Source organism: Chryseobacterium salviniae, from assembly GCF_035819015.1.
Classification (GTDB): domain Bacteria; phylum Bacteroidota; class Bacteroidia; order Flavobacteriales; family Weeksellaceae; genus Chryseobacterium; species Chryseobacterium salviniae.
In genome coordinates, this window is record NZ_JAYLAA010000034.1 from 57,672 (window position 1) to 159,656 (window position 101,985).

The following is a 101,985-nucleotide window of genomic DNA, read 5'->3' on the forward strand; positions in this document are numbered from 1 at the left end:
TTACCAAACAATTCAAAGTTATTGCAGGATTAAGATGGTCATATGTTGAAAATATGCCGACTCTTACAACACGCTTTACAACCAATGAGAAGTTTGAAGTGGACAATTCATCAACTTCCGACAATGCATTTTCTCCTAAGGTAGGTTTGGTTTACGCACCTAATGAAGATCTTTCCGTTTTTGCAACTTACACAAACTCTTTTGTTTCGAATTCAGGATATACGTCAGATCAGTTTGGAACAGTTAATACCAACCAGTCTGTTACACAAGTTCAAAATCAGTTAGCAGGATTATCAAGACAAAGCATAAAACCTACAACTGTTGATCAGTACGAAGTAGGGGTAAAAAAGAATTTCTGGAATAATGCTTTAGGGGTCAATCTGACTGCCTATCAAATTATGTACAATAATTATTACCAGACTTATTGGTTTGCCGGACCAAACGGAGCACCTGTAAATTCTACAGATACCAACCTGAAAGAATTTGCAGGAAAAATGAGAAGCCGTGGTGTGGAATTGGACATCACCGGAAATCCTACAGAAAATCTTTCCATAATCGGAGGGTTCTCTTATAATAATTCTGTTTATATCGATACTCCGGAAAAAGGGTACGTTGAAAATCAAAGATTGGTAAGGACACCGGCAACAACAGCAAACGCTTCTGTTTTTTACAAATTCACCAATTATGTAAAAGGGCTGAAAGTTGGAGCCGGGATTTATTATATCGGTGACAGAATTGCAGGCTGGAATGATACAAAATCTACAAGCATAAGCAGAAACAATGTAAGCAGAATGTTTGATCTGAAAGACTACACAACAGTTTCATTATCTGTAGGCTACGAATGGAAAAAGTTCATGATCCAGGGAAGAGTGGGAAACCTGTTTGACGTGGTAAATTATAATGTTCACGAAAACTATTCGGTAAACCCAATTACGCCAAGAAATTACTATTTCACATTAACCTATAAACTTTAAAAGACTAATATTATTTTTTCATAGAAAGTGGGAATTGCATTTTTGCAGTTTCCACTTTGAAATTTAAAACAAAAACGATAGTATGGATAAGATTAAAGACACAAGAAGTTTCATGAGGATTACCCACCGTTACCTGGGCTATTTTCTTGCCGGTATCATGGCAGTGTACGCAGTAAGCGGCGTTTTGCTGGTGTACAGGGATACCGATTTTCTTAAAAAAGAGAAAAAGTACGACAAGGTAATTGAGAAAAATCTTGATGAAAAAGCGCTTGGCAAAGAGCTTAAAATAAAAAATTTCGAAGTTGAAAAAAAAGAAGGAACTATTTTGAAATTTAAGCAGGGAACTTATGATGCGGCAACCGGACAGGCAAAATACTCGAAAAAGGAACTGCCATTCGTTTTGGATAAAATGACAAAACTTCATAAAGCACAATCCAAAGACACATTATCTCCGTTAAACACTTTCTTCGGAATCTCATTATTCTTTTTTGTGATTTCAAGCTTCTGGATGTTCAATCCGAAAACAAAAGCTTTCAAACGCGGAATGATTTTTACAGTGGCCGGACTGGTGGTATCTATTATCTTATTGTTATTATAATTTGGTAAAAATTACATACCACAATTTTATTCTTTTTAAAATTTTAACCTAAGCTGTCAAATTCACCAAACATTGATTAGTTGGCACATTTATTGTTTTTCAGAAACCACAAATGATAAACATAACATTTAAATAATAAATTATGAAAAAGCTAATTTTATCAGGAATACTAGCAGTAGCAGGTTTGGCTACAACCATGAATGCACAAATTCAAAAAGGAAACTGGATGGTTGGAAGTACATTACTTTCCAGCAACTTCGGACTAAACACGGGAGCAGGATATGATATTAAGCTTCAACCAAGAGCTGCATATTTTATTGAAGATAATGTTGCGTTGGGAGGATATGTAACTTTAGGTTTTTCTAAACCCGGAGCTGGTGAATCTACTCAGTTTGATTATGGTGTTGGTGCATTAGGACGTTATTTCCTTTCCCCTGGAGAAAAAGGAGTTGACAATCTTCTTAACCACGGCCGATTCTTCCTAGAAGGAAACGTTGGAGTTGGAGGGTTCAATGTTGAAAATGGTATTTCTACTACAGGTTTAGACTTTGGATTCGGACCTGGGTATTCCTATTTCATTACACCAAATATTGGTCTTGAAGGTTTAGTTAAATATAATGGTGTTACAGGTTTTGGAAATGAAGGACTTACTTCAAGAATTAGCTTTAACGTAGGTTTCAGTATCTACATTCCAACATCAAGAGCTAAACAAGTAGCTAATGATGTTTCGGCTCAATAAGAATCACTTCACACACTATATACACGTAAAAATGAAATCGCCACGGAAATTCTTTCCGCGGCGATTTTCGTACAAATTAAAACTAAACTATAAAAAATCAAATAAATCATGTATTCGGTTGGGGCGTATATCTCAGATACGGCTTTATCTCTCTTACGCCTTTTGGGAATATCTTCTTTGCGTCTTCGGTTGAAATGCTTGGCGGTACAATTACATCATCTCCATCATTCCAATTTACAGGTGTTGCCACTTTATGGGAGTCTGAAAGCTGAAGAGAATCCAGCACTCTCAGGATTTCATTAAAATTCCTTCCGGTGGAAGCCGGGTATGTAATTATCAGCCTTACTTTTTTCTCAGGGTCAATAATCAGGAGCGATCTTACCGTAGCCGTAGCCGAAGCATTCGGGTGAATAAAATCATACAGCTCGGAAATTTTACGGTCTTTATCTGCAATGATCGGGAACTGTACCTCCGTTTCCTGGGTTTCATTAATATCTTTGATCCAGTTCTGGTGATCTTCTACTCCATCTATGCTTAAAGCGATTACCTTGGTTCCCCGCTTATCAAATTCCGATTTAAGTTTTGAGGTAAATCCCAATTCCGTTGTGCAGACCGGTGTATAATCTGCCGGGTGAGAAAACAATATTCCCCAGGAATCTCCTAAATACTCATAAAAATTTATATCTCCCAAAGACGTTTCCGCCTGAAAGTCTGGTGCTGTATCTCCTAGTTTTATTGACATAATATTTTGCTCTTATTAGTCTACAAATTTAGTAGAGTTTTTGGAACTGGCAAAATTTTTGTTTAAAAAATTGTAATTATTTTAAAAATTGTATCATGCAGAAAAGCGGTTTAAGCTATATTGATGTTGTTTATAATGTTCTTGAAAACTGGTATCTGAAGTTTGCGGAAATTACGCCAAAACTTATTGTCGGGATTATTGTATTTACTTTATTTCTACTTACCAGTAAATATTTAAGCTTAATTTCGGTTAAAATATTTCACAAGCTTTTTCCAAAAAGTAAAAAAGAAAGTTCTTTAATAACCCTCATCGGCATATTTCGTTTCCTGATTATGTTAATGGGAACATTTATTGCGCTTGAAATCATGGGCTTCAGCGGATTTTTATGGAAGTTTATAGGAAGTCTGGGGGTTGCAGGGGTTATTGCGGGGGTTGCATTGAAGGATTTAGTTTCCAGTATATTCTCAGGCATGCTTATTGGCATCGATAAAGCTTTTAAAGTAGGTGATTACGTAACGATAGGAAATAATTCTGGAACGGTTATCGAAATCGGCTTCCTCACCACAAAAGTCATAGCCGATGACGGAAAGAAAGTATACATTCCTAATCAGGTCATTTTCAATTCTCCTTTTTATAATTTCTCTGCTTCTCCGCAGCGAAAAATATTCCTGAATTTTGAAATTCCGGCAGATCAGGATGTTGAGAAGGCTCAAGAAACTGTTCTTGAAGTAGTACGCAGCCTTGAAAATGTGGATAATCCGGAAAGCGCAACAGCAATTCTCACCGATCTGAAACAGGGCATTTTCAATCTTCAGGTTAAGTTTCCGATGGTTGTTGGGGCAGATATGCTGCTGCTGAAAAGTATTGCTTATTCTGAAATCAAGAAAAGACTGGATTCTGAGGGAATTCAGCTTGCCACTCCCACAACTATAAATATTGCCGGCACCGGCAATATTACCAGCAAATAAATCCATAAAAAAAGCAACCTTTTTGAGATTGCTTTTGTCTTATATTGATAAATGTGTTATTTTTTAATAATTAACTTTTCCGATATCTTTTCACCATTCTCAAGGATTAAAGAAATCACATAATTTCCATTCATCAAATTGCTTACATTTACCTGGGCAGTTCCTTTGAAGCTTCCCGTCTGAACCAGTCTTCCGGAAGCATCATACAAATTATACTCTGCTTTTTGAGAAGCATTTTTTAATCTGATATTTACCACATCATGAGAAGGATTCGGATAAATGGACAGGCTCCTTACATCAGCTTCAGCAGTTGAAAGAACCTGCGTAATTGAGAATGATGAATTATTAAGCGCGTAATAAATATTATTAACTGCTTTTACCATAATTCTTGCGGAAACAACATTTTCATTAGGCAATGTTACATTGGCAGAACCGTTGTTCGGTACACTTGCTGCGAGAACTGTATTAAATGTAAGCCCTCCGTCTTTGGATAAAAGGATGCTTACATTTTGCGTGTTGATCGCTCCGGTATTTGTTCCTGCCACATTCCAGGTTACAGGAATGCTTGCGTTTCCGGAATAAGTTTCGCCTGCAAGCCCTTGTGAAGTAACAATAAACGGCCCGTCATTGGTAACGGTAACCGTCATAACATCTCTTGCAGCCTGATTTCCTGTTGCCTTATTATCATTCACCACAAGTGAAAAATTCAAAGTCCTGGCTACACTAGGAGTAACTTCCCATTTGGGAACAAGATTATTGGCTAAGACAGAACTTAGTACAGGAAAATATCTCGAAGGAGAAGTTTTAGGAGTCAAAGAGCGGTAAACCGGCCCTACAGTTGCCGTGGATACAGGAGGCTGTGTGTTGTTGGTATTATCATACTGCTCCCACAAATAAGTTAAAGCATCTCCGTTAGGATCTGTTCCGGTTCCTGTTAAGATAAATGCAGTTCCGTTAGGAATTGTGTAATCGGCTCCCGCATCTGCGGTAGGAACACCATTTCCATTGGATATTTTGCTTGCGCAGTCCGAAGGCCTTTGCAGAACGGCATACATTTCCAGGATACTTGCCGCATGAAAATAGGCATCGCTATTATTTTGAACATTATTATTCGCTCCGCAGATACCTGCATAAGCCATGATGGTACTCCCGCTGCCCGGTTCATAAGCTGTGGCATTGTTAAAATTCCCGTTGCACGAACCACTGGAAGCCCTGAAAGTATGATTTGCACCAAACTGATGCCCTATTTCATGGGCTACATAATCAATATCAAAAGGATCACCGATTGGCGCTCCGGAACCTGTAACTCCTCTCGCTTTAGAGGATGAAACACATACAACTCCCAATCCGGCCAGACCTCCGCTGTTAGTTCCGAAAACATGACCGATATCATAGTTGGAAGAGCCTATAATGTTTGTGGTATTCGTTTGATTCTCGTTAATCATTGCACCCGGATTTCCATTGCTAAAAGGATCTGTGGAAGCATTGGTATAGATGAGCTGATTGTTGTTTGCCACCATAACCATTGTAGTAGAAATTGTTTTTTCATAAATTCCGTTTACGCGGGTCATTGTAGTAACCATAGCAGCCATTGCCGCATTAACAGTTCCTCCGTGAAAGGTAGTGTATTCTCCCGTTGCAGAAAGCGCAAGCCTGTATGTCCTGAACTGTCCATCGGAAACCAAAGGCGCTTTGTTTGCAGATGGGCTGTTTTTTAGTTCATCCAATTCATCTTCGATATGACATTCGAAAAGACGGTTGTTTGCTGGTAAATCTTTCCTTTTATATAAAATAAATGCAGAATTGTCTTTGGTGTAGCTGTCCAGATAGCTGACTTCCCAATTATCAAAATACATCACACTGATTCCTGCTGAAGGAGTTACACTGAAACGGATTGTATTCTCAGGATGATTTTTCTGCCAGCCTGTATATGATCTTATTTCAGGAAATTTTGCCTGCAGCTCGGGCTCCATTACGGAAGCTTCCTGAACGATGTAATTCTGAATATTACCATCTGAATCCGGAAACTTCATTACAAGATTTTCATTTCCGGAAAAACGCTGTGGCGCTTTTTTAAGATCTGCTTTTATTTTTTCCAAATCGGCAGAATACAGAGAAAAAGTATTCGGAGTTGTCCATCTCGGATTGAGATTTTCCCTGGTGATTTTTGGGTCTTTCAGCTTTGACCAATAATTTTGCTGGCCAAAAGCCTGTGCTGCGATCAGTAAGCACGAGAAGATAAATGTTTTACTTTTCATATTAGATTGTATATTAGTATTGAATGGTAACTTTTTTTATGTCTAATTTCTCATTTAACTTTAATAAGATATTAGGTGAAATCCTGCTGGTCTTATTCAAATCCGGATTTTGAAATTCCTTTATTTTGACATAAAGCTCATTCTTTTGAATGGATACCGAATTAATCAGCACATCATTAGAGTTTCTTAACGGTGGCTTAATGATAAGGTATGTTTCAGTTTCAATAACGGCAGGAATTGGAGAGTATCTGCTACCGCTGTTTTTCTGGTGTATAATTGCAAAAACCTCATCCATCTTTTCCTGGGTGTCAATGATTAAAAAGTTCTCTGAAACTATGGCAAACGGGTAATGATTTTTGTCTTCGAATGAGATTTGTCTTTCATGCATGGGACTATCTACGCCAACCTGAGACCGACAGCTAAGAAATAAAAAGAGAAAAAAGTAAACTAACAGTCTCATTCTAAAATCCTTTATTGTAAATATAATGATTTTGTGGTATTTCTTTTTAGTTTTTGTTGAATTACTTTCAGAATACAATAAGCATATAAAAACCGTTCCAAAAAATGAAACGGTTTGTATATTTCACGAAATTGTTAGCTTATGCTAAAACTTCTTTTACTTTATTGGCTGCTTCTTCAAGAGTGATTGCAGAGTGAACCGGAAGACCGGAGTCATCAATTAATTGCTTGGCCTCAACAGCGTTTGTTCCCTGTAATCTTACGATCAAAGGAACAGGAAGGCTTCCCATCGCTTTGTAAGCATCTACAACTCCCTGGGCAACTCTGTCGCATCTTACGATACCTCCGAAGATATTGATTAGGATTGCTTTTACGTTCGGGTCTCTTAAAATAATTCCGAAAGCCGTCTGTACTCTTTGAGCATCCGCAGTACCTCCCACGTCAAGGAAGTTGGCAGGATTACCCCCGGATAATTTGATGATATCCATAGTTGCCATGGCAAGACCCGCTCCGTTTACCATACAAGCAACGTTACCGTCTAATTTTACAAAGTTAAGACCTGCTTCACCAGCTTCAACATCCATTGGATCTTCTTCTCTCGTATCTCTAAGCTCAGCTAAGTCTTTGTGACGGAATAATGAGTTGTCATCAAGCGTTACTTTTGCGTCTACTGCAATGATTTTATTGTCAGATGTTTTCAAAACAGGGTTGATCTCGAAAAGAGAAGCATCAATTCCCGTATAAGCATTGTATAAAGAAGTGATGAATTTTACGAATTCTTTGAAAGCATTTCCTTCAAGGCCAAGGTTGAAAGCAATCTTTCTTGCCTGGAAACCCTGTAGTCCTAAAGCAGGATCAATAATTTCTTTGTGGATAAGGTGTGGCGTTACTTCTGCAACATGCTCAATATCCATACCTCCTTCTGTAGAGTACACTACGGTATTTTTACCTTCAGCTCTGTCTAAAAGGATAGAAACATAAAATTCTTTTGTTTCAGTCTCTCCCGGATAATATACATCCTCAGCTACCAACACAGAGTTTACTTTTTTACCTTCAGCAGAAGTCTGTGGAGTTACAAGCTGCATTCCGATGATGTTCTGAGCGTTTTCTTTAAGCTTATCCATATTCGGAGAAAACTTTACACCGCCTCCTTTACCACGGCCACCAGCGTGAATCTGTGCTTTCACCACCCATCCCTGAGCTCCGGTTTCTGCAGTTAGCTTTTCAGCGGCAGCTACAGCTTCATCTACGTTGTTTGCAACGAAACCACGTTGGATAGCTACTCCATACTTTGATAAAATCTCTTTTGATTGATACTCGTGAAGATTCATATTATTTTTATTATTTTATTTTAATATTTAAAGGTTGACAAATTTAATAAAAATGAACAAGGCAGGAAAGTATTTTATTGATGTTTAAAGTCAGTTTATTACAAAATCTGCTATTTTTTCTTCAGCAGGAACTCAAGAGGGATCGCCAGTCTTTTATTCCAGGCCTCTTCGCTGTGGTTTTCTCCGGGAAAATACAGGGTTTTCCAATTGGCATCCGTAAAGCCTGCTTTTGCCATAATCTGGTCTGCTTTTTTCTGAATATCAGGATACAGCGCATCCAGCGTCTGATCGCCGCAGTCGAAATAGATGGTATGGTTTTTAGGATTGGGAAGGTTTTCACTCAGATATTTTAAAACCGAATCAGGAAAAGGATTATTATCAATAGTGAAAGTACCCGGCCAGTGTGTTGAAAGGCAGGCTGCGCCGCCAAATATTTCAGGATATTCACAGATGGCATACATAGAGATCAGGCCTCCCATGCTGCTTCCGGCAATAAAAGTATGTTCCCTGTTTTTATAGGTTGAATAATTTTTATCAATAAAAGGTTTAAGTTCTTTCACCAAAAATTTCAGGTAATTATCCGAATTGGGAGAAAAAACCTGATCAGATCTTCCTGCTTTTTTTAATTGTGACCGCACCGTATCTTTTTCTGCTGCTGTAAGGCTTTCAAAAGGCTTTTGGGGAAAATAATCAAAATGCCTTAGTTTCGAGTCGTTCCAGATTCCCACCACAATGGTATTCTGGATTTCACCGTTTTTAATAAGTCGGGAAATAACATCGTCAACATTCCACGACTGTTTATTCCAGGTTGTTTCGGGGTCATACAGCATCTGGCCGTCGTGCATGTAAAGCACTGCATATTTCAGGGAAGCAGAATAGTTTTCCGGAAGCCAGACATCTACGTTTCTCGGCGTTACGTATTGGGATTTAAAAGCTGTTATTCTTTCAATTTTTCCGCTTACCACTTTTGGAATTTGCGCTTTGGGTTTTACTAATAAAAAGAATAAACTAAAGAGTATTAATAATTTTTGCATCTATTACAATTTGTACAAATATAAGAAGCTGTTTAAATTTTACTAAATAATTTTTATTCTTAAATTTAATATGAAGAATTTCAGTAAACTAAATTGAAACGAATATCAATAAATTGTTTTTATTTAAACAGGCTCTCCATGTTCGTAAAGCATATTTAATTTTTTTTCTTTCCTGCGTCAATTGTCACATTGGCGTTAATGATAAAGCCATGATTGTTCTGAAAAATATTCTGCCCGTTGATCTGCCTGCCGAACTGCACGATCTGATTGAGATATCCTGCTTCCAGCCTGAAATTTTTGTCGAAACGATAACCCAGCAGAACGCCGATCCTGTTCTGATCAAAAACATTGGCATTCACATTTTTTCCAAAGCCGATGAAAATTTCATCATACAAAGCTGCATAAGGTGTTTTATCCTTGATTTCCCTGCCCTTGAGAGGAATCTGAAACCGAATCATGTACCGCATTCTGTGCAGCAAAGGAAAATCGTCTTCTGTTGCTACTTCCGACGAAGTGTATCTCCCCACGAAACGCTGTTCCAGCATGAAGCGGTGAGAAAAATCTACCAGCCCTTCTTTATGTGACAATTGCACCATCTCAAAAATCCTGTGTTCGGTAAAATCCCTTCCCAAACCATTAATAGGAATTTCTCCGTAAGGGAAAGTTTCGATCCAAGCATATCCGACGCGGAATAATATCCTGGGATTTAGCTGGTAATTTACTCCTACCCTTAATAAACTCTGCTGCCAGTCTGTAATGAAATTATCTCTACGCCATTGGTATTCTGTATGTAGCCCCCATTTATCATTAAGCCTGATCGTTCCGAAGAAATTGTACCAGCCGATATTTTCGGAAGTGTTCATCCTATTGTTTTGCGCACCAGCAAAAAAGGAAATGAACATTGCTGCGAGGAGTTGTAATTTAAATACATTTATTTTCATCATTTTTTATTTTAGTTGGGATTTAAGCCCGCTATTTATAATAAGAGTTTTCAGCGTTGAATTGTATAAGTTTTATGTGAGGATGATCCTTAAAATCTCAAAAGTGTTCCGTATTGGGTGTTGAGTCGGTCTATATCACTGGGCATAAAAAGGTTGTTGCGGAGGTAAATATTTTTAAGGTTATTCATCTTTTCTTTTGGAAAATCGAATTCTTTAAGCTCATTACCATTAAGATACACTGTTTCCAGATAATTCAGCTTCCAGAAATTGGGAGGAAGCTTTTTGAGCCCGTCATTTTCGATATGCAGCACCTTTAAATTTTTCATTTTGCTGAGCAGGTCTATATTTTTTGAAAGATCAATATTCTTTTCGTCATTCAGGAAAAGCTCTTCCAGTTTGATAAGCTTGGTGAAGCCAGATGGTAAGATTTTAAAATCGTTTCCGCTGACGTCTAATATTTTCAGGTTTTTGAGTTCGGAAATTCCTTCAGGTAAAAACGCAAGTCCTTCGTTTTTCAGACTCAGATATTCCAGATTTTTGAATTTAGACCAGAATCCTTTTGGAAAATCAATTTTCTGATTACTAAGATCAAGCCTTTTCACTTTTTCGGGATTTCGGAGCGCTTCCTGTATTGAGGTATATGTTTCCGCATCCTGTGCTACCATTTTATTTTGTGCAAAACCTTTGTTAAGGATATTCATACATAAAAAAATGAATAAAAATAGATATGTTTTCATTGGATATTTTTTGATGTTAAACACATTAAATAAGCTTACCAATTGGGGCTGATTTTCATACTTGCCTGTCAAAATCCGGCATAAGAAGTAGTTTCCCAGCCGGATTTGAATTTTTAAGTCTATTTTGCTTCCGGATTGTAAGGCAATGAGGATTTATGAACAATGATTCTCAGTTTTCCGTCTTTCCCTTTCCTGAAAACCCAGGTTTTATCCACCATTATTTCGTTGCCGTCTTTATCGGTTACCCAGACATTTCCCATCGTAATGGCTACCGAGCCGTAAATCTGAATTCCCTGATTATCATTTCCTGTATTATCATATCTTGCCTTTACCCAAGGTTTTAATGCAAAACCTTTGTCATTCGGATAATCGGGATCTCCGCCCACAAAATAAGCCAAAGCTCCTTTTTTATCGTTTCTGAAAGTCTGATCTCCATAAGCCAAAGTCGGTTTGAAGAATACTTTGCCATAATCATAATTATATGCATCAGAAAGCACCTGTTGTGCAAACTTTCTATAATCGCCCCCTTCTTCTTTTATTTTACCTATTTTCACCAATGCGTCGCACCAGGCTTGCTGCGCAGCATTCACTTCATCGTAAGTAATAATATCCTGGGCTCCTTCTTCTACATATACCAATCCCAATTCATCTATTACTTTCTGTACTTTTTCGCTGGTCTGAGCTGCATTCTCAGCAGGCTGAGTGGGAGTTTTCTCAGTTACTTTGTTGCAGGAATATATCATAGCTAATAATGCTAAAATTCCTAAAAATAATTTCGCTTTTTTCATAATTGTACTATTTAAAATTGTTGATATGTTTTTTAATCTTTAGTAAACTTTGAATTCAAATAGACAAATGGCAGTTTGCCAAAGTTTTTATTGCAGTAGTTAAAAAGCGGGCTGTTTAAAAGTATATGAAGCAAAATCAGATATGAAAAAACTAACTCCAGCCCGCTAAAGTTGTAAGTAATTATTTGGCTTTAGGTTTTGGAAGATTTAAGAGGGTTTCTTCTAAAAACTCTACTTTTCCTGTATGAATGTCATATACAGCTCCTACAATCAATATCTCGCCATCTACATATTTTTTATGCAAGATTGGATCAAGATCGCGCAGTGAGTTTACCTGCTCTATTACATTCTGGCGTACGGCATTGTTTACAGGATCTCCATGCAGGTGAGAACTTTTGGCAGCCGCATGTTTTATATCATTAATTAAAGTAACAATATGCCCCGGAACGTTTTCCGGCCTTTCAACCGCGGCTGCAACAGCGCCGCATTCTGTATGTCCCAGTACTACGATCAGTTTGGTTTTTAATTTCAGTACGGCAAATTCCATGCTTCCATAGGATGCCGCTGCTGAAACCTGACCTGCAGTTCTTATAATAAACAAATCTCCTAAACCCTGGTCGAAAATCATTTCATTTGGCACCCGGCTGTCTGAGCAACCCACAATTACAGCAAAAGGTGCCTGTCCGTTCTCTAACTTTTTTATGGTTTCGTAATTTTGGCGCGGCTTTATACTTTTGCCTTCTACAAACCGCCTGTTTCCGCCTTGCAGTTTTTTCAGTCCTATTCTTGGATCTGCGTATGCAGAATCCCGATTAACAATATAATGCTGAGCACGCCATTTTACAGAATCGGTAATTTTGGCTTTTTTATTTTTTTCTGTTTTTTTCACCTGTGCAAAAGCCTGTGTCTGGAATGCAAAAAAAGCAATGAGTACAATAAATATTTTTTTCATTTCGTAAATGTTTTTTGCCTACTTTTTAATACGGTGTTCGGCTAGTCCGTCTTACGTCAATTATATTTTCGATTCAGAGAAAATAATGTCATGCAATCAATAAAATATTGTTTACACAAATATCCCAATCCCAACCTTTACATAATCTATTAATAAATTACCGTCATACAAGATGTTTAGTAATGATAACTTCAACAATTTGTTGAAAAGTAAGTTGATTAATAAAAAATAACTTTAAGTATAAAAAACAAAACAAACACTATGCCAATAGATAGTATTACTATCATTAATAATATTAAACTTATATTTGGTATGAGTTTTGCTAAAAAATAAAACACAACCGCTTCATATAGAAAATATAGAAAATGGAATTCCAAGTAAAATTTAAAGTCAACGAAACCTTATATCTTAAAAACCCGGAAAATAGTGAGCTCGGGAAATCTATTGTGCAAAATTCTATCGAACTTATTTATGAAACAGGGTTTGAAAGTTTTACTTTTAAAAAACTAGCACATAAAATTAATTCTACGGAAGCTACGGTATACAGATACTTCCCTTCCAAACATAAACTATTGACGTACATCTTAAACTGGTACTGGTCTTATATTGAATTCATCTCAAAGCTGAGGTTGCAGGAAATTAAGGAGCCTCTGAAAAAAATGGAAAAAATACTGGAAATTATTACGCATAATGACACTACCCAAGACAGTATTGAAGATTATGATCTCAGCAAACTTCACAGCATTGTTATTGCGGAAAGCAGCAAATCTTACTTGGTGAAAGAAGTAGATGAAATCAATCAGGAAATGGTTTTTAGTCCGCTCAAGAGTTTGTGCAATTTTTTCGGTGAAGTAATTATTCAGGCAAAACCAGAGTTCCCTTATCCGAAATCTTTCGCCAGTACTTTACTCGAAACAGCCCACGACCAGCAATTTTTCAGCGAGCATCTGCCAAAGCTTACCGATAACCACATTACAAAAACCGAACACAAAAAATACGTTTTAGAGTATCTTCGTTTTATTACCTTTAATCTCATAAAATAACAGCACACAGATGGAAACCACTTCTAAACAACACGGTTACAATCTTTTCAAATATGTAACGAAGGAAAAAAAAGACGTTACCAATATCTATTTCTACGCCATCTTAAATGGCCTCGTTCAGCTTAGCGTTCCACTGGGAATACAATCTATTATCAGTTTTGTTATGGGGGCCACCATGGCAACATCAATTTATATTCTTATCATTTTTGTCGTCATAGGAACCTGGCTTGTAGGATATTTCAGGCTTAAAGTAATGCAGATTATTGAAAAAATCCAGCAGAAAATTTTTGTGGAATTTTCCGTTGCCTTTACCGAAAAGATCCCTAAAGTAAACCTTTCAAGTACAAGAAAATACTATCTTCCGGAACTCGTTAACCGTTTTTTTGATACTCAAAACCTGCAGAAAGGTATTTCAAAAATTTTATTGGAAATTCCTACTGCGTTGATACAGATTTTATTCGGCCTTCTTTTGTTATCCTTTTATCACCCTTGGTTTTTAATCTTCGGCGCTCTTGTGGTATTAAGTGTTGTGCTTATTTTCAATTTCACCATGGAAAAAGGGATTCAGTCAAGTATTGAAGAAAGTGATAAAAAGTATGAAACTGCTGCATGGATAGAAGATTTGGCAGCATCTGTAAAGTCATTCAAAATTAATTCTGAAACCGATATTCACCTAAAAGGAATAGACGAGCGTGTAACAGGCTATCTTGACCACAGGACTTCCCATTTCAAAGTTCTGGAAATTCAATATAAAACAATCATCGCTTTTAAAGTAATTATTACGCTGGCCATGCTGGTAATCGGTACTTACCTTCTTGTGAACCAAAAGCTCAATATCGGAGCATTTATCGCTACGGAAATTGTGGTACTAAGCATTATGGCTGCTGTTGAAAAACTTATCATAAGCTTAGAGAGTTATTATGATGTGATTGCTTCTCTTGCCAAACTTAACAAAGTTACTGAGCTTGCAGAAGAGAAAAACGGTGAGATTATTTTTTCTAACCAAAACGAAGGAATTGAGATTGAATTTAAAAATGTAGACTTCTATTTTAACAGCAATGTTCACATCCTTCAGGATATCAATTGTATCATCAGGGAGAATTCCATTACGGTAATTTCCGGTGAGCTGGGATCAGGCAAATCACTCTTGCTGAATATGATGGCCGGCTTCTATGAGCCGCCTGCGGGAAGTGTATTGTTTAATAAAATTCCATTAAAAAATATAGATAAAGAAAAGCTCAGAATGGAAATGGGAGTTTATCTGGAAGATATGAGAATGATCCAGGGAAATGTTCAGGATAATATTCTTATGGGAAATGAAAACATCAATATGGAAGATGTCCTGGAATTATCAGAAAGAATTGGTGCCGAAAATATATCCAGCCAGTTTACCAGCGGTTTCTTTACAGAGGTAAGCGAAACGGATCCTGAAATCTCATTCAGTTCCAAGAAAAAGATTCTGCTCCTGCGCGCATTGATCGGGAATAAAAAATTACTGCTCCTTGAAGATCCTATCGACGGAATGAATGACATTTTCAAGAATAAAATGCTGCAGTACCTTAAGGACATCAGCCACAAAACCACTATAGTAATTGTTTCTCAAAACCCCGAGATTCTTGATTATGCAGATCATCATCTGCATTTAGAAAACGGAACCTTAAAAACTATATCTTAAAAATACAGGTATGAAAATTCAGTCTTTTGATAAAATATATAATATCCAGAAAAAATCCTATGTTAAAAGATGGTTTCTGTCATTTTTTATTGTAGCGATTATCGTACTCTTTCTTCCATGGACCCAAAATATTAAAGTAATGGGGAATGTAACGACGCTTTATCAGGAACAGCGCCCGCAACAGCTTAACTCTCCTATTCCCGGAAAAATCATCAAATGGTATGTTAAAAACGGAGACTATGTAAAAAAAGGAGATACAATCCTACAACTTTCGGAAGTAAAAGATGATTACTTTGATCCGTTATTGGTAAAAAGAACCGAACAGCAGGTAGAGGCAAAAAAAGGAGTACGGGATTATTACGAAGCAAAAGTGGGTGCCACCAACAGCCAGCTTCAGGCACTTGCTACGGCGAAAGATCTTAAATTAAACCAGATTGATATAAAAATCAGCCAGCTGAAAAACAAACTCGCTGGTGAAGAAGCAGAGCTTGCCGCAGTAAAAAACGAGCTGAAGCTTTCTGAAGACCAATATGCAAGACAGAAAAAAATGTATGATGAAGGACTCGTTTCTTTAACACAATTTCAGCAACGAAGCATATCTTATCAGAATGCTATCGCAAAAAAAACGGCTTCTGAAAACAAAGTGCTTCAAACCCGGCAGGAAATTTCAAACATGAGCATCGAGCAGAACGCCGTAATCCAGGACTATACCGAAAAGCTCAGCAAAACTGAAGGCGAAAGATTTCAGAGCATGGGGCAGATTGAAGGCAGCGAAGGAGATATTGCCAAGCTGGAAAACCAGGTTGCCAATTACAAATTCCGTCAGGGACTTTACTTTATTGTTGCTTCCCAGGACGGCCAGATTGTTCAGCTCAACAAGGCCGGGATCGGGGAAATCCTGAAAGAAACGGAAAGCATCGGGATTATTGTGCCGAAAACGGTTGATTATGCTGTGGAAATTTATATTAAACCTGTTGACCTTCCACTTATCAAAGAAGGCCAGCGAGTCATGTGTATTTTTGATGGTTTTCCTGCCATCGTATTCTCGGGATGGCCGGATTCCAGCTACGGAACATTTGCCGGAAAAGTAATTGCCATCGAAAATAATATCAGCGCCAATGGTCTTTTCAAAGCACTCATTGTCGAAGATAAGACCCAGAAAAGATGGCCTCCGAAAATAAGAATGGGTACCGGGGTCCAGGGAATTGCTATTTTGAATGATGTTCCGATATGGTATGAGCTGTGGCGAAACATCAATGGTTTCCCGCCGGATTATTATGAAGTTAAAACTGCAAAAACCAGTCAGAATGAAAAACAGAAATAAAATCATATTTCTTTTTGCCATGCTGTTCTGCGGAATATTTTCAGCACAGGATTCTCTGAAGATATCTGCAAAAGAATTTATTTCCATTGTAAAAAATTATCATCCCTTAGCCATAAAATACCAACTACAGAATAAAATTGCAGCATCAGAAATTACCAGCGCCAGAGGAAATTTTGACCCGGTGCTTGGCGGAAAGCTTGGAGAAAAAAATATCGACGGTGTACAGTATTACAGACAGAGAAACCTGGAACTCGGCATTCCTACGTGGTACGGGATTGATATTACAGGAAGCTACAATTACCTGGACGGAGAAAAACTCAACAACAGCGATACCAAAGGCGGGCTTTACCAGTTCGGGGTTATCGTTCCTTTAGCTAAAAATCTTTTGTATGACAAAAGAAGAGCTATGCTGGAACAGGCCAGATACGCCCTGAAAATGACAGAAGCAGAACAAACCGTTCTCACAAACGACCTACTTCTGGAAGCCGAAAACACCTATTGGGAATGGGTGAAAAACTTTGAAATTTATGAGCTTCAGCGCAAAGCCGTTTTAATTAATGAAGAACGTCTCGAGCTTACTAAAAAAACATTTAATTTTGGGGAAAGGCCTGCTATTGACACTGTGGAAGCAGCATCGCAGCTGCAGAGCTTCCGGCTTCAGGAGAGGGATGCTTTTCTGAATTTTGTGAAAAGCACGCAGGATCTTCAGCTTTTTTTATGGAAAGACAACAGAGAACTTTATGACCTTACGGCAATGATTTATCCCTCCGACAGAATGAACAGCAGTGAGGCTTTCAGTAATTTTGAAATGCTGATCCAGCAGGTGGAAAATCAAAACCTGAACAATCATTTTTCATTGCAGTATTACTTTCAGAAACAGAATATTCTGGAAAGTGAAAGAAGACTAAAATGGCAAAGCTTCTTACCCAAGCTGGATTTTACCTATAATTTCTTTAACAAAGAAAATTACCGGGCAGATTATCTTCCGCTTTTCGATAATAATTTCCAGTACGGACTGAAGCTGGAAATCCCTGTTTTCCAAAGGGAGGCAAGGGCAAATTATCAGATCGCAAAACTTAAAATACAACAGAATACGCTTGATACACAGGTTAAAAGAAGAGAGCTGGAAACCAAGATCCTGACTTATAAAAACGAAGTTATTAACTATCATTCACAAATTGATATTGCACGGGACAATCTTACGAATTACCAGCGGCTTCTCCAGGCTGAAGAGATCCGGTATAACAATGGGGAAAGTTCATTGTTCCTCATCAATTCAAGGGAAAATAAAATGATTGATGCTCAGGAAAAGTTTATTCTTCTCAACAATAAATTCCTGAAAAGCTACAACAAACTAAAATGGATGAAAGAAAACTTTCTATAATAAATGAAAAAAGGAATTCTGTAAATTTTGAATTCCTTTTTTATTTCGGATTAATTTTTCATCTTTACAAAGTAGAAAATCAGCAATGCCCAGCTCAGGATCATCAGCAGACCTCCAAGCGGAGTGACTGGTCCGAGAAATTTAAGATTCATCCCGAAATAATCCTGCATACTCAATCCGTAAATACTGAAAGAGAAAAGCATTGTTCCGAAAATCATCAGCCAGGAAATCCAGTTTTCAGTTTTTGTTTCAAATTTTAAAATGTAACCGACAATCAGTAAAAAAAAGGCTGCATACATTTGATAGCGTACTCCCGTTTCAAAACTTTCCAGTCTTTCCACAGAAAGGATTTTCTTTAAAGCGTGTGCGCCGAAGGCTCCCAAGATCACAGACAGCATTCCGTATACCGCTCCAAAAATTAATGTTATTGTTTTCATTTGTAATGTAAAATTTTGAATATTAAAGACACGAGTCCGATTCCTATAAAAATCCAGGCAAACTTTTTATTCTGAACAAAACCGGGATTTTTAGTTAATTTCAGAAATACTCCGAAAGCCAGCATACAAGCAGAGACAATAATTCCCAACATTATTGTCCTCTCAATCTGTTAAACTCATGGATTACTTCGTGGTGGCTCACTGTTTTATCCTTGAAATAGGTTACGAAATGCTGCTTTTCTTCTTCCGTTGCGCCCATTTGGTTCAGGATATTCAGCAAATGCATTTTCATATGTCCTTTCTGAATTCCGGTAGTAATTAAAGAACGTAGTGCCCCGAAATTCTGCGCCAGGCCGGATACTGCCATGATGCTCATTAATTCCTGTGCAGAAGGTTTTCCTAACAATGCAAGAGAAAACTTGACCAAAGGATGAAGATTTGTCAAACCTCCAACAACGCCTACTGAAATCGGAAGATCGATCCAGAACCGGAAAATTCCGTTATCTGTCGTACAATGGGTTAAAGAAGAATACCTTCCGTTTCTTGCAGCATAGGCATGCGCGCAGGCTTCCGTTGCTCTGAAATCGTTTCCGGTGGCAATAACTACCGCATCTACCCCATTCATAATTCCTTTATTATGCGTTGTTGCACGGAAAGGTTCAATTTCAGCAATTGTAACCGCCTGCTTGAATTTCCATGCAAATTCTTCGTTGGAAATTCCGCTGTCATCTTTAAGGTCATCAATCTTGCAGGACACTTCAGCTCTTACGATACAATCGGGCGTAAAATTGGAAAGTATATTCATCACAATCTGTAATGAATCTTTTTCTTCTTGGGTAAAATCTTCATTTTCCGCTACTTCCTGCTTCAATGTTTTCCCAAATTGTTCCAGGCAGGAATTAATAAAATTCGCTCCCATGGAATCTACGGTGTCGAAGCTGGCCTTCAGCTGGTAATAATTCGGCATTTCAGCAGTTTTATCAATTAATTTGATATCTAAAATTCCGCCGCCGCGTTTGCGCATATTCGCCGTAATATCTTCCGTTGCTTCAAAGAGCTTTTTCTTTAGCCTGAAGTTGAAAAAATGTAATAATTTATGCGATTCTACGTTGAATATAAAGTGAGTGTGACCGAGTTTTTCGGTGTTGATGATGGTTGTTTTGAAGCCTCCTTTATCGATCCAGAATTTCGCCGCTTTAGATGCTGCCGCTACCACGGAACTTTCTTCAACAGCCATTGGCAAAGCCAATAATTTCCCGTCAATCAGGAAATTAGGAGCAATTCCGTAGGGCATATAAAAGTTGGAAATGGTATTTTCAGAAAACTCTTCATGAAGTTTTTGAAGTTCTGCATTGTTGTTCCAGTATTGCTGTAAAATCTGTTCGTAACTGCGGTCGTTACTAAGGTATTCTGAGATGAGCCAATCGATTTTTCTTTGCTTGGAAAGTTTGGAAAAACCTTCTACCGGTTGATGATTCATAGTTTATCTTTATAGAATTGTAAATATAGTGATTTTGTAACTTCCTGTTGTTGATAACTTCAATCGAAAAAGATTGATATTTATCAATTTTGGAGCTAAATTTGAACCATTCATCTTATTTAACTTTAAGATAATCAAATTAAAATATGAATTTTGACCGCCTGAAAGAAAAACTCGAAATCCTTGCTGATGCTGCAAAATATGATGTATCCTGCTCATCAAGCGGAGGGAAGAGAAAAAATAAAAAAGGTGCTTTAGGAGACAGTTCCGTAAGCGGAATCTGCCATACCTACACCGAAGACGGTAGATGTGTTTCACTTTTAAAAATTTTGCTTACCAATCATTGCATTTATGATTGCGCTTATTGTGTTTCCAGAAGTTCCAATGATATTAAAAGGGCAGGGTTTACAGTAGAGGAGGTTGTAGATCTCACCATTAATTTTTACCGTAGAAATTATATTGAAGGATTGTTTTTAAGCTCGGGTATTTTCAAAAATGCAGATACCACGATGGAACGATTGGTTCGGGTAGCCAAAAAGCTTCGTCTTGAAGAGAATTTTAACGGATATATTCATTTGAAATCAATTCCCGGAGCGAGTGATGAACTAATGCAGGAAGCGGCTTTGTATGCAGACCGGTTATCCATAAATCTTGAAATTCCCACGGAAAGCGGACTGAAACTTCTCGCTCCTGAAAAAAACCGTCAGGATATGCTGAATCCGATGAAATATATTCAAAACGGAATTGCCCAGTATAAAGACGAAAAAAAGATTTTCAGAAAAGTTCCCAAGTTTGCTCCTGCGGGGCAGTCTACCCAAATGATTGTAGGCGCAACCAATGAAAATGACCTTCAGATCATAAAAGTAGCGGATCATTTTTATAAAAACTTCAATCTGAAAAGAGTGTATTATTCAGGATATGTACCGGTGCTGGAAGATAAACGGCTGCCTTCGTTAACGACCGAAGTTCCGATGCTTCGTGAAAACAGGCTATATCAGTCTGACTGGCTGATGCGATTTTACGGCTTTAAAGCAGAAGAAATCCTGGATCCGAATATGCCTTTCCTTGATCTTGAAATGGATCCTAAAATGAGCTGGGCCTTGAGACATCTGGATCAGTTCCCCGTCAATCTTCAGACAGCAGATTACCAGATGATTTTAAGAATTCCGGGAATTGGTGTGAAAACCGCAAAAAAAATTGTCAGCGCAAGACGCTTTCAGGTTCTTACAATGGATCACCTCAGCAAACTGGGAGCAGCCGTTAACCGCGCCAGATATTTTATTGATTTTAATTCCGGAAATGCTTATCTCAAATATTTAACGGATAAAAATTTTAGAAAACTATTAATTGGCGGAAGCTCTTCTAAGTTTCACAATCAGTTTTCGCAGCAGCTGACTTTGTTTTAAAACCACCATATTCAAACCAATATCCAAATTTGCTAAATATAGATACATTTTGTAATTTCGGAAAAAGATCAACAATGAATGTCAGTTTTACAAAAAAGCAGGAAGATTATATTGCAGAGCAGATAAAATCCGGAGATTTTCAGAATGCCAGTGAAGTGGTACGGGATGCGTTGCGGCTTCACGAAGTATATCGGCACAGGGTAATTCAGGATTTAAAGGCTGAAATTGAAAAAGGGTGGGACAGTAATTCAAGTTCGCGATCGATAAAAGATATTATTGACTCTAAGAAAAAAAAGGATGCCTGAAAAAATCTACATCCTGTCTGAAGCGGCAGATAAAGATTTGGAAGATATTTTTGATTATACATTAAATCATTTTGGTTTTGATCAAGCTGAAAAATATCTTTTAGAGATTGAAGACGTTTTTCAAATTTTAGTTGCACATCCGGAATCAGGCAAAACACGTAATGAAATAAAAGAAGGTTTATATAGTTTCCCGAAGGATAATCATATTATTTTCTATAGAATTTTGGATAAATATATTCGTATTGTAAGAGTATTGCATGGAAGCAAAGATCTCCCAAATTATTTTTAACTCTTGTCTTTGATTACATATACATTTCAGAATTGTTACTTTGTTAAATTACCAGATTATATTAAAAAATGACCACCCTACTCTACGACGGAAGTTTCGACGGACTTTTCACCGCAGTATTTGAAGTTTTTGAATACCGTTATAAAGACGTGGAAATTATCAGCAGGGAAAGGTTTCATCAGGAAAATATTTTCGCCGAGATTCATGAAGTGATTACGCAGAATGATAAATCGGAAAGAGTTTTAAATAAACTCGAAAAAAACATTGGCAAACAAGGTATTCATGAGCTCTTGAAAGTGTACCTATCCGAAGATCCTGAAGCAGAACAGCTTATTTTATCTGCGGTAAAGCAATCTATAAAACATCCGGATGAAAATATTCTTCAGAATTATGCTGATGAAGCTATCTTAAAAATCTCTAAAATCTGTAAATCCGTAAGCCGCGAACGACATAGAATGACCGCTTTTGTCCGGTTTGAAAAAATGCAGGATGAGGTGTTTTTTGCTAAAATTGATCCTGACTCCAATGTGCTTCCGCTGATTAGGAAACATTTTAAAGACCGTTACCAGGATCAGAAATGGATGATCTATGACTTGCGCAGAAATTACGGACTGTTTTACGACCTGGAAACCTGCGACTTCTTTTATCCCGATGAAAGAATTGACCTCAACAAATATGAACAAAAATTCCACGATCAGGAAAAAAATTACCAGACGCTGTGGCAACGGTATTTCACCAAAACCAATATTGTTGAAAGAAAAAATTTGAAACTGCATCTTCAGCACGTCCCTAAAAGATATTGGAAATATTTAACGGAAAAATGGTAAATTCAAATTTTGGAAACAGATATATATCTTCAGGCAAATTTAAATTATGAAAAAATTTCTCACTGGAATCGCTTTTTTATTACTCATCATGAACTGTAGCGAGAAAAGATCGGAAAGTAAAAGTTTGACCACAATAAATGAAGATTCTCAAAATCGTCAACTCATAATCAATCAAAATAAGAACACTGTCAGAGAAAGATTTCCGGCCCCGGAAGGCTATGAATGGATGGAAGAAAAGTCTGGTTCTTTCGGATATTTTATTGAGCATTTCCCTTTAAAACCTTACGGAAGCCCAATCCTGAAATATGACGGCAATAAAATCAGAACCCAGCATCTCCATGAAGCGGTTTTTGAATTAGATACCGGTAACAAAGATCTTCAGCAATGCGCCGATGCAGTCATTCGCCTGAGAGCGGAATATTTATTTAAGTCTAAAAATTTTGATGCAATACAATTTCATTTTACCAGCGGTGATCTGGTTTCGTGGAATGACTATAAAAATGGAATCAGAGCTTTTGTGAACGGAAATTCTGTCAATTTTAAAAAGACTGCGGAATTTGATGATTCTTATACAAACTTCAGAAATTATCTTGACCTGATTTTCAACTATGCAGGAACCATTTCTTTGTACCAGGAAACATCACCTGTAATCAAAAATAACAATCTCAAAACCGGAGACATCCTGATTACGCCCGGAAGTCCGGGCCATGTGGTTTTTATTTCGGGAGCGTGCAAAAATAAAGAAGGCAAAAAACTGTATCTTTTGGGAGAAGGTTTTACGCCTGCACAGTCGGTTCATATCATTTCCAATCCTTTTGATAAAAACATTTCCCCATGGTATCCGCTTGATGTTGATGATCCGGAAATTATAACAGCCAGATATATTTTTAAACCTGTAAATTTTAGACGATTTAAATAATGTATATTCAAAACTCTTCTCGACTTACTGTTATTATCTGAACTTGTTTTTGTAAATTTGTGTTCGAAACTTTTTACTAGATGAAAGAGAGTGCAGTAAAAAAAATTGCCGTTCTTACCTCTGGAGGTGATGCTCCGGGGATGAATGCAGCATTAAGAGCGGTAGTGAGAACCGCAAATTATTATGATATCGAATGTTACGGTGTAAGAGAAGGCTACAATGGCCTTATAAACGGAGATTTTCTAAAGATGGGTCCCCGTTCCGTAAAAAATATAATCAACCAGGGCGGAACTATTCTGAAATCTGCCAGATCCATGGAATTTAAAACCAAAGAAGGCCGTCAGAAAGCTTATGACCACTGCGTAAGACTTGGTATTGACGGATTGGTTTGTATCGGCGGAGACGGAACTTTTACGGGTGCCAAGATCTTTAATGAAGAGTTTGGGATCAGGGTAATTGGTGTTCCGGGAACCATTGACAATGATATCTTCGGAACAGACAATACGATTGGCTACGACACCGCTTTAAATACAGCAATGGATGCGATTGATAAAATCCGTGATACGGCGACTTCCCACAACAGGGTTTTCTTTGTGGAGGTTATGGGCCGTGATGCAGGATTCATTGCCCTGAACAGCGGACTCGCAACCGGTGCGCTTGATATTTTAATTCCTGAAAGAAAAGACAGTATCGAAGATCTTTTCACCAACTTCAGAAATGCTGAAAAAACGGGAAAAGCTTCCAGTATTGTTGTTGTAGCGGAAGGTGAAAAATTAGCAAACGTTTACGAACTGGCAGAAAAAACCAAAAAGGATTTTCCGGATTATGATATTCGTGTGGCTATTTTGGGACACATGCAAAGAGGAGGTTCGCCAAGCTGTGCAGACAGGGTTCTGGCAAGCAGACTGGGGTACGGTGCGGTAACCGGGCTAATGGAAGGAAAAACCAACGTGATGGCCGGAATGCGTTCTAATGATCTGGTGTACACTCCGATTGAAGAAGCCATCAAAAAGCATAATGAAATCAATGAAGATCTTCTTTTGATTTCGAAAATTTTAGCAATCTAATATTTTAATATAATTTAAAACAAACTATTATGTCAACAATTAAAGTAGGTATCAACGGGTTTGGTAGAATCGGGCGTCTTGTTTTCAGAGCAATGACAGAAAGAGATAACATTGAAGTGGTAGGAATCAACGACCTGATTAACGCAGAATACATGGCTTACATGTTAAAATACGATTCTGTACACGGTATTTTCCCGGGTGAAGTTTCTGTTGAAGGAAATGATCTTGTGGTAAACGGAAAAAGAATCAGAGTAACTGCCGAGAGAGACCCGAACAACCTGAAATGGAACGAAATCGGTGCCGATTATATCGTTGAATCTACAGGGTTATTCCTTGATAAGGAAAATGCTGCAAAGCATATCAACGCAGGTGCTAAGAAAGTGATTCTTTCTGCACCATCAAAAGACGATACTCCAATGTTTGTAATGGGGGTAAACCATAATGAACTTACTGACGATATCAAAATTTTATCAAACGCTTCTTGTACAACCAACTGTTTAGCGCCTTTGGCTAAAGTAATCCACGATAACTTCGGAATCGTTGAAGGTTTGATGACTACCGTACACGCTACAACAGCAACTCAGAAAACAGTTGACGGACCTTCCATGAAAGACTGGAGAGGGGGTAGAGCTGCTTTAAACAATATCATCCCTTCTTCTACAGGTGCTGCAAAAGCGGTAGGAAAAGTAATTCCTTCATTAAACGGAAAATTAACAGGGATGTCTTTCAGAGTACCAACTGTTGATGTTTCTGTAGTAGATTTAACGGTAAGACTTGAAAAAGCCACTTCTTACGATGAAATCTGTGCTGCTATTAAAGCTGCTTCTGAAGGAGAATTGAAAGGTATTTTAGGTTATACTGAAGATGCAGTAGTTTCTCAGGATTTTGTGGGAGATAAGAGAACTTCAATCTTCGATAAGGACGCAGGTATTATGCTTTCTCCAAACTTTGTAAAACTTGTTTCATGGTATGACAATGAAATGGGTTACTCTAACAAGTTGGTAGATATGTTGGTACATGCTGCTTCTTTATAATAAGTAATGAGCAATAAGTAACAAAAAACCTTCCCGGTGGGAAGGTTTTTTATTTAATTTAGCCAAGCAAAATAACATATATGTTTGAAGAACTCATTGAAAGATATTCACAGTATTCTGATACGGAACTCATTAATGCTTATTCAAATAAAAATTCATATACCCAAGAAGCACAAAAAGCTTTAGAGATTGAAATAAAAAACAGGGGTGGATTAGAATCATTAAAAGTCAGATACAATTCATTAATTGAAAAAGAGAATGAAAAAATAAGAATTAGTAAAGAAGCTGGCGTATTATACACACAAGGATTTACAAAGAATGACATAAATTCAAGAATAAATTCTGAATTGTTACCATCAGAAGAAATCCGTGAAATTATAGAAGTATCCTGCAATAAAATCGAAGCATCCAGAAAAGACGAAGAAATAAAACCCGCCACCTTTATAGGAAGTATAACCGGAGGAATAATCGGGGGGAACCATTGGCGGTATATTGTGGAGCCTGCAGCTTATTTATTCAGGACACATTTTTTATCTTTTTGCTATTGGATTGGTGATAATTTCTTATGGTGTTATAAAGCTTTTCACCAAGCAAAGTAAAAATAATACAATTGTACTCATTTTCACCATAACATCTGTAATTTATGCTCTTGTTTTAGGTTTTTATCTTTATGGATTGTTTGGCTATCGAGGACCTGATATTAATTAGCACATTATTTCATTCCGATATTAGTTCCTTTATTTCTGGTAGTCTTCGCTAAGCAGAATAAGACAAATGACAAATCTCACCTCCATTTTTCGGCGTAAAACTTGTACATTTATTATTGATGGAAACCACTATTTTACAGCCACGTTATAAAGACTCCGTACACTTCAAAGACTTCTGGACAAAGGGCAACGGAAAGCTGCTGATTGATTTTTCAGGAGCTGATGTGAGTTTTAAAGATTTTGAAAAATTTTCGCCCTATTATTATCATGTGGATGAAACAGGAGATCAGGTTGTGGAAGGTATTTATTTTACTAAAAACTTTCGTGACGCCACAAAGGAAATCGAACAGTATATCAGAAACGGAGTTTCCCCCAATGAAAACGCACCCGAAAGCGTTAAAAATATGTTTCTACAGACACAAACAATTCCGGAATGGCTGAACCACAATTTATTAAAAAGCGGTGCAGCACTCTGTATGAGAGCCAATCTTGACTCCCTTATCTCTCTCCGGGACTACTGCCTGATCGGCGGCTATGATTTTGCCTATCTGAACAAACCGCTTATTGCCACGGAAGCTTTGAAAAAAGGCGCCGTTAAAAGACTTTCGGAGACACTTGATTTTTGGGTAAATGTAACCCGCTACAATGCACTGGAAATTCATAAAAAAGGGTATGAATTCGCTATTAAAACCAGACTCATTCATTCGTACGCAAGACTTTCCATCAGAAAACGCTATAACAACTGGGATACCAAAAACTGGGGTGAACCCATTAATTCATGGGATATGATGGCAACTTATATCGGATTCAGCCTGGTCTTTCTGCATAGCCTTCACAAACTTGGAAACACTTTTTCCAGGCATGAAGAAGACGGACTTTTCCATCTCTGGAAATATGTAGGCTACCTCTTGGGAATTCCGGAAAAATTATTGCCGGATAATAAAAAACAGGCTACCGAATTTTTCTACATGTGGACTTCCATTCAGCCGCCGGCAGACAATGATTCAGTTTTGCTGGCACATTCTTTATTAAATGAATCGCTTGAAAATCCTATATTAAAATACAAATTTCAAAGAAAAAATCTTCGTTACCTTCACATTTCATGCACCTGGTTTTTATTGGACGACGAGGTCTGCAAAAGACTGCAAATCCCGGAAATAAGCAATAGAAAAGCATTTCCCCTGACCAAAAGATTTATTAATAAAATATACAATAAAGTGGTAAGCCGCGAGCAGAGAATCCGGAAAGGAAACAAAGATCAGATGAAGGTATTAACAGATTATCTCAGCATCACTCAAAATTCAAATTTTCATTAATCAAGTCTCTGAAATCCATAACAATAAATCTATCGTAATATATGTTTCATGAAGGATTTATCAACATTTCCCGAATAAAATTTATGCTTAAAATTTATAATTTTTAACTATAAAAAACCATTTTAGTGGTAGATAGTATTAGTTTTTCAGTGTATTTTTTTGTATTTTTGATAAATTATTAAACAACAGATGAGTAATATAGACGACAAGAAAAAAGCATTGGCACTGGTGCTTGACAAGCTAGATAAAACATACGGAAAAGGAACGGTAATGACATTGGGCGACAGTTCTGTGGATAATACCATTGAGGTAATTCCTTCCGGATCTCTGGGATTAGACATCGCTTTAGGAGTGGGTGGCTACCCGAGAGGAAGAATCATTGAAATTTACGGCCCTGAATCTTCCGGTAAAACAACATTAACTCTACATGCGATTGCGGAAGCTCAAAAAGCTGGAGGAATTGCTGCGTTCATTGATGCAGAACACGCTTTCGACAGAACCTATGCCGCAAAGTTGGGAATCGACCTTGAAAACCTTATCATTTCCCAGCCGGACAACGGAGAACAGGCTTTGGAAATCGCTGATAACCTGATCCGTTCCGGAGCAATTGACATTGTAGTAATTGATTCGGTTGCAGCTCTTACTCCGAAGGCAGAAATTGAAGGAGAAATGGGAGATTCCAAAATGGGTCTTCATGCAAGATTAATGTCTCAGGCATTGAGAAAATTAACAGCCACCATTTCAAGAACAAAATGTACTGTAATTTTCATCAATCAGCTGAGAGAAAAAATCGGGGTGATGTTCGGGAACCCTGAAACTACAACCGGAGGTAACGCTTTGAAATTCTATGCTTCCGTAAGAGTAGACATCAGAAAGGCAAGCGCGCCGATTAAAAATGGTGATGAAGCTGTCGGCAGCCGTGTGAAGGTGAAAATTGTAAAAAATAAAGTAGCCCCACCATTCAAACAGGCAGAATTTGACATTATGTACGGGGAAGGTGTTTCTAAAACAGGAGAGATTCTTGATCAGGCTGTAGAGCAGGGAATCGTGAAGAAAAGCGGATCATGGTTCAGCTATGAAGATACAAAACTCGGACAAGGCCGTGATGCGGTAAAAGATGTGTTAAAAGACAATCCTGAACTTGCGGAAGAGCTTGAAAATAAAATCAAAGAAGAATTGAAAAACAAATAATTTTTTAGTTTTTAAAATATCGAAGACAGTCTGAAAAGGCTGTCTTTTTTTGTCTGCAAAATCAAATTATCATTTTCACTTTAACTTTTTACTTCTCACTTTTTACTTTTTACCCTTTTGCCTTTAATGCCAAAATGTCACTTTCTGTCGAACGGTATTTTTTTTGAGAAAGAAAAGCAAAATCAAAACTAAATTATTATGACTAAAGGAAATATTAATGTATCGGTGGAAAATATTTTTCCCTTAATTAAAAAATTTCTTTACAGTGACCACGAAATATTCTTGAGAGAATTGATCTCCAATGCAACAGATGCGACTTTAAAATTAAAGCACTTAACAAGCATCGGGGAAGCTAAAGTTGAATACGGGAATCCGAAAATTGAGGTCAAGATTGATAAAGAAAATAAGACGCTTCATATTATAGACCAGGGAATCGGGATGACGGGTGAAGAGGTTGAAAAATACATCAACCAGGTTGCTTTTTCAGGAGCTGAAGAGTTTTTGGAAAAATACAAGGATTCGGCAAAAGATTCGGGAATTATAGGACATTTCGGACTTGGGTTTTATTCTGCCTTTATGGTTGCCGAAAAAGTGGAAATCATCACCAAATCTTATAAAGATGAACCTGCAGTTCGATGGATCTGCGACGGAAGTCCCGAGTTTACTTTAGAAGAAACCACCGATAAGACTGAGCGTGGAACGGAAATCATTCTTCATATTGCCGAAGATTCCACCGAATTTTTAGAGGAAAGTAAGATTCGTGAACTGCTGTTGAAATATAATAAATTCATGCCTGTTCCTATTAAATTCGGAACAAAAAAACAAACGTTGCCTCTACCCGAAGACGCTCCCGAAGATACCGTTGCAGAGACGGAAGAAGTTGATAATATCATCAACAACCCAACTCCGGCATGGACAATCGCTCCAAGTGAGCTGACCAATGAGGATTACATGAAATTCTATCATGAATTGTATCCGATGCAGTTTGAAGAACCTTTGTTCAACATCCATTTGAATGTTGACTATCCGTTCAACCTGACCGGAATTTTATTTTTCCCTAAATTAAACAACAATTTAAATATTGAAAAAGATAAAATCCAGCTGTACCAAAACCAGGTTTTTGTAACGGATGAGGTAAAAGGAATTGTTCCGGATTTCTTAATGCTCCTCCGTGGCGTAATCGATTCTCCGGATATTCCGCTGAACGTTTCCCGCTCGTATCTTCAGGCAGATGGTGCTGTTAAAAAGATTTCATCGTATATCACCAAGAAAGTAGCCGACAAGATGTCTTCCCTGATTAATGAAAACCGTGAAGATTATGAAAAGAAGTGGAATGACATTAAGGTAGTTATCGAATACGGAATTGTTACGGAAGAAAAATTTGCAGAAAAGGCTGATAAATTCACCCTTTACCCGACTACCGACGGAAAATATTTTCTTTGGAATGAACTGGAAGAAAAAATCAAACCTAACCAAACAGATAAAGACGGAAATCTTATCGTTCTGTACGCTTCTAATGCGGATGAACAACATAGTTATATTCAGGCTGCAAAAGACAAGGGATATGAAGTTCTCCTGTTAGATTCACCGATTATTCCTCACGTCATCCAGAAACTGGAAACTTCAAAAGAGAAAATTTCTTTTGCAAGAGTAGATGCCGACCACATCAATAATCTGATCAAAAAGGATGAGCCAATTATTGCTAAATTAAACGAAACGGAAAAAGAATCATTAAAAAAATCTGTTGAAGAGGCGATCACAGATAAAAAGTTTACCGTTCAGCTTGAAGATTTGGACAGCACCGATGCCCCATTCACCATTACCCAACCGGAATTTATGAGAAGAATGAAAGATATGCAGGCAACCGGCGGCAGCGGAATGTTCGGAATGGGAGGATTTCCGGAAATGTATAATCTTGTAGTAAACTCCAACAGTGAGTTTGCCGGACAGATCCTCAAAACAGAAAACACAGAAGAAAAAACAGGACTGATTCAGCATGCTGTTGATCTTGCTAAACTTTCACAGAATTTACTGAAAGGAAAAGAGCTTACTGATTTTATTCAGAGAAGCTATAAACAACTGGAAAAATAATTTGACTATTTTACATTTGGTTTCGGGGCGACTTCGTCGCCCCGAAATTTTTTATTGAATGGTTGGTTGCCAATTATGTTTTTTAATAGATTGGATTAGCATCCAATCCTGATAGATGTTGCCATTTCGTGGCTCGGGTTGCTGATACAGTAATTCCTGATTATAATTCCGTCATCGGATCCCAAAATAATTTCCTGAAATCCTTAATTCTAAAATTTTCAACTAAAATTCCTTCGGCTTCCAATTTCTTTTGAAATTCAGGGACGGACAAGGTTCCGGAACTTGAGATCACACGGTGCGCAGGAACATCCGGCGGACATCCTCCCATTGCCCTACCCACATGCCGCGAATGGTTGGGAAAACCTACGGCTTTGGCTATAGCGCCATAACTTGTTACTCTTCCTTTGGGAACTAATTTCGTGATTTCCCAGACCTGCTTTTTAAAAACTTCATTCATAATAAAGAATTCATAAAATCAAAAGTAACAAATCTGTTTCTTATCTCATATATGCAGCATTACTTATCATACATCAAGATGAAAAAAATTTTCAGTCCGTAACTTTATAATAACAAAAATTCAGAAAATATGGCGAATTTAAAAGGAAAAGTAATAATTGTAACAGGAGCAGCAATGGGATTGGGACTGGCGGCAGCGGAAGTTCTGGCGTGGAAAGGAGCCGATCTTACTCTTGTAGATTATAATGATGAAGCACTAAATAAGACCAAAGAAGAATTAGCGTCGAAATTCCCGGATAGAAAATTTCTAACTGTAGCAGCAGATGTTTCCGTGGAAGAGAACGTAAAAAATTATGTCGACCAAACTGTGAAAGAATTCGGAAAGGTTGATGGGCTTTACAATAATGCCGGGATTGAAGGCAAGCAGGCCTCATTAGTGGATTACGACATCAATGTTTTTAAAAAAGTAATTGATATTAATCTTTTAGGGGTGTATTACGGAATGAAATACGTTATCCCTGAATTACAGAAAAACGGCGGAAAAATTGTAAATGTGGCTTCTGTGGGAGGAATCCGCGGAGTTTTAAACCAGACCGCGTATGTTGCTACCAAGCATGCCGTAGCCGGAATGACCAAAAATGCAGCATTGGAATATGGTAAAGACAACATCCTGACCAATGCCATTGCGCCGGGAGCTATTCTTACGCCTATGGTTGCCGAAGCTTTCAAACAGGTAAATCCCGATAATCCAAAAGCTGCAGAGAAAGAGTATGCTTCCAGAAATCCAACCAGAAGACTGGGAAATCCTGAAGATGTTGCTCATCTTGTAGCCTATCTTTTAAGTGATGAAAACGGATATGTATCCGGACAGGTGATTGCCATCGACGGTGGCGAATCTAATATGTACGGAAATTCATAAATTGTGTGATGAAGTGTTAAGATTGCCTGCAGAGATGCGGGCAATTTCTATTTAAATAAGCAAAATGATTGCACAATTTTTGAATGTTACAATAAAATATCTGTTATGAAAAAATCGTTTTTCCGATGGCTGAATACGGTGAATAAAGCTGTTCTGCCAAAATTAAGCAATAAAGATCCTAACAGCCTGACCAAGCTGCAAAAAGGAATTCTGGCCTATCGGTATTATGTACTGGTGAATTCTCTGGACTGATCTGCGTGAGGGATACGGAGGGTGCGAGCGAAGCGAGCAGTCTCTTGAGACCGGAACGAAGTGGAGCCCGGAGCAGCCCGACCTGAGAGGCTGGACCGGATTAGAGAAGGGCACGCCCAAGATTTAGATACAATATCTCGCTGATTTACAATTAAGCAAAAAAACGTCCCAAAATTGGAACGTTTGTATGAATGTAAGCATTGAACTTAAAGTTGCAGCTTATGAATTTTCTAAAATGTATGAGAACATCAACGGTGCACATATGGTTGCATCACTTTCAACGATAAATTTCGGTGTGGTGATATCAAGCTTACCCCAGGTGATTTTCTCGTTTGGCACTGCTCCTGAATAGGAACCGTAAGAAGTAGTAGAGTCTGAAATCTGACAGAAATACGACCAGAAAGGAATATCATGCATTTCCATATCCTGATACAGCATCGGCACTACACAAATCGGGAAATCTCCGGCAATACCTCCACCAATCTGGAAGAAGCCTACTCCTTTTCCTGATGAATTTTTCGTGTACCAGTCTGCAAGATAGGCCATGTATTCGATCCCGGATTTCATGGTAGAAAATTTCAGTTCTCCCTTGATGCAGTAGGATGCAAAAATATTTCCCATAGTAGAATCTTCCCATCCCGGAACCACGATCGGCAGATTTTTTTCTGCTGCAGCAATCATCCATGAGTTTTCTCTCGGAATTTCGTAGTATTGTTCAAGAACCCCTGAAAGAATCATTTTGTACATATATTCGTGCGGGAAATATCTTTCTCCCTTGTTATCGGCATCTTTCCAGATTTCATAGATGTGTTTCTGCAGTCTTCTGAAAGCTTCTTCTTCAGGAATACAGGTATCGGTAACTCTGTTCAGTCCTCTTTCCAGAAGGCCCCACTCTTCCTGCGGCGTAAGATCTCTGTAGTGTGGAACTCTTTCGTAGTGAGAGTGCGCTACAAGATTCATAAGGTCTTCTTCAAGGTTTGCTCCTGTACAAGAGATAAAATCTACCTTATCCTGACGGATCATTTCAGCAAGAATTTTCCCCAGCTCTGCGGTAGACATAGCTCCTGCCAATGTAATCATCATTTTCCCGCCATCCTTAAGATGCGCCACATATCCCTTTGAAGCATCCACCAATGCCGCCGCGTTAAAGTGCAGATAATACTTTTCTATGAATTCAGTAATCGGTTTGCTCATTTAATTATTTTTTGCAAAGATAAAACTTAAAAACGGAATGTGGCCGCTGCACTCAAAGAAACTCTGTGTAAACCTTCTTTTTGGTCTTCATCAAAATCATAAGTAACGCCATTAATTTTCATTTTATTAAGTGTTCCTGCTGTAAGTCCAAGCTTTGGCCCGATAAGAATGTTCTTTGTAACCTGATACTGATAAGCAAAATTAAGTTCAGCTCCAAGATTTGATCCTGTTCCTTTTACATTCGCTGTTGTGGTAGTGTAGGAGATAACTCCCAAGCCAACATCAATAAACATTTTATGTCTGGTCTCTTCAGTAAAATTTGACATCATAATAGCAGGCCCGAAAAAGTTGATCTGATCTTTTGTAGTTACCGGAACGGAAACAGGCATATTATTTACATAGCCTAAAATATAGCCATCGCTGGAAGCACTGAAATTAGAATATTTTAATCCAACGGATACAACCGGACTCACCTGATAGTATGCGGAGATATCGAAATTCATTCCGCTCTTCAGTCCTTTTACATAGTCTTCTTCCTCTCTTGAAAGTCCCGGAATTGTTTTAGCCGTTCTCCAGGCATATCCCACAGAGGGAATAATTGAAAATTTCTGTGCAAATGAAAGCGCCGATATAGAAATAAATGTGGCAGCAATAAGTTTTCTGATCATTAGTTTTACTATTTTGCCGCAAAAATATAGTAATAAAATGAATTATCAGTATAAATGAAAAATTTTTAACATTTCTGATTCGTCCTAAATTACAGTTCTGAATTAAAATCTGAATTTTCGGTTTTCCTTTTTCTCGGATAATTTCTTTTTGGTATCCAAACGTTTTTGCTTTTGTGATTTGGAAGGTTTTGTAGCAAAGCGTTTTTTAGGAACAATCAAAGCTTTATCAACAAGTTCAAGAATTTTTTCGATGGCTTTGGCCTTGTTCATCAATTGTGTCCTGGTTTCAGACACCGTTAAATATAAAAAACCTTCCGCATTGATTCTGTTGCTGAGTTTATGTTGAATACGCTCTTTTTGTTCATCATTAAAAAATCCGGAATCAAGAACTTTCCAGAGAACTGTTACGGAGGTCTCAACCTTATTGACGTTCTGCCCTCCTGCTCCGCTGCTGCGGGAAGTTTTAAAAGTGAGTTCTTTTGAAAAATCTTTCATTTCTTAATTATTGATATTATTCTGCAATGTATTTTTCAATTCGATCCTGTTGATCTTTCCATTGGGAGTTCTCGGGATTTTTTCAATAAAAATAATTTCTTTAGGCTTATGAAATTTTTTTTCAAAAGGTATGGCTGTAATTTTGTTGATGATATCCTGAGATTCTTTTCCTTCTATAATTAGTATCAATTTTTGCCCCAAACTTTCATCATTGATTCCTAAAAAAACAGCTTCATTTTGAATTTCTTTCTTCACTAAAGATTCCAGCTGTTCCGGGAAAATTTTAGCACCACCGGAATTAATCACATTATCAATTCTCCCCAAAAACCTGAACTGGTTATTATTTTTAATTTCAACTAAATCGTTAGTCTGCAATATTTCTGCATTAAGATGTGGCGCATAAATTTTCAGGCACCCTCTTTCGTCTGTAGAAATTTCTACATTTTCAAAGGCGGTAAAAAAAGATTCTGATACAGGATAAATTTGTTTTAACGCAATATGAGAAAGCGTTTCTGACATTCCGTAGGTTTCAAAAATCCGTTGAGAACCTTTTGATCCAAGCGTATTAAAAATTTTATTTTTTAAACTTTCTGAAACGGCGGCTCCTCCGATAATTACATTTTTTATCCAGTGCAATTCATCCAATGAATTTTCTACCTGAAGCGGCGTCATGGCACAAAAATCTATTTCATCGTGAAGATTTTGCAAAGGTTTTGTGGAAGGATCTATGATGATAAGTTTAAGTTTTCCCACTACAGATCTTACCACCATCATTTTTCCGGAGATATATTCAACCGGAAGGCATAGTAAAGCGATATTTCCTTCCTTTAATCCTAAAAAATTGCAGGTCATTTCAGCAGAAGCGGTCATTTTATTTTTTTCAATTTCAAAAATCTTGGGAATTCCCGTGGAACCGGAAGTCTGCACCGATAATGTTTTTTCATCGGAATACCATTCTTCCAAAAAAGCTTTGACTTTCTTTTCAAATTCGGTTTCGGATGATAAATGATTCAGATTGAGATTTTTGAAGTCTATCAGCATAATGATCATGAATAAAGGAATTGTAAATTTATAAAAAACTTCAAAAAGTTCTTGCAAATAATGAAAAAAGCTGTAAATTTGCACCACTCAAACAGAGAAAGACTCATGGTGTAGCGGTAACACTACTGATTTTGGTTCAGTCATCTGGGGTTCGAATCCCTGTGAGTCTACATAACAGGAAGAATGTTCGTCATTTTTCCTGTTTTTGTTTTATGCTTATTTATATATTTAGTAATAAAACTTTAGGATTTATAGGCAATTAGCTAAATAATTTAAAATTAGCCCAGCTAAATATCATCTTGATATCAATAGCTGAGTTAAGTTTTATAATTAAATTAGTACTCTTGTGAGAGCAGATGTATTAATCCAATGCCAGTTCTAACGGATTATCATATTTCATTCTTTCGTTATAAGAATTATTAAATTTTTTTAGATCTTCGGTACTATATATAACTAATCCACCTAAACTGAAATCTGATTCTATATTTTTCTTAGCTTTAAGATAATCACTTTTAGAAAAGAACTTAGGTTTTGAGAATCTGCTTACAGCATAACTTTGTTTAAATTTCTCAATAGAAGTTGCTGTAAAACTGTAATCATTCTTATCATCAAAAACTTCTAAAATCAATCCTGGTAAATTATTGAATTTATATGGCCCGAACGGCATAGGATAATCTTCAGTAAAGTAGGCAATCCAATTTCTACCGTATTTTGTTATTGTTGCTTTCTTGCATTTCAAACCTAGTATTTCTTTGTACTCATTTACTATTTGCCAATTCCATGTGCCTCCTTCAATGTAACCAAGTTCATGGTCAACGTTAACCGAATTGGTAAACTCTATTTTTTTATTTTTTATAAAAATATTGGATTGCCCTTTTAAATCAAAATGAGATAGCAATTGTTCAAACTTTAAACCTTGAGCTTTAAGAGAATCAAATACATAAGCATCTTTAGCTTTAAACACGGATTCTTTATTGTTGGCAACTAACCAAAATTCTTCGCTATGTAATTTAGCATTATTCTTTAAAGAATTTTTTGCCTTTAAAAAATAGCCAACCCTTATCTCAGCATTGAGTTTTTCTTGAGGATAAGCAAAAAAAAATGAAAAAAATAAAAAAATGAAACAGTTTTTTTTAAAAAAAAACTGCAAAAAAAAGGACTCGTTTTTAATCATTACTAATTGTAACTTCTTTAACCGGTGTACCACAATCTTCTTGATTAATCTGATTGACAATAACTAAAGCTGCCGATAATATTAACTCCTGAGTTACGGTGAAACTGGTAAATGGTGTACAAGTTGAAGCATAAGTGTATGAGCATCCTCTTGAAGTACATCCATGAGATCTGATTTTTTGGGCATTTGCGAATCCCGCAACTCCAATAGCTGCTAATAATAGTTTTTTCATAAACGTTAATATCTCTGTTTGACAGGTTAAAAGTACTAATAAAACTATATTATGCATTTTTTTAATCTTTTTTAAGTTCCTGTTAAAATTAAACCAAAATAAATAATTATTAAAAATATTATCTCTTCTGAAGTAATCGGTAGTAATTCCCGATATCCACAGCAACAGACCACCAATACTCTTACAAAAGCCAAAACAGAATTTCATTGACAGTGTCTTTAGTAAAATCATGATCATTGTAAAAATAATGCTGACGTAAAATAAAACAATTATCATTGCCAAAGCTCCTAAAGGACAACTCCGCTCTTTTTAATTTATTTTAGTTTGAAAATCATCCGGAATGGATATTCCTTTTTTCTTCATGTATTCAAGCAGTCCATTATATTTTTCTTCGTAGTCATTGTTGCCGCATTTATCGGAAATGCTGCATATTTCAGAAGGTTTTATGCCTAAAATGTCAGAGATTTTAGTAAGAATTTCAAGATTAATTTTCACTTTGGAATTCTCAATATCGGAATATGCTTTCTGCGATATTCCCATCTCAAAAGCCATATATTCCTGTGTTAAATCCTTACTTCTTCGGATTTTTCTGATGTTTTGACCACATATTTTCATACCATGCCGTTTTAGTAGTTTTCGGTATATTTTAGAAGGATATCTATTAGCCTCAGACAAAGTTAGTGAATACCTTTGGCAAAACATTATTACGCTACATGATATTTTTATTTATTGAGACTTCAGTTAAAAATTTACAATAAAACTTTTGTTTTAAAAAAAGAATATCACTTCAGGACAACACCTTAGGAATTATGGAGACGCAAAAATTTAATTATGACAATAATATTGTCAGAGCATTTCTCTATGCTACAATTGCATTCGGTCTGGTTGGTTTTTTACTCGGTCTTACCGCTGCACTGATGCTTTTTTACCCCGAACTTCCGGAGTTTTTATTTGGAACAGATGACAGCACCATTAAAAGTCTGGCTTCAGGAAACATTCAGGGATTAATCAACACACAAGGGGCGTTAGGCTTCGGAAGAATCAGAATGCTGCATACAAGCGCAGTGATTTTTGCCTTTGTTTGCAATTCTTTTTTCTGCGGTGCCTATTACAGCATGCAGCGTTTACTGAAAACCAGAATGTACAGCGACACTCTTTCATGGATGCACTTCTGGACATGGCAGATCATGATCGTTTCTGTAGTGATCACCTTCCTGATGGGAATTAATACCTCCAAAGAATACGCAGAACACGAATGGCCGATTGATATTTTAATTACCATTTCATGGGTGATTTTCGGAATCAATATGTTTGGAACCATTGCGAAACGCAGGGTAAGACATTTATATGTTGCCATCTGGTTCTACATCGGAACGTGGATTGCTGTAGCGATGTTGCATATCTTCAACAATCTGGAAGTACCTTTATCATTCACTTTATGGAAATCATACTCCATTTATGCAGGCGCTAAAGATGCCTTGGTACAATGGTGGTATGGTCACAATGCCGTTGCCTTCGTACTGACTACTCCGGTTTTAGGTTTAATGTATTATTTCCTTCCTAAAGCTGCAGACAGACCGGTTTTTTCTTATAAATTATCTATTATTCACTTCTGGTCATTGATCTTCGTTTACCTTTGGGCAGGGCCTCATCACCTTCAGTATACGGCGTTGCCGGCCTGGGCACAAGCCGTGGGAACTGGTTTCTCTATTATGCTGATCGCACCATCCTGGGGAGGTATGCTAAACGGATTATTAACACTAAGAGGAGCATGGGATAAAGTAAGAGAAAATCCTATTCTTAAATTCTTCGTAGTCGCTGTAACCTGCTATGGTATGGCAACATTTGAAGGGCCTTTATTAGCAACAAAATCTTTGAATAAAATAGGACATTACACCGATTGGGTAATTGGTCACGTACATATCGGAGCTTTGGGGTGGAACGGTTTCATGGCATTCGGGATTGTATATTACCTGATTCCGGTAATGTGGAGAACTTCACTTTGGTCTAAAAAACTGGCCAACTGGCACTTCTGGCTGGGAACGTTGGGAATTATTTTCTACGCCGTTCCGATGTATATCTCCGGCTTTACACAAGGATTAATGTGGAAGCAGTTCAACCCGGACGGAACATTAGTGTGGAAAAACTGGCTGGATACGGTAACGGCAATTATCCCTTACTACAAAATGAGATTTTTAGGCGGTTTATTCTATATTTCAGGTGCCATTTTAATGGTTGTAAACGTCATCAAAACCATTAGAGCCGGCTCATTCCAGAAAAACGTACCGGCAGAAGCTCCTGCTTTAGCAAAAATAGGAAGTGCCAGAAAAGAGGGCGAAGGTTTACACCTCTGGATTGAAAGAACCCCGAGAATCATGGCCATATTGGCTTTCATTACCGTAGCAATCGGTGGTTTGGTGGAAATCATTCCGACTTTAACATTAAAACAAAGCGTACCAACCATAACTGCCGTTAAGCCTTATTCTCCGCTGGAGCTGGAAGGAAGAGATTTATACATCAGAGAAGGATGCAATGCCTGTCACTCTCAAATGATAAGACCGTTCCGTGATGAAATTGTACGATTTGAAGGGAAAAACGGACAGTATTCAAAAGCCGGAGAATTTGTTTATGACAGGCCATTCCTGTGGGGATCAAAAAGAACCGGGCCGGATCTGCACAGAGAAGGAGGAAGAAACCCTGATTCATGGCATTTCAAACATATGTATAATCCAAGAATTACTTCAGCCGGCTCCATCATGCCTCGTTTTCCGTGGCTGATTACCAACAAACTGGATAAAAAACAGATGGCCGACAAAATGAAACTGATGAAAAATTATTTCGATGTTCCTTACACCAAAGCACAGATCGATTCTGCGAATCAATGGGCAGAAAATCAGGCAAAAGGTATTGTTAAAAGAATTTACTCTGAAGCCGCAGATGTAAAACAGCAGGTTGAAAAAGACAGGATGGCAAAAGGAGGATCTTTTGTTCCGCTTGAAGACAGGGAAATTGTAGCCATGATAGCTTATCTCCAAAGATTGGGAACCGATATTAAAACCACTCAGATTCAAACCGCAAGTGCAGATAATTAAAATGAATTAGCAATGAAAACAAGAACCCCAATTTCAGTATACATCATTGTAACCATAGGTTTAACGATCATGGCGTTCGAAATGTTCGCTCACGATTCAGGATATTTTTCTTCTCCTTTTTTCTGGGGACTGATGCTGATTGCCATTATCCTGCTTCTGATCATGAGTTCCATCGGAGACCTTATCGAAAATCAGAATTTCAGCAGACTTTCGGATGAAGAAAAAGCTTTATATATTAAAGAAAAAAACACTCCGTATTTTCTGAAGCTGTGGAATTCAGCGTTCAAAAAACAATCTGCTACAGAAGAAAAAGATATTCTTATCGATCATGGATTTGACGGGATTAAAGAATTGGATAACGCACTTCCGAAATGGTGGATCGGACTTTTCTGGTTCGGATGTATTTTCTGTGCAGTGTATCTTACCGCATTTTCATTCACCGAATATGCACATCCCGATGCAGAATTAAATCATGAAACCAAAACCATGCTTGCTTCCATCGCTGAATATGAAAAAACAGCTCCGCAAATCAACCTTGAGTCCGCAAAATACAGTGCAGACAATATTGCCGAAGGTAAAGAGCTCTTTAAAACCAATTGCGTAACCTGTCACGGCGAAGGCGGAAAAGGAGGCATCGGCCCGAATCTTACCGACAAACACTGGATCAATATCAAAGAAAAAAGCTTATTTAAAAATGTATTCTGGATGCTTGAAAACGGTTCGCCGAATAATCCAACAATGCGCCCTTTAATCAAAGAAGGAGCTATCACCGGAAGAGACGCTGAAAAAATTGCAGCGTACATTTATCACATCAACCAGGAAACCGCTCCTATTACTCAGGCTCAGGGAGGTGCTGCACCTCAGGGACAGGAAGTGCAATGGGAAAACGGAAACAATTAAAACTTTTAATCTCAATATATACTTTTTCAAACCATGCCAAGCCCCTTTGAATACATAACTAAACACCTGAATATTCATTTTTGCTAAAACCTTTTCAGTAAAGAAGATTATAAAAAGGGGCTTTTTAAACACATAAATCCGGGCTTTGGTTGTCAGCATCAACTATTCACTTGACAATTAACTAAACTAAATTCCATTAGATTGGCAGCCAAGGCAGGATTTTTGCATACGAAAAGGGTACCACAACAGATCAGCAGTACGATTAGTATTGCTATATTTGTTTTAAACCCAATCACTCTTGAAACTGAAAATCAACAAAAGAAAACTCTTTCGGCGCTTCGTTATTACCATTATATCCATTTTGGTATTGATCGTGTTACTTATTCTTAGCCTTAGACTTCCTGCTGTTCAGAACTTTGTAAAAGACAAGCTGGTTGTTTATCTTGAAAAAAAAATCAAAACAAAAGTAAGCCTGGAGAGGGTTTATATAGGATTTCCGAACAGCCTTGTTATGGAAAATCTTTATTTAAAAGGCCAAAATATAGATACCCTTCTTGCGGTAAAAAAGCTGGATGTAGGCTTGAATATGCTTAAACTGATCAATTCCACCGCAGATATTACATCAGTTGACCTGGAAGGAGCCCGCGCCAACGTTGTGAGAAAGCCGGACGGGACTTTCAATTTCGATTATATCCTTGATGCTTTTGCGACCACTGATAAGCAGGAAAGTCCTTCAAAACCATTCATTATTTCTTTAGATAAAATCAAGCTTAAAGATATTGGCGTTACTTTCAATGACCAGCAGTCGCGTAATGATATTAAACTCTACTTTAAATCTTTTGACACGAGGGTAAAAACGTTTGACCTTCAGAATAATTCCTATGCCGTGAATGATATTAATCTGGACGGGCTTAAACTTAAACTCCAGCAGGATCTGGTAGAAGAGGTTTCCAAAAATGTTGAAAAGAAAGTAGACTCACTCAATAATAAAAAACCAATGCAGCTGGGATTAAGAGGTGTAAAGCTTACCAATTTTGACATTGATTACGGCGACGACAATACCAAAACTTTCGCCAAAGTTTTGTTTAAAGAACTCAGCACAAGAGTAAATAAGCTTGATCTTGAAAACAATGCATACGATGTAGACAATGTTATCCTTTCCGGCGCCAATATTAATGCAAACCTTTATCTTCCGTCCAAAAATGCCAACCCGGAAACAGAGGAAAAATCTGACAATTCCAAAATTGCAGAAAAGCAGAAGGCACTTCATTTTTTGTTGGGAAAACTTGTGCTTAATGACGTAAAAGTGGCCTATAACAATACCGCGATTGCTCCTACCAGACAAGGAATGGATTTCAATCATCTGAATTTTTCAAAGTTAAATCTCGAAGTCAGGGACTTTAAAATGCAGAACAATACGTTTGCAGGATCAGTCAATTCGGCGGAAATTCAGGAAGCAAGAGGACTTGATATCCGGGAATTCAATACCGATTTTGTGTACAATGAAAAAGAAGCTTACCTGAAAGATCTCTATCTGGAAACGTCAAGAACCATACTGCGTGATGAGGTGGTATTAAATTATAACTCCATTGAGCAGCTCAGTTCAAATTTAGGAGCAGTGAAAATTTCAGCCAATATTAAAAACTCTAAAGTGGGGTTTGCCGATATTCTGAATCTGGCGCCAACTTTAAGAAATACCGCCCCTTTCAACAGATATCCCAATGCTGTTTTAAATGTAAATGCAAACGTAAAAGGCAGTGTAAATGATCTTTTAATTAATAATTTAAAAGTTTCAGGTCTCGACCAGCTAAGAGTTGCCGCTTCGGGAAGAATTAAAAATGCCACCAATCCTGACAATTTATATTATGATCTAAAAATTGCCGAACTCTCGTCTTCAGCAAGAACAATCTATAATCTTGTTCCGAAAAACACGATTCCAAATAATATTTCTCTGCCTTCCAATATGAGTATTAAAGGAACGGCAAAAGGAACAACCAAAGTGGTAAATGCTAACCTTAACCTCTATTCTACTTCAGGAAATGCATCGGTAGCAGCAAAAGTGGATATGCGCAGAAAAAACCGTGAGTTGTATGACGTAAAAGCCAATTTACAAGGATTACAGATCGGAAGAATCATAAAAAATAAAGACATCGGTTCTGTCTCTGCACAGATTTATGCCAAAGGCGAAAGCTTCGATTTCAAAAATGCCAATGCAGACCTGAAAGGCCATGTTGCTTCGGCACTGTACAAAGGATACCGCTATCAGAATATGAACCTTACCGGAAAAATAAGACGCGGTGCTTACAATATTATTCTAAATTCTAAAGATCCGAACGCCAATATGCAATTGACCGCATCCGGAGTCTATAATGAAAAAAATCCTACGGTAAAAGTCAATGGAAATATCTTAAAACTTGATCTGAATAAGCTCGGATTCTATAAAGAACAAATGATTCTTGCAGGAAAAATAGATGGCGACTTTACCAATCTTGATCCTGATCATCTGAGCGGTTACTTAAATTTAAAAGATTTCGCTTTTTCAGATACGAAAGAAATTTATCCTATTCAGGAAATTAACCTAAAAGCATCGTCTACCGCTGATTCCACGAATATTATTTTCAATTCGCAGATTGCTGATGTGGAATTGAGAGGAAAATACAGGCTTACCCAGATATTCGGAGCTTTAAGCCAAACTATCAACCAATATTACCAGTTCCAGAAGCCCGCAAAAAATCAAAAAATCGAGGCCGGACAGTTTTTTACCTTTAATGCTAAAATTAAAAATGATGATCTCATCAGGAAATTTGTTCCGGATCTGAAGAGTTTTGAAACCATCAATCTTACAGGAAATTACAATGCCGATTCACAAAAAATAGAAATCGACGGACAAATTCCACAGGTTTTATATGGTGAAAACTCTATTGAAAATGCACGATTACAGGTTACGAATGAAAACCAGGCTTTACAATATAATCTTAATGTTGCCGCACTAAAAAGTTCCAGCTTTGCTTTAAATAAAGTAAATATCGGAGGAAATATTGCCGATAATATCATCAATTACAACATCACTACGAAAGATCAGAAGGATGAAACGCAGTTCCTGATTGCCGGTAATGCAAAATCAATGAACGATATCACGGAAATTTCCCTCAATCCGGATGGACTAAAACTCAACTACACCGACTGGAATGTAGCTGAAGGCAATAAAATCCAGATCAGCAATGCAGGAATTCTGGCAGATAATTTCAGACTATCTAATGGCGGAAGTGAAATCCTGGTACAATCTGAAACACAGTCACCCAATTCACCTTTAAATGTTTCGTTGAAGGATTTTAAAATAGAAACCATTACTGAATTGATTAAAAAAGATACTTTGCTGGCGAGAGGAACGATCAACGGAACGGCACAGCTGCGTGATCTTACGAAAAACATGACGTTTACTTCAGATTTAAATATTTCAGATCTTATCGTATATGAAAATCCTGTCGGAAACCTTGCGGTAAAAGTGAATAATACTTCACCGAAAATTCTCAATGCCAACATTGCCCTTTCAGGAAATAATAATGATGTAAAAATTGTCGGAGATTACAATGCTTCTTCAAGTACATTTGACCTGAATATGGCGATCAACCAGCTTCAGATGAAGTCGGTTCAGGGCTTTTCGATGAATGCGATTACGAATACGGAAGGTTACATTTCCGGAAACCTGAAAATCACCGGAACTTCCTCGCAACCGAATATTTTAGGTAAAGTAAAATTCAATGATGCCGGACTTGAAATTGCCAAAACGGGAAGTGATTTCAGAATGCTGAACGATGAAATTGATTTTACAAGCCGCGGTATTGAATTTAACGACTTCAAAATCAATGACAGAGACGGAAATTCCCTGAATATCGACGGGCAGGTTCTTACGCAGACCTACAGGGATTTTGCCTTTAACCTTGACCTGAATGCTAAAGATTTCAAGGTAGTGAATTCAGAAAAATCCAATGAAGCCATCATGTACGGAATTCTTTCTATTGATGCTGCTTTGCAGGTTCGCGGAAATCTTGATTTACCAAAGGTTGACGGAAGATTAGCCGTTGCCGACAATACGGATTTCACTTTTGTCCTTCCGCAGTCATCTCCCACTTTACAGGAAAGAGAAGGGATTGTAGAATTTATCGATCAGGATCAGGTCGCTTTGAATAAAACCATTAAGGCAGATTCTTTAAATTCCCAAAGCAGGATTAAAGGAATGGATGTAAACGTCAATATTGAATTGAGCAAAGAAGCAAAACTGTCACTATTAATTGATAAAGCCAACGGAGATTTTGTAAAACTTCAGGGGGAAGCAGAATTAACGGGCGGAATCGATCCTTCAGGAAAAACAACTTTAGTAGGCGTTTATGAAGTGGAATCCGGAAGCTATGAAATGACGGTAAGTGTCTTGAAAAGAAAATTCGATATCCAGAAAGGAAGCACCATCACCTGGACCGGCGAACCGACCACTGCCACGCTTGATATTACGGCCGTCTATAAAACGGAAGCGGCACCCATTGATCTCGTAGAACAGCAAATCAGCGGCGAGGATGCATCCACACTGAATCAGTTTAAGCAAAGAATCCCTTTCAACACCTTATTAAAAATGCAAGGTGAGCTGCTGAAGCCGGTCATCACTTTTGATATTACGACCGATGAGAAAAACAACGCGGTCTCTTCCAACGTTACCGATATTGTAGACCAGAAACTGGCACAGCTCAGAACTCAGGAATCCGAGATGAATAAGCAGGTTTTTGCTTTATTATTGCTGAACAGGTTCATCGGAGAAAATCCTTTTGAATCCGGAGCCGGACTTTCCGGAGAGATGATGGCCAGACAAAGTGTGAGTAAAATTCTTTCACAACAATTGAATAATCTTGCTTCCGACCTCATCAAAGGAGTTGACCTGAATTTTGACCTGGAATCTTCTGAAGATTATTCCACCGGAACCCAGAATATCAGAACCGACCTGAATGTAGACATCAGTAAAAAACTATTGAACGACAGGCTGAAAGTTTTCGTAGGAAGTAATTTCGGACTGGAGGGAGAAGCCCGCCAGAATGAAAACATGACCAATATTGCCGGAGACGTAACGGTGGATTACAGCTTATCCAAAGACGGAAGATATATGCTTCGTGCATACCGTAAGAACGAATATCAGGTAGCGCTTCAGGGACAGATCGTGGAGACCGGCTTAGGATTTATCATTACTCTGGATTACGATAAATTCCGGGATATCTTCCAAAGATCAAGAAAAGAGAAGAAGCAAAATGAAAGAAGAAAAAATAATCAGAACCAAGCCGTAGAATTTAAATAAATGAAAAAGAATTATCAGACATACTTCAAATATGCATTAACATTCGGGATGGCTTCTGCTGTAGTTTCGTGTAACACGAGATACCTGAAGGAAGGCGAAATGCTGTATACGGGAGCTGAAATCAACATCGAAAATGATACGATTTCCAAGAAAGAGAAAAAAAATCTTAAATCTGCCCTTGAAGCCAATCTTACCCCCAAACCCAATTCCAGTTTTTTAGGGTTAAGGCCAAAACTCTTTTTCTACAACATTGCCAAAGAGCCTAAAAAAGAAAAAGGATTCAATTACTGGCTGAAATATAAAATGGGTGAAAAACCCGTACTTCTCGGTGATGTAGACCGTGAATTTAACAAAGATATTATCGAAAATTATTCTGAAAACCAGGGATATTTTAATGCTAATGCCAAATATGATACGGTTTCTCATAATAAAAAGGCGAAAGTAATTTATACGTTACGGCCCGGAGCAAGATATCTGATCAGCGATGTAAAATTCCAGCAGGATTCAACACTTATTAACAGAGAAATCCAGAATCTTACCGATAAAACTTTACTAAAAAAAGGACAGCCTTTTGACCTTGACGTTATCAAGTCCGAAAGAGAAAGAATAGATAATGGTTTAAAAGAGCGTGGTTTCTATTATTTCCATCCCGATAATATTATTGTTCAGGCAGACAGTACCGTAAGCAAAAACCATAAAGTAGCGCTGAATGTAAAACTGAAAGACAATACTCCTGATCTCTCCACACAACAATTCAGTATAGACAAAGTGGTTGTTTTCCCGAATTATAATATCCGTGACGTGAAAGATGGAAAATACAGCGTCCCGATGAATCCTGATTCCCTTCAGAAATATGCTCACAAAGATATCTATGTGATCGATCCTGAACATAAATTCAAGCCAAAGATTTTCGACCGGGCTTTGTATTTCAAAACAGGCGACCTTTATAACCGTACCAATCACAATCTTACGCTGAACAGGCTTATCAGTCTTGGTGTATTCAAATTTGTAAAAAATGAATTTGAGGTTTCAGATTCTTTACAACATAAGTTTGATGCCTATTATTTATTAACTCCGAGAGAATTGCAATCACTCCGTCTTGAAGCGTTGGGAAGAACCAATTCTGCCAACTATGCGGGAAGCGAGCTTAATCTCAACTGGACACACCGGAACTTTTTCAGAGGTGCAGAGCAGTTTAAAGCATCGGTATACGGCGCTTTTGATGTGCAGATCGGCGGACCGGAAAATGCCAAAAATATTTTCAGGGCAGGATCAAATGTACAGCTTTCCATCCCGAGAATTGTAGCGCCATTCCGATTTAATTCTTCCAGTGCTTTTGTTCCGAGAACCAATATTACATTAGGCTATGAATTCCAGAACCGTACGGAATATTATACGCTCAATACTTTCAGCGGTTCCTTCGGATATGTATGGAAAGAAAATGCAAGAAAGGAACACGATCTGAAAATCCTTGATATTACCTATGTTTCTCCTGCCAATGTTACGCCTTTGTATATAGAAAGATCTGCAGGTAACGACGCGATGGAAAGAGTGGTAAAAAAACAGCTGATTTTCGGCCCAACCTATTCTTATACATATACCAATACCATGCTGCCAAAAGCCAATACGATATATTATAAAGGAACACTTGATCTGGCAGGAAATATTACAGGCTTATTAACCGGAGCAAATGTTAAGAAAGACAAGGAGAAAAGCATTTTCGGAGTACCTTTCAGTCAGTACGCTAAAATTGAAAATGATTTCAGGTTTTATCATAAATTTAATGAGAAAACGTCTCTTGCGACCCGTGCTATTGCCGGGGTAGCCTATCCTTACGGAAATTCCGAATATATTCCTTTTTCCAGGCAGTTCTTTTCCGGGGGAAGCAACAGTGTAAGAGCTTTCCGTGCGAGAACCTTGGGGCCGGGAAGCTTTGATCCGAGAACAATCCCGGAAGGATTTTACTTTGATCAGTCAGGTGATGTAAAACTAGAACTGAACGCAGAGTACCGTGCTAATTTATATAAATTTTTAAATGTAGCTGTTTTCGCTGATGCCGGAAATATCTGGTTGATTAATGAGGATTCTCAAAGACCCGGCGCGAAATTTTCCAAAGAATTTTTAAGTGAAATTGCCGTGGGAGCCGGAGTTGGTCTGAGACTTGATTTCTCTATTTTAATTCTGAGACTCGACCTCGCAATGCCACTGAGAGTGCCTTATTATGAAAGAGGCGACCGATGGGCTTTTGATAAGATTAATTTCGGAGATTCCAATTGGCGAAGAGACAATCTTATTTTGAATATTGCGATCGGGTATCCTTTCTAAATTATGATACATGGTAAAAAGAATAAAATTTTTCTGGGAAGCATTACGCGAAACATTTAAAAAATGGAATGAATCATCCGCATCGAATGATTCTGCAAGTCTGGCGTATTACGCTATTTTCTCCATTCCCGGCCTGTTGATTATCATCATCTGGATTGCCGGTAATTTTTTTGGTGAAGAAGCTATACGCGGACAAATCAGCAGCCAGATCAGCGGGATTATGGGACAGGATGCGGCCAAAAGCATTCAGGATATGATTGCCGGCGCACTCATAGATAAGGAAAATATTTTTATGAAAATAATCGGTATCGGTTCTCTGGTATTCGGTTCCACCACCTTATTTTTTCAGCTTCAGCGTTCGCTGAACAGTCTTTGGGACGTGCAGGCAGCTCCTAAGAAAGCCTTCGTTAAATTCCTTCTTGACAGGGCCAATTCATTAGGGATGATCCTGATTTTAGGATTTTTGCTGATGATTACCATGGTGCTTTCTTCTTTAATAAGCCTGCTCAATAACTGGATTACCAATTATTTCGGAATGGAAACCTATATGCTGGTGGAATTGGTGAATTATCTCATCGGGTTTGCAGTCATTATGATTCTTTTTGCTTTAATGTTTAAAGTTCTTCCCGATGTGGAAATCAGCTGGAAGCCGGTTTGGAGAGGCGCTTTTCTTACGGCCATTTTATTTACATTGGGTAAATTCCTTTTAAGCCTTTATTTCGGGACCGCCAAACCTACCTCAGCATTCGGTGCTGCAGGAACGGTTATTTTGATTATGATGTGGATTAATTACTCATGCATGCTCGTGTTCTTCGGGGCAGAGTTTACTAAAATATATGCTTACAAAAGAGGCTTTAAAATCATCCCTTCCAAACATGCGAAATGGAGTGACGCCAAATTATACGAGGAGAGCCTTCAGAATAAAGCATGAAAAAAGCCTTCAGCGAAAATGCTGAAGGCTTTTTGTTACATTCTGTTTACCGTTTCTATTCCCAAAAGATCAAGAGATTTTCTTATGGTTTTCGCGGTAAGATCGGATAGATTTAATCTGATCTGTTTTATATTTTCATCCTCCTGAATCATAATAGGATTACTTTGATAGAATGAGTTGTATGTTTTTACCAAGTCGTAGACATAGTTGGCAATCAAGGCAGGACTCAATGCTTCTGCCGCTTTTCCTACAACAGGTTTATAATTGGCAAGCTGCATAATCAGTGCTTTTTCAAATTCATTCAGCTGTACGTTTTCTGCTTCTTTATATTCAAAATTTGCTTTAGCTAATAAAGATTGAATACGGGCAAAAGTATATTGGATGAAAGGTCCCGTATTTCCGTTGAAATCGATACTCTCTTCCGGATTGAAAAGCATTTTTTTCTTAGGATCAACTTTCAGCATGAAATATTTCAGAGCTCCTATTCCTACACTTTCGTAGTTGGCCGCTTTTTCTTCTTCCGTAAAATTTTCCAGCTTCCCGAGCTCTTCGGCAGCAGCTTTTGCAATGTTGTACATTTCCTGCATCAGATCATCCGCATCCACAACGGTTCCTTCACGGGATTTCATTTTACCGTTCGGAAGCTCAACCATTCCGTACGATAAATGGTACAGCTGATCTGCCCACGAATATCCCAATTTACCTAAAATTTTAAATAATACCTGGAAATGATAATCCTGTTCGTTCCCAACGGTATAGATTAATTTCTGAATATCATTCTGCTTAAAACGCTCCACCGCTGTACCCAAATCCTGGGTCATATAAACTGATGTGCCGTCTGAACGCAATAATAACTTTTGATCTAAGCCTTCGTCTGTAAGGTTACACCAAACGGAACCATCTTCTTTCTGATACAGCACTCCTTTATCCAGGCCTTCCTGAATAAGATCTTTTCCTAAAATATAGGTATTACTTTCGTACTGAACCTGGTCGAAGTTTACTCCGAGTCTTTTGTAAGTTTCATCAAAGCCTTTATATACCCATGAATTCATTTCATTCCAAAGGTTTCTTACATGCTCGTCTCCATTTTCCCAGTCTAGAAGCATTTTTTGTGCTTCTTTCATCAAAGGAGCCTCTTTTTTAGCCTGATCTTCGGACATTCCCTGAGCCATAAGCTCTGCGATTTGTAGTTTATACTCCTGGTCGAATTTCACGTAATAATTCCCCACGAATTTATCTCCTTTGACGCCTGTAGAATCCGGTGTTTCTCCATTCCCGAATTTTTCCCAGGCGAGCATTGATTTGCAGATGTGGATTCCACGATCATTAATAATCTGAGTTTTGATCACATCATATCCGGCTTCTGCAAGAATCTGAGCCACTGAAAAGCCAAGCAGGTTGTTTCTAATGTGTCCGAGGTGAAGCGGCTTATTGGTATTCGGAGATGAATATTCTACCATTACCGTAGCATTCTTCTTTTCTATAATATCAAAATTTTGACTTAAGGTTTTGAAGTTATCTATAAAAAGCAGGTTTTGAACTTTAATATTTAAGAAGCCTTTTACCACGTTGAAGCTTTGCACAAGCTCGGTTTGCTCCGTTAAAGCCTGTCCCAGCTCCATTCCGATGGTTTCAGGTTTTTTTTTCAGCTGCTTTACCAAAGGAAAGGTGACGATGGTAAAATCGCCTTCAAACTCCGTCTTATTTTCCTGAACTTCCAAAGCAATGCCTTTCAACTGATAAACATTGAGGATTACTTCGTGAAGTTTTTCTTCTATTATATTTTTAATATTCATTATCTGTTATTTAAAAAACTGTCGTTTCTATCTGTCATGCAAATATACGGAAATAAAAAAACCGCCCCTAAAGGCGGATTAAATATGAATGTTAACTAATGTGTGTAGTTTAAAATTTGTCCCAGAAGATTTTAGTTGTTAATTTGTCGCCACCAATTGCTGCTGAAGCAGCAGACCAATTAGATCCGTTAACAGATTGTTCTCTTACAGGATATGTCATTCTTACCGGAACTTTACCACCTGCTTCTGGAGCAGCTGTAGAAGGAGCGGATAAAACCGGATAATCTAATCTTCTATAAAAGTTCCATGATGTTTGTCCTTGATTAAAGAAGGCTGCCCAAGCTTGTAAACCTATTGACTCTTTCCAATTCCCAGCATTATAAGGATGTGCTGCCAAGTATGCAGCGGCGTCTGCAGAAGCTATTCCCCATTCATCCATCGAAGCTTGAACAGCAGTTGCATAAGCAGTTGCAGGAGCTGAAATTCCCCATCTGGCAGCAGCTTCAGCAAGATAAAATGCTACTTCTGTGTAATTCAAGATGATACCCGGATGGTCTGGCTCATGCGCAAATTCTCCAATTCTGGAATATACATCTACTTCACCTGGCTGGCCTACATCTTGTCCCAGATATTCATCGTCTTCATTCAATTGATAGTATACTGATATTCTTGGATCTGCATTAGTCTTTAAGAAATTAACAAAAGGAGCTGCAGCAATATAATCATCTCTGCCACTAGCTACCAATGCATCATACAAAGGATTATAATTTGGAGAAGATGCTTGATAGGGCAATTGACAATTATCTGCTGCTGAGGTCATTACTCCTCCGGCTATAGCAGTTGTAACGGTAGACTGTGCTATTGAAGGATTTGAATCAGCAATAGCAATACCTAATTTCAATAATAGGGAATTACCAAATTTTCTCCATTTGTCAACATTACCTTGATAGTAATAATCACCTGCGCCAAAAGAATTCCCTGTAGCAAGCGCCTGCACATCATCTTTAGCTCTTTGTATTAGAGAGCTGTATATTGTAGCTGCATCATCATATACCGGAAGAGGATAAGCCTCTAGTTGCAATGCTTGAGAATAAGGAATATTACCAAATGTATCCACTAAGTTTTGATATGTATATACCATCATTAAGTCTACAATTGCTAATTGATTCTTTTTTGTCACGGGCCATGTTGATGCTTCCGCAGCAGCAGGTGTATAAGCTTCAATAAGACCTTTTGCCTTACTCAAATTATTAAGCACCTGAACATAATTATCTGCCCAAATATTATTTGAAACGTTTCTGTTAACAAAATCATAATTACTTTCATTAACATAAGTTGTTTCCTGCCAATATTGCATTGTTAATCTAAAGTTATTTTCGTTAACACTTGGAGTATTAACATAGTCTGATAAAGATTTTTGTGCATAAGAAACTACAGATTCAGCAGTTGTAGTATATGCAACGTTCGGATCTTCATTAATGCTATCGTCTACGCTACAACTGTTTAGCAGTAATACTGAGAATAAGCTGCCTATTATTATTTTTTTCATTTTTTTCTGTTTAGAAGTTAGCTTTTAAAGTGAATGCAATGTTACGAGTTGTTGGCATTGGTCCTGACTGATATCCTTGAATGTTTCCTGATGACAAACCTGCTTCCGGATCAGCAAAAGGTAAGTTTTTATGAATAATCCATAAATTAGTTCCAACTAAGCCAACAGTTAAATCTCTTAGGAAAGTTGATCCTAACAAACTGTCTGGTAATTTATAACTAATTGCAACTTCTCTTAATTTAACAAAACTTGCATCATAAACAAATGCTGCCGGTGGCGGGTCTGTTCCTAAAACCTGACTGGATTGTGATCTATCCAATCGTATGGTGTTTGCAACAAAATTATTAGGATTAGTAGGATCTACCATTACACCTGGTAAAATAACACCACCACCATTAGCTAGTGTATTTCTTACAGGGTTTCCTAAATCATTCAATCCTACCGAATCAGGATAAATTCCGGTTCCGTAACCATAATATTGATCTAATGAGAATACTTTTCCTCCTTGTCTAAAATCAAGTAAAAAGCTAAGAGAAAAATCTTTAAAGGTAAGACTATTCCTTAAACCTCCCATCCATTTTGCCTGGAATGAACCTAGATTATTATCTGATGAATCCGTAGATAAATATGCTCCATTACTACCAACGATCTTTTGCCCATCAGGTGAGTAAACAAAATCTGCTCCCCAAATGGTACCGTAATCATATCCTAATGGTGCATTAATAGAAACCCCTCCCTGTAAACTTCCTAATTGTAGGTTTTCAATTCCGGGAGCCAATTCTGTTACCTTAGTATTAGGATTTGCCCAATTAACATTGATGTCCCAAGTAAAGTCTGTTGTTTTAATAGGCATTATGTGACCCGAAATTTCAAACCCTTTGGTTTCTAATGTTCCTGTGTTAGCAACTCGATTTGAAAATCCACTACTCGTAGTAACTGGCAATTCTAAAATCTGATCGAACGCTCTGTTTCTATACCAAGACACATCGAACCCGATTCTATTTTTAAAAAATTCCATATTTAGTCCAAGTTCAATATTATTTAACCTTTGTGGCTTAATCGCTTGGTTTCTTGCAAGCGTACTAGATGCATACATCGGACTTGTAAATGGATTCTGTGCTATATATCTATCCCTAATATTATCTGCGTTGGTATCAGATCCAACCAGCGCATAAGCAGCCCTTAATTTACCGAACGATAACCAAGATTGATTTATTAGATTAGAGAACACAAAACTTCCAGATACAGATGGATACCAGTATACATTATTACTATCTGGTAAAGTACTAGATTGATCTCTTCTAACAGTTCCCTCTACATAGTAAGTTCCTTTATATCCTACTGAAGCTTGAGCAAATGCACCAAATATTCTTTTTTCTGTAGAAACTATAACTGGTAGCGATGGAGCTGAAACCGAGTTACTTATCGTATACAACCCTGGAATATAAAGTCCTCCAGATGTTGATTGCTGGTTTGATTCAAATGACTGAATATTTAAGTTAGTTCCTAATAAAGCATTGATATTAAACTCTCCGAGGTTTTTTTTGTAAGTTGCTATAAAATCATAATTGGTTTCAGAAGCATTATAATTCGATAAAGCATATCCAGAAGGCTGATCAACATCATTTAACCCAAAAATTGCTGCAACTGAACCAACTGCTCTTCTTTCTTCTACTTTCATAGTATAACCATCTCTACCCACTCTTGCCAATAAGTTAATATCTGGTGTAAGATCATAATTTAAGCTTGCATTGATTGCTAACCTGTCTCTTGCATCACTTTGATAGTTTTCATATACCTTGAAGTAAGGATTATCCCAATATTGAGGTGCAATATTAGTAAGACTTCTCATGTTCCACGTATAATTCTGGCGAGACATGTTATACAAAGCCTCTTGTTCCTTCAGATCCACATTAGTAGCCCACCATTGTCTAAAGTTTGCCATAATGTTATCCCCATATCCAGTAGAATTTCTTCCTTGTGTTCTTTGAGTAACAAAGTTTGTGTATAAGTTAGCCGTTAGTTTATCTGTGAATTTATAGCTTGCATTTCCAGCAAAATTATTTTTGTTTAATCTACTATTAGGCATTATATCATTTGCATAAGTATTTCCATAAGAGAATCTATAAGTTGCAACATCATTCCCTCCATTTAATGATATATTATTTACAGTATTCGTACCAACATTGAAAAATTCTATTGGACCATTTTCAGCCACTCTCCAAGGCGTTCTTTGCCCGAAAGTAGGTGAGCCTGGAATAAATGCCCCATATTGCCAAACTAACTGGCCATTATATGGTGATCCATATGAAGCGTCATTTCCAAATACAACTCTTGGACTGCCTTGATATAATGTGCTACTAAAACTTGTACCTGTATATCCTTGTCCATATTCGGTTTGATATTCTGGAAAGGTTTCTTTATCAATGGAAGAAACTGTAAAAGAGGAGTTAAACTCAACACCTATTCCTTTCTTCCTTTTGCTACCCTTTTTTGTTGTAATAATAATGGCTCCATTTTGTGCTCTAGAACCGTATAAAGCCGTGGCAGCTGCTCCTTTTAGAACGTTGATGCTTTCAATATCATTTGGGTTTATATCAGATGCAGTGTTTCCATAGTCATATCCCGCTCGACCAGTTACCTGATCTGTGGAATTTAAATTACTATTCAAAATAGGAATCCCATCCACAACGAATAATGCTTGATTATTCCCCTTTAATGATTTAAAGCCTCTCAGTACAACATTAATTGAACCACCAAAATTAGTTCCCTGTTTAATTTCTAAACCTGCAACTTTTCCCGATAAGTTATTCAAAAAGTTAGTAGTAGGGGCTTTATTAGCTTCTTCTCCGTTAACTTCCTGAGATGAATACCCCAAAGATTTTTTCTCTCTTTTGATTCCCAGTGCGGTTACCACCACACCTTCGATGTCTTGCGTCCTTACTGTATCATTTTTTTGCTGTACCTGCGCAATAGCAAATGACGATGACAGAACGGATGCAAGAACACCCATTGTTAGTTTCTTCATATCTAATTAAATTTTGCTTAACAAAGTTTAAAAACTTTCTTAAAATAGCAAAAGAAAATTGGCGAAAATTAACATTTATTCAACATATATCATTTAAAGCATTAAAATGGTTATGAATTTTAGTTAAATAGGATTTTTTTAACAAAAATAAACTAAAATTAAAAACTTATATTTATGTAAAAAACAAATATTCGTAATTGTTATTTTCTATATCTTTTTAATGTAAAAAAAATATCTATATGCAGTGATAAACAACATGTTACATTGTATTTATCACAAATTAATGAATTAATAATCTAATGACTTGCCATGCTATGCATATAATTTATTTATTATACTTCTTAAATTTTAACACTTAAAACCTTTTTTACCAATTGCAGAAAATCAACGTTTCTAAAAATTTTATGTAATCTTAAGCCATGATAAATCTTTATTGATACTATTAATTCTGCTGTACTCGATATAGTCCGTTAAAATCTGGCAGGATGTACTTCGGTTCACTAATTATTATTCTAAAATATTTAATTTTACACTGTTTTAAATTTTGTTGAACAATTTTACTATGGATTTATTAAAAAAATGGTCAGTTTTCTATGTCGAAGCAGGATGTGATGAAGTAGGCAGAGGCTGTTTAAGTGGTCCTGTAGTTGCGGCAGCGGTTATTTTAGATGAAAACTTCAACCAAAACCTTGTTAATGATTCTAAAAAACTGAACTTTAAGACAAGAATGGATTTGGATCAGTATATAAAAGATAATGTGAAAGATTATGCAATCGCTGAACTTCCACCCGGATTTATAGATGAACATAACATTCTCAATGCAAGCATTCATGCGATGCACCAGGCTTTGGACAAGCTCATCATACGCCCTGAGCTGATTCTGGTAGACGGCAACCGGTTTCATCCTTACAATTTTATTCCTCACCAATGCATTATAAAAGGAGATTCTAAAATTCTGTCTATTGCTGCGGCTTCTATTTTAGCTAAAAATTACAGGGACAAATTAATGATGGAACTTCACCACGAACACCCTGAATACGGATGGGATACGAATTTCGGATATGCCACAAAAAAACATCAGGAAGCTTTAATAAAGTTCGGGCCGACAAAGTACCACAGAAGATCATTTCGTTTGGATTACAGCATTCAGGAAGAATGTTGATTGAACAACAACTTATCGTATAAAAAAAAAGAAGCAATTGCCTCTCTTTTTTAGTTTATTGAATTATTTCTTTTTATTTCTCTGCTGCTCCTGATACTTTTGCTGTTCCTGAGCTTTTTCCATCATTTCTCTCATTCGCTTCTGAAATTTACCTTCAGTTTTAGGCTTTTCTTTATTCGCCTGAATCTGCGCATGGATTTTTTTCTCATCCAGGATAACATATTTAATTACTAGGATAATTAGAATGTTAATAGCATTCGATACAAAATAATACCATGAAAGACCGGATGCAGAAGTATTAAGGAAGAATAAGAAGGTAATAGGAAAAATATACATCAAGACTTTCATATTCGGCATACCTTCCTGCTGTGGCTGCTGCATATTTCCTGAAGTCATGATGGTATAAATTAAAATCACAATAGTACAAGCAATTGCAAAAACACTCAAGTGATCTCCAAGGAATGGAATCTTAAATGGCAGCTTAATCAAATCATCATAAGCCGTTAAATCTTTCGCAAACCAGAATCCCTGTCCTCTCAGATCGATAAAATTCGGGAAGAATCGGAATAAAGCATAGAAAATAGGAATCTGCACCAACGCAGGCAGACATCCTGCCATCTGATTTACCCCTGCTTTACGGTAAACTTCCATTGTAGCCTGCTGCTTCTTCATCGGATCGGCATCTTTCAGCTTGGCGTTTACTTCATCAATTTCAGGACGAATTACTCTCATCATGGCACTCAGCTTGTGCTGTTTGTACATGATTGGAGACAAGATCAGTTTAACAATAATCGTCATCAGGAAAATTACCCATCCTGCAGTGATCCCCCAATCTGCTATAATATTATACATCGGAATGAAGAAACCTCTGTTCATCCAGCCAATAAACGACCATCCGAGCGGAAGAATTTCATCAAAATTTTTATCGTACGACTTTAATAAAGGTAAATCCAACGGCATAAAATACCAGGTGAAATCCTGATTAAGCTCGCTTCCCGTCATCTGAACAAACCCTTCATAGTTCAGTTTTTTCAGATATTCTCCTTCTTCAATTGTTTCCTGGTTTCCTTTGCTTTGGGTAAATCCTGTTTTAGATTCAATTACAGAAGCAAAAAATTGTTGTTTTACACCAATCCAATTCAGGGTTTCTTTTTCTTCTTCCATGGATGTTCTTCCGTCATAATCATAATCTTCATAATTATTGAAAGCATAAGAGAATTCTGAGTGGGACTGTTCTTGAGCCCTTCCCTTTTCAAGATTTCTAACATTATAATCCCAGACAAAATCGGCTTTATTATCCGAAGTGATTTTAGCAAGACCTTGGGTTCTTACTTTAAAATCAAGGGTATATTTCGGAAGCAGCGTGTAGATAAACTGGATAACAGCACCATTATAATTAGCCGTCATCGTTACCATATTTCCGTTTACCGTAGGAGAAAATACAAGATCTTTGGTATTAATTACTTTCCCTGTTTTATCTTTAAACTGAAATCCGTAGTTCGAGTTGTTTTTGGTGATCAGGTACAGCGGAAGATCTGCCTTATCTGTTTTATGATCGTATGCTTTATACTCCGCAAGCTCCACCTTTGAAACCTGGCCCCCAAGACTGTTGAATTCTACCTTCAGCTCTTTGTTGGAGAGATTGGCTGTCTGAATGGCATTCGGAGTGACATTAGGATTGATATTGTTTGCCTGAGATGGTTTTACGGCATTTTTTACCTGCTCGGTTTTTTGCTGTTCAGCTTTTATCTGTTCTTCCTGAGATTGTTTGTTCTGAAAATAGAACATAAATCCGAAAAGCACCAAACATAAAACCGCAAAACTGATAATCTGACTTTTATCGAGTCCGTTGTTCTGTTGCATTTTATTTTAATTAAATTTTACCTGTTTTTATCTATAATACCTTTGTACTATATTTTAAGTCGACAAAAATACTGTTTTTTTATCAAACCTCTATACAATACTGTGTTACTATATAATAAACTCAGGCTGAGAATAATCAGTCTGAGTTTATCGTAAAGACGTTTTCAGTAATAAATTACTTTATAAAAACTATAAACCTTCAAGGTTTAGAATATCTTACTTACTTTGATGTACAAGCCTTAATAAAAGCTCTGAATAAAGGGTGCGGTGTTGCTACCGTACTTTTATATTCCGGGTGATACTGCACGCCCACATAGAAAGGGTGATCCGGCATCTCAAGAGCCTCAACCAGTCCGGTTTCAGGGTTTGTACCTGTTGCCAGGAAGCCGTTTTTCTCGAATTCACCGATGTAATCACTGTTGAATTCATATCTGTGACGGTGTCTTTCCGTAATATTTTTGGTTCCGTAAATATCATTTAGCTTAGAACCGTTTTTCAGAGCACATTTCCAAGCTCCTAAACGCATGGTTCCTCCTTTGTCTACTACATTTTTCTGTTCTTCCATTAATGAAATGACAGGATGTTCCGTGGAAGTATCGAATTCCATGGAGTTGGCTTTTGCGTAGCCTAAAACATTTCTGGCAAATTCTACCGTCATAATCTGCATTCCGAGACATATTCCCAACATTGGAACTTTATTCTCTCTTGCATATTGAGCCGTAAGAACCTTTCCTTCAATTCCTCTGTCGCCGAATCCGGGAGCAACAAGAATTCCGGAAACGCCGGCTAATGCTTCTTTAATATTTTCCTGGGATAAATCTCCGCTATAAACCCATCTGATTTTAACTTCCGTTTCAAGGTCTGCCCCTGCATGTTTGAAAGCCTCTGCAATGGAAATATAGGAATCCTGAAGAGAAACATATTTTCCAACCAATGCAATTTCAACCGATTTTTTAGGATTCTGGAATTTTTTTAAGAATGACTTCCAGTCTTTAAGATCGGCATCTTTATCGCTTTTTAAATCCAGCTCTTTAAGAACCACGTCGTCAAAGTTTTGTTTCTGAAGATACATCGGAACTTCATAGATTGTCTCCAGATCTTTACATTCAATTACATTATCTAGAGGAACGTTGCAGAACTGCGCCAGCTTCGCTCTCTGATCTTTCGGGATTTTATGCTCGGTACGGCAAACCAGCACATCTGCCATAATTCCGCTTTCCATCAGCTGACGAACGGAATGCTGGGAAGGTTTTGTTTTTAACTCTCCGCTGGAAGCAAGATATGGTAACAATGTCAAATGAATAACCATCGAATTTTTTTCGCCCAGTTCCCATTTCAGCTGGCGAACCGTTTCGATATATGGCAAAGATTCGATGTCTCCTACCGTTCCTCCGATTTCCGTGATGATGATATCGTAGTTCTGCTTGGATAAAATTTTAATTCTCCGCTTAATCTCGTTGGTGATATGAGGGATTACCTGAACTGTTTTCCCAAGAAAATCTCCCTTTCTTTCCTTTTCAATGACCGTCTGATAAATTTTCCCGGTGGTAACGTTGTTGTTTTGGGAAGTTGGAGCATCAAGGTAACGCTCGTAGTGACCTAAATCCAGATCCGTCTCCGCACCATCTTCGGTTACATAACATTCTCCGTGTTCGTATGGGTTCAAAGTTCCCGGGTCGATATTGATATAAGGATCAAGCTTTTGAATGGTAACGTTGAAGCCGCGTGATTTTAGCAGAAGTCCAAGAGAAGCCGAAACGATTCCCTTTCCCAAAGATGAAGTTACACCTCCTGTCACAAAGATGTACTTAGTATTCTTTTTACTCATTAGATTAGGTTTGTGCAAAGTTATGGGAAAAAGAGATACAAAGCAATTTTGTATTAAAATTTGATTATGTATTTTAGAACTATAAAGTTTAATAATGAAAATTCTTAATAAATTAGTTTATCTGAAAAATGTCGAACTTTTACCTGAAAATGGTTTATTATTAAAATTCGACAATCTATCAATCTGGAAAAATAATCATCTTAACACATATTTTACAGATCGTCATCATGATTATTACGAATGTATTTCTGTGCATTTTAAAGAAAATGTTTTAAACTACCATATGATTTTTAAAAAGCCTGATTGGAGAACAACTGTACATCGAAATTTCAGATCAGCTTCTAAATGTTTGGTATGCTGAATATTTTGACCACATTGAAGATAGAAATACCGTAGACCATCTCGAAGAAATTGAAATTGTAAATGCTAAGCTTGAAAATATGGACAAAACCGCTCAGGACTGGAAAAATGAATACATCAATTTAGAGAACATCTATCTTGATTTGCTCGGAGAGAACAAATAAAAAAGGTCTCCAGCAAACTGAAAACCTTTTTCTAAATCAAATTTATATATGAAAATTACTGCTTTATTAACTCAAAGTATAAGTTAACATCAACCTCTTTCGCAACACCGGCTCCCGTAGGATCGTATTTAATGTTGTAATCCAGACGGTTTACTTTAAATGATGCCTGGAAACCCATCACCTCTTTACCCTTCTGATTTTTGGTAACCCCACCGAAAGTAACGGGAACGCTTATTTCTTTAGTCACATCCTTAATCGTTAATTTTCCTTTAAAAATGTAGGAATTATTTTTTTCCTTAACTACTGAACCGGTTACAAACGTCATGGAAGGGAATTTTTCAGCATCGAAGAAATCTGCACTTTTCAAATGGTTGTCTCTCATCTCAACACCGGTGTTTATGGAGCCTACGATAACATTAAAGCTTAACTCCGCATTATCAAGAGTATTTCCTTTGGTAACAGCTTTACCATCAAACTTATCAAATCTTCCCTGCACAAAGCTGATCCCCATGTGTTTGATATTAAAATTAACGGACGAATGCATCGTATCTACCTGCCATTCGGTCTGTGCAAAGCCTGCAATACTTAAAAGGGTAAATACAAATGTTAAAAATATCTTTTTCATTATATCTATTTCTATTAAAATCATGATACAAAGGTAAATGTGTCATTATAATTTATCATTGATCTATGTTAGTTTTTTTGATTTTTAAAAATTAATTTTGAATAAAGCAAATTAAAAAGATACACAAAACAAAATGTAATTAATGAATTTAAATAAATTAATAAGCTGAACACATGTTCATCATTTGTTCCGTAAGGATTGAAGCCGGACAAGATTAAACAAATCAGATAAATGACTTCAAACAAAAATGCCATTCTTAGGATCGAATGATAATTCTTTTTAAATATGATAACTGTAATGAATGCCACAACGGAAACAAAACCACATTCTATAAGTATTAAAAATGGATGCATTCCAAAATTTCCTCCCGGTAATCTCATCATATATAGCATTAATACACTCAAAAAAAAGTTTATAAATGACATCAGCACAAAAATCTGAGCACTTTTAAGCAAAATATTTTTCATGCCTGAAAATTAACTAAAATTCGAAAGAATAATTCAAAAAAAATTTTGAACTTCGCAGTATGGCAAAACTTAAAACAGCATATTTCTGTCAGAACTGCGGAACACAATATTCCCAATGGATGGGGCAATGCAAAAACTGCGGACAATGGAATACCCTGGTGGAAGAAGTTGTTGAAAAAACCTCATCAAAAACACCACCGTTTTCAAAATCAAAACAGCACGTCATCAACATTATTGAAGTTGAGACCAGCGAAGAACCTAGGATCAAAACTCCCTCAGAAGAACTCAACCGCGTTTTGGGTGGCGGAATTGTTTTGGGATCTGTAACCCTCATTGGCGGCGAACCAGGAATCGGCAAGTCAACACTTCTTCTTCAGCTGGCTTTAAAAATGAAGAAAAAAGTTTTTTACGTTTCGGGAGAAGAAAGCGCCTCTCAAATTAAAATGCGTGCCGACCGATTAACAGATATTCAGAACCCGAATTGTTTTTTATTCACAGAAACCAATCTGGAGAAAATCCTCCACGAAGCCAAAAAACTGGAGCCGGATTTTGTAATCATCGATTCTATTCAGACACTCCAGTCTCAATTAATTGAAAGTTCGCCGGGAACAGTTTCACAAATTCGTGAATGCTCCAATGAAATTATTAAATATGCTAAAGAAAACAACGTTCCCGTATTTTTAGTAGGGCACATTACCAAAGACGGGCAAATTGCCGGACCAAAAGTTCTTGAACATATGGTAGATGTAGTGCTGAATTTTGACGGCGACAGGAATCATCTCTTCCGATTATTAAGAGCCAATAAAAACCGTTTCGGATCTACTTCCGAGATCGGGATTTATGAAATGATTTCACAAGGTTTAAAGGAAATTAAAAATCCTTCTGAAATTTTAATCACGAAAAAATTTGAAGAACTTTCCGGAAATTCGGTTGCCGTAACGCTGGAAGGAAACCGCCCGATGCTGCTGGAAATTCAGGCATTGGTAAGTACTGCCGTCTATGGAACCCCACAAAGGAGTTCTACCGGTTTTGATGCCAAAAGACTGAATATGCTTCTCGCCGTTCTGGAAAAAAGGGCAGGTTTCCAACTCGGCGCAAAAGATGTTTTTCTCAACATCACAGGAGGTATAAAAACTGACGATCCGGCTTTGGATCTCGCAGTTATTGCGTCCATCCTTTCCTCCAATGAAGATATTGCTATTTCAGAACATTATTGCTTTGCTGGGGAAATCGGTTTGAGTGGTGAGATCCGTCCTATTGCACAGGCAGAACAACGCATAACTGAAGCTGAAAAATTAGGCTACGAGAAAATTTTCATTTCTAATCTAAATAAACTCTCCAAGAAGAAATTCGGAATTACAATAGAAGAAGTAAGTAAAATTGAGGATTTCCACGAACGCCTTTTCTAAGGGTATTAGAGCTCTAAGCTCTAACACCCTTGCCTAAAACACACGCATGAAAAAAAATATTTACCCATTGGAGGCAGAATGCTTCTATCATATTTTCAACAGAGGAATTAACAGTCAGAGACTCTTTTTCGACGACAGGAATTATCATTATTTTATTAAGCTTATGAAGTCCAAAATATCCTGTATTGTAGACATATACGCTTATTGTCTGCTAAAAAATCATTTCCATTTTCTTGTTAAAATTAAATCAGAACAGGAAATACGAAGAATGTTTCCTCAAAAAGATACCATTGAAGTTTCCAAGATCATCAGTCAGCAGTTTTCCAATATGTTTAACAGCTATACCCAGGCTATTAATAAACATTACGGAAGAACAGGAAAGTTATTCGAGCTGCCTTTCAGAAGAAAACTTATAAGCACTCATGAGCAATTAATTAATACCATTCATTACATCCACAACAATCCGGTAAAACATGGAATTACGATGAACCCTGAAAACTATTGCCATTCTTCATTATTTACTATTAAAAATGGAATTGATGATCCGCTGTTATCTTTGGAAGCTATTAAAGCTTTGTTGGAAAACTAGCACTAGCGGAGCACTGTTAGAGCTTTGAGCTCTAACAGTGCTCCGCTGCAGGAAATTTCTTATCTTCACCTAATGAATTACCTGGCGCATTCCTTCCTTACCTTCACCGACGGACAGATCGTCGGACAGTTTCTTGAAGATTTTATACGGAATAAAGACCGTTTTTCTTTCCCGAAAGATATTCAGGACGGAATCACGCTGCACCGCGCCATTGACACTTTTACAGATGCACACCCCGCCATTCACGAAGCAAAAAAAGTTTTTTCGCCTTTGGTGAGATTGTACGCCGGAGCTTTTGTAGATGTGGCGATGGATTATTTTGTAGCGAATGATCTAAGGCTAAATTCTTTGGAAGGCTGGAAAAATCACTCCCAAAAGGTATATCGTATTTTACATGGAAATTATGAATTTCTTCCCGAAAATTTCAGAAGCATGTTTGTGAAAATGGAGGAAGGCGATTGGCTTTATAATTACCGTTATGAAGAAAACATCGGTTACAGCATGAGAAATGTTCTCAACCAAGCAAAATATTTGGATACCGACATTCCCGTTCATGAAGCTTTTCTGAAAAACAAAACTTTCCTTCACGAATGTTATGACAATTTTTTTCCTGACCTCATGGAACATGCAAAAGGCATCAACGTACTTTTACAGATGGAAAATTAATTTAGAACTGTTGAAACAAATAGCGATTCGGGTAGGTTAATTTTTCGCTTTTTCTTTCGCCATTCACAATAATATGAACAATATTAATCTGATCATCAAATAAATTATACAGAAAACTTACCGCAGTCTCCACTTTTTTAGGATTGTCTATTTTTTCAGATTCGAGGTAAATATTTACTGATTCATGATCTTCTTCATAACCTACAAAATTGATATTTAAGAATTTATTGTTGCTTTTGAGCTTAAAATATTCTGCGGAATAATTTTTCAATGCGTCGTTAAGCGGAGCTTTAAATTTAGAATCATTAAAATGCAGCGTTTTCTTATATTTTTCATTTAATCCGTTTTCCAGATCATCCAGAAAAAAGCGGCATGTAATTTCAAAAGTTTTGGATTTCTGATTATAATTGATTTCTACAGAACCAACATGATAAGGATGTTTTGCCTTTGTAAAAGAGAAAAATATGATTAAGACGGAAAAGAGGAAAAACAGTTTTTTCATTGTAATAATTCAAGGATTTTTTGTGGGTCTTGGCGCATATCGAAGAAAAGAAGAATTTGGATTTGTGAATCTTTGCGGAAAAACATTCTTACGTGCTTTTTGCCGATTAATACTGAACGAATATCTTTTGAATATTTTTGATAAAGACGAAATTTACCTTCCTTTAATTTATCTATTACCTTTTCAGCTTCATCTATAAACACGCCTATTTCTTTCTCCGTCCATGTTTGGGAAAGAAATTCAAGAATATTTTCATAACTCTCATTGGCTACTTTCGAGAATATAATTCGCATGCCTTTTTTCTTGCATTTGAAAAAAACTCTTCTTCCGATATCATATCCTTATCTTCCAGACGGTCTGCATAATCGGCCAGTTTATCAATAAACCATTTTGGAGTTCCATCTTCATAAAACTCTTCATCTTCTTTTACCGAAACAGATTTCACTCCTTTTATTTTCTCTAAAAGTTGCTTAATAAAAATAAAATCTTCAGCATTTTCTAATTCTATATTGACAAGCATACCATTTAATTTTATAACAAAGTTAAAATAAATTTTGTATCATCGCATTTCAAAAAAAAAATTGGAAAAATGCAGGATTTTTTATTCTATCTGAACCTCGGCTGGGAACACATTATTTCTTTGGATGCTCTCGATCATCAGCTTTTTGTGTTGGCACTAATCGCAGTATATTCATTTAATGATCTGAAGAAAATTTTAATTCTCATCACCGCATTTACCATCGGCCATTCAATAACATTAGCATTAAGCACTTTTGACATCATAAGAATCAATTCCGCATGGGTAGAATTCCTGATTCCGCTGACGATTGTTTTAACTTCCCTGAATAATATTTTTTTCAGAAATAAAAAGAAACCTCAAAATAATGCCAATTATTATTTAGCTTTAATTTTCGGACTTATCCACGGAATGGGGTTTGCAAATACCGCAAGGGTAATGATTGCCAAAAGCCAGAGTATTGCCGTTCCTCTTTTAGGATTTAATATCGGACTGGAACTTGGACAAATTGCCATAGTTTTCGGAATTTTAATGGTTCTGTTTATGTTACTTAAGGTTTTTAAAGTTAATCAGAAAGACTGGGTACTTTTCGTGTCTTCAGGGGTTTTTGCCTTATCCCTAAAAATGACATTAGAAAGAATTCCTTTCTAAAGCTGAAACATTTTCAACTATTCAGCTACTTATTATTATATTTGAAAATCTTTAAAACAATATCGGTTATGAAACTAAAAGTTGTTATACTTTCTCTTTCTGTATTTACCTATACAGGTTTCACCGCACAAAATATTCAGAATAACCCCGGGAGCAATCACGGAAATAAATTTGAACAGCTTGGAACTATTCTTCCAACACCAAACATTTATAGGTCTGCTTCAGGAGCACCCGGCCACGGATACTGGCAAAACAGGGCAGATTATAACATTACTGCATACCTTGACGAAGACAAAAGAAATCTTAAAGGTTCCGAAACCATAACCTATTACAACAATTCTCCGGACGATCTGGATTACATCTGGCTGCAATTGGATGAAAACCAACAGTCAAGCATAAAAAAGGCTGATTTTCCTTACTCTTCAACCCTTCCGAAAGCGTCAACCGATCAGCAATTACGCCCTACCGACCTTCCTGTATCGGATAACGGATATGGTGTAAACCTTGAAAAAGTAACAGACGGCTCCGGAAATCCTTTAAAATACACGGTAAATAAAACCATGATGCGTATTGATTTACCCAAAGTATTAAAAAAAGGTGAAAAATTCATTTTTAAGGTAGACTGGAACTACAACATTCCGAACAGAATGAAAATGGGTGGCCGTGGCGGTTACGAAAACTTCCCTGAAGACGGAAACGATCTTTACACGATGACGCAATGGTATCCTAGAATGTGCGTGTACAGTGATTTCCACGGTTGGCAGAATCACCAGTTTACGGGAAGAGGAGAATTCGCCCTTGTTTTCGGGAACTTTAAAGTTTCCATGAATGTTCCTGCAGATCATATCGTAGGCGGAACAGGAGAATGTAAAAACTACGACCAGGTGTTAACATCCGAGCAATTAGCTAGATATAATAAGTCTAAAACTTCAGCAGAACCTGTAGAAATCGTAACGCTGGATGAAGCGAAAAAAGCAGAGAAGAACCATTCAAAACAAAGAAAAACCTGGACGTTTGAAGCCAACGACGTAAGAGATTTTGCCTGGACTTCTTCCAGAAAATTTGTGTGGGACGGAATGGGTGTGCTCATTCCTGAAAACAACAACAAAGTAATGGCCATGAGTTTTTACCCGAAAGAAGCGTACAACTTATACAGAAAATACTCAACCAAAGCAGTAGCGCATACTATTAAAACGTATTCAGAATTTACCATTCCGTATCCGTATCCGGTGGCACAATCTGTAGAAGCAGCCAATGGAATGGAATACCCAATGATCTGTTTCAACTACGGAAGAACCGAAAAAGACGGAACCTATTCCGAGGGAATTAAAAACGGAATGCTGGGCGTAGTCATTCACGAAGTGGGCCATAATTTCTTCCCGATGATCATTAACTCCGATGAAAGACAATGGAGCTGGATGGATGAAGGGCTGAACACTTTTGTAGAATATCTTACCGAAGAAAGATGGGACAATAAATTTCCATCCAAAAGAGGGCCGGCATGGACCATTGTAGATTACATGAAACTTCCGAAAGATCAGCTGGAACCGATTATGTCGAACTCTGAAAACATTGTTCAGTTTGGCCCGAATGCCTATTCAAAGCCAGCTACAGGACTGAATATCCTTCGCGAAACCATTATGGGAAGAGAACTTTTTGATAAAGCTTTTAAAACCTATGCTAAAAGATGGGCTTTCAGGCATCCTGAGCCTGCAGATTTCTTCCGAACGATGGAAGATGCAAGTGGTGAAGACCTGGACTGGTTCTGGAGAGGATGGTTCTACGGAACAGATCCTGTAGATATCGCCATTGATAAGGTTACGATTGCAACTCCGGATCTTGAAACACCACCCAGACAAGCCAAAGAAACAAAATACAAAGTTGATAAGCCCGCTCTCAATGATTTTGATGATATTTCCAAAATCAGGAACAGAGAAGATAAAAACATTACATTCTATGTAGATAAGGATAGAGAAGCTCAGGATTTCTACTACAGATACGACAGAGGTCAGGAAAAAATTGACACTAATAAAGAATACACTTTCAAAACAGAAGGGACGGAATCTTTAACACAAAAAGAAAAAGACAAGTTTAAAAATATCACCGCTTATCAGATTGATTTCGTCAATAAAGGCGGACTGGTAATGCCTATTATTCTTGAATTTACTTTTGAAGACGGAACAAAACTTACCGATAAATCCTCTGCACAGATCTGGAGGTTAAATGAACAGAAAGTTTCTAAAACCTATTATTTCGATAAGAAATTAAAATCCGTTCAGCTTGATCCGATGAGAGAAACAGCCGATATTGATACCTCTAATAACTTCTGGAGTAATGACGGCGGAAATGCCCAAATTTCCAAATTTGAATTATTCAAACAGAAAGAAGGCGGTACTACCAGAGGTGCTTCCAATGGAAGGGTAAATCCTATGCAGGCTGCCGGGAAAAAGTAAACCAACGATATTAATAAAATAAAGGATTGCAAACTTGCAGTCCTTTTTTTCTGCCAAAATTTCCGCTCGACCAAAATAAGTCTGCCAAAATTTTATTTTCTACCGCTTGGCATACAATTAGCGAGTTACAAGACAGAATAATTAAAAAATTAAATATATTATGTCAGTAAACTTTAAACCATTAGCAGACAGAGTTTTGATCGAGCCGATCGCTGCAGAAACTAAAACAGCTTCAGGTATTATTATTCCGGACACCGCCAAAGAAAAGCCGCAGGAAGGTACCGTAGTGGCAGTTGGCCCCGGAAAAAAAGATGAGCCTACAACTGTTCAGGTAGGTGACAAAGTTCTCTACGGGAAATATTCAGGTTCTGAATTAAAGCTGGAAGGAAAAGATTATTTAATTGTAAAAGAAGGAGACTTACTAGGAATAATTGGCTAATAGCTTTTTGCTTCTGGCAGATGGCTTTCCAGCATTGAAATAGTAAATGAGAGATTTCAGGAAATTTGAAGTTTGGCAAATAAGCCATCAACTGACTTTAAAAATTTATACCTCAACCAAAAATTTTCCAAAGGAAGAAATATTTGGGTTGACCTCTCAAATCAGAAGATCATTTGCTTCCATAGGATATAATATTTCGGAGGGAAGCGGAAGAAATTCTGATAAAGAGTTTGCAAATTTCATCAATATTGCGCTGGGATCATCCAACGAAGCCGAAAACCAATTAATTCTTGCTAAAGATTTGGGTTACATTCAAGAAATTGATTATCAAAATCTTTTATCTGAATTAACAACCTTAAAAAAGAAGCTTGTAACCCTATGGAACAGGCTCAACGGAAATTAAAATCAAATTATAAAATCAAACATGCGAATCGCTAAAGCCAAAAGCCAAAAGCAATTCGCTAAAAGCAAAACAATATGGCAAAAGAAATAAAATTCGATATTGAATCAAGAGACGCTTTAAAAAGAGGGGTTGATGCATTGGCTAATGCAGTAAAAGTAACATTAGGTCCAAAAGGAAGAAATGTGGTCATCGAAAAATCTTTCGGTGCGCCTCACGTAACGAAGGACGGGGTTTCTGTTGCTAAAGAAATCGAACTTGAAGACAAAGTAGAAAACATGGGTGCTCAAATGGTGAAGGAAGTGGCTTCCAAAACCAATGACATCGCAGGAGACGGTACGACTACCGCTACAGTTTTAGCACAGGCTATCGTAAGAGAAGGTCTTAAAAACGTAGCAGCCGGAGCTAACCCAATGGATTTAAAAAGAGGAATCGACAAAGCAGTAACCGCTGTTGTTGAAAACCTTAAATCCCAGTCTAAAACTGTTGGTGATTCTACAGAAATGGTAAAACAGGTGGCTTCAGTATCTGCGAACAACGACGAAACCATCGGTGCTTTGATCGCTGAAGCGTTCGGAAAAGTAGGTAAAGAAGGAGTAATCACCGTAGAAGAGGCAAAAGGAATCGATACAACGGTAGACGTTGTAGAAGGGATGCAGTTTGACAGAGGATACCAGTCACCATATTTCGTGACCAACCCTGAAAAAATGCTGGCTGAATTAGAAAATCCATACATCCTTTTGGTTGAGAAAAAAATCTCTTCCATGAAAGAATTGCTTCCTGTACTTGAGCCGATTGCTCAGGGAGGTAAATCTCTATTGATCATCTCTGAAGAAGTAGAAGGTGAAGCATTGGCTACTTTGGTAGTTAACAAATTAAGAGGTTCTCTTAAAATTGCTGCCGTTAAAGCGCCTGGATTCGGGGACAGAAGAAAAGCAATGCTGGAAGATATCGCCATCTTAACTGGCGGACAGGTAATTTCTGAAGAGCAAGGTTTCACGATGGAAAACATCTCTTTGGATATGCTGGGAACTGCTGAAAAAGTTTCTATCGATAAAGACAACACAACGATCGTAAACGGTGGTGGTGAAGAAAGCAAGATCAAAGGAAGAGTAAACCAGATCAAAGCGCAGATGGAAACTACTACATCCGATTACGACAGAGAAAAGCTTCAGGAAAGATTGGCGAAGTTAGCCGGTGGTGTTGCTGTTCTTTACGTAGGTGCTGCTTCTGAAGTGGAAATGAAAGAGAAAAAAGACAGAGTGGATGATGCGCTTCACGCTACAAGAGCTGCCGTTGAAGAAGGTATCGTTGCAGGGGGTGGTGTTGCTTTGGTAAGAGCCATCTCTGCGTTGGAAAACCTTACAGGAATTAATTCTGACGAAACTACAGGTATCAAAATCGTGAGAAGAGCGATCGAAGAGCCATTGAGACAAATCGTTGCCAACGCAGGTGGTGAAGGTTCTGTAATCGTTGCGAAAGTGGCAGAAGGACAAGGTGACTTCGGATACAACGCAAAAACCGACGAGTATGTCAACATGCTTGAAGCAGGAATCATTGACCCTACGAAAGTAACAAGAGTAGCTCTTGAAAACGCAGCTTCCGTATCCGGAATGTTATTAACCACCGAGTGTGTAATCACTGAAGTGAAAAAAGACGAACCGGCTATGCCAATGGGCGGAGGAATGCCAGGAATGATGTAACAGTCTGCGACCGAGGCAATTTATATACTAACCGTTCTGATTTTCAGAGCGGTTTTTATTTTACGGTTTTACATAATAAATATTATTATAATATTTTAATTTAGCAAAAAATCACACTATAAGTATATAAAGATGTCAAAAAAAATAAATTCTTTATTCATTCCTATTAGAGTAAATCTAAGAAAGCATGGTGCAGAAATAGCTGAAGATGTTTTCTACAGATTTCACCCGGCAACATTAAATGTTGGTTCGGAGATTTGCGTATTTTGCATGACACAAAAGAATTTAACAAAAGAACATGTTCTTCCAAAATGGTTATTTCAAAATAAAACAAATATTGGGTTTGAAATAAGAGCAAATCAGCAATCAATTTCTTATTTAAAAAGTGTCGTCCCAGCATGCAATAATTGTAATAATTCAATTTTAGCAGAAATTGAAAAAAAAATAATTTTTATTTTAGAAAATCTTGAAAAAAATAAATATTATGATATTAGTGATTTAGAAAATATTATTCGATGGCTTGAGATTTTAGAATATAAACTTCAAGTGTTTTCTAATAGGTTAAAATACATAAAATACGCTAATGGACCTTTCTCCGATTTCGGGACACTACCCGTTGCTTGGATGAATTATTTTTGGGAGATGAGGCCTTTTAAAGCATTGAGTGATCTTAAATTTATGCAACGGAATATTTCTATTAAAAATAAATCGTCAAATTTAAACTCATTAATAATCTTTAAAACAAAGGAACCACATTTTGAGTTTTTTCATCAAAACTCTGAATATATTTTTATTAGTTTTCCAATGTACAATTATGCTATATTTTATTTTTCGAAAAAAATTTAAGAATACTAAAGACGCTCAATCCGAAGCAATTGAAATTATGAAAAAAATTCTTGACTAATCTAAAGCCTGTTATTAACCACAGAATGTGTGATCACTGAAGTGAAAAAAGACGAACCGGCCATGCCAATGGGCGGAGGAATGCCAGGAATGATGTAACACGGTCTCCGACCGAGGCAATTAATATACTAACCGTTCTGATTTTCAGAGCGTTTTTTTTGTTTAAATACGGCTTCCCGTAATGAAATATTATTTTAGTAATTTAATTTTACAAAGAAAGTTTATTAAAAACCAAAACAGACAATTTAATATACTAACTGATCTGATTTTCAGAGCGGTTTTTATTTTTTATTATTTTTTTAATTATATTTGAGAAAACTAATAACAAAACCATGAAACAACATCAAATGACTTTTTATTTTATACATCCTCAGTTATGTATTCATGTATTGCTTGACAATTTAACTACTTCATTTCATTTTTGTCACCAAAATCAGCATTCGATTTAATGTTTATTCTTTTGTTAATCACAAGAGTTTAATTTATAATAAATAATAATCAAACAATAACTAAGCTTACAATTTATTAAATCTAAAAAATGACAGAAACACCTAAAGTATTTATATCATATAGCTGGACAACACCTAAACACGAAGACTGGGTTATCAACCTTGCAGAAAGGCTTGTCTCAGATGGTATTGACGTAATTATTGACAAGTGGAATTTAAAAGAAGGTCAAGATAAATATGACTTCATGGAAACAATGGTTAAATCACCTGAAATTCAAAAGGTTCTAATAATTCTTGACAAAAAATATTCAGAAAAAGCAGAACTAAGAGCTGGCGGTGTCGGAACAGAAACACAAATCATAAGCCCGAAAATTTATGGTGACGTTTCTCAAGAAAAGTTTGTTCCTATTGTTGCTGAAAAAGATGAAAGTGGCAATGCATATGTTCCGACGTTTTTGGAAAGCAGAATATATATTGACTTATATGACGAAGATAAATTTGAGGAAAATTATGAAGCCTTACTAAGAAATATTTATCAGAGACCAGCATATAGCAAACCTAAGATTGGCAAAGCACCAAGTTATCTTTTTGAAGAAACACCAATGACACACAAAACTTCAATAATTATTAGAAGTTTTGATAATCAAATGTTAAAATCTCCTAAGAGAATAAATTCAATCCTTAGAGAATTCTTGGATGTTTTTTTTGAAGATTTGAAAGGTTATTCAGTAAACTTTTCAGGGTCTAGAGATGCTATGGTTTTAGGCAAGGTTATTCATGACAATATAATCTCCTACACACCATTACGAAATGACTTTATAAATTTTCTTGATAAACTTTTTAAATCGGAACTAGATTTTGATGTAGATATATTTATAAAATTTTTTGAAAAATTACCAATACTCAAAAGTCCACAAGATGACAGAAGCAGTTGGACAGCAGCTGAGTTTGAAAACTATAGGTTTTTTATTCATGAAATATTTATTTACACAATAGCTGTTGCATTAAAAAATGAAAAATATAAGTTTATTGAAGAAATATTTTACTCAGGATATTTCTTTCAAAGTAGACACGACTATAAAGTAGAAGCTCAAAGGTTTGATAAACTCTATAATTATGTTGAAATATTTGATCAGTTCTATCAACATACATATTCACAGAATTATTTTAGCCCGATGGCAGATTTAATTGTAAAGAGATTACCAGAAACCTTGAAACTTGATGAAATTGTAAATGCTGATCTATTAATTCATTACATTGCTTCACTAGAAAGTCTTAGATGGTTTCCAATAACTTACATTTACAACACAATAGACAGTGGTAAGTTTGAAGTATTTAACAGACTTGTATCGGTAAGACATTTTGAAAAAGTTAAGGCAATATTCAATGTTAGCTCTATAAAAGAATTACAAGAAAAGCTCTTGGCTGCTCAACAAAATAATAAAAGTCCTGATGGATTCGGTTATATAAATTCATTTGATAGAGTTATTCCTATTTATGACCTTATTGAAATTAACAAAATTGGAACTATTCGGTAATAAATAACTACTATAATTTTAAATTTTATGGATAGAAAACTTTCAACTTTTTCAAAATTTTTAATAGCATTTTTTGCTTTTTTATTGGTATTAATGATTGGTTATAATTTTATTTTTGTTGAGCCAATTGGTGTCTTAAAAAATAATAATCTAATACTAATTTTCATAATACTAATCATCATTCTCAGTGAATCATTTGATAATTTTTCAATAGGTAAATTTCTTACAATAAGCAGAAAACTTGAAGAATCTAAAAATGAAAATGAAAAATTAGAAAAGAAAAACGCACAATTAATAAACCAACTAATTTCAATAACAAGTAATGAACAGAAACAATCTAGTACAAATGTCTTTGGAGATTATTATACAGAGCGACCTAATAAACAAAAGAAAATAGATAACGAAAAAAATGTCAAAGAATTACTTGATCAAATTGGTAACTCAATTGTAATTGAGTCTATGGAAAATAACATAAAAAGCACATTGATTACAAAAGGGTTAGACACAACTTCTGAAACATCAACTGTATTAATAAGACATTTAGCTGGAACTCAACTACTATTAGGATTTGAGCGGACACATAAATACATATTTGGAAGTCAGTTAAATCTTTTACGTGAATTAAATTTAATTGCACCTGAAGGTTTTACCAAAAAGGAAATTGAAAATTTCTTTGAAAATGTAAAAGAAGAATTTCCAAATTCATTTTCCGGCTGGGACTTGAAAAAATATTTAGTTTATTTATTTTCTAACATTTTAATTGTCAAAAATGAAGATAAAATTCATATCACAAATTTAGGTCAGGAATATTTGAATTGGATTGATGAAAATAATATAAATGATAGAAAACCTCTTTAATCAATACTTTTAGTAAACTATTATAAACTAAATTACTTTATCAAATTTAAACGGTTCTTTCTCTCACATATTTACTCTCTTTGATACTTAAATACTACAAGCTCCTAAGCATAAAACTTCGGAGTTTATTATTCATCTAATCCAGAATAATACTCTTCAAAATCAAAAACTATATCAAATAATTCTTTGGGATGTATTCGTAATCCGGTTGCAATTTCAATAAAAGTACTCAGCTGGCAATCAATCTTATTGTTGGCAACATCACTTATTCTTGCAGCCGTAACATTGCATCTTTCAGAAATCTTAGAATAGGGAACGTCTCCTTTTATTTCTTTTATTTTTTCTGAAACCAGTTTTTTGATTTCATCCGTTTTAAACTCGTTCATAATTGCACTGTTTGGTGCAAATTGTAATTATTAAAATAAAAGATCATTACCGAATTCGGTAATATTAAAATATTTTTTTTACATTTGCCCAATAAATCAAGCTTTGAATAAAACACAAATTCTATATATTACCCTGGTTGGTACAGGCAGGAAGTTCAGAAATGATCGGGACTTCCGCCTTTACCGCCGGTAAACAACAAAAAACAGCACCATGATGAATTCAAGAAAAATTAAAATTCACACCCGGTACCAGAAAAGTACGCACCACCTCATCACCGTCCCGGAAATCCGGCTTAGAGGGAAATGGCTTGATGCGCTGGGTTTCGGGGAAGGCAAAACGGTACACATCCGGCAAAAGAAAAACAAGCTTACCATTACGGTTGCCAAATAGCCTATTGAAAACTGCATTTGGTTTCCCGCAAACTGCGGGAGACTTCCTGCAATTGCATTTGGTTTCCTGCAAGTTGTGGGAGACTTCCTGCAACTGCATTTGGTCATAAACAGACTTGTTTGTAACTTCCTGCAACTGCATTTTGTTTCCTGCAGATTGCGGGAGACTTCCTGCAATTGCAGTTGGTTTCCCGCAAGTTGTGCAAGACTTCCGCCGTTCTCCGGAGGTTCCTGCAAGTTGCGCGGGACTTCCGTACACCTCCGGAGCTTTCCTGCAGGTTGTGGGAAACTTCCGGAGACCTCCGTTGGTTTCCTGCAAGCTGTTGGAGACTTCCGTAGATCTCCGGAAGGGTAAAACAGGAGTGTTTGTAACCTCCGGATTTTTTAAAAATAAATTGTTTCTAATCCTATTGAGCCCACCTGTTTCCAAATTCACTACCTGAAAATTTCGGTTATTTCGTCAGGTAAAAATCTTATCTTGCGCCGAATTTAGAAGTAGAATATCCATCAATAAAAAACAATAACCATTCATGGAAAAAACAGACTTGTACGAAGCCTATTTTCAGGATAGCAGTAATTATTACCTGGAGCAGTTGAACTATTATGAGAAGGGTAAGAAATTCAGGTTTAATTTTTCTGCTGTACTATTCGGGGTATTCTGGTTTCTGTACAGGAAAATGTATCTGGAGTTTTTTGTGATTATCACCATCTTTTATGCCGAGTCTCAGTTTGAAAATTATGTTTTAGCAGAGCTGATCGGTACTGAGCAGGCCGAATTATTCAGTTTTGCTGTCGATATTATTCTTATGGTCACACTGGGGATTATCGGAAACAATCTATACCTCAAGAAAGCAAAAAGAATGGCAGAACAGGCACAAATAAGATTCGCCGATCCCGAACAGCAAAAAGAATTTCTTGCTAAAAAAGGAGGCACAAGCATTCTATTGGTAATGATTGCTTTTGCCCTGTTCGTTCTTACAGTTATCCTGCAGTCACAATAAATACGCTTGAATAGATTTGTGATCTGTAAGAACATCTATTGTATAATTTATTAATATTGTAAAAATTAAATAAACCAACCGGCTATTTTTCCACTCTCCGATTTTTAAGACATCAAAACTTTATACACACAACAATAATTAAATATCCGTATGCCCATCATTAGATATTCAGGACAAAAGAGCAAGACCCTCGAAGAATTCTACCAGGAATTAACGGGTGAAGATTCAACTTACACTGAAAATGAAACAGGAAAAGCAATGCTCGAATTTATTTCAATGGTCAACCAAACGTTCACAAAAACTATATTATATGGAGTGACTTCCCATTACAGGCTTGTCATACAGGCAACAGATAATTGGGAAGATGATTGGTATGTAACGGTTTATAGCTTAGGCGATAAAAGATTTTATTTTGAATACCGGATGCCTAAAGAACAGAGTCCCTGGAACTACGCAATTGTCAAAGGAAAAGCAAACACCATTGACGAGGCAAAAGACTTTCTCATCATTTCCATGACCGAGAGTAAAGGCTGGACAAACAATAAAGAATTAAAAAAACTTTATGACCAGCTAAAAGGCAGAAATACACAAAACAAGAACTTTACCTTGTGGCTGGAATTCGAAGAAGCTGATCCGGCAAACTGGGATAAAGAAAATGAATTCTGCAATATCCATGTTGATATGGAAGACGGGCGGCATTATGGCCTTAACGTTTGGACTTACAAGTTTCTGGAAAAGGCAGTTGGCGAAGACAAAAAAACCGGACAAAACCTGAACGGATTATACCAAAGACCGCCGGATTTATTTGTAAAGGAATTAACAAGAGCGTGCATTCAAAAAACTATTGACGATTTACTTACAATTGACGATTTAGAAAAGGTTTTGAACCCAAGTATTTGTAAGAAATGACCGATAACTTCTCTAGTTAGTTGTACGTGAAAATCGTATTAATTTTTACAACCCTACTCATCTGTTTAATCAGCCAAAAGAAATTTCAAACATAAATTTAGATATGGATAAAGTAAAATTCAAACATCATCTCTATGAAGCAACTAAGCTTTTATCTGAATTTACAAGGACACTTTGCTATAATGATCTTAAAGACAATTACCTATATTTAATAACCCCGAACTCGCGAACGGCTTATGAGCATTTGAGTGAAAAAGAAATTCTTATCTTAAAAACATGGAATCAATATGAAGGTAAACTTTTAACAGCTAAGCAGGTAATTGATCTTCTTCATCATGATAATAAAGTACCCGTGTGGATTGACATGACAATTTATGAGGCAAGACGTGATGTAACCGTAATAGATTTGTTTTGCAGCAGGCGGTTAAGAGATGAAACCGAATTGATGCATCCGGGAGTTCCTCCATTTCACGTACAGATTGCAATACCTCCAGACGATTTAAAAGCAGAAATAAACGGAAAATTTGATGTTAATTGGAAAAAAAAGCACGACGAAAACCAAAAACCTAAGGGAATTTTAAGTAGATTGAAAAAATTGATAAAGAAAAAATGATTCATGTGCATTTGTATTGAAGTCATTATAAATATCCGGTCTGCAATCTTTTAGTCAGAAAAAACAACATCAAAATACAGGCTCTGTGTCAAATTTTATATTTGTCATTTAGTAGTAATTACGAAAATTAAAAAATAACCTATGAAAAAAATACTCACGATTTCACTTGTGCTCTTATTATCCTTCTTCTCATTGGGCTGCGCCCAAAACCCGGAATCTAAAAACAAACCGGATTCCAAAGAAGAAGAGTTTAGTGAAATTATAGCTTTTGAGGATTATAACATTTCTATGCTGAGATTGATTGTTACTCCGGAAAAATACCATAATAAAACGGTCCAGATTATTGGATATTTGAATCTTGAGTTTGAAGGCAATGCTATTTATTTTCACCAGGAAGATTATGAAAAAGCATCATCAAGAAATGGGATGTGGGTTGATTTCAGTGGTGATTTAGCCCAGAAAGTAAATTTGGAAAAATACAATAAGAAATACGTAATTATAAAGGGAAAATTTGATATGAATTCAAGAGGACACATGGGAATGTTTGGTGGCACGATCAAAAATATATCCCGGCTTGATGTATGGAATTAAACAATGATTTAAAAAATTTCCCAAAAGACTGATCGTAATAAAGCTACCGGTTGGCGAGAGCATCTCACTCGTGCCTAAATACACAAGTTTCACTCAAACCCTACCCCGCTAAAACTATTAATCCTCAATATTCAGCCGCTTCAAAATAACCGTCCGCAAATGTTCTTCATGGGTATCACCCCAATTTCCCAACGCCGCAATGACGGGAATTAAGGTCTGCCCGAAATCCGTAAGGCTGTACTCTACTTTCGGCGGAACAACGGGATAGATTTTTTTGGTAATCAACTCATGGTCTTCCAGTTCTTTCAGCTGAATATTCAACACCCTTCTTGTTGCATCCGGAATTTTCCGCTGCAGTTCGCTGGGTCTCTGGTGTCCCTGATGAATAAACCACAGCAAACGGATTTTCCATTTGCCGTACAGCACTTCGCCAATCAGATCCAAGCCGCAGTTCAGGTTGGGTAAAATTTTCCTTTCATACATAAAGCAAATGTAAACCTATGTTCCAAATTGTGCAATAGGGGAAAAATTGTTCCCTATCCGAATCGTAATTCCGTACTTGTGAGGCGCGTACATAAGTCCCAACTTTGCCTAAACAAAACAAACAAAATGGAACAGCAATTTAATTTCAACAATGAACTGTCGGGCAAAATTGCCCTGGTAACGGGAGGTACAAAAGGAGCCGGAAGAGCCATCGCAGAAAGGCTTTTGCAGGCAGGCGCAACGGTCATCATTACCGCAAGGAACGCCCCACAGGATGAAAACAGCAGCCTGCATTTTATTGCAGCCGATTTAAGTAAATCAGAAGGCTCTCAAAAAGTAGTCGACGAAGTATTGTCAACCTATGGAAGACTGGACATTCTGGTGAACAACCTCGGATCTTCCGAAACACCTGCCGGAGGTTTTGCCGCCTTAACGGACGAAAACTGGGAATCAACCCTTCAGGCGAATCTGCTTGCTCCGGTTCGGCTGGACAGAGGGTTTTTACCGCAAATGATCGATCGGAAAAGCGGTGTAATTATTCACATCGCCTCGATTCAGGGAAAACTGCCGCTATATGATTCTACGCTGCCGTATGCCGCTGCGAAAGCCGGTTTGATTAATTACAGCAAAAGCTTGTCCAATGAAGTGACACCAAAAGGGATTCGCGTATTGACCGTTTCTCCGGGATGGATCAACACATCAGCATCAGTAGCCTGGCTGGGCGAAATTGCAAGAAATGCCAACAGTACGTTTGAAGAAGCTCAGCAGGGCGTCATGGATGCACTGGGCGGAATCCCTTACGGCAGACCCGCAGAACCGGAAGAAGTAGCAGAGTTTGTAGGATTTCTGGTTTCACCGAGAGCAAGTTATTTAACAGGAACCAATTATATAATCGACGGTGGAACCGTACCCACCATTTAATCAACCTAAAATTTTAATACAATGAATTTACCAGACGTAATCACAAAATTAGTGCAGGCGCAAAACAATTTCGACAGCACCGCATACGCCAATTGTTTTACCGAAACAGCCGTAGTGTTTGACGAAGGAAAAACGCACAACGGAAAAACAGAAATAAAAAGCTGGATCGATAAAGCCAATAAAGAATACCAGGCAACGATGGAACCATTAGATTATTCGGAAACCGAACATACGCTGAAAGCGGAAGTTGCTGGTAATTTCCCCGGAAGCCCGGCGATCCTTACCTATTATTATGAGTTTGAAGATGGATTGATCCGGTCTTTGAAAATCGTATAAATGCATTCAGTAAGTTAAAACCATCTGAAAAAAAAATGCTGTCCAAAAATTTTGGGCAGCGTTTTTTTCGCTACCACATAAATAGATATTTTTTTTGCTCCGGAGGAAAGTTTCATATTCAAAAACAAATTCATAAGTTTACAGGTTACTCAAAATTCAAACAAATCACAATGGAAAACAAAAAAGAGCAACACATTCCTGATGATGGTCCATTTTACCACGGAACTAAAGCTGACTTGAAAATCGGAGACCTCCTTACTGCCGGATTTGAATCGAATTATTATCCAGAGATTATCATGAACCACATCTATTTCACGGCACTGCAGAACGGCTCAGGCCTTGCCGCTGCACTGGCAAAAGGTGACGGAAAAGAGCGGATTTATATCGTAGAACCCACCGGAGCATTTGAAAACGATCCGAATGTTACCGATAAGAAATTTCCCGGGAATCCTACCCGATCCTATCGCAGTACAGCTCCCTTAAAAGTTGTGGGCGAAGTGACAGAATGGATCAGGCTTACCGATGATGAACTTCAAAGCTGGAAAGAAAGAATTGCCCAGCTAAGGGAAAATCCTGATGCAGAGATTATCAATTAATTTCTATTAAAATCTACCCTATGGAAAATAAAAACTATGAAAGGATCTTCAATATGTCTTTCGCAGGAGTTTATCCTCATTATATTGCAAAAGCGGAAAAGAAAGGCAGAACCAGGGAAGAAGTGCATACCATTATCTTCTGGCTTACAGGCTACGATGAAAAAAGTCTCCTGAAAATCCTTGAAAACAAAACAGACTTCAGGACTTTCTTTGCTGAAGCTCCGCAGATCAACCCTAAGGTATCACTCATCAAAGGCATTATCTGCGGTTATCGTGTAGAAGAAATTGAGAACGAGCTGATGCGGAACATCCGTTATCTTGATAAGCTCATTGATGAACTGGCAAAAGGTAAAAAAATGGAGAAAATTTTAAGGACGGAACCATAAATAAAGCAGATAAATTTTCGATTTTTCACCATCAGGTATTTATAGACAGCCATGAAACCGGAAAGAATTTGAAATAATATGTTTTCATAAAATGTAAAGCCCGGTGCAGACGATTTCCATAAAGGTACTTTTAATGAAATTTTGTTTGACAGACAAGAAGTGAGCAAACTTACAAACAGAAACGCTAATCAATTTAATATCAGTTGATTTCATGATTAATTTTGATATAGGAACAATCATCCGGAAAAAGTATACAACAATCCTGAATTTGTATTAACAAAAAAGTATTTTTCCTGATGATATTTGCATAATAATTTAATACCAAATGGATAAAAAAGTAATTTTAATCACCGGGGCAAGCTCGGGAATGGGTAAAGAAACAGCAAAAGCACTTATTAAAGAAGGCCACGCAGTATACACCGTTGCAAGACGTATTGACCAGATGCAGGATCTGAAAATTTTAGGAGGGCATCCCATTCAAATGGATATAACTAACGGGAATGATATTCAAAACGTTGTAGATATTATTATTGAAAAAGAAGGAAAGATTGATGTCTTATGGAATAATGCAGGTTATGGGCTGTATGGTTCTGTTGAAGACATTCCCATTGAAGAAGCAAGACAACAATTTGAGGTAAATCTTTTCGGATTGGCCGCTATTACACAAAAAGTAATTCCCTATATGCGGAAAGCAAATGCAGGTACCATTATCAACACTTCTTCCATGGGCGGAAAAATGTATACTCCCCTGGGCGCCTGGTATCACGCAAGCAAACATGCTGTTGAAGGATTTAGCGACTGCTTACGGCTGGAGCTCAAACCGTTCAACATTCATGTGGTAGTATTGGAACCCGGAATTATTGTAACCGAATTTGGTGATGTTATGCTACAGAATATCAGCAAATTCTCTTCCCGGGGAGCGTATTCTTCATTAACCAATAAACTGATTGCCGCTACAAAAAAAATGTATGACAGCGGAAAAGGTTCAAAAACAACGGTGATTTCAGAAACTGTTGCTACCATTGTAAATGCAGACCAGCCTAAAACCAGGTACAGAGTCGGATTGTGGGCCAAACCAATGGTTTGGGTGAGAATATACCTGGGTGACAAGCTTTTCGATAAAATTGTAATGAGCCAGGTAAAGTAAATAAATTTTGCTTAAATTTTTGAAAATCATAATATATTCTTAAAATTAAAATACGCAGAACTAACCGATTAATATGTTAAATTACGATCAAGAATGAATCCGATCATCCATCTGAAGACAATTTCAGAAATAAATAAATTTGTACAAACCAAGACACAGCATCCGCTGGTTTCAGTTGTTGACTTCAGTGCTTCAAACGAATATTTAGAAGAAGGCATACGCATTAGCGCAGATTTTTATACCATAATGTTTAAAAATTACTGCTCCAATCAAATGAAATACGGCCGGCAGTCTATTGATTTCCAGGATGGGAATTTAATCTGTATTGCGCCGAAGCAGCTTATTACCCTTGATAATGAAATTGAGAAAAGAGAAGATACGATGGGGTGGGGATTATTTTTTCATCCCGATCTTCTTTATGGTACCGCATTGGGCAGTAAAATGAATGACTACACTTTTTTTTCATATGAAATATCTGAAGCCCTGCATTTATCGGAAAAAGAAAAACAGACGTTGTACGACTGCATACAGAAAATAGAAACAGAACTACACGAAAATATCGACCAGCATAGCCAGAATCTCATCGTAACAAACATAGAACTCCTGCTCAACTACTGTTTACGGTATTACGGCCGGCAATTTATCACCCGTAAAGGCATTAACTCAAATACCATCTCGCATGTAGAAAATCTTTTGAAAGAGTATTTCAGGTCTGATCAAATAAAAGAAAAAGGCTTGCCAACGGTGAAAGATCTTGCGGAAGCAGTACACTTATCTCCAAATTATTTAAGCGACTTACTCAAAAAAGAGACCGGGATGAATGCGCAGGATCATATTCATTATTATCTGATTAAAGAAGCTAAAAATATTCTTTTAAACACCAACTTTTCAATAGGAGAAGTAGCTTTTTCATTAGGTTTCGAATACCCGCAATATTTCAGTAAGCTTTTTAAGCAAAAAACAGGACATACACCGGTTGAATACAGGAACCTCAATTAAAGCAATCAAAACCTCATACAGCAAAAATCATCTCTTCATAAAGCCATACAACTTTTATCTAAATTATTCGTTAAAAATAAGTTATACATAAATAATTTTGAATATGTGTTTTTTGAGTATATTCGTACAAAAACTTACACATGCGACAAACTTTACTCTTTTTGCTGATGGCTTCAGGCGTCATTTCTGCACAAACAACAATTACAAAAGCCTTCAATGACCCTCTGAGCGGTGAAACTGCCAACTATTTATCTGTAACCGGAACTCCGGATAACTCGGCAACAGGTAGTGCTGCAACATTCAACAATGCATCATTAGTTTTTGGCCCGGCTTCTGTTACCAACTATTCCACCCCTACTTCAACAGAAGTTACCACCTTCCCGAATTCCACCTTAAAAATGGTGGCCCCAGGAAACACAGTGTATTACAAACAATCTGCTTCCAAACTGGAGATTACAGGATTAGCAATTACCGATGCTACGCTAAATCTTGCCTCAAATAACGGAACTTTTATTTCTTATCCGGCAGCCTTTGGCTATTCCGAGACGGATCAGGCACAGGGGACATTCAGTTCAACTGCTGCAAGCGGGCTATGCAAAGGGACAATCACGATTTCTGCTGATGCTTCAGGAACCCTTATTTTAGGTTCTGCTACGTACTCTAATGTTCTGAGAATTAAATCTGTACAGAATTTTAACCTGCACCTGCCAAATGATACCAGCTTTTTGTTCCCGATTGGCACTATTGTAAACACTTCTTATTCATATTATAACAGTACTTACAAATTTCCTTTGTTTACAACCATTCAGACGGTAATCAATGTTCCGCTGGCAGGAATTAACAACCAGACAACCAATGCTGCGCAGGCTTTAAATACAGTAAACCTCGCTACCCGGGAGTTTGCTGCGAAAGAAAAACTTACAATCTATCCTAATCCGGCTCAGGAATTTATTCAAATTAAAGGAGGGACAGAAAAGTACGCTGTAGCTAAAATCTATACGCTGGATGGCAGGCTTGTGGAAACTTCCGATATAAAATCCGGGAAAGTTCAGGTTTCAGCTCTTCCTGCCGCTTCTTACTTCATAGAGGTTTCAGGAAAAGACAATAAAAAGCCGGAGACTGCTAAGTTTATTAAAAAATAAAATGGTATAAGATCTTTATTCTACGGGATTCAGTAAGACTGCTTTTGCGTTGGAGTAAATTTAAAACTTATTCAATAATTCAATCAATCCGCACAGAAATTCTGTGCGGATTTTTAACATTCCTTTCTGCAAAATCACCATACACGAAAAACTTAATTTTTTAACATTAAAGTATATTTTTATTAAATATTTTGCCCGTTTTTTGCTTTTACCTGAATACACCCAATTACAAATATCAAAATCATGAAAAAATTCCTTCCCATTATTTTGTTTTCAACCCTTCCCTCTCTACAGGCACAGGAAATTCCTGCCGATCCTTCGGAAAAAATGAATATCATTAAAACAAATGTGACAGCTTATGCATTCAGAAATATAAATCTTACCTATGAAAGGGCCTTCACCCGCCGGTTTTCGGTTAACATGGGTTTTGGTACAATGCCTGAAGGAAAAGTTCCCTTTATCAATTCTTTTTTAAATGATGAAGACGAAAAAAGATTTCAGAATCTGGAAGCAAAGTCTTTTAACTTTACCATAGAAACCCGTTTTTATCTCGGCGCAGGATATGGTAAAGGCTTCTATATTGCTCCGTATTACCGTTATTCAAAAATCACATCCAATATATTTGATTTTTATTATGACTACACCTTCACCGGAACCACCTTTCAGATTCCTCTGAAAGGCTTGGGAAATACCAACGGAAACAGTGGTGGTATCATGGTGGGTACCCAGTTTTTCCTTACGCCGCGCCGCAACCTTGTACTCGATTTATGGATTGCAGGAGCACATTATGGGGTGGGAAAAGGAGATTTTACCATGACCAGCGATATCCCGCTTACGCCTGACATGCAGGCCGAGCTGAAAAGGGAAATTGAAAACCTTGATATTCCGTACGTAAATTATACCGTGGAAACCAACACCAACGGAGCACGTGTAATGATAGACGGCCCCTGGATTGGTTTCAGAACCGGATTATCTTTGGGATACCGATTTTAAAATTATATTAACATTAAAACATTCAATAAAAATATATCCATGAGCTTAGTTTAATATTTTTTTAACCTGCTAAACTTTTCTGTGAATATTTGAGAGCCTAACTTTGCACAAAATTTACATAATGAAGCAAGCGTTGGCAATTGTAATGATTTTTGTATCATTATTCGCTTTTAGTCAGCACGGAAGTACCGATACTGCACAGATTGTGTTACCCAACCGTTACAATAGTGTTGAAGCCCAGGCCAAACCATATGTTATTATGATCTCGGCAGATGGATTCCGGTATGATTATGCAAAGAAATACAATGCGTTGAATTTATTAAACTATTCTGGTGAAGGCATCCGGGCAAAAGCCATGATTCCTGGCTATCCCAGCATTACCTTCCCCAATCACTGGTCTTTAATCACAGGACTTTATCCTTCTCACCACGGTATTATTGACAATTATTTTTATGATTATAAGAGAAATGCGCCGTATGCGATGAGCGACAAAACCAATGCAGAAGATGGCAGCTGGTATGGTGGGCTTCCACTCTGGGGACTTGCAGAACAGCAGGGAATGCTTACGGCTTCTTTAATGTGGGTAGGCTCGGCAAGCGATGCAGGAGGAACACGCCCAACCTACTATTATCATTATCATGAAAAGTTTTCACCGGCAGAAAAAGTGGATAAAGTGATCAACTGGCTGAAACTCCCAACAGACAAACGGCCTCATTTTATCTCCCTATATTTTCCGGAAGCAGACGCCAGCGGACATCATTTCGGACCCGATGCGAAAGAAACGGAAGCCGCAGTACAGAAAGTAGATACAGCCATTGGCGAACTGGTAAAAAAAGTGAACGAACTTGGTCTGAAGAATGTAAACTTTATTTTTGTATCTGACCACGGAATGATAAAAGTGGATGGCAACAACCCCATTGAAATTCCGCAGATGCTGTTGGATAAAAATAGATTTGATATTTACAACTCCCAGACTTTGTTGAGGGTTTATGTTAAAAATCCTGCTGAAATTAAAAGCGTTTATAAAGAATTAAAAGCGTATAAAACCCTGGAATACGAAGTTTATTTAAATAAAAAATTTCCAAAACACCTGCATTTCTCCAAAAAAGATGATTACTATGGCAGAATAGGTCAGATTCTCCTCGTTCCTAAAGCCCCTAAAATATTTCTGGAAAAAGGAAAGAGGGCTTCGGCAGGAAAACATGGTTATGATCCGGCAACCGTTCCTGAAATGAAAGCCATATTCTTCGCATGGGGACCAGCATTCAAAAGCAATATGACTGTCGGCGAATTTGAAAATATAAACATTTATCCTCTTGTTGCCAATATACTGCATTTAAAAATAAGCAAGCCTGTCGATGGTAAAGCAAAAGTTTTAAAAAAAATCCTTGAAAACTATAAAAAGCAGTAACACCGATGACTGAGTTTTCATGCAGCACAGGTGTATTGTATGATAAATCTTAGTATAAGACTGTTAAATTTTTTATTTCTACACTATAGATTATAATACCAATTTTACCACTACCGTAAAATCTGTGCCTAAAAGCGGCATTATTTATTTAGTTAAATTTAAATTGATTCATGATCAAACATATAGATCCATCGTTAGATTCCCTTTAAATTACTACATTTAATAAACATAATTTTGTTGGATGACAACACAGCAGCATAAAGGAATTCACACCTTTCAGACATCTTTCGGGACGATTTCAGCCATAAAGGAAAACAGCGTTATCAGGGCCAAAAGCATCCGTTATGCCCGGTCTCAAAGATTTAAAAAACCTGAACTTTTAGAATATCTGGGAAACCACGAAATCCCGGATAAAACCCCGGTATGTCCACAAAATATAAGTCCGCTGCTGGACAGATTAATCCAGAAAACCGAAGTGAAACAATTTGTACCGGATGAATCTCCTCAATTTCTTACCATTACAAGACCTGAGCATTTTTATGATGATGAAAAACTGCCTGTTATTGTATGGATTCACGGCGGATCTTACGAAATAGGATGCGGTGATCTGCCCACCTCTGATCCTTCCGTGTGGGTAAAGGAACAGGATATCATTGTTGTTTCGATTTCTTACCGGCTGGGGCTTTTCGGATTTTTGGGAGGTGATGAGGAAAGGCCGCCCAATTTGGGACTGTATGATATAATTGCCGCTTTGCAATGGATAAAAAAATATATATGTGAATTTGGCGGAGATCCTGAAAACATCACCCTGTTCGGGCAGTCTTCCGGAGGTGATGCTATTGCCCACCTTATGATCTCGGAGGGAACAGATCATTTGTTTCGCCGGGCTATTATCCATAGTGCGCCATTGGGCTTTAGAATCAACAGGCAGAAAATGTCATCTGAATTTTTCAGGAAAACCGATTTTTTGAAAGGTGAACCGGATCCTTTAAAAATGGTGGAAAGCTATTCGGATTTTTTACCTTCTTTCAGAAAATACGGACTGAAAACATCCATGCCGTTTTGTACACAATACGGTCATCCTCCATTATGCAGAGAAGAAAAAGCCTTAGAAAAATGGCAACAAAATGCAGGAAAATATGATGTTTTAATTGGCTCAAATAAGGATGAAACAGCTTTTTATGTAAAAACCGCTCAAACAGGAATCTACACATACCTTCCTCATAGGATTTTGAATAAGATTGTGAGAAAAACCACGGAGTCGATCTATGAAAAACCGGCGAAAACCTTTGCAGAAAATCTTGCAGCCGGTGGCGGGAATGTGTATCAGTTTGTTATTCAATCTAAATTAAAAAATAATTACATCGGTGCATCTCACTGTGTAGATCTGCCTTTGATATTTGAAAACAAAGAAGCCTGGCAATCAGCAGAATTGCTAAAAGATGTTCCATGGGAATATATTCAGGAAAATGGACAAAAGCTTCGCGCACTCTGGGCAGAATTTGCCAGAACCGGAGTTATTTCGGAAGACTCTGAAAGACCTGAAATCCTTAAGCTTAAAAAAGTTAAGAATTAAAAAGGAATTATTCATCCTAAAAAATACCCGCAAGGTTTGTCATTCGGCAGAGTGTTACCTCTTATAAGAAATGACAAAACTTACGGATGATCATTATAAATATTGTTGGTTTTGCAGTTACTAAGGCTACTCTTCGATCCAGACACTTACATTACCTGCTGGAACCGGAAAATTCCCCCAGCCGTTTTCGTCGATCGTTACTTTATCCTCAAACCTTCCCAATACGTCATAAAAAGTTTTCCCGATATATTTTTCGCCCATTTCCATGGGTTTTTCATACGCTTCTTTGTTGCTGAGCACTACCGCACAACCGGAATGTTCATCATCCCCTTCACGAACCCATCCAAGACAGTTGGCATCTTCAAAATAATCACGCTGTTCTCCGTACGCATGATCTTTTCTAGCCTTCAGCATTTCTTCAATTCCGTCTACTTTATCCAGAAATATTTCCTGGTCATTGCCTTCACGGTCTTTATCAACATAATGCGCACCATACAAATCCGGATAAAACACACATGGATATCCGTCTTTGCGAAGCAGGATGAGAGCATATGCTAAAGGTTTGAACCACTGCTCTACCGGAGCTTCCAGATCCTGTAACGGCTGCGTGTCGTGATTATCAACCAAACTCACCGAATGCAGAGGATCTGCCTGGGTAAGCGTTTCATCGAAAATCCTTCGCAAATCGTAAGAGTCGCCTTCGTTGGAAGCATTGTGGAAATTATTCTGTAAAGAGCTGTCGAAAAGGCTCATGCAGCCTTCCGTAACATCAATGTATTTCTGAAGAAGACCCAGGTATCCCGGCGCCCAGTATTCTCCTACCGCAAAAATATTTTTACCGGAGTTGGATCGCAGCAGCGTAAGCCATTCTTTATAAAAATCAAATGAAATATGTTTCAGGGCATCCAGCCTTACGCCGTCGAAATCGGTTTCATCAAAATACCATTTTGCCCAGTTATTGAGCTCCTCCCGGACGAAAGGATTGCGGTGCTCGACATCATTGAACATCAAGTAATCATAGTTTCCTTTCTCATCATCAATCATTTCTTCCCAGTCGGTTCCGTATTCATTTTTAATTTTAAAAATATGGGAATCCATTCCTTCTGCGTAATCTACGCCGCTGAAGCAGGTATAATTCCATTCAAAATCAGAATATTTTTTACCCCGGCCGGGAAAAGTAAATTTAGTGTAAGACTGTATTTCGATCTCGCCTGAAATAATTTTATCTCTGTTTTCCTCATCTACTTTCAGAGCTTTGAATGTTTCAAGTTCATCTCCCCCGGCCTTGTGGCCAAGAACGATATCAACAATCACCTTGATGTTTTGTTCTTTTAAAGCTTTGATGGCTTTTATGTAGTCTTCTTTTGTTCCGTATTTAGTAGGGACGGTTCCTTTCTGGTCAAATTCTCCCAGATCGTAAAGATCATAAGCATCGTAACCTATTGAGAGACCTCCTGCTGTTCCTTTGTAAGCGGGAGGAAACCATACAGATGTAATTCCTAATTCAGCCAGATATTGTGCGTTTTTTTCTGCTTCTTTCCACAGTTTTCCATCTCCTTCGGAATACCAGTGAAAAAATTGAATCATCGTTTCATTCATAAAATTGTAAATTTGGTTACTACAATATAATGAAAATTTCCGAGATTATTGGTCTTCAAATTCTTTGAACGGAATTTTTAGTTGAACCGACACCAGCTTTTTCTCGTCGGTATTGAGTTGGGAAAGGGATAAACCGAGCAACCGAACGGGTTTATCGAACGGGCGCAATTCCCAAAGCTGTTTACCGGTATTGAAATATTGTTCTGCGGAGGAGAAATATTCTTCCCGGGTAATGCTTCTTGTAAAAAGGGAAAAATCTTTGTATTTAATTTTAAGGGTAAGCGTCCGTCCGAAAATATTATTTTTCTGAAGACGGTTTTGAAGCTCTTCACTCAGGCTCTTTAATTTTTCATCGATCTGCTGCTCATCAAAAAGATCTTCAAAAAAGGTTCTTTCTACTGCAACGCTTTTCTGGATACGATGAGGCTTTACTTCTGAATGATGAATGCCACGCACTACATTATAGTAATAAGCTCCCGATTTTCCGAACAGCCTTGTAAGGTCTTCAATAGATCTTTTCTTCAAATCTTTTCCTTTATAAATGCCTAAACTAAACATTTTATTCGCCGTCACCTTTCCTACCCCGTAAAATTTTTCAACCGGCAACTCTTCAAGAAAGCTTTCTACCTTATCCGGATGAATGGTTTTCTGACCATTGGGCTTATTAATATCCGAGGCTACTTTTGCTAAAAATTTGTTGATGGAAATTCCTGCGGAAGCCGTTAATCCCGTCTGTTCAAAAATCTTTTGACGGATTTCCCTTGCTATCTGATTAGCAGATTCTATTTCCTTTTTATTTTCCGTGACATCAAGATAAGCTTCATCTAAAGATAAAGGCTCTACCAGGTCGGTATATTCATAAAAAATTTCCCGTATTTTTCTTGAAATTTCCTTATACCGTTGAAATCTGGGTGAAACAAAAATAAGATGCGGGCATTTTTCTTTAGCCGTTTTACTGGGCATTGCAGACCGTACCCCGAATTTTCTGGCTTCATAGCTTGCCGCAGCCACAACACCCCGGTGCTCTCCTCCAACCGCAATAGCTTTGCCTTTCAAAGCAGGATTATCATGCTGTTCTACAGAAGCATAGAATGCATCCATATCAACATGAATAATTTTACGAAGGGGAAAAGAAGAATCCATACCGCAAAGATATGGATTCATTTATTCTTTAATTTAGATTAATTTCTTTTGTCTTGAATTCTTTAATCGCAAGGATAAACTAAAGTTTATAAAATAAAATGTTTTTTAAGATAAACAATGCCGTTTCACTAATTTACGAAATACAATCAAATAAATCTGTCTTACTTTATTAAGCGAAGCACCTTTGTAAATTAAACAACATATAAGATAAAAACTTTGTTTACTTTGCGGCAAAAATAAATCATTTCAAAAGCTTATCAATTGTTGCCTGGAGATCGGGATCTTCAGGTGAGATGGCGTAATATTTGGCGATGGCAGACTTCTGATCGATCACCATGTACCTTGGGATCCAGTTGAGATCAATATAGTTGTTGAAATCGTTTTTCCATCCGGAAGCGAACCAATAGTTTTCTTTGTCTTTCATTTCAAATTTTTCCAGGCTTTTTTCGAAACCTTCTTTGGAACGGTCTAATGAAAGGAAAACAAAATCAATATTTTTATTGTTATCTTCCAATTCTTTGGCTTTCGGAAGCGCTTTTAAACAATCCCTGCACCATCCTGCCCAAAAATCAAGGACTAAAACTTTTCCTTTATGCTGATCCAGGATTTGCTGTATGGTAACAGTCTTCCCATCTTCATTTTCTACTTTCTGAAGCAGTGCTTTTTTGGAAAAACTTGTTTTAAGCACTTCGGGAGCCTGCTGGGAGCAGCTTAGTCCGAAAATTCCGATCATGAATAATAAAAACAGTTTCTTCATTTTAAAAATCATTTTTGCAAAGCTAAACAATGAAAAGCAATTTTTAAGAAGTTTTTTATAAATTAGGAAAAATCCGGATTATTGAGAATTTCTATTAATATTAATTTAACATTCATATTCTTTTACCAAACCTTTTATTATAGCAATTACATTAGGCATTGCTTTGTTGGCTGCATTCAGAACTTCTTCGTGGGAAACGGAGAAGGCGATATCGGAACCGCCCAGATCTGTAATGACGGAGATCCCGAAAACATTCATTTCCATATGCCTTGCAACAATAACTTCAGGAACGGTACTCATTCCTACCATATCGCCGCCGATGGCTTTTATCATTCCGTATTCCGCAGGGGTTTCAAAAGTAGGACCTTGCAGTGCCACATAGATTCCCTGGTGAATATTGATGCTATTTTCAGAAGCTACTTTTTCGGCAACAGAAATCATTTTTTTGCTGTATGCTTCGCTCATATCCACAAATCGTGGCCCGAAAGAATCGATGTTCCTTCCCCGAAGCGGATGTTCCGGCATCATGTTGATATGATCTTTGATGATGGCAATATCTGCAATTTTATATTGAGAATTTATGCCGCCGGAAGCATTCGAAAGAATCAGGTTTTTAATTCCTAAAAGATGAAAAACCCTTATCGGCAGCACCACGTTTTCCATAGAATGACCTTCATAATAATGAAAGCGGCCGCTCATCATCAAAACTTTTTTTCCTTCCAGCCTTCCGTATATTAACTTCCCGGTGTGGCCTGCAACTGTTGCTTGCGGAAATTCAGGGATTTCAGAATATTTTAAGATATGAATTGTTTCCACCTCATCTTGGAGCTTTCCCAGTCCTGAGCCCAGAACAATAGCAAAATCAGGAGTATCATTAATAACATCCTGTATAAAGGCCGCTATTTTCTTAATTTTTTCTAACATAATCCAGAATGATTTGGTTAAATTCTTCCTTCTTGTCAATGATTACATTGATAGGCCAGTAATAGACAATATCTCTAAGGTAATCAAAGGTTTTAAGGCGTACATAGTCTTTTTCAGTCGTCAAGATTAGTTTATATTCGCCTAATTTCTTATACTCTGCCACAATATTTTTAATATCTGCTTCCGTAAAGTTGTGATGATCCCGGAATTTTAAATGCTTTACTCTTTGCGAAAATTTAGCAAGATGATTCAGCAAAGGTTTGGGGTTTGCAATTCCCGTAATGAGAAGAATATCATAATAATTCAGGTTGTTATCCGGAAGCATTTTTTCTTTTCCGTACACATTTTCGTCGTAGCCAATGGATGAGAAAAATACTTTCTGACGCTCGGAAGGCCTTATCCTTGAAATATAATATTGCTTGGTTTCTTCAGTAAGCTCGTCGGGACATTTGCTGACCATAACGATGTCCGCTCTTTTAGCTCCCGCTCTTGATTCCCTTAAATCTCCCGCAGGAAGCAGGTGGTCTTTAAAATAAGGATCATTAAAATCGGTCATCATAATAGTGAAGCCGGGCTTTATTGCTCTGTGCTGCATGGCATCATCTAATACCAGAACATCCAGGTCCATATCGGAAATTACTTTTTTGGCTCCGGGAACTCTTTCTTCGGAAACGGCAATAACAAATCGATTTTTAAAACGTTCGAAAAGCTGCATGGCTTCATCGCCTACCATTTTGTAGTTGCTCTCATAGTTGGTAACGGCGTAGCCTTTTGTGAGCCTACCGTACCCTCTTGAAAGCACTCCGGTTCTGTAATGTTTAGACAAAAACTGCGCAAGATACATTACCATAGGGGATTTTCCGCTTCCGCCTACAGAAAGGTTACCGACACATATGATCGGTGTTCTGAATTTTGTCGATTTAAAGATTCCCAGATCATACATTGTGTTCCGGATACCCGTTACCATGCGATAACCTAGAGAAAAGGGATAAAGGTACCATCTTTTCATACCTTGCAAAAATAGGAATTTTCGCATGGATTTTCCTTACTATGGTATCTACTTTTCGAGATTTATTTTAAATATTTTTTTAATCTTAATTGTAAATTGTAATTATTTTACTATTGAGATTTTAAACGAGTTTAAGGATTTATAAGATGTATGGCTAAATTGCTTATTTGTGTATCTTAAGTTAATAGGATTAAATTTCAGCAAGAAATTTGAAACGGTTTTAAATTATGTTGATAATTATCACTTAATTGAAGTAATTTTGCGTAGTTATTTTATTACAGTGAGGTATTTTATAGAATTTTCTTACAACGGCAAAAATTATTTCGGCTATCAGATTCAGCCGAATGCTATTTCCGTTCAGGAAGAAATGGAAAAAGCACTTTCTACAATATTAAGGGAAGAAATCAAAACGACAGGAGCCGGAAGAACGGATACCGGTGTGCATGCAAAGAAAATTTTCGCCCATTTTGATACAGCAAAAATTCTTGACCAAGACCTGCCAAAAAGATTAAACAGCTTTCTTCCGCCAGATATTTCGGTGAAAAGAATTTTTCCGGTAAAGGATGATTTTCATGCAAGATTTGACGCTACGTACAGAACTTATGAATACTATATTTCTCTTGAAAAAAACCCGTTCACAGAAGAATCTGCATGGCAGCACTGGAGAAGACCGCTCGATATCAACAGAATGAATGAAGCCTGTAAAATTTTATTTGAATACGAAGATTTTACAAGCTTTGCCAAACTTCATACCGATAATAAAACCAACCTCTGCAAAATCTATAAAGCAGAATGGGAACAAAACGGAAGCGAATTGAAGTTTACTGTTTCAGCCAACCGCTTCCTGAGAAATATGGTAAGGGCTATTGTAGGAACAATGGTGGACATAGGTGCCGGAAAATTAAAGCCCGAGGATCTCCGCAAAGTCATTGAAAATAAAAACAGGCACTCAGCGGGGACTTCTGCTCCTGCTCATGGGCTGTACCTGGTGGATGTGGGCTATGATTTTGATTGCTCTAAACCTCAATAAAATAAACCTTCAAGATTTTTGAAACCCCTGAAGGTTGAGCAAATCGGGAAGCTTTATTTAGACTCAAATGACAATTGAGATATATATTTAATTTAAAAACTAAAACCATGGATGAAATCGAAAAACTTGCTTTCGCCCTTAATTATTTTGCCGGACTTACAGAGGAAGATTTCAAACTGTCTGAAGATTTCTGGTTTTCGAAAAAATACAAAAAAGGAGAATTCTACAATCTCCGCGGAACGGTTTGTACCTACTTTGGATTTATTGAAGATGGTGTTTTCCGCTCATATTCAATTGACGAAAAAACGGGCGAGGAGAAAAATGTGTTCTTATATTCAGCGAATGGTTTTGTGGTCTCTTTTAAAAGTTTTATTAATCAGATACCCTGCGATTACCATACCCAGGCTTTAACGGATGCTTCTATCATTTATATTAGATACACAGATCTGCTGAGCCTTTATCGTCAGTCGCACCGATGGGAGAAATTCGGGAGGCTCCTGGCTCAGGAAGCTTTCAATGTTACCATGAACAGAATTGAAGGTTTTTTATTTAAATCTGCCGAAGAACGCTATTTAGATCTTATTAAACAGCACCCTGATATTTTTAATAATGTTCCGCTATATCATATTTCCTCTTATCTGGGCATTCAGGGACCATCTCTGAGCAGAATCCGAAAAAGAATTTCGGGGAAGTAGTACGATTTTAACCGAGGTTAAAATTATCTTCATTTTATTCGCGGAACTTTGTATCATAATTTAAAACCAATTAAAAATAAAAGTTATGAAAACAAAAACTATCGTATTTATTCATGGATTATTTGTGAACAATACAAGCTGGAGAGAATGGAAAAATTACTTTGAAGCTCAGGGTTACACGGTACACACTCCTGCAAATCCGGGGCACAGCGGAGATCCGAGAGACTTAAAAAAGAACATTCCGGCAGATTTAAAAGAGGTTGGATTTGATGATGTGATTGCTCATTTATCTAAATTTATTGATACACTCCCGGAAAAGCCAATCGTAATTGGCCATTCATTTGGCGGACTGATGGTTCAAAAACTGATTGATATGGGCAAGGCTGTTGCCGGAGTAAGCATCGACGGCGCTCCACCAAAAAACATAATGGCTCCTTTTTCTACGGTAAAAATAGTGTGGCCCGTAGTAAACATCTTTAAAGGAAACACCGTGTTTATGGGCTCTAAAGAATGGTATCACAAAGCATTTTTTAACAATTACACTAAAGAAGAAAGCGATCAGTTATATGAAACTGTTGCTGTGCCGGAAAGCAGAAAGCTGGCCAAAGATCCTTTATTTAAATCTTCTGCAAAATTAGATTTAAAGAAACCGCATGAACCTTTATTGTTTATTGGAGGGGAGAATGACGCTATTTTCCCTGCAGAATTTTCCCGAAAAATAGCACAGGCTTATCAGGATAAAAACAGCATTGTTGATTTTAAAGCATTTCCGGGACGAAGCCACTTTATCGCAGGTGAGAAAAACTGGGAAGAAGTCGCACAATATGTTTTAGAATGGCTGAAGAAAGTAAATTAGATTTTTCAACAAACCCTGAAGGTTTACATCAATTTAATCATCAATACTATAAATGACACCGATCTGAAATTTTCTATGACTATTTCCGTGCCTTGTAAAGCTTGTCAATTCAGAAAGTCTTATTTTTGCAAAGAATTTTAATGTAATTCTTTCTTCAATTCGTACAATGAAAAAACAAGATACCTGGGGAATTATCAAAAGGCTGTTCTTTATCGGAATGAAATTCCGTTCCTGGTTCATCCTTACGCTGATTATCTCCATCATACTGGCTATGGTTTCTACCTACAGGCCTTATCTTACCATGGAAGTGGTGGATAATGACATCACCAAGCTGAAAGATAAGGCTTTAATGATGAAACACATCTACATTTTGGTAGGTTTGGTTTTCGCAGAAACTGTTTTAAACTTTTTTCTGGTTTATTTTTCTAACTACATCTCACAGAATGTCATCAGGGATATCAGGCAAAGGTTATATAATAAACTCATTTATTTTAAAACTTCATTTTTTGATAAGACACCGATCGGGCAGCTGGTTACCAGAGCGGTAGGTGATGTTGAAACCATTGCCACCGTTTATACAGATGGTTTCCTGATGGTTTTCGGGGATATTTTGAGAATTGTTTTTGTGCTGGTAATGATGTTCAGTACCAATGTGCATCTCAGCTATATAACGCTGGCCATTCTTCCATTGATGGTTGTTATTACCCGATTTTTCCAGAAAAGACTGAAAAAAGCGTTTGGAGATGAAAGGAACTGGACTTCTCACCAAAACTCATTTGTTCAGGAAAGACTGGCGGGAATGCCGATCATTCAGGTATTCAACAGACAGGAATCTGAATTCAAAAAATTTGACGAGATCAACATCACGTTGAAAGGAGCATTGTTGAGAACGGTTTTTATCTTCTCCTTATTCTTTCCTGTTGTTGAATTAATTTCTTCGCTTTTCATTGGATTTATTCTTTTTTACGGAGGCTACATCACGATCAGCGCAGGTGTTGTGATCGCATTCATCCAATATATTTCAATGCTGATTCGTCCTTTGAGGCAGATTGCAGACCGTTTCAATAATATCCAGCGAGGTATTGTAGGAGCTGAAAGAGTTTTAGGATTGATGGATGAGGAAAATTCGATGCCAAATACAGGAACAGTGCAGAAGGATCATTTTGAAGGAAAAATTGAATTCCGGAACGTACATTTTGCTTATGATGAAAAGCAGGAGGTGCTAAAAGGAATTGATTTTACAGTAAACCCTGGAGAAACGGTTGCCATTGTTGGCGCTACCGGAGCGGGGAAATCGACGATTATCAGCCTGATTACAAGGCTTTACGATATTAATTCCGGAAATATTATTATTGATGATGTAGATCTGAAAGATTATGAACTTTACTGCCTCCGAAGCCATATCGGTGTGGTATTGCAGGATGTTTTCCTGTTCCACGGAAGCATTTTTGAAAATCTTTCATTTGGCGATGATTCCATTACGCTGGAGCAGATCAGAGCCGGAGCAAAGGAAATTGAAGTTGATGAATTTATTGAAAGCCTTCCCGGAGGATATGATTATGTAGTGAGCGAAAGAGGTTCTTCTATTTCCCTCGGACAAAGGCAGCTGCTATCGTTCCTGAGAGCGTATCTTTCAGACCCTAAGATTCTGATTCTGGATGAAGCTACCTCATCGATTGACCATGAAAGTGAAAAGCTGATCCAGAGAGCCACTGAAAAAATCACGAAAAACAGAACATCCATTATTATTGCACACCGGCTTTCCACCATTGAAAGAGCGGATAAGATTATCGTTATGGAACATGGTAAAATTGTGGAACAAGGAAAGCATCTTGAACTTCTGGATAAAAACGGATATTATGCAACATTGTACAAGGCGCAGCTGAGACATGAGGTAGAATTGGAAGAAGAAACTAAAAAATAATTAACACTAATAAGCTGATAATGATTATTTTATATTTAGAGTACACATATCTGCACTGCTTTTAAAAAATATCATGCTTAATTGATTATTATAGATGCAAGGAGTTTAGAATAGTAAGATCAGCCCTGCTCTAAGCCTATTTCACGTTAGCTACTTTATACAATAAGAGGTTAGAATCATTGGTGATCTAATCTCTTATTTTTTATTAAATATTATAACTTTTTTTAAGGGTAAGTCCGATTGTTAAAATATTTCTTGGCCTTTTAAAAATTGTGTTTAATTTTTTGTTGCTGAAATAAAAATACTTAAATTTTAATAAATTTATCAAAATGATTTAAAATCAGATAAATAATTACCGAAATACCAACCAATTACTATATTTATATGTAAAAAATCATTACCTTTATATTGATTTTCAAGTATACCCCTGAATTTTGGTAGGGTGTTTGATATAAAAATATAGTTTTAATTAAAATCCAAAAATAGATGAAAAATATCCAAGACGAATTTCAGGTTTTTAAAGATGAATTGAGAAAGTTGAATATCGAAGTTCAGAAAGTGGTAAAAGTAGGAAATGGGAGTATGGATTTCCATGAAGTGTTTTACAAATCGCCAAGATATGAAGATGTGAAGAGTGTATATGTCCAGAGACATAATCTGGATAATATCCTCCAAAAATTTAAGCAAGCTTATCATTAATAGAACCGCAGCTCAGATTCTCTGAGCTGCGGTCTTTTTATGACCTATTCTTTTAATCTTTATCAAGAGCAGATGTTTCCTTCGTGTCTTTCATTTGTGAGTAAACTACAAATGAGAAGAAAATACAAGCTGTGATGTACCAGTAAAAGTAATGTTCTACATTTTGCTGTTTAAACCACAATGCCAAGTACTCTGCTGTTCCTCCAAAAATCGCTACGGTTAATGCATAAGGCAATCCTACTCCCAAAGCTCTTACTTCTGAAGGAAAAAGTTCGGCCTTTACGACTGCATTAATGGATGTGTACCCACTCACGATCAGTAATGCTGCCATAATCAGAAAGAAAGCGCCCCACATGGAAGTGGTTGTACTCAATGCGTTCAGCAGCGGATAAGTGAACACCATTCCTAAAATCCCGAAGCACAGCAACAGGGGCCTTCTTCCTATTTTATCCGACAGGGCTCCGAAAACAGGCTGTAGACAGGCAAAAATAAAAAGCGAAATAAAAGAGATTAATGTAGATTGTTCTTTTGTAAGGTGAACGGTATTGACCAGAAATTTCTGCATGTAAGTGGTATAGGTGTAGAATGCAAGCGTTCCGCCCAAAGTGAGACCTACAACTGTCAGTAATGCTTTAGGATGTTTCAGTAATTCTTTTATGGTTCCTTTTTTATTTTCGCTAAGGTTTTTTTTGTTTTCGAAAGCCTCGGTTTCGTGGAGGTTTGCTCTTAAATATAATGCAATTACGGACAGTAATGCCCCGATAACGAAAGGAATTCTCCAGCCCCAGTTTTCAAGCTGGGTTTCCGTAAGTAATAATTTCTGTAAAATCAGCTGAATTCCAAGTGCGATCAGCTGTCCGCCAATCAGCGTTACATACTGAAAGCTGGAGTAAAATCCGCGTCTTTCGGAAGTTGCCATTTCGCTGAGATAGGTTGCAGAAACGCCGTATTCCCCTCCCACACTCAGTCCCTGCAAAAGACGGGCTATTAATAAAAGTAACGGCGCCAGAACTCCTATTGTATTATATGTTGGTGTTAAAGCAATTAACAGAGAGCCGAAGGACATGAGCAATACTGAAAAGGTCATGGCTTTTTTCCTTCCGATTCTGTCCGCAATGCTTCCGAAAAGCCATCCGCCTACGGGACGCATAAGAAACCCGACGGCAAAAATCCCCGCAGTATTTAGCAGCTGTGCGGTCATATCAGAATCGGGAAAGAATGAATTTGAAAAGTAAATGGCAAATGCTGCGTAAGCATACCAATCGTACCATTCAACAAGATTTCCGATGGATCCGCCTACAATAGCTTTGATTCTACCGGAAGTTGTAATTTGAGAAGTTTTCATACCGGAAAGATATTTCTTTTTCGATATATGGAAAAGATGCTTTGGTAAAAATTTTCTTTAAAATATAATGAAGGTAATCTGAATTATCAGTACGAAAACTTTAGTAAGTATGCTGATTATGGTAAATTTCGGGGCGGGGGGGGGGCCGCCCCCCCCCAAAAAAAATTTWAAA

Annotated in this window: 95 protein-coding genes and 1 tRNA gene (1 of these 96 cut by a window edge); 60 read left to right on the forward strand and 36 right to left on the reverse strand. The window is 37.2% G+C overall.

Features of this window, described 5'->3' with window-relative positions; all coding sequences use genetic code 11:
* The 3 genes from SOP96_RS08235 to SOP96_RS08245 form a co-directional block, all read left to right on the forward strand.
* Positions 1-974: the final stretch of a TonB-dependent siderophore receptor gene (locus tag SOP96_RS08235; RefSeq protein ID WP_326320506.1), read on the forward strand. 1,300 nt of this gene lie to the left of the window's left edge; 974 of the gene's 2,274 nt are visible here — the last part of the coding sequence; its start codon lies beyond the left edge, outside the window; it ends in the stop codon at positions 972-974.
* Between the two features lie 82 nt (positions 975-1,056).
* Positions 1,057-1,572: a hypothetical protein gene (locus SOP96_RS08240; RefSeq protein ID WP_326320507.1), complete on the forward strand. Its 516-nt coding sequence runs from the start codon at positions 1,057-1,059 to the stop codon at positions 1,570-1,572.
* A gap of 142 nt (positions 1,573-1,714) precedes the next feature.
* On the forward strand, positions 1,715-2,311 hold the full coding sequence (locus tag SOP96_RS08245; RefSeq protein WP_326320508.1) for a hypothetical protein: 597 nt from the start codon (positions 1,715-1,717) through the stop codon (positions 2,309-2,311).
* Between the two features lie 106 nt (positions 2,312-2,417).
* Here the strand turns inward: SOP96_RS08245 and SOP96_RS08250 are convergent, their stop codons facing one another.
* Positions 2,418-3,053 (reverse strand): peroxiredoxin, encoded by a 636-nt coding sequence (locus SOP96_RS08250; protein ID WP_326320509.1) that lies wholly within the window; start codon positions 3,051-3,053, stop codon positions 2,418-2,420.
* Positions 3,054-3,148: 95 nt separating this feature from the next.
* On the opposite strand from SOP96_RS08250, the gene SOP96_RS08255 reads away from it, so the two are divergent.
* Complete coding sequence (locus SOP96_RS08255) at positions 3,149-4,021, forward strand: mechanosensitive ion channel family protein (protein ID WP_326320510.1); 873 nt, start codon at positions 3,149-3,151, stop codon at positions 4,019-4,021.
* A gap of 56 nt (positions 4,022-4,077) precedes the next feature.
* On the opposite strand, the gene SOP96_RS08260 is transcribed toward SOP96_RS08255, so the two are convergent.
* From SOP96_RS08260 to SOP96_RS08295, 8 genes are all read right to left on the reverse strand, one after another.
* On the reverse strand, positions 4,078-6,279 hold the full coding sequence (locus tag SOP96_RS08260; protein ID WP_326320511.1) for a reprolysin-like metallopeptidase: 2,202 nt from the start codon (positions 6,277-6,279) through the stop codon (positions 4,078-4,080).
* Between the two features lie 13 nt (positions 6,280-6,292).
* Positions 6,293-6,739: a hypothetical protein gene (locus SOP96_RS08265; RefSeq protein WP_326320512.1), complete on the reverse strand. Its 447-nt coding sequence runs from the start codon at positions 6,737-6,739 to the stop codon at positions 6,293-6,295.
* 139 nt (positions 6,740-6,878) lie between these two features.
* Positions 6,879-8,069, reverse strand: a complete 1,191-nt coding sequence (gene sucC / locus SOP96_RS08270; protein WP_283421793.1) for an ADP-forming succinate--CoA ligase subunit beta — start codon at positions 8,067-8,069, stop codon at positions 6,879-6,881.
* 110 nt (positions 8,070-8,179) lie between these two features.
* Complete coding sequence (locus tag SOP96_RS08275) at positions 8,180-9,103, reverse strand: alpha/beta hydrolase (RefSeq protein WP_326320513.1); 924 nt, start codon at positions 9,101-9,103, stop codon at positions 8,180-8,182.
* 155 nt (positions 9,104-9,258) lie between these two features.
* Positions 9,259-10,047, reverse strand: a complete 789-nt coding sequence (locus SOP96_RS08280) for a DUF2490 domain-containing protein (RefSeq protein ID WP_326320514.1) — start codon at positions 10,045-10,047, stop codon at positions 9,259-9,261.
* Positions 10,048-10,133: 86 nt separating this feature from the next.
* On the reverse strand, positions 10,134-10,781 hold the full coding sequence (locus SOP96_RS08285; protein ID WP_326320515.1) for a leucine-rich repeat domain-containing protein: 648 nt from the start codon (positions 10,779-10,781) through the stop codon (positions 10,134-10,136).
* 119 nt (positions 10,782-10,900) lie between these two features.
* On the reverse strand, positions 10,901-11,569 hold the full coding sequence (locus SOP96_RS08290; protein WP_326320516.1) for a hypothetical protein: 669 nt from the start codon (positions 11,567-11,569) through the stop codon (positions 10,901-10,903).
* 181 nt (positions 11,570-11,750) lie between these two features.
* A complete protein-coding gene (locus SOP96_RS08295) occupies positions 11,751-12,521 on the reverse strand; it encodes a carbonic anhydrase (RefSeq protein ID WP_326320517.1) in 771 nt (256 codons plus the stop codon).
* 365 nt (positions 12,522-12,886) lie between these two features.
* Here SOP96_RS08295 and SOP96_RS08300 point away from each other — a divergent pair, with 365 nt between their 5' ends.
* Genes SOP96_RS08300 through SOP96_RS08315 form a run of 4 tightly spaced genes read left to right on the forward strand, consistent with a single transcriptional unit; the run spans position 12,887 to position 17,947 of the window.
* Positions 12,887-13,564 (forward strand): TetR/AcrR family transcriptional regulator, encoded by a 678-nt coding sequence (locus tag SOP96_RS08300; RefSeq protein ID WP_326320518.1) that lies wholly within the window; start codon positions 12,887-12,889, stop codon positions 13,562-13,564.
* A gap of 10 nt (positions 13,565-13,574) precedes the next feature.
* Positions 13,575-15,239: a peptidase domain-containing ABC transporter gene (locus SOP96_RS08305; RefSeq protein WP_326320519.1), complete on the forward strand. Its 1,665-nt coding sequence runs from the start codon at positions 13,575-13,577 to the stop codon at positions 15,237-15,239.
* Positions 15,240-15,249: 10 nt separating this feature from the next.
* Positions 15,250-16,563: an HlyD family secretion protein gene (locus tag SOP96_RS08310; RefSeq protein ID WP_326320520.1), complete on the forward strand. Its 1,314-nt coding sequence runs from the start codon at positions 15,250-15,252 to the stop codon at positions 16,561-16,563.
* Positions 16,547-17,947 carry a TolC family protein gene (locus SOP96_RS08315; RefSeq protein ID WP_326320521.1) on the forward strand — a complete coding sequence of 467 codons (1,401 nt, stop codon included), beginning with the start codon at positions 16,547-16,549 and terminating at the stop codon, positions 17,945-17,947. Before SOP96_RS08310 ends, SOP96_RS08315 begins: the two co-directional genes overlap by 17 nt.
* Before the next feature lie 50 nt (positions 17,948-17,997).
* Here SOP96_RS08315 and SOP96_RS08320 read toward each other — a convergent pair whose 3' ends face one another.
* A complete protein-coding gene (locus SOP96_RS08320; protein WP_326320522.1) occupies positions 17,998-18,384 on the reverse strand; it encodes a DUF423 domain-containing protein in 387 nt (128 codons plus the stop codon).
* A 151-nt stretch (positions 18,385-18,535) separates the two neighbouring features.
* Positions 18,536-19,864 (reverse strand): hydroxymethylglutaryl-CoA reductase, degradative, encoded by a 1,329-nt coding sequence (locus tag SOP96_RS08325; RefSeq protein WP_326320523.1) that lies wholly within the window; start codon positions 19,862-19,864, stop codon positions 18,536-18,538.
* Between the two features lie 146 nt (positions 19,865-20,010).
* Between SOP96_RS08325 and SOP96_RS08330 the strand changes: the two genes are divergently transcribed.
* The 11 genes from SOP96_RS08330 to htpG all read left to right on the forward strand — a co-directional run bounded on the left by SOP96_RS08330 (position 20,011) and on the right by htpG (position 31,016).
* Positions 20,011-21,270: a putative DNA modification/repair radical SAM protein gene (locus SOP96_RS08330; RefSeq protein WP_326320524.1), complete on the forward strand. Its 1,260-nt coding sequence runs from the start codon at positions 20,011-20,013 to the stop codon at positions 21,268-21,270.
* 74 nt (positions 21,271-21,344) lie between these two features.
* Positions 21,345-21,575, forward strand: a complete 231-nt coding sequence (locus tag SOP96_RS08335) for a type II toxin-antitoxin system ParD family antitoxin (RefSeq protein WP_326320525.1) — start codon at positions 21,345-21,347, stop codon at positions 21,573-21,575.
* Positions 21,568-21,864: a type II toxin-antitoxin system RelE/ParE family toxin gene (locus SOP96_RS08340; RefSeq protein WP_326320526.1), complete on the forward strand. Its 297-nt coding sequence runs from the start codon at positions 21,568-21,570 to the stop codon at positions 21,862-21,864. Before SOP96_RS08335 ends, SOP96_RS08340 begins: the two co-directional genes overlap by 8 nt.
* 68 nt (positions 21,865-21,932) lie before the next feature.
* Positions 21,933-22,691 (forward strand): TIGR03915 family putative DNA repair protein, encoded by a 759-nt coding sequence (locus tag SOP96_RS08345; protein ID WP_326320527.1) that lies wholly within the window; start codon positions 21,933-21,935, stop codon positions 22,689-22,691.
* Positions 22,692-22,737: 46 nt separating this feature from the next.
* Positions 22,738-23,610 carry a DUF4846 domain-containing protein gene (locus SOP96_RS08350; protein WP_326320528.1) on the forward strand — a complete coding sequence of 291 codons (873 nt, stop codon included), beginning with the start codon at positions 22,738-22,740 and terminating at the stop codon, positions 23,608-23,610.
* A gap of 80 nt (positions 23,611-23,690) precedes the next feature.
* The gene (gene pfkA, locus SOP96_RS08355) at positions 23,691-24,677 is read left to right on the forward strand and encodes a 6-phosphofructokinase (RefSeq protein WP_326320529.1); all 987 of its coding nucleotides are present in this window, start codon (positions 23,691-23,693) and stop codon (positions 24,675-24,677) included.
* Between the two features lie 29 nt (positions 24,678-24,706).
* On the forward strand, positions 24,707-25,711 hold the full coding sequence (gap, locus tag SOP96_RS08360; protein ID WP_283421806.1) for a type I glyceraldehyde-3-phosphate dehydrogenase: 1,005 nt from the start codon (positions 24,707-24,709) through the stop codon (positions 25,709-25,711).
* 80 nt (positions 25,712-25,791) lie between these two features.
* Positions 25,792-26,310 carry a hypothetical protein gene (locus tag SOP96_RS08365; RefSeq protein ID WP_326320530.1) on the forward strand — a complete coding sequence of 173 codons (519 nt, stop codon included), beginning with the start codon at positions 25,792-25,794 and terminating at the stop codon, positions 26,308-26,310.
* Positions 26,311-26,537: 227 nt separating this feature from the next.
* On the forward strand, positions 26,538-27,734 hold the full coding sequence (locus tag SOP96_RS08370; protein WP_326320531.1) for an oxygenase MpaB family protein: 1,197 nt from the start codon (positions 26,538-26,540) through the stop codon (positions 27,732-27,734).
* 189 nt (positions 27,735-27,923) lie between these two features.
* Positions 27,924-28,925, forward strand: coding sequence for a recombinase RecA (gene recA, locus SOP96_RS08375; protein ID WP_029295776.1), 1,002 nt, complete (start codon positions 27,924-27,926; stop codon positions 28,923-28,925).
* 198 nt (positions 28,926-29,123) lie between these two features.
* The gene (htpG, locus tag SOP96_RS08380; RefSeq protein ID WP_326320532.1) at positions 29,124-31,016 is read left to right on the forward strand and encodes a molecular chaperone HtpG; all 1,893 of its coding nucleotides are present in this window, start codon (positions 29,124-29,126) and stop codon (positions 31,014-31,016) included.
* 160 nt (positions 31,017-31,176) lie between these two features.
* On the opposite strand, the gene SOP96_RS08385 is transcribed toward htpG, so the two are convergent.
* A complete protein-coding gene (locus SOP96_RS08385; protein ID WP_326320533.1) occupies positions 31,177-31,473 on the reverse strand; it encodes an MGMT family protein in 297 nt (98 codons plus the stop codon).
* A gap of 129 nt (positions 31,474-31,602) precedes the next feature.
* Here SOP96_RS08385 and SOP96_RS08390 point away from each other — a divergent pair, with 129 nt between their 5' ends.
* A complete protein-coding gene (locus SOP96_RS08390) occupies positions 31,603-32,391 on the forward strand; it encodes a glucose 1-dehydrogenase (protein ID WP_326320534.1) in 789 nt (262 codons plus the stop codon).
* A 105-nt stretch (positions 32,392-32,496) separates the two neighbouring features.
* Positions 32,497-32,643, forward strand: coding sequence for a hypothetical protein (locus SOP96_RS08395; protein ID WP_326320535.1), 147 nt, complete (start codon positions 32,497-32,499; stop codon positions 32,641-32,643).
* 219 nt (positions 32,644-32,862) lie between these two features.
* On the opposite strand, the gene SOP96_RS08400 is transcribed toward SOP96_RS08395, so the two are convergent.
* The 4 genes from SOP96_RS08400 to SOP96_RS08415 form a co-directional block, all read right to left on the reverse strand.
* Entirely contained in the window at positions 32,863-33,837 is a 975-nt protein-coding gene (locus SOP96_RS08400) for a deoxyhypusine synthase family protein (RefSeq protein ID WP_169232222.1), read from the reverse strand.
* A gap of 26 nt (positions 33,838-33,863) precedes the next feature.
* The gene (locus SOP96_RS08405) at positions 33,864-34,505 is read right to left on the reverse strand and encodes a hypothetical protein (RefSeq protein WP_326320536.1); all 642 of its coding nucleotides are present in this window, start codon (positions 34,503-34,505) and stop codon (positions 33,864-33,866) included.
* Between the two features lie 102 nt (positions 34,506-34,607).
* A complete protein-coding gene (gene arfB, locus SOP96_RS08410; protein WP_326320537.1) occupies positions 34,608-35,000 on the reverse strand; it encodes an alternative ribosome rescue aminoacyl-tRNA hydrolase ArfB in 393 nt (130 codons plus the stop codon).
* 3 nt (positions 35,001-35,003) lie between these two features.
* Entirely contained in the window at positions 35,004-36,041 is a 1,038-nt protein-coding gene (locus SOP96_RS08415; RefSeq protein WP_326320592.1) for an AMP-binding protein, read from the reverse strand.
* 99 nt (positions 36,042-36,140) lie between these two features.
* Here SOP96_RS08415 and SOP96_RS08420 point away from each other — a divergent pair.
* Positions 36,141-36,211 (forward strand) — tRNA-Gln (locus SOP96_RS08420).
* Between the two features lie 191 nt (positions 36,212-36,402).
* Here SOP96_RS08420 and SOP96_RS08425 read toward each other — a convergent pair.
* The 3 genes from SOP96_RS08425 to SOP96_RS08435 all read right to left on the reverse strand — a co-directional run bounded on the left by SOP96_RS08425 (position 36,403) and on the right by SOP96_RS08435 (position 38,062).
* Positions 36,403-37,215, reverse strand: coding sequence for a GLPGLI family protein (locus SOP96_RS08425; RefSeq protein ID WP_326320538.1), 813 nt, complete (start codon positions 37,213-37,215; stop codon positions 36,403-36,405).
* Positions 37,208-37,654 (reverse strand): hypothetical protein, encoded by a 447-nt coding sequence (locus SOP96_RS08430; RefSeq protein WP_326320539.1) that lies wholly within the window; start codon positions 37,652-37,654, stop codon positions 37,208-37,210. The genes SOP96_RS08425 and SOP96_RS08430 overlap by 8 nt, the downstream gene beginning before the upstream one ends.
* A gap of 102 nt (positions 37,655-37,756) precedes the next feature.
* Complete coding sequence (locus SOP96_RS08435; protein WP_326320540.1) at positions 37,757-38,062, reverse strand: helix-turn-helix domain-containing protein; 306 nt, start codon at positions 38,060-38,062, stop codon at positions 37,757-37,759.
* Between the two features lie 194 nt (positions 38,063-38,256).
* On the opposite strand from SOP96_RS08435, the gene ccoN reads away from it, so the two are divergent.
* From ccoN to SOP96_RS08460, 5 genes are all read left to right on the forward strand, one after another.
* Positions 38,257-40,539, forward strand: coding sequence for a cytochrome-c oxidase, cbb3-type subunit I (gene ccoN, locus SOP96_RS08440; protein WP_326320541.1), 2,283 nt, complete (start codon positions 38,257-38,259; stop codon positions 40,537-40,539).
* Between the two features lie 12 nt (positions 40,540-40,551).
* On the forward strand, positions 40,552-41,439 hold the full coding sequence (locus SOP96_RS08445; protein WP_326320542.1) for a cbb3-type cytochrome c oxidase N-terminal domain-containing protein: 888 nt from the start codon (positions 40,552-40,554) through the stop codon (positions 41,437-41,439).
* Positions 41,440-41,737: 298 nt separating this feature from the next.
* On the forward strand, positions 41,738-46,777 hold the full coding sequence (locus SOP96_RS08450; RefSeq protein ID WP_326320543.1) for a translocation/assembly module TamB domain-containing protein: 5,040 nt from the start codon (positions 41,738-41,740) through the stop codon (positions 46,775-46,777).
* Positions 46,778-49,102 carry a translocation and assembly module lipoprotein TamL gene (gene tamL / locus SOP96_RS08455; RefSeq protein ID WP_326320544.1) on the forward strand — a complete coding sequence of 775 codons (2,325 nt, stop codon included), beginning with the start codon at positions 46,778-46,780 and terminating at the stop codon, positions 49,100-49,102. It begins immediately after the preceding gene.
* A 10-nt stretch (positions 49,103-49,112) separates the two neighbouring features.
* Positions 49,113-50,033, forward strand: coding sequence for a YihY/virulence factor BrkB family protein (locus tag SOP96_RS08460; RefSeq protein WP_326320545.1), 921 nt, complete (start codon positions 49,113-49,115; stop codon positions 50,031-50,033).
* A gap of 35 nt (positions 50,034-50,068) precedes the next feature.
* On the opposite strand, the gene argS is transcribed toward SOP96_RS08460, so the two are convergent.
* The 3 genes from argS to SOP96_RS08475 form a co-directional block, all read right to left on the reverse strand.
* Complete coding sequence (gene argS / locus SOP96_RS08465) at positions 50,069-51,829, reverse strand: arginine--tRNA ligase (RefSeq protein WP_326320546.1); 1,761 nt, start codon at positions 51,827-51,829, stop codon at positions 50,069-50,071.
* 109 nt (positions 51,830-51,938) lie between these two features.
* Complete coding sequence (locus SOP96_RS08470) at positions 51,939-53,378, reverse strand: SusD/RagB family nutrient-binding outer membrane lipoprotein (protein WP_326320547.1); 1,440 nt, start codon at positions 53,376-53,378, stop codon at positions 51,939-51,941.
* 10 nt (positions 53,379-53,388) lie between these two features.
* Positions 53,389-56,406 carry a SusC/RagA family TonB-linked outer membrane protein gene (locus SOP96_RS08475; protein ID WP_326320548.1) on the reverse strand — a complete coding sequence of 1,006 codons (3,018 nt, stop codon included), beginning with the start codon at positions 56,404-56,406 and terminating at the stop codon, positions 53,389-53,391.
* Positions 56,407-56,968: 562 nt separating this feature from the next.
* On the opposite strand from SOP96_RS08475, the gene SOP96_RS08480 reads away from it, so the two are divergent.
* Positions 56,969-57,568, forward strand: coding sequence for a ribonuclease HII (locus tag SOP96_RS08480; protein WP_326320549.1), 600 nt, complete (start codon positions 56,969-56,971; stop codon positions 57,566-57,568).
* A 63-nt stretch (positions 57,569-57,631) separates the two neighbouring features.
* Here the strand turns inward: SOP96_RS08480 and yidC are convergent, their stop codons facing one another.
* The 3 genes from yidC to SOP96_RS08495 all read right to left on the reverse strand — a co-directional run bounded on the left by yidC (position 57,632) and on the right by SOP96_RS08495 (position 62,408).
* Complete coding sequence (gene yidC / locus SOP96_RS08485; RefSeq protein WP_326320550.1) at positions 57,632-59,431, reverse strand: membrane protein insertase YidC; 1,800 nt, start codon at positions 59,429-59,431, stop codon at positions 57,632-57,634.
* A 220-nt stretch (positions 59,432-59,651) separates the two neighbouring features.
* The gene (locus tag SOP96_RS08490; protein ID WP_326320551.1) at positions 59,652-61,259 is read right to left on the reverse strand and encodes a CTP synthase; all 1,608 of its coding nucleotides are present in this window, start codon (positions 61,257-61,259) and stop codon (positions 59,652-59,654) included.
* Positions 61,260-61,838: 579 nt separating this feature from the next.
* Entirely contained in the window at positions 61,839-62,408 is a 570-nt protein-coding gene (locus SOP96_RS08495; protein WP_326320552.1) for a YceI family protein, read from the reverse strand.
* 526 nt (positions 62,409-62,934) lie between these two features.
* Between SOP96_RS08495 and radA the strand changes: the two genes are divergently transcribed.
* Genes radA through SOP96_RS08510 form a run of 3 tightly spaced genes read left to right on the forward strand, consistent with a single transcriptional unit; the run spans position 62,935 to position 65,539 of the window.
* A complete protein-coding gene (gene radA, locus SOP96_RS08500; RefSeq protein WP_326320553.1) occupies positions 62,935-64,284 on the forward strand; it encodes a DNA repair protein RadA in 1,350 nt (449 codons plus the stop codon).
* Between the two features lie 46 nt (positions 64,285-64,330).
* The gene (locus SOP96_RS08505) at positions 64,331-64,873 is read left to right on the forward strand and encodes a hypothetical protein (RefSeq protein ID WP_326320554.1); all 543 of its coding nucleotides are present in this window, start codon (positions 64,331-64,333) and stop codon (positions 64,871-64,873) included.
* 24 nt (positions 64,874-64,897) lie between these two features.
* Positions 64,898-65,539 carry an acyl carrier protein phosphodiesterase gene (locus SOP96_RS08510; RefSeq protein WP_326320555.1) on the forward strand — a complete coding sequence of 214 codons (642 nt, stop codon included), beginning with the start codon at positions 64,898-64,900 and terminating at the stop codon, positions 65,537-65,539.
* Between the two features lies 1 nt (position 65,540).
* On the opposite strand, the gene SOP96_RS08515 is transcribed toward SOP96_RS08510, so the two are convergent.
* The 3 genes from SOP96_RS08515 to SOP96_RS08525 are packed head-to-tail and all read right to left on the reverse strand — an operon-like array spanning position 65,541 to position 66,561.
* Positions 65,541-66,041 carry a DUF6702 family protein gene (locus SOP96_RS08515; protein WP_326320556.1) on the reverse strand — a complete coding sequence of 167 codons (501 nt, stop codon included), beginning with the start codon at positions 66,039-66,041 and terminating at the stop codon, positions 65,541-65,543.
* Positions 66,038-66,334 (reverse strand): hypothetical protein, encoded by a 297-nt coding sequence (locus SOP96_RS08520; RefSeq protein ID WP_326320557.1) that lies wholly within the window; start codon positions 66,332-66,334, stop codon positions 66,038-66,040. The genes SOP96_RS08515 and SOP96_RS08520 overlap by 4 nt, the downstream gene beginning before the upstream one ends.
* Positions 66,310-66,561 (reverse strand): hypothetical protein, encoded by a 252-nt coding sequence (locus tag SOP96_RS08525; RefSeq protein ID WP_326320558.1) that lies wholly within the window; start codon positions 66,559-66,561, stop codon positions 66,310-66,312. Before SOP96_RS08525 ends, SOP96_RS08520 begins: the two co-directional genes overlap by 25 nt.
* 69 nt (positions 66,562-66,630) lie before the next feature.
* Here SOP96_RS08525 and SOP96_RS08530 point away from each other — a divergent pair, with 69 nt between their 5' ends.
* From SOP96_RS08530 to SOP96_RS08565, 8 genes are all read left to right on the forward strand, one after another.
* Positions 66,631-67,209: a HupE/UreJ family protein gene (locus SOP96_RS08530; protein ID WP_326320559.1), complete on the forward strand. Its 579-nt coding sequence runs from the start codon at positions 66,631-66,633 to the stop codon at positions 67,207-67,209.
* Between the two features lie 68 nt (positions 67,210-67,277).
* Positions 67,278-69,662 carry a M1 family metallopeptidase gene (locus SOP96_RS08535; protein WP_326320560.1) on the forward strand — a complete coding sequence of 795 codons (2,385 nt, stop codon included), beginning with the start codon at positions 67,278-67,280 and terminating at the stop codon, positions 69,660-69,662.
* Positions 69,663-69,822: 160 nt separating this feature from the next.
* Complete coding sequence (locus SOP96_RS08540; RefSeq protein ID WP_040997294.1) at positions 69,823-70,101, forward strand: co-chaperone GroES; 279 nt, start codon at positions 69,823-69,825, stop codon at positions 70,099-70,101.
* 46 nt (positions 70,102-70,147) lie between these two features.
* Entirely contained in the window at positions 70,148-70,504 is a 357-nt protein-coding gene (locus SOP96_RS08545; RefSeq protein ID WP_326320561.1) for a four helix bundle protein, read from the forward strand.
* 74 nt (positions 70,505-70,578) lie between these two features.
* Positions 70,579-72,204, forward strand: a complete 1,626-nt coding sequence (gene groL / locus SOP96_RS08550) for a chaperonin GroEL (RefSeq protein WP_326320562.1) — start codon at positions 70,579-70,581, stop codon at positions 72,202-72,204.
* A 132-nt stretch (positions 72,205-72,336) separates the two neighbouring features.
* Entirely contained in the window at positions 72,337-73,050 is a 714-nt protein-coding gene (locus SOP96_RS08555; protein ID WP_326320563.1) for a hypothetical protein, read from the forward strand.
* 595 nt (positions 73,051-73,645) lie between these two features.
* Entirely contained in the window at positions 73,646-75,094 is a 1,449-nt protein-coding gene (locus SOP96_RS08560) for a toll/interleukin-1 receptor domain-containing protein (RefSeq protein WP_326320564.1), read from the forward strand.
* A gap of 27 nt (positions 75,095-75,121) precedes the next feature.
* Complete coding sequence (locus tag SOP96_RS08565; RefSeq protein ID WP_326320565.1) at positions 75,122-75,952, forward strand: hypothetical protein; 831 nt, start codon at positions 75,122-75,124, stop codon at positions 75,950-75,952.
* A 128-nt stretch (positions 75,953-76,080) separates the two neighbouring features.
* On the opposite strand, the gene SOP96_RS08570 is transcribed toward SOP96_RS08565, so the two are convergent.
* The gene (locus SOP96_RS08570) at positions 76,081-76,338 is read right to left on the reverse strand and encodes an XRE family transcriptional regulator (RefSeq protein WP_326320566.1); all 258 of its coding nucleotides are present in this window, start codon (positions 76,336-76,338) and stop codon (positions 76,081-76,083) included.
* 214 nt (positions 76,339-76,552) lie between these two features.
* Here SOP96_RS08570 and SOP96_RS08575 point away from each other — a divergent pair, with 214 nt between their 5' ends.
* From SOP96_RS08575 to SOP96_RS08600, 6 genes are all read left to right on the forward strand, one after another.
* Positions 76,553-76,729, forward strand: a complete 177-nt coding sequence (locus SOP96_RS08575) for a SymE family type I addiction module toxin (RefSeq protein ID WP_326320593.1) — start codon at positions 76,553-76,555, stop codon at positions 76,727-76,729.
* 142 nt (positions 76,730-76,871) lie between these two features.
* Positions 76,872-77,171: a hypothetical protein gene (locus SOP96_RS08580; RefSeq protein WP_326320567.1), complete on the forward strand. Its 300-nt coding sequence runs from the start codon at positions 76,872-76,874 to the stop codon at positions 77,169-77,171.
* 87 nt (positions 77,172-77,258) lie between these two features.
* A complete protein-coding gene (locus tag SOP96_RS08585) occupies positions 77,259-77,729 on the forward strand; it encodes a DUF2628 domain-containing protein (RefSeq protein WP_326320568.1) in 471 nt (156 codons plus the stop codon).
* A 150-nt stretch (positions 77,730-77,879) separates the two neighbouring features.
* Positions 77,880-78,638: a hypothetical protein gene (locus tag SOP96_RS08590; protein WP_326320569.1), complete on the forward strand. Its 759-nt coding sequence runs from the start codon at positions 77,880-77,882 to the stop codon at positions 78,636-78,638.
* A gap of 103 nt (positions 78,639-78,741) precedes the next feature.
* Positions 78,742-79,251, forward strand: coding sequence for a hypothetical protein (locus tag SOP96_RS08595; RefSeq protein ID WP_326320570.1), 510 nt, complete (start codon positions 78,742-78,744; stop codon positions 79,249-79,251).
* Positions 79,252-79,392: 141 nt separating this feature from the next.
* The gene (locus SOP96_RS08600) at positions 79,393-79,842 is read left to right on the forward strand and encodes a hypothetical protein (protein WP_326320571.1); all 450 of its coding nucleotides are present in this window, start codon (positions 79,393-79,395) and stop codon (positions 79,840-79,842) included.
* A gap of 117 nt (positions 79,843-79,959) precedes the next feature.
* On the opposite strand, the gene SOP96_RS08605 is transcribed toward SOP96_RS08600, so the two are convergent.
* The gene (locus tag SOP96_RS08605; RefSeq protein ID WP_326320572.1) at positions 79,960-80,325 is read right to left on the reverse strand and encodes a winged helix-turn-helix transcriptional regulator; all 366 of its coding nucleotides are present in this window, start codon (positions 80,323-80,325) and stop codon (positions 79,960-79,962) included.
* A gap of 126 nt (positions 80,326-80,451) precedes the next feature.
* On the opposite strand from SOP96_RS08605, the gene SOP96_RS08610 reads away from it, so the two are divergent.
* The 10 genes from SOP96_RS08610 to SOP96_RS08655 all read left to right on the forward strand — a co-directional run bounded on the left by SOP96_RS08610 (position 80,452) and on the right by SOP96_RS08655 (position 89,832).
* Positions 80,452-81,246 (forward strand): SDR family oxidoreductase, encoded by a 795-nt coding sequence (locus tag SOP96_RS08610; protein ID WP_326320573.1) that lies wholly within the window; start codon positions 80,452-80,454, stop codon positions 81,244-81,246.
* 21 nt (positions 81,247-81,267) lie between these two features.
* On the forward strand, positions 81,268-81,582 hold the full coding sequence (locus SOP96_RS08615; protein ID WP_326320574.1) for a nuclear transport factor 2 family protein: 315 nt from the start codon (positions 81,268-81,270) through the stop codon (positions 81,580-81,582).
* Positions 81,583-81,752: 170 nt separating this feature from the next.
* Positions 81,753-82,178: an NAD(+)--rifampin ADP-ribosyltransferase gene (gene arr / locus SOP96_RS08620; protein WP_326320575.1), complete on the forward strand. Its 426-nt coding sequence runs from the start codon at positions 81,753-81,755 to the stop codon at positions 82,176-82,178.
* A gap of 20 nt (positions 82,179-82,198) precedes the next feature.
* Positions 82,199-82,564 carry a DUF2200 domain-containing protein gene (locus SOP96_RS08625; protein ID WP_326320576.1) on the forward strand — a complete coding sequence of 122 codons (366 nt, stop codon included), beginning with the start codon at positions 82,199-82,201 and terminating at the stop codon, positions 82,562-82,564.
* 325 nt (positions 82,565-82,889) lie between these two features.
* Positions 82,890-83,711 carry an oxidoreductase gene (locus SOP96_RS08630; RefSeq protein ID WP_326320577.1) on the forward strand — a complete coding sequence of 274 codons (822 nt, stop codon included), beginning with the start codon at positions 82,890-82,892 and terminating at the stop codon, positions 83,709-83,711.
* Between the two features lie 93 nt (positions 83,712-83,804).
* Entirely contained in the window at positions 83,805-84,710 is a 906-nt protein-coding gene (locus SOP96_RS08635; protein ID WP_326320578.1) for a helix-turn-helix domain-containing protein, read from the forward strand.
* A gap of 140 nt (positions 84,711-84,850) precedes the next feature.
* Positions 84,851-85,852, forward strand: coding sequence for a T9SS type A sorting domain-containing protein (locus tag SOP96_RS08640; RefSeq protein WP_326320579.1), 1,002 nt, complete (start codon positions 84,851-84,853; stop codon positions 85,850-85,852).
* Between the two features lie 243 nt (positions 85,853-86,095).
* Positions 86,096-86,845 carry a DUF3575 domain-containing protein gene (locus tag SOP96_RS08645; RefSeq protein WP_326320580.1) on the forward strand — a complete coding sequence of 250 codons (750 nt, stop codon included), beginning with the start codon at positions 86,096-86,098 and terminating at the stop codon, positions 86,843-86,845.
* Between the two features lie 121 nt (positions 86,846-86,966).
* Entirely contained in the window at positions 86,967-88,256 is a 1,290-nt protein-coding gene (locus SOP96_RS08650) for an alkaline phosphatase family protein (protein ID WP_326320581.1), read from the forward strand.
* Between the two features lie 241 nt (positions 88,257-88,497).
* Positions 88,498-89,832 (forward strand): carboxylesterase family protein, encoded by a 1,335-nt coding sequence (locus SOP96_RS08655; protein ID WP_326320582.1) that lies wholly within the window; start codon positions 88,498-88,500, stop codon positions 89,830-89,832.
* A gap of 126 nt (positions 89,833-89,958) precedes the next feature.
* On the opposite strand, the gene SOP96_RS08660 is transcribed toward SOP96_RS08655, so the two are convergent.
* The 5 genes from SOP96_RS08660 to lpxK form a co-directional block, all read right to left on the reverse strand.
* Positions 89,959-91,419, reverse strand: a complete 1,461-nt coding sequence (locus SOP96_RS08660) for an alpha-amylase (protein WP_326320583.1) — start codon at positions 91,417-91,419, stop codon at positions 89,959-89,961.
* A gap of 57 nt (positions 91,420-91,476) precedes the next feature.
* Positions 91,477-92,574 carry a DNA polymerase IV gene (gene dinB / locus SOP96_RS08665; RefSeq protein WP_326320594.1) on the reverse strand — a complete coding sequence of 366 codons (1,098 nt, stop codon included), beginning with the start codon at positions 92,572-92,574 and terminating at the stop codon, positions 91,477-91,479.
* 241 nt (positions 92,575-92,815) lie between these two features.
* Positions 92,816-93,331, reverse strand: a complete 516-nt coding sequence (locus SOP96_RS08670; protein ID WP_326320584.1) for a TlpA family protein disulfide reductase — start codon at positions 93,329-93,331, stop codon at positions 92,816-92,818.
* Between the two features lie 105 nt (positions 93,332-93,436).
* Positions 93,437-94,255, reverse strand: a complete 819-nt coding sequence (locus SOP96_RS08675; RefSeq protein WP_326320585.1) for a purine-nucleoside phosphorylase — start codon at positions 94,253-94,255, stop codon at positions 93,437-93,439.
* Positions 94,239-95,264, reverse strand: coding sequence for a tetraacyldisaccharide 4'-kinase (gene lpxK, locus SOP96_RS08680; protein ID WP_326320586.1), 1,026 nt, complete (start codon positions 95,262-95,264; stop codon positions 94,239-94,241). Before lpxK ends, SOP96_RS08675 begins: the two co-directional genes overlap by 17 nt.
* Before the next feature lie 280 nt (positions 95,265-95,544).
* On the opposite strand from lpxK, the gene truA reads away from it, so the two are divergent.
* The 5 genes from truA to SOP96_RS08705 all read left to right on the forward strand — a co-directional run bounded on the left by truA (position 95,545) and on the right by SOP96_RS08705 (position 100,468).
* Positions 95,545-96,294, forward strand: coding sequence for a tRNA pseudouridine(38-40) synthase TruA (gene truA, locus SOP96_RS08685; protein ID WP_326320595.1), 750 nt, complete (start codon positions 95,545-95,547; stop codon positions 96,292-96,294).
* Positions 96,295-96,401: 107 nt separating this feature from the next.
* Positions 96,402-96,989: a Crp/Fnr family transcriptional regulator gene (locus tag SOP96_RS08690; RefSeq protein WP_326320587.1), complete on the forward strand. Its 588-nt coding sequence runs from the start codon at positions 96,402-96,404 to the stop codon at positions 96,987-96,989.
* An 85-nt stretch (positions 96,990-97,074) separates the two neighbouring features.
* The gene (locus tag SOP96_RS08695) at positions 97,075-97,845 is read left to right on the forward strand and encodes an alpha/beta hydrolase (protein ID WP_326320588.1); all 771 of its coding nucleotides are present in this window, start codon (positions 97,075-97,077) and stop codon (positions 97,843-97,845) included.
* Between the two features lie 166 nt (positions 97,846-98,011).
* Positions 98,012-99,769 carry an ABC transporter ATP-binding protein gene (locus SOP96_RS08700; RefSeq protein ID WP_326320589.1) on the forward strand — a complete coding sequence of 586 codons (1,758 nt, stop codon included), beginning with the start codon at positions 98,012-98,014 and terminating at the stop codon, positions 99,767-99,769.
* Positions 99,770-100,255: 486 nt separating this feature from the next.
* Entirely contained in the window at positions 100,256-100,468 is a 213-nt protein-coding gene (locus tag SOP96_RS08705) for a hypothetical protein (RefSeq protein ID WP_072883545.1), read from the forward strand.
* Between the two features lie 52 nt (positions 100,469-100,520).
* Here the strand turns inward: SOP96_RS08705 and SOP96_RS08710 are convergent, their stop codons facing one another.
* Positions 100,521-101,813: an MFS transporter gene (locus SOP96_RS08710; RefSeq protein WP_326320590.1), complete on the reverse strand. Its 1,293-nt coding sequence runs from the start codon at positions 101,811-101,813 to the stop codon at positions 100,521-100,523.
* Between the last annotated feature and the right edge of the window lie 172 nt (positions 101,814-101,985).

Bases quoted from the DNA above. Each gene is read 5' to 3' on its own strand.
- SOP96_RS08470 (WP_326320547.1), bottom strand. From the start codon at position 53,378: ATGAAAAAAATAATAATAGGCAGCTTATTCTCAGTATTACTGCTAAAC.
- SOP96_RS08460 (WP_326320545.1), top strand. From the start codon at position 49,113: ATGGTAAAAAGAATAAAATTTTTCTGGGAAGCATTACGCGAAACATTT.
- SOP96_RS08285 (WP_326320515.1), bottom strand. From the start codon at position 10,781: ATGAAAACATATCTATTTTTATTCATTTTTTTATGTATGAATATCCTT.
- SOP96_RS08490 (WP_326320551.1), bottom strand. From the start codon at position 61,259: ATGAGTAAAAAGAATACTAAGTACATCTTTGTGACAGGAGGTGTAACT.
- argS (WP_326320546.1), bottom strand. From the start codon at position 51,829: ATGAATATTAAAAATATAATAGAAGAAAAACTTCACGAAGTAATCCTC.
- SOP96_RS08505 (WP_326320554.1), top strand. From the start codon at position 64,331: ATGAAAAAAAATATTTACCCATTGGAGGCAGAATGCTTCTATCATATT.
- SOP96_RS08655 (WP_326320582.1), top strand. From the start codon at position 88,498: ATGACAACACAGCAGCATAAAGGAATTCACACCTTTCAGACATCTTTC.
- SOP96_RS08635 (WP_326320578.1), top strand. From the start codon at position 83,805: ATGAATCCGATCATCCATCTGAAGACAATTTCAGAAATAAATAAATTT.
- SOP96_RS08330 (WP_326320524.1), top strand. From the start codon at position 20,011: ATGAATTTTGACCGCCTGAAAGAAAAACTCGAAATCCTTGCTGATGCT.
- SOP96_RS08625 (WP_326320576.1), top strand. From the start codon at position 82,199: ATGGAAAATAAAAACTATGAAAGGATCTTCAATATGTCTTTCGCAGGA.
- gap (WP_283421806.1), top strand. From the start codon at position 24,707: ATGTCAACAATTAAAGTAGGTATCAACGGGTTTGGTAGAATCGGGCGT.
- SOP96_RS08560 (WP_326320564.1), top strand. From the start codon at position 73,646: ATGACAGAAACACCTAAAGTATTTATATCATATAGCTGGACAACACCT.
- SOP96_RS08525 (WP_326320558.1), bottom strand. From the start codon at position 66,561: ATGCTTGTCAATATAGAATTAGAAAATGCTGAAGATTTTATTTTTATT.
- SOP96_RS08425 (WP_326320538.1), bottom strand. From the start codon at position 37,215: ATGATTAAAAACGAGTCCTTTTTTTTGCAGTTTTTTTTTAAAAAAAAC.
- recA (WP_029295776.1), top strand. From the start codon at position 27,924: ATGAGTAATATAGACGACAAGAAAAAAGCATTGGCACTGGTGCTTGAC.
- lpxK (WP_326320586.1), bottom strand. From the start codon at position 95,264: ATGAAAAGATGGTACCTTTATCCCTTTTCTCTAGGTTATCGCATGGTA.
- SOP96_RS08320 (WP_326320522.1), bottom strand. From the start codon at position 18,384: ATGAAAACAATAACATTAATTTTTGGAGCGGTATACGGAATGCTGTCT.
- groL (WP_326320562.1), top strand. From the start codon at position 70,579: ATGGCAAAAGAAATAAAATTCGATATTGAATCAAGAGACGCTTTAAAA.
- SOP96_RS08590 (WP_326320569.1), top strand. From the start codon at position 77,880: ATGCCCATCATTAGATATTCAGGACAAAAGAGCAAGACCCTCGAAGAA.
- SOP96_RS08275 (WP_326320513.1), bottom strand. From the start codon at position 9,103: ATGCAAAAATTATTAATACTCTTTAGTTTATTCTTTTTATTAGTAAAA.
- SOP96_RS08325 (WP_326320523.1), bottom strand. From the start codon at position 19,864: ATGAATCATCAACCGGTAGAAGGTTTTTCCAAACTTTCCAAGCAAAGA.
- SOP96_RS08670 (WP_326320584.1), bottom strand. From the start codon at position 93,331: ATGAAGAAACTGTTTTTATTATTCATGATCGGAATTTTCGGACTAAGC.
- ccoN (WP_326320541.1), top strand. From the start codon at position 38,257: ATGGAGACGCAAAAATTTAATTATGACAATAATATTGTCAGAGCATTT.
- SOP96_RS08445 (WP_326320542.1), top strand. From the start codon at position 40,552: ATGAAAACAAGAACCCCAATTTCAGTATACATCATTGTAACCATAGGT.
- SOP96_RS08260 (WP_326320511.1), bottom strand. From the start codon at position 6,279: ATGAAAAGTAAAACATTTATCTTCTCGTGCTTACTGATCGCAGCACAG.
- SOP96_RS08295 (WP_326320517.1), bottom strand. From the start codon at position 12,521: ATGAAAAAAATATTTATTGTACTCATTGCTTTTTTTGCATTCCAGACA.
- SOP96_RS08395 (WP_326320535.1), top strand. From the start codon at position 32,497: ATGAAAAAATCGTTTTTCCGATGGCTGAATACGGTGAATAAAGCTGTT.
- SOP96_RS08345 (WP_326320527.1), top strand. From the start codon at position 21,933: ATGACCACCCTACTCTACGACGGAAGTTTCGACGGACTTTTCACCGCA.
- SOP96_RS08570 (WP_326320566.1), bottom strand. From the start codon at position 76,338: ATGAACGAGTTTAAAACGGATGAAATCAAAAAACTGGTTTCAGAAAAA.
- SOP96_RS08340 (WP_326320526.1), top strand. From the start codon at position 21,568: ATGCCTGAAAAAATCTACATCCTGTCTGAAGCGGCAGATAAAGATTTG.
- SOP96_RS08245 (WP_326320508.1), top strand. From the start codon at position 1,715: ATGAAAAAGCTAATTTTATCAGGAATACTAGCAGTAGCAGGTTTGGCT.
- SOP96_RS08370 (WP_326320531.1), top strand. From the start codon at position 26,538: ATGGAAACCACTATTTTACAGCCACGTTATAAAGACTCCGTACACTTC.
- SOP96_RS08555 (WP_326320563.1), top strand. From the start codon at position 72,337: ATGTCAAAAAAAATAAATTCTTTATTCATTCCTATTAGAGTAAATCTA.
- SOP96_RS08700 (WP_326320589.1), top strand. From the start codon at position 98,012: ATGAAAAAACAAGATACCTGGGGAATTATCAAAAGGCTGTTCTTTATC.
- radA (WP_326320553.1), top strand. From the start codon at position 62,935: ATGGCAAAACTTAAAACAGCATATTTCTGTCAGAACTGCGGAACACAA.
- SOP96_RS08610 (WP_326320573.1), top strand. From the start codon at position 80,452: ATGGAACAGCAATTTAATTTCAACAATGAACTGTCGGGCAAAATTGCC.
- SOP96_RS08645 (WP_326320580.1), top strand. From the start codon at position 86,096: ATGAAAAAATTCCTTCCCATTATTTTGTTTTCAACCCTTCCCTCTCTA.
- SOP96_RS08290 (WP_326320516.1), bottom strand. From the start codon at position 11,569: ATGAAAAAAGCGAAATTATTTTTAGGAATTTTAGCATTATTAGCTATG.
- SOP96_RS08400 (WP_169232222.1), bottom strand. From the start codon at position 33,837: ATGAGCAAACCGATTACTGAATTCATAGAAAAGTATTATCTGCACTTT.
- SOP96_RS08605 (WP_326320572.1), bottom strand. From the start codon at position 80,325: ATGTATGAAAGGAAAATTTTACCCAACCTGAACTGCGGCTTGGATCTG.
- SOP96_RS08535 (WP_326320560.1), top strand. From the start codon at position 67,278: ATGAAACTAAAAGTTGTTATACTTTCTCTTTCTGTATTTACCTATACA.
- SOP96_RS08300 (WP_326320518.1), top strand. From the start codon at position 12,887: ATGGAATTCCAAGTAAAATTTAAAGTCAACGAAACCTTATATCTTAAA.
- SOP96_RS08430 (WP_326320539.1), bottom strand. From the start codon at position 37,654: ATGAAATTCTGTTTTGGCTTTTGTAAGAGTATTGGTGGTCTGTTGCTG.
- SOP96_RS08310 (WP_326320520.1), top strand. From the start codon at position 15,250: ATGAAAATTCAGTCTTTTGATAAAATATATAATATCCAGAAAAAATCC.
- SOP96_RS08315 (WP_326320521.1), top strand. From the start codon at position 16,547: ATGAAAAACAGAAATAAAATCATATTTCTTTTTGCCATGCTGTTCTGC.
- SOP96_RS08565 (WP_326320565.1), top strand. From the start codon at position 75,122: ATGGATAGAAAACTTTCAACTTTTTCAAAATTTTTAATAGCATTTTTT.
- SOP96_RS08255 (WP_326320510.1), top strand. From the start codon at position 3,149: ATGCAGAAAAGCGGTTTAAGCTATATTGATGTTGTTTATAATGTTCTT.
- pfkA (WP_326320529.1), top strand. From the start codon at position 23,691: ATGAAAGAGAGTGCAGTAAAAAAAATTGCCGTTCTTACCTCTGGAGGT.
- SOP96_RS08265 (WP_326320512.1), bottom strand. From the start codon at position 6,739: ATGAGACTGTTAGTTTACTTTTTTCTCTTTTTATTTCTTAGCTGTCGG.
- SOP96_RS08475 (WP_326320548.1), bottom strand. From the start codon at position 56,406: ATGAAGAAACTAACAATGGGTGTTCTTGCATCCGTTCTGTCATCGTCA.
- SOP96_RS08435 (WP_326320540.1), bottom strand. From the start codon at position 38,062: ATGAAAATATGTGGTCAAAACATCAGAAAAATCCGAAGAAGTAAGGAT.
- SOP96_RS08690 (WP_326320587.1), top strand. From the start codon at position 96,402: ATGGATGAAATCGAAAAACTTGCTTTCGCCCTTAATTATTTTGCCGGA.
- arfB (WP_326320537.1), bottom strand. From the start codon at position 35,000: ATGAAAGATTTTTCAAAAGAACTCACTTTTAAAACTTCCCGCAGCAGC.
- SOP96_RS08305 (WP_326320519.1), top strand. From the start codon at position 13,575: ATGGAAACCACTTCTAAACAACACGGTTACAATCTTTTCAAATATGTA.
- SOP96_RS08675 (WP_326320585.1), bottom strand. From the start codon at position 94,255: ATGTTAGAAAAAATTAAGAAAATAGCGGCCTTTATACAGGATGTTATT.
- SOP96_RS08575 (WP_326320593.1), top strand. From the start codon at position 76,553: ATGAATTCAAGAAAAATTAAAATTCACACCCGGTACCAGAAAAGTACG.
- SOP96_RS08600 (WP_326320571.1), top strand. From the start codon at position 79,393: ATGAAAAAAATACTCACGATTTCACTTGTGCTCTTATTATCCTTCTTC.
- SOP96_RS08615 (WP_326320574.1), top strand. From the start codon at position 81,268: ATGAATTTACCAGACGTAATCACAAAATTAGTGCAGGCGCAAAACAAT.
- SOP96_RS08595 (WP_326320570.1), top strand. From the start codon at position 78,742: ATGGATAAAGTAAAATTCAAACATCATCTCTATGAAGCAACTAAGCTT.
- SOP96_RS08660 (WP_326320583.1), bottom strand. From the start codon at position 91,419: ATGATTCAATTTTTTCACTGGTATTCCGAAGGAGATGGAAAACTGTGG.
- SOP96_RS08650 (WP_326320581.1), top strand. From the start codon at position 86,967: ATGAAGCAAGCGTTGGCAATTGTAATGATTTTTGTATCATTATTCGCT.
- SOP96_RS08280 (WP_326320514.1), bottom strand. From the start codon at position 10,047: ATGATGAAAATAAATGTATTTAAATTACAACTCCTCGCAGCAATGTTC.
- SOP96_RS08385 (WP_326320533.1), bottom strand. From the start codon at position 31,473: ATGAATGAAGTTTTTAAAAAGCAGGTCTGGGAAATCACGAAATTAGTT.
- dinB (WP_326320594.1), bottom strand. From the start codon at position 92,574: ATGGATTCTTCTTTTCCCCTTCGTAAAATTATTCATGTTGATATGGAT.
- sucC (WP_283421793.1), bottom strand. From the start codon at position 8,069: ATGAATCTTCACGAGTATCAATCAAAAGAGATTTTATCAAAGTATGGA.
- SOP96_RS08630 (WP_326320577.1), top strand. From the start codon at position 82,890: ATGGATAAAAAAGTAATTTTAATCACCGGGGCAAGCTCGGGAATGGGT.
- htpG (WP_326320532.1), top strand. From the start codon at position 29,124: ATGACTAAAGGAAATATTAATGTATCGGTGGAAAATATTTTTCCCTTA.
- SOP96_RS08405 (WP_326320536.1), bottom strand. From the start codon at position 34,505: ATGATCAGAAAACTTATTGCTGCCACATTTATTTCTATATCGGCGCTT.
- arr (WP_326320575.1), top strand. From the start codon at position 81,753: ATGGAAAACAAAAAAGAGCAACACATTCCTGATGATGGTCCATTTTAC.
- SOP96_RS08695 (WP_326320588.1), top strand. From the start codon at position 97,075: ATGAAAACAAAAACTATCGTATTTATTCATGGATTATTTGTGAACAAT.
- SOP96_RS08545 (WP_326320561.1), top strand. From the start codon at position 70,148: ATGAGAGATTTCAGGAAATTTGAAGTTTGGCAAATAAGCCATCAACTG.
- SOP96_RS08710 (WP_326320590.1), bottom strand. From the start codon at position 101,813: ATGAAAACTTCTCAAATTACAACTTCCGGTAGAATCAAAGCTATTGTA.
- SOP96_RS08705 (WP_072883545.1), top strand. From the start codon at position 100,256: ATGAAAAATATCCAAGACGAATTTCAGGTTTTTAAAGATGAATTGAGA.
- SOP96_RS08540 (WP_040997294.1), top strand. From the start codon at position 69,823: ATGTCAGTAAACTTTAAACCATTAGCAGACAGAGTTTTGATCGAGCCG.
- SOP96_RS08640 (WP_326320579.1), top strand. From the start codon at position 84,851: ATGCGACAAACTTTACTCTTTTTGCTGATGGCTTCAGGCGTCATTTCT.
- SOP96_RS08415 (WP_326320592.1), bottom strand. From the start codon at position 36,041: ATGCTGATAGACTTCAAAAATCTCAATCTGAATCATTTATCATCCGAA.
- SOP96_RS08365 (WP_326320530.1), top strand. From the start codon at position 25,792: ATGTTTGAAGAACTCATTGAAAGATATTCACAGTATTCTGATACGGAA.
- SOP96_RS08480 (WP_326320549.1), top strand. From the start codon at position 56,969: ATGGATTTATTAAAAAAATGGTCAGTTTTCTATGTCGAAGCAGGATGT.
- SOP96_RS08520 (WP_326320557.1), bottom strand. From the start codon at position 66,334: ATGCGAATTATATTCTCGAAAGTAGCCAATGAGAGTTATGAAAATATT.
- SOP96_RS08585 (WP_326320568.1), top strand. From the start codon at position 77,259: ATGGAAAAAACAGACTTGTACGAAGCCTATTTTCAGGATAGCAGTAAT.
- SOP96_RS08390 (WP_326320534.1), top strand. From the start codon at position 31,603: ATGGCGAATTTAAAAGGAAAAGTAATAATTGTAACAGGAGCAGCAATG.
- SOP96_RS08530 (WP_326320559.1), top strand. From the start codon at position 66,631: ATGCAGGATTTTTTATTCTATCTGAACCTCGGCTGGGAACACATTATT.
- SOP96_RS08350 (WP_326320528.1), top strand. From the start codon at position 22,738: ATGAAAAAATTTCTCACTGGAATCGCTTTTTTATTACTCATCATGAAC.
- SOP96_RS08515 (WP_326320556.1), bottom strand. From the start codon at position 66,041: ATGAAAAAACTGTTTTTCCTCTTTTCCGTCTTAATCATATTTTTCTCT.
- SOP96_RS08250 (WP_326320509.1), bottom strand. From the start codon at position 3,053: ATGTCAATAAAACTAGGAGATACAGCACCAGACTTTCAGGCGGAAACG.
- yidC (WP_326320550.1), bottom strand. From the start codon at position 59,431: ATGCAACAGAACAACGGACTCGATAAAAGTCAGATTATCAGTTTTGCG.
- SOP96_RS08240 (WP_326320507.1), top strand. From the start codon at position 1,057: ATGGATAAGATTAAAGACACAAGAAGTTTCATGAGGATTACCCACCGT.
- SOP96_RS08495 (WP_326320552.1), bottom strand. From the start codon at position 62,408: ATGAAAAAGATATTTTTAACATTTGTATTTACCCTTTTAAGTATTGCA.
- tamL (WP_326320544.1), top strand. From the start codon at position 46,778: ATGAAAAAGAATTATCAGACATACTTCAAATATGCATTAACATTCGGG.
- SOP96_RS08335 (WP_326320525.1), top strand. From the start codon at position 21,345: ATGAATGTCAGTTTTACAAAAAAGCAGGAAGATTATATTGCAGAGCAG.